We start from the raw sequence: 115,343 nt of genomic DNA, 5'->3' as shown, positions 1-115,343 counted from the left end.
AGGGCAGTGCGACGATGCTGGGCGAAGATACACTGAGTCTGATTCTCAGAGAACCGATCGGCGTGGTCGGACAGATCGTCCCGTGGAACTTCCCGTTCCTGATGGCAGCGTGGAAACTGGCTCCGGTGCTGGCGAGCGGCTGCTGCACCGTATTCAAAACGTCGAGCTCCACGCCGCTGAGCGTACTTGAGCTGGCGAGGCTGACGCAGGATGTGATTCCTAAAGGCGTATTCAATGTGATTACTGGCAAGGGCGGAAAATCCGGACAGTATATGCTTGAGCACCCGGGATTCCGCAAGCTGGCATTTACAGGTTCCACCGAAGTGGGCAGAAATGTGGCGCAGGCCGCTGCGGATCGGCTGATTCCGAGCACGCTGGAGCTTGGCGGAAAATCAGCGAACATCTTCTTCGAGGACTGCAAGTGGGATATGGCGATGGACGGTCTCCAGTTGGGCATTCTGTTCAATCAGGGGCAGGTCTGCTGCGCAGGATCCAGAGTCTTTGTGCAGGAAGGCATCTATGACAAATTCGTTGCAGAGGCAGTGAAGAGATTCAACGCTGTCAAGGTCGGTGATCCTCTGGATCCTGAAACGCAGATGGGATCGCAGATCAATGAGATCCAGCTGGGCAAGATTCTGAATTACATTGATATCGGAGTTTCCGAGGGAGCGACCGTGGCGTGCGGCGGAGAAAGAGCCACAGACGGTGCGCTGGCGAAGGGCTGCTTCATGAAACCGACGTTGCTGACGAATGTGACAAACAATATGAGAGTTGCACAGGAAGAAATCTTCGGGCCGGTTGCAGTGGTCATCAAATTCAAGGATGAAGAAGATGTCATCAAGATGGCGAATGACAGTTCTTATGGACTAGGCGGCGCTGTCTGGACAAGAGACATCAATCGGGCGATTCGTGTTTCGAGAGGAATCGAGACCGGACGTATGTGGGTGAATACCTACAATTCGATTCCGGAGGGCGCTCCGTTCGGAGGCTACAAGGAGTCCGGAATCGGCCGTGAGACGCATAAGGTGATCCTGGAGCACTACACGCAGATGAAGAACATCATGATCAATCTGTCCGAGGCTCCGTCAGGATTCTATCCGGAACCGTAATACACAGGCTGTATAGTCTCTGTAAATTAATCTATCGAAAAGGGAGGCTGCGGGAAGCGGGTAATCGCTTTCCGCAGTCTCCCTTGCTGTGAGTTGCCTGCACTGTACATGAGCAGCCTGCGCGCTGTATGCGCTGTTGTCGATTTAGGGACGATATTTGCAATGCCTGTGTTGCCGCAATATGGAACGTAAGAGTAGGAGCGGCTGCTATTTCAGCGCTGTAAGAAGTTCCTTCAGATACACCCAGGTCCTCTTTGCGGAAGAAACGCTCAGGTATTCCCCCGGAGAATGAAAGTCACGACAGTCCGGTCCGAAGGAAATCACATCCAGATCGGGAATCGTTTCCTTCAGGATTCCGCATTCCAGACCGCCCTGCATCATGACGCGGGTCATATCCCGGCCGAAAAGCTCGCGATAGACCGCGACGGCTTTTTCCCGAAGCGCAGATTCCGGATCGTAGCTCCAGGGAGAATAGGAGTCAAAGGTTTCCCAGGAGGCTCCGGTAAGCTCCGCAAGGCAGGCGATTTTCTCCACGATGTCATCAATGGTGGAGGGGTAGTCGCCCCGAACCTCTGTTTCCAGATAGAGCTCGCGGTCCCGTTCCTCGATGTATCCAAGATTCAGGCAGCTTTCCACCATTCCGGGGAAGACCCCGTTCATCTGCATGATTCCGTCCGGATGAACGCTCAGCAGCGCCAGGATCCTGTGGAAGTCTTCCGATGTGTATTTCTGTCCCCGCGCACCGGCGGCATTCAGCTGAATAGAAAGATCCGGACACGTCTTCTGATATTCCTGAAGGAAATCGGCTTTCATGTTGTTTACGGTTTCCGCCACGTCGTCTCTGGTCAGAATGACAGCCCGGCTGTCTCTCGGAAGCGCCAGCCGGAAGGAGCCTCCCTGAATCTCCGCAAGTGATATCTGATGCTGACGCTCCAGTTTTCGGAGAAGCCGTATCAGCAGCTGATTGGCACTTCCATATCCCCGGTGAACATCTTCACCGGAATGTCCTCCGTGCATGCCTGAGATTACGATCTCAAAGGCCATGCCGTCCTCGGGAACAGCTTTTGTTTTCTGCACCGGAAGGTGCAGTCCGACTGCAGTGCCGCCCATGCTTCCGAGAATAATCTGATTTTCAGAGGCGTTGTCCAGATTGATCATTCTGCGTCCCTTCAATGAATCCGCGTTTACTGATCCGGCGCCGAGAAAGGTTGTTTCTTCTTCTGATGTCAGAAGAAGCTCCAGAGGCGGGTGCTGAGCGGCTTCAGACTCTGCCGCCGCGAAGGCAAGAGCGACGCCTATGCCGTCGTCCGCACCGAGTGTCGTCCGATCAGCACGGAGGGAATCTCCCTCCAGAATGAGTCGGATGGGATCTGAGCAGAAGTCATGATCACTGTCCGGCGTTTTTTCACAGACCATGTCAGTATGTGCCTGAAGGATCACAGGCTCCGAGTCTTCATAACCTTCCGTTGCAGGGACCCTGACGATAACGTTTCTGCTGACCGGATCCATTTCCGCTTCAAATCCCTGTTTTCTTCCGCGCTCCGCCAGATATGCGGCGATCCGTTCCTCCCCGCCGGAGGGCCTGGGAATCTGAGCGATATCTTCAAAAATCGCCAGGGGAAGCTGCTCTTCATTGTACTCAAATAATCGTTTCATCTGTTCTCTCCGTGTAATTTTCAGATAGTCCGATGTTTTCTCGTTTTTTTATGTCAGTTTGATATCCCGGTCACGTTTCAACCGGTTTTTTGTTGAGTCTGTGATCAGTGGTATCCGATCTGTACTGCGATGATCAGGAAGGCACAGGCCGCAACAGCCCATACCGCCCAGATCGGTGCCAGAAAGCGGAACCACTTTTTGTACGGGACGTGGCAGATCGCCAATGCAGCCATCAGCTCTCCGCTGGTCGGGGTAACTACATTCGTAAAGGCGTCGCCCATCTGGAACGCCAGGACAGCCACCTGCCTGTTCAGCCCCAGCACGTCTGACAGAGGAGCCATAAACGGCATTGTGACCGCGGCCTGACCGGAACCGGACGGAATCATGATATTCAGCAGATCCTGCAGGACGAACATTCCGCTGGCAGTAACACTGTGGGGAAGATCCTGCAGCAGATTGCCCATGGCCCATACCATGGTGTCCATGATCCCGGCATCAGTCAGGATATTAGTGACAGCCTTGCACATTCCGATGATCAGAGCCGCCCAGAGGAGATTGGAGCAGCCTTTGACGAACTGCTCGGCAACCGTGCTCGGCCGGATTTTCCCGATGACCGCCACAAGAACCATGACGATCAGGAAGATAGCAGACATTTCATCGATATAGAAGTGGAGTTTGATGATGCAGAAGGCGACGGCTACAAAGGCTCCTGCGAACACGGCAAGAATCAGCACTTCCCGTCTGGTCATGGGCTGCACCTCTCCGAGATCAAGCTGCTCTGCGTATTTCCTGTCAATCTCCAGCATTTCGTTGCGTTCAGGATGATTTTTGACCATACGCGCGTGACGCATGACCATGATGCTGGTCAAGGCCGCGAGGACCGCCCAGACAATCCAGCGATACCACATTCCGGAAAACATTCCCAACCCAGCAATATTCTGCGCGACGCCCACGGTGAACGCGTTCATCATGCCTCCTGCATAGCCGACGGCAGAGGAAACAAAGAGAAGGGCGACTGCGGTGATGGAGTCAAAGCCCACTGCGACGCAGATGATATACATCAGCGGCAGAAATGCGAGATATTCCTCGCAGCAGGCTGCCGTTGCGGAAATCAGAGAGAACAGGAAAATGCTGACCGGAACAAGCAGCATTTCTTTTCCCTTCAGCTTGATGACAAGGTTAGAGAGCCCTGCGTGCAGCGCGCCGGTGTACTCCACGACCTGGAAAACACCTCCCATAATCAGCAGAAAGAAGATGATGTCGCCGGCTCCCTGCAGTCCCTTTGTAAAGGACATGAACAGATCGAACAAGCCCAGCGGTTTCTGTGCTACAAACCGGAATGAGTCCATATCGATTTTGTCGTAATCTGCCCCTTTTACCGCGATGCGGTCAAAGGAACCGGCCGGAATCAGCCAGGTGGCGATCGCCGCGATGACGATAATAATCGCCAGAATTACCATCGGATCGATCGATTTCTTCTGTTTTCCCACATCCGGCGGGCTGAGCATTTCTTCACGTTCGAGTGTTTTTTCTTTTTCCATTCTTTTCCTCCATGGTATGTCGTATGCACAAATACTTGTTGGGTGTTCGGCCATCGAATGTGTCTGTCGGCGCACCCTTCCATTGGATGGTGCGCCGCGGCGCTGCTGAAAAATGCCGTCAGCGCCCATTAAGTCCGACGGGGACTTAATGAGCAGACACTAATTATACCATAGGAAATTTATGAGGGTCAACAAAGAACGATGCAGCGTGCGAAAAAGAACCGAAAAAATCTGAAAAACCCGATACTGAAACCGACACGATATACGAAAAAGGGCTGCTGCAAATCTGCAACAGCCCTCTGTTGATTCTGTAGAATAGATTTATACAATACCCTGCAGCATCATTGCCTTCGCGACTCTTTCAAATCCGGCAATGTTCGCGCCCTTGACCAGGTCGTAGCCCAGGTTGTATCTTTCGCTGGCTTCAGCGGACTCTTTGTGAATGTTCACCATGATGCCCTCCAGCTGGTTGTAGACGTCCTCCTTGGACCAGATCAGATGCTCTGCGTTCTGCGCCATCTCCAGGCAGGAGCATGCTACGCCGCCTGCGTTAGCCGCTTTGGCAGGTCCGACGATGATTCCGTTCTCCTGCATGTAAGCGATCGCTTCGTTGGTTGTCGGCATGTTGGAGCCTTCGCAGTAGAACTTCGCGCCGCTTGCTACGATGTTTTTCGCGTCTTCCATGTGAACCTCGTTCTGGGTTGCGCACGGAATGTACAGATCAGCCTTGACCTCCCACGGTTTCTTGCCCGCGACGAACTTGGAACCCGGGAATTTGTCTGCGTAGGGAGCACAGATGTTCTTTCCGGAGGCTCTCAGCTCCAGCAGGAAGTCTTCCTTTTCTCCGGTGATTCCGTCTTCGTCCAGGATGTAGCCGTCCGGTCCGGAAATCGTGATGACTTTCGCGCCCAGCTGATTCAGCTTCTGGACTGTTCCCCAGGAAACGTTGCCGAATCCGGATACGACGACGGTCTTGCCCTCCAGGGACTCACCGCAGTGTTTCAGCATCTCTCTCGCGAAGAAGACGATACCGTATCCGGTCGCCTCGGTTCTTCCGGCCAGTCCGCCGTTCTCCGTGCCCTTGCCGGTCCAGGTTCCGTCATAGACGTTGGTCAGTCTCTTATACTGTCCGAACATGTAGCCGATTTCTCTTCCGCCTACGCCCAGGTCGCCGGCAGGTACGTCGGTGTTCGGTCCGATGTGGCGGAACAGCTCTGTAACAAAGGACTGGCAGAATCTCATGACTTCCGCGTCTGATTTACCGTTTGGATCAAAATCAGCGCCACCCTTGCCGCCGCCGATCGGAAGACCGGTCAGACTGTTCTTGAAGATCTGTTCAAAACCGAGGAACTTCAGGATTCCGGGATAGACGTTCGGAGCGAATCTCAAACCGCCTTTATAGGGGCCGAGAGCGCTGCTGAACTCGAATCTGTAACCTCTGTTGACATGAACTTTGCCGTTGTCGTCAACCCAGGGAACTCTGAACTGCACGCCTCTTTCAGGCTCGATCAGACGTTCTACCAGACCAGCTTCAATGTACTCAGGATGCGCTTCCAGAACCGGTTCGATAGAAGTGAGAACTTCCTCTACGGTCTGAAGGAATTCCGGCTCGCCAGGATTCTTTTCCTTCGCAATATCAATGTACTGCTGAACTAAATTTCCCATTTTGATCTCCTCTTTTCTCTTTAATAAATATAGTTTCAAAATGCGTATACATTAATTGACAACTAAAATATAACACTTTAGATTTTTTTGTCAATGGAAGAAGGGGCAAGATTCTCTGATTCTTTTGTTTTTCTTACAGAACACAGATTTGGAGGCTGATTTTGTTGCCACATATTTTCTTTTGCGGTATAATAATTTAATGCATTAGCATTAGGTTCCCGTTGAACTTGATGTGCGCTGACAAAGGTCAGTCAGCAGCGCGAGGCACAGACGCGACTGCGGTTTGTGCCGCACACACTGATTTCAGAAAGGAAGTGAGGACATGGAGAACGTTCCGGACGGCAATCGAAGCAGCGTGCCGTTGTGCAGCAAAACAAATCCTGACCTCACGGCAGAATACGACTGAATCATGCTTTGTACCGCGAAAAACGCCCCGCGGCCCGCAGTGCATGCTCTCCCGTGTTCCCCGTGAGAGGGGAATACTGAAGAAGGGAGAACAATCCAATGGATAATTACGAAGACAAGGACCTCATGCTGGAGGAATCTCTCGACAAAATCATGGAACTGCTGGTGGACAAACAGTATTTCCGGGCCAGAGACGAGCTTCTGAAATATAATGAAGCGGATATCGCGGAACTGCTGGAGGAGATCATCGACGACAGCGGAATCCAGATGGCGGTGATTCTGTTCCGGCTGCTTCCGAAGAACATTTCAGTTGAGGTATTTTCCTATCTGCCGTCGAATGACCAGGTGGATATCATCAACGAGATTACAGATAAGGAAATCACCTATATCATCCAGGAACTGGACTTCGATGACAAGATCGACGTTCTGGAGGAACTGCCGGCCAACATCGTAGACAAGATTCTGGAGAAAGCGCCGAAGAACGAGAGAAAACAGATCAACACGTTCCTGAACTATCCGGAGAACAGCGCGGGAAGTCTGATGACGCCGGAATATATTTCGCTGATGAAGGACTGGACCGTTCGGGAGGCGCTGGAGCATATTAAAAAAGAAGGAATCGACGCGGAAACCATTTATACCTGCTACGTCAAGGATACGGGGCGGAAACTAATCGGCATCGTGTCGCTGTCCACGCTGGTGGTGACGGATGACGCCGTGAAAATCAAGGATATCATGGTCACGGACTACGTCTATGAGGATGTGGACGACGATCAGGAAGAGGTTTCCGAGGACTTCAAGAAATACGGATATCTGGCTCTGCCGGTGGTAGACAGTGAACACCGGCTGGTCGGTATCATCACATTTGACGATATTCTGGACGTTATGGAGGATGAGGCGACAGAGGATATCGAGCGTATGAACGGCGTTATCGATTTCGATGATTCGGACCGGGGGTATCTGGATACGCCGGTGTGGCAGCACGCGCTGAACCGATTGCCCTGGCTGATCATTCTGATGGTGGCGTATATTTTTACCGGACGTATCGTGACCAACTTTGAGACGTCACTGTCCAAGGTAATCGAGCTGGTGGCGTTCATGCCGATGCTCATGGGAACCGGGGGAAATACGGGATCTCAGGCGGCGACGCTGATTATCCGAGGCCTGGCCACGGACGAGGTGGATACGGATGATGCACTCCGGGTGCTCTGGAAGGAAATGCGTGTCGGTGTGATCATCGGTGTAATTCTCAGTGTACTGAACTATCTGAGGATCTATTTCATTGACGGGATTCACAATCCTGGCATCGCTCTGACGGTCTGTACGTCGATGGTGTTTATTGTCATTTTTGCCAAAATCATCGGGAGCATGATTCCTCTGATCGTCAAGAAGATCCACCTGGACCCGGCGCTGATTGCCAATCCGGCGATTTCCTCAGTGTCTGACGCAGTGGCGCTCAGCATTTACTTCGCGATGGCGCAGATTTTTCTGCCGATATAGTCGATATAACCGGACGGAAATCATCGGCAGCGATACATTACAACAGGACTGAAGCGGAAACTATGACAGTGGAGGTGCGATATGGCGGAAAACTATGAAATTACCAGAAAAACGGTTCATAAACTGCTTCCTGGGCGGTCTCCCTATATCCATAAGGGGGACTGCGGACGGGTGCTGATTCTGGCCGGTGCGTCAGGAATGGCGGGAGCGGCGGTTCTCTCGGTCCGGGCATCGATGCGAAGCGGTGCAGGGCTGACTTACATCTGTACGCCGAAGGCGAATTACCCGGTTCTGCAGACCGCGGTTTCGGAAGCAATCTGCGTTGACTGGGACAGGGTGGCAGACAAACTGGCAGGAAGAGGAAATGAGCCCTGGAACTATGATGTGATTGCGTTCGGCCCCGGAATGGGGGTGTCTGCCTCCTCCAGGAGAATGCTGAAGGCGATTCTGCTCAGCTACGACGGCCCGCTGGTTATCGATGCGGACGGTCTGAATCTGCTGGCCAGAGAACATGAACTTACAGGCTTTGCACAGAACTACAGCGGGGAACTGATTCTGACGCCTCATGTTGGAGAGGCGAAACGTCTGCTGGAGGACGTGAATCTGGATCAGACCACCTCGCGGGAAGAGATGGCGGAAGCGCTTGTGAGGAAGTACCGCGGAATTGCGATCCTGAAAGGTGCCGGAACGCTGGTAGCGCGGTACAGTTCCGCACTGAAGACCGGCGCAGTCACGGTCTGGCGCAATACCTCAGGAAATCCGGGAATGGCCACAGGCGGAGCCGGAGATGTCCTGACCGGTGTGATAGCGGCACTGACGGCGCAGGGGCTTTCTCCCTGGGACGCGGCGAGAGCGGGCGTACTGATTCACGGGGCGGCCGGAGATCTTGCGGCGGATGACAAAGGCGAATACGGCATGATCGCCAGCGATATCGTGGAAAAACTGCCGTATGCAATAGATGAAATTATCAACATGGATGTAACAGGAGATGAAGATGAAGAGAGAAAATCGTGAGTACTATGAGAACATCGCCGCCAGGGTGCGGGTGGATGTGATCCGGGCCGTCTATCACGCCGGTTCCGGGCATCCGGGCGGTTCCCTGTCCGCGGCGGATATTCTTACGGCGCTGTATTTCGGAGAGATGAACATCGATCCGGAGAATCCGGAGATGGAGGGACGGGATCGTTTCGTTCTCTCCAAGGGACATGCGGTTCCGGCGCAGTATGCGGCGCTGGGCGAGCGGGGTTATTATCCGGTAGAGGATATGATGAGTCTGCGTAAGCTGGGAAGCCCCTTCCAGGGACATGGAAACATGCTGAAGGTTCCCGGTGTGGAGATGTCAACCGGATCTCTGGGACAGGGATTTTCTGTGGCCACGGGCATGGCGATCGGGAACAAAGTCAACGCTGACGGCTCTCGCGTTTATGTGCTGCTCGGCGACGGCGAACTTCAGGAAGGCATCGTTTGGGAGGCCGCAATGGCGGCCGGCCATTATAAGCTGGACGACCTCTGCGCTGTCGTGGACTGGAACGGTCTCCAGATCGACGGTGAAAATGACAGCGTTATGACAGTGACGCCCATCGCGGAAAAATTCCGGGCCTTCGGCTGGCATACAGCAGAGATTGACGGTCATGACTTTGACCAGATCTTCGCGGCTCTCGACGAGGCGAGAGAAGTGAAGGGACAGCCTTCGGTGATCATTGCCAAAACCGTGAAGGGAAAAGGTGTGTCGTTTATGGAGAATCAGGCCGGATGGCACGGCAAGGCGCCGGACGAGGAACAGGCGAAGAAAGCGGTTGAAGAACTGGGAGGTGAATGGTAATGGCAGATAAGATTGCGACAAGAGCCGCCTATGGCGAATTTCTGGTAGAGGAAGGCGCGAGAAACCCGGATCTGATTGTAATGGACGCCGACCTTTCCGGTTCCACCAAGACAAAGGACTTTGCGAAGAAGTATCCGGATCGCTTTTTCAACGCGGGAATCGCGGAACAGAATCTGATGGGAATGGCGACGGGCATCGCGCTTTCCGGCAAAACCGTGTGCGCGTCCACCTTCGCGATGTTCGCCAGCGGGAGAGCCTTTGAGATCATCCGCAATTCAATCGGTTATACGGGAGCGAACGTCAAGGTCTGCGCGACCCATGCGGGAATCACTGTCGGAGAAGACGGAGCCAGCCACCAAACTTTTGAGGACCTGGCTCTGATGCGGACCATTCCGGGAATGACGGTAGTGTCACCCTGTGACGCGGCCAGCGCGAAAATTCTACTGAAGCAGGTTGTGGACATGAAAGGCCCGGCTTATGTCCGTCTGGGGAGGGCCGGTGTTCCGGTATTCTATGACGGGGATGCGGAACTTACGCTCGGAAAAGGAAATCAGCTTCGCGAAGGAAGAGATGTTACCGTAATCGCGAACGGCATCATGGTGGCTTCCGCGATGGACGCGGCGTCCCAGCTGGCAGAGGAAGGCATCGACGTGCGCGTTATCGACATGCATACCATCAAGCCGCTGGATACGGATATCATCCGTAAAGCGGCAGAGGAGACCGGAAAAATCGTGACGGCGGAGGAGCATTCCGTAATCGGCGGTCTGGGAAGCGCCGTAGCGGAATTCACCTCTCGCGAGTGCCCGGTGAAGATCGCGATGGTGGGTCAGCAGGATGTTTACGGTGAATCCGGAAAACCGGATGAACTCAGAGATAAATATGGTATGACGGCCCGGGATATCGTTGCGGCGGTACGGGCGCTCTACTGATATTCAGCTTTTGCAGAGAACGGGGGCTGTGTCATCAGGCGAATCATCGCAGGTGGACGGCCCCTTTTTCGCGGTCGAGAAGCGTCCTGCTGCGAGACGGCGGAAATCTGCGGTTTAAGCGTCCTGCTGTGTGACAGCGGGAATTCTCCGGCCGGACCGCGTATGCTTTTGTTCCAGCTGCCGGGGAAGTCTGCCTTCACAAAACCTTCATACTGAGAAGGTTTGCAAAACGGAAAAAACATGGTATACTATACGAGTTATTAAGAAAACTTAAGAAATACTCCAGATACAAAGGATAGCATTTTATATGATAACATTTACAAACGTAACGAAGATGTACGGGGAGAATGTCGGGCTGGAGAACGCCAGTGTCAACATTGAAAACGGAGACTTCGTATTTCTGGTAGGGCCCAGCGGCGCCGGGAAATCCACATTTATCAAGCTGATTCTGAAAGAGCTTGATGCGGACGCCGGAAAGATTCAGGTCGGCGAATACGATGTGACTAATCTTTCGAACCGTCAGATACCACAGCTGCGCCGGAAAATCGGAATCGTGTTTCAGGATTTCAGGCTGCTGCCGAAGAAAACCGTATTTGAAAATGTGGCTTTTGCCATGGAAATCATGCATAAGAGCCGCCGCCAGATCCGCAAAAGGGTGCCTCAGGTGCTGACTCTGGTGGGAATCGGAGACAAGGCCAAGCGGTACCCTCAGGAGCTTTCTGCGGGTGAACAGCAGCGTGTGGCCATTGCAAGAGCCATCATCAACAATCCCAAGGTGCTGATTGCAGACGAGCCTACCGGGAATCTCGACCCGGACACCGCGACCGGTATCATGCAGCTTCTGGATGAGATCAACGAGACCGGAACTACCATCGTCATGGTGACTCACGCAAAGGACATCGTGGACCGCATGAACAAGCGTGTCATCGCCATTGAATCCGGTCATATCGTGCGGGACGATTACGGACAGTACGGATATGACGAGGATGACGATTACAGGGAGGAGGTCTTCACGGATGATTAGACTGTTCTACAACATCAAGCAGGCGATCCTCCAGATCGGCAGAAACAAAGGAATGGCGCTGGCTTCCATCTTCGCGATCACGGCGATGATGCTGATTCTCGGAATGTTCTTTGTGATCGTCGTCAACGTCAACCTGTTCACGGAAATGGTCAAGCAGGACTACGACACGGTTGAGGTCTACCTGATGGACAGCACGGACACCAAACAGGCTCAGACCATCATGGATACATTGGAAAACATCAACGGCGTTAACAAGGTACAGTATCGCACGAAGGATCAGGCTCTGGAAATCCTGAAGGAGCGCTGGGGAGAAAGCGGTTATCTGCTGGATTCCCTGGGGGACAATCCTCTGCCGAATTCGGTCCTTGTCAAGGTGGACAACCTCAGCGCCGCCAACCGGGTCAATTCGGCCGCAGGCAAGATTGCCGGAGTGGAGAGCACGAAATATTATAAGGAAACGGTTGACAAGCTGACGAGGGTTACCAATTTCATGGCAATCGCGGCCATGGTGATCATGCTGTTTCTGATTATCGTTTCCATCGTGGTCGTCGCAAACACCATACGACTTACGGTGTTTGCCCGGGCGCGGGAAATTTCCATAATGAAATATGTCGGCGCGACAAACTGGTTCGTCCGGGGGCCTTTCCTTGTGGAAGGTATAATAATCGGCGCAGTTTCTTCATTGATCGCGGCCGGCGTGACATATCTGTTCTACGGAAGGATTGTAGACGCTATCGGCGTCAAGGTGATGACGATCCTGTCATCTCCGCTGGTGCCGGCAGGTTATCTGGCAAGCAACCTGGTCATCATATTCCTGGCACTGGGCGTTGGAATCGGATCGACCGGCAGTATCATCTCGATGAGAAAGTTCCTGGATAAGTAAGCAGGGAGGGTTCAAGATGAAAAAAAAGCAGTTACTGATTGTTACGATGATCGCATCTCTGATCGTGTGCTTCTGTCCTCTGCAGGCAAGTTATGCGACAAAGAGCGTGAAGAAGCAGAAAAAACAGCTGAAGGAGGTTCAGGCCCAGAAGGACGACATCTCCGAGGAACTGAGCACACTGAAGTCGCGGATCAGGAAGAAGCAGAAGGCCCTGAATACGATTAACAGCGACATCAGGGTGAAGGAAAAGCAGATCGCGAAGTCGGAAAAGGAACTGGAGCAGACGAAGAAGGATATCAATGCTCGTAAGGACGGTCTGAACAAGCGTCTTCGCAATATGTACAAGAGCGGCTCCATTGGATATCTGGATGTGATTCTGGGCTCCAACAGCGTGGAGGAGCTCGTTACAAATGTAGATCTGGTGCAGAAGATCTTCAGCAATGACCAGAACATTCTGACTGAGCTGAAATCCCAGAAGAAGGCGATTCAGGAGAAGGAGGCAAAGCTTAAGAAGGAGAAATCAGAGCTGAGTAAGGAGCAGGAAAAGCAGAAGACGGCGAAGGCGTCTTTGGACAGCACAAAGGCCACACTGCAGGCCAAGTATGATTCTCTGGAAAAGACCGAGAATAAGCTGAAGAATGAAATCGCTGCCGCAGCCAGCGCCGGGGGCGTTGTGTACTCCGGAGGCAAGTGGGCTTTTCCTCTGCCGGGCGGCTATACGCTGACTTCCCATTTCGGAGAGGCCAGAAGTTATGAAAGTCATCCGGGAGTTGATCTGGCTGTACCGACAGGAACGCCGGTTTACGCGGCGCAGAGCGGAAAGGTGGTAAGATCAGGTTCCTATGGCGGATACGGATATGCTGTGGTCATCTACCACGGAAACGGCCTCACATCTGTTTACGGTCACAATTCCAGGCTTCTGGTAAGTGCGGGACAGACGGTGAAAAGAGGCCAGAAGATCGCTTTGGCGGGATCGACAGGCTGGAGTACAGGCTCTCATCTCCATTTCGAGGTTCGCAACAGCGCCGGTACGCCGATCAGCCCGAGACCGTACATTGGAATCTCATGATGAAGGCATGATGAAAGGAAGTAAATCTGCGAATGGAGTTGCAGCCTAAGCTGATAGAATTACTGAATAAAAGAGGAATACGGTCAGAAGAGGAATTAGCAGAGTTCCTCTCTGACCGTCCTCAGAAAACACATGATCCATTCCTGCTCCATAATATGGAGGCAGGAGTGGATTTGATTTTGTCTGCCATAGAAAAGGGCAGGAAGATCTGCGTGTACGGGGACTACGACGCCGACGGGATTACTTCTGTCGTCGTCATGACGGAGGTGCTGTCCGCTTTGACGGATCGGCTGATGTATTATATCCCGTCACGGTTTGAAGAGGGATACGGACTTAACAAAGGCGCGATTGACCGTGTGCGGGCGATGGGCGCAGAATTCATTATTACCGTGGACTGCGGCAGTGTATCCTGTGAGGAAGTGGAATATGCCAAAGAACTGGGCATGGGAATCCTGGTAACGGATCATCATACAGTGACGGATCGTATCGCCGACTGTCTCGTCATCAATCCGAACCAGCCGGACTGTAATTATCCCTGCCCATGGCTGGCAGGCTGCGGTGTCGCTTTCAAGGTCTGTCAGGCTATCGTCCGGAAAACCGGGCTTCCGAAGAGTATTCTGATCAGGACCCTCGATATGGTGGGAATCGGAACCATCGGGGATATCGTTCCTCTGGTGGATGAAAACCGAACTCTGGCCAAGTACGGACTCAGGGCGGTTAATACGGGAGAGCGGACGAATCTGGCGAGACTCATTGACGCGGTCGGTCTGAAGCAGGGGCATATTACGGCCGAGAACATATCCTTTGTTATCGTTCCACATCTGAATGCGGCCGGAAGAATGGAGCATGCGCGCATTGCTGCGGATATTTTTCTGTCTCGGGATGAGGAACTGATAAGTAAAAATATCCAGCGTGTCTGCGAGTGCAATCTGCAGCGGAAAAAAATCCAGGAGGAGATTTTCCGAAATTGTGAGGAGCAGGTGAACCGTGAACAGGCGGAAAGCCTGTTCCTTATGCTGGATATGGGGAAGGCACACGAGGGCGTGACGGGAATCGTTGCGGGGAAACTGGCGGAGCAGTATTACCGCCCGACGGTGATTCTGACGGATACAGGAGAGAACTGCCTGAAGGGAACGGGACGCAGCATTCCCGGAGTCAATATCTATGAGGTGCTTAAACAGAGCGAGGATCTGTTTGAACGGTTCGGAGGACATGCGGCTGCATGCGGCTTTACGATCCGGAAGGAGCTCTTTCCGCAGCTCCGTCAGAATGCGGAGAACCGGATGAAGCAGCTCCAGACGCAGAACCCGGATATTTTCCGGCGGAAAATCCGGACTGATCTGACTCTGACCGGTGCTGATGTAAATCCGGAGCTGATTCAGCAGCTGTCTCTGCTGGAACCCTGCGGCTGCGGGAACACAAAACCACAGGTGGCGGTTCGCGGCCGAGCCGTGGATCCGGTGCGCATGGGAAGCAACGGACAGTACATGCGGTTTTATGAGGTGATGAGCGGCAGACGGCGTTTGGAATGCGTCGTGTTCCGGGACACGGATACGGTCTGGAACACGGTGTCTGAGGAAGGCGCTGCCGGATGTGAGGTCATCGGCTCTCTGGGTCTGAAAGAATGGAACGGGAGAGTTTCCATGCAGATGATCGTGGAAAATGTCCGTGAAATGTGATATACTGCGAGAATGGAACAGATGATAAAGACAGAAAAGAAGAAACTGATCTTCGTGATCATTTGTACGGTGATCCTGACTCTTCTCGCCGCCGGCGCTGGCTTTCTGGCGTTCTGCAAAATCAGCGGAATGGTCTTTGTGAACAGCGGAACCTATCGGCGGGACGCCGCGATTGCAGAGAAATACAGCAAACTGTACACGATTCAGAAGAAGATCAACACGAACGGCTACTACAAGGTCAGCGAGACGAAGCAGATGAATGCCATGTACAAGGCGCTGGTCAAAAGTGTGGGGGACAAATATTCCGTATACTTCACCGCCAAGGAGGCAAAGGAGTGGGACAACTACGTCAACGGAACATTTTACGGCATCGGCATCGTCTTCAGTGAGGACGAGGACGGAAATTACGTTATCAATGACGTTATGGACGAGAGTCCGGCAAAGTCCGCGGGGCTGAAGAAAAACGACATCATCCGCAAGGTGGACGGAAAGACTTTCCCGAGCACGACGGAACTGAAAAAGGCGATTACGGGGAAACAGGGAACCAGAGTGAAGGTGACCTATGAACGCGGCGGCGCCGAGAAGACGGTCTCCATCATCCGGGGAGAAGTCAGAGAAATCACGGTGAAAGGAACAATGCTGAAGGGGAAGATCGGATACATCCGCATCAGCTCCTTCGCTGAAAAGACCGCGGAGGAATTCAAAACCGAGTTGAAAGCTCTGGAAAAGAAGAATCCTAAGGGAGTGATCATCGATATACGCGCCAACGGAGGCGGTTACGCGAATCAGGGCATTGAAATTGCGGATATGCTGCTTCCGGAGGGGACGATCACATATGTCAAAGACCGGAACGGGAAGAAGACGTATTTCAATTCAGATGAGAGCTGTACCAGGCTGAAGTACGTTCTGCTGGTGGACGGAAACACCGCCAGCACTTCGGAGCTTCTGGCGGCGGCAGTGAAGGACAACAGGGGCGGAAAACTTGTCGGCGCCACGACCTTCGGCAAGGGTATCATGCAGGCGGAATATCCGTTCCGGGACGGATCTGCGCTGAAGCTTACGACTCACCAGTATTTCTCTCCGAAGGGGCACCGGATCAACGGGAAGGGTGTCCGGCCCGATTACGTGGTGAAACTGAAGTCATCAGACACGACGGACCGTCAGCTTCAGAAGGCGATGGATCTGCTGAAATAGCCAGCGCTCGTTGACTTTAATGCGCAAAAGTGCTATACTCAGTGCAGAGAAGGTGGAAGGAGAATATTGGAAATGGCCTATGAATCGAAATTCCAGCGTGAGGATATCGATGAGCTGTTTGACGCAGTGCTTACGCTGAAGGATCGGGAGGACTGCTATCGTTTCTTTGAAGATATCTGCACTGTGAACGAGATCCATGCGATCGCGCAGCGGCTGCAGGTTGCCAGGCTGCTTTCGGAGAAGCACACATATAATGAGATCGAGAAGGCGACCAGCGCGTCTACCGCGACCATCAGCCGTATCAACAAATGCCTGGTCTACGGTGCAGACGGCTACCGGCGGGTACTGGAACGTCTGGCCGGGAAGGAATCGGCGGAGCAGAAGAAATAATACAATTGCGGATGAAAACGATTACGGGTATGGGGCAGCGATGTGGAAGCTGTCCCCCGTTTTTTTGTTAACGGCTTTAATGAAAATCTGAAGGAAAAGAACGGAGAGGAAGCATGAATTCAGTTTACATTTACGACGGTGATTACAAAACAGGTAAAGAAGGAGAACATCTGGTCCGGCTGGCGGCGGCGCGGCACTGCCTGGAGGCCGGGCTGGATTTCGATCCGCGGAGCGCAGAAATCGTACGCGACGAAAAGGGCAAACCCTATTTCGCGGAGGTTCCGCTGGAATTTTCCCTGACGCACAGCGGAAAACTCTGGATGTGCATGTTTTCAGACGCTCCCTGCGGACTTGATCTGCAGCTGATGAAGGAGTGCGATTATGAACGGCTGGCCGACAGGTGGTTTCTGCCCGGGGAGGCGGACTATGTAAAAGAGACTGGCGAAGAGGGGTTCTTTCAGATCTGGGTGCGCAAGGAGGCCTACTGCAAGATGACGGGAGAAGGACTCTTCGGCGGCGAGATGCCGGATGTGCTGGCGGATGAGGGACGCTGCGGCGGAAGACCATATGCCTTCGGGGAAATCGAGATTTCCGATGAGATGAAATGTGCGTTCTGTTCTTCCGGAGATCGTGAGTACGAACTGAGGATTCTGGCATGAACAGAAGCTGTGATGAAGCGGCAGTAAGAAAACTCGCCGACAGGATGATGACAGCCGCGGAGATGAAATCGTTTCTGAGCGGAAGGGGCTATGAGGCCGAGGAGATCAGACAGACGGTGCGTCAGCTTCAGGAGGACGGATACCTCGACGACAGAAACTACTGTGCGGAATATTTTGTCGCTGCCTTTCGCAGGAACAAAGGAAAGTACCGTGTGTTCGCGGAACTCCGGAGGAAAGGCGTAGATGAGGAAATCATCGCGGCCGCATATGAAGACTATGCAGAGGAGCAGCCTGTCGATGAAACGTCTATGGCCCGCGAGGAAGCGGAGAAGGTGCTGCGTCTCGCGGATCTCACGCCGGAGGATCCTGTTCCGGACAAAATCAGGGGACGAATTGCACGCAGACTCAGCAGTCTGGGTTACGGCTCCGGAATCATCTACGCAATCCTGGAGGATCTGAAAAGAGGGGAGTGAAAGATTCTTTCAGCAGATACCTTCCGGGGGGAAAGGAGAAAAAATGATACGGAATAAAGACAGGAAAATCGCGGTTGTGTTTTTTTCACTTGGAGGGAACACAGAGTATGTGGTACAGCGGATTCTGGAGGCGATCGGCGATGAGACGGCGGTCGATGTGGTTCGTCTGGAGCCGATTAAGCCCTATGCAGATGCGGGACCGATGAAATACATCAAGGGAGGCGCTGCCGCGTCCCTGGGTTCCAGGCCGCAGCTGAAGCCATACAGTTTTGACCCGAAGAAATATGATGCGGTCATTGTGGGCTCTCCGATCTGGGCGGGCACGATTGCTCCGCCGATCCGCACATTTCTGCTGGCTAACAAAATCAAGGGCAAGAAAATCGGCGTTGCTCTGTGCAGCTCTTCGGGGCGGGCGGATAAATGTTTCAGCAGAATTGAAAAATATCTGAAGAAAACCGAGATTATCTCAAAACTGAGCCTGGTCGACCCAGCGAAAAATAAAAATGGCGGCGATCTGTACGAAATCCGGAGATTCGTCCGCGAAATAATGGAGGCGAGAGGATGAAAGAAATCGTTTTAGTTCCGGACACGCCGCTGTACAATTATGTCGATGTGGCGGTTATGGATTTTCCGAAAGGAAGAGAAGACGGCACGCAGCGGCGCCGCTGTGTGATACGGGTGGAGTTCTCCAGATACGATGTGAGTCAGCTGCAGAAGCAGGGAATGGATATGGATGCGGCGATGCGCTACTATGAGGATTACCTTTACAAAGTTGTGAAGATGAACCTTGCTTCTGACTGGAAATGTGTGGACGGCTGGGATCAGGTCATGAATGTGGTAAGGGAAAACGTGGCCCGCTTTTACTGATGCGGCGTTTATACTTCTGCCGGAAGGGTATATAAAGAAGGTAAACGACGAACAAAAAATTAACGGAAAGAGATGATTTTTTTATGGCAAAAGTAGATATTTTCTCCGGTTTTCTTGGAGCCGGAAAAACGACGCTGATCAAAAAACTGATTGAAGAGGCGTATGGTGACGAGAAGATCGTTCTGATTGAGAACGAATTCGGCGAAATCGGCGTAGACGGCGGATTTCTGAAGGATACCGGAGTGCAGATCAATGAGATGGACTCGGGCTGCATCTGCTGCAGTCTGGTAGGCGATTTCGGACGGGCGCTGAATCAGGTCATCGAGCAGTTTTCCCCGGATCGGATTCTGATCGAGCCGTCTGGCGTTGGAAAACTCAGCGACGTGATTATTGCCGTGCAGGATCTGCATAATGATCAGATTCAGCTGAACGGTTTCACGACTGTTGTGGATGCGAAGAAATGCAAGATGTATATGAAGAACTTCGGTGAGTTCTTCAACAATCAGGTGGAGCACGCGAGCTCTATCATTCTGAGTCATGTGGACGGACTTTCCCAGGAGAAGCTGGACACCTGCGTCGCTCTTCTGAGAGAGCATAACAGGGACGCCTCCATTGTTACGACGCCGTGGGATCAGATTACAGGTGCACAGATTCTGGAGACTATGGAGAAGAAAAAGACTTTGTCCGCAGAACTCGACAGACTCCGTGAGGAGGCTTATGCGGAGGAGGAGGCCCATGCTCATGAGCACGGGCACGAGCACCATGACCACGAACACGGGCATGAGCACCAAGACCACGAACATGAACATCATCACCATGACCACGAACATGAACATGAACATGAACATCATCACCATCATCACGACGGTCACCACCATGCGGATGAAGTGTTTGAGGATTTCGGAGCGGAGACTGCGCATAAATATACGCAGGAGCAGATACGCGATGCGCTGACCGGTCTTCAGAATATCGCCGAGGTGGGCCAGGTGCTTCGGGCAAAAGGTATTGTAGAGGGCAAGGACGGACAGTGGATCCATTTCGATTATGTGCCGGGAGAACCGGATGTGCGTACAGGAGCCGCGGCAACGACCGGAATGATCTGCGTTATCGGTGCGGGAATCGACCGCGACCGCATCAGCGAACTTTTCGCGTTGTAGTCTGAAGTCATCTGGGGATTATAAGGAGAACAAAGGAGGCAGTATGGAAATACCGGTATATCTGTTTACAGGCTTCCTGGAGTCGGGAAAGACCACATTTATTCAGGAGGCTCTGGAAGGTCCGGACTTTAATATGGGTGAGCGGACTTTGTTTTTGCTGTGTGAAGAGGGCGAGACTGAATATCACCCCTCTAAGTTTTTCGGAACGAATGTTTTCTTTGAGACCGTCGAGGATGAAGAGGATCTCAGCGAGGAACTGCTGGTCAGCCTGCAGAAAAAGCACCGGGTGGAACGTGTAATTGTGGAATATAACGGGATGTGGGGGCTTGACAGCTTTTATCGCGCCATGCCTGCAGAATGGCTGACCTACCAGGAAATGATGTTTGCGGACGCCCGTACATTTCTGTCATATAATCAGAATATGCGGCAGCTGGTGTTCGACAAGCTGAAGAGCGCGGAACTCGTGGTGTTCAACCGCTGCGACCGTAAAAAAATGGACGAGGTCGATGAGGAAGGCGTTTCCACGAAGATGCGATTCCATAAAATTGTCCGGGTTGCCAACCGGAAGAGTCAGATACTCTATGAGTATGGCGAAAACGATGTGGAGATGGATACGATTCAGGATCCGCTGCCCTTCGACACAGAACAGCCTGTCATTACGATCCGAGACGACTGGTATGCGGAATGGTATCGGGACATCAACGAAGATCAGCAGAAATATGACGGCAAGATTCTTCATCTGAAAGGACGTCTGGTAAACGGTGGAGACATTCCGAAGAATAAATTTGTGTTCGGGCGCCACGTCATGACCTGCTGTGTCGAGGACATTCAGTTCGCTGGACTTGTCTGCAAATGGACCGATGAGGCGGCGTCATTCGGAAACGGCGACTGGGTTACTGTTTCTGCAAAGGTCCGTATAGAAGATGACCCTGTATATGCGGGTGAGGGCCCAGGACCGGTACTCTATTGTACAGAGGTGAAGAAGGCGGCGCCGGCGGTGCCGGAGGTGGCGACCTTCTGAGATATTCGGAGACAGCCCTGTTTCCGGCGACTGTGCGGAGCAGCAACTGTACCGGGAACGATACACGGGCATAAACCAATGACGGGGATATATATGGAACAGAAGGAAATCGTATGTTCAGTTGTCATACATACCGATCAGAAAACTGAAGAACTGAAAAAGGCCCTGTGTGCACTGGAAAATCAGACTGCCGGTTTTCCGGAAGGCACGCAGGTGCTTTTGATTGAAAACAAAGGCGATGAGGAGCAGCACCGTCTGTGCAGTGATTTCCGGGAAAAGTACGGAGAAAATGTTCGGATTCTTTCCGCATCGACGGTATCTTCCCTGAAAGAACTCAGACAGTACATCCGAGGCTGTTATGTAAATATCTCCGGCGAAGGCGACTACTGGGACGCAGATGCTCTGAGGATCGTCAGGAAAGCGATAAGCGCGCTTCCGCAAAGCGGCGGGCAGACTGTAGAGAATGATGGAGGCTCCAAAATACCGGAAGACGGCGGTTCGGGAAATGTTTCAGAAGCCTGCCCGGAAATTATTACCTGTCGCCGGGAATATCACGGAAAACGAAGCGGTTTTGTCGGGGCAGGCGATCGGAATTTCAGGAAGTCTCATCTTTGCAAAACCGATAAAAGGCCGAAAGAAGTCCTGTACGATCTGGATTCATCTTTCATTCCCGCATCACTGCTGACGGGGGAGGAGTCTGCTCTGGAGGCGGGTGCGGCTGAGCGTCAGACGCTTATCGGCAGGCTGGCGCTGCGATCCGGAAGAATCCGCTACCTGAGAGAGGCGGTGTGCCATGTTTCAGATGTGATTCCCGAACGGGGCGCATGGGATTTTCTGGATCGGAAGGATGAATACTTCTCTTATGCGGAGGCCGCGTATTCCGGTATAATTGAATGCTCTCGGAACTACTGCGGTGAAGTCACTGCCTATGCGCAGAATTTTATTCTCGGCGATCTGCAGACCCGGCTGAAGCAGCCGCTTCCGCAGGAAATGTCCCGGGAGGAAAGAACTGCATACAGGGAACTTATCAGCAGAATTCTGGGTGAAGTGGAGGATCTGACAATCGTAAAGTCCCGTCTTCCGCTTCCGTACAAGGCCTACGCGCTTCGTCTGAAATACGGTGACAGGACTTTTCCGCAGGAACTCCTTCTGAACAGGATACCGATGCAGATCCGGATGCTGGAAGAAAGGGACGGAATGCTTCATCTGGAGGGGGTGAGCGCACATCGCATTCTGGGAGAAAATCGTGAATTCTGCGCGGTGGATACGGCCGGCCGCGAATGGAATCCGCTCTGCATCGAAAATTCACATTATGACAGGAAAGGAATGCTTGGCGATCTGGTTCAGCAGGGAATCTGGTTTACCCTGGATCTTCCGCTGAAGGAAGACACAGTTTACCGGTTCCGTATTTCCGACAGTATGGGTAACTGTGCGTGGATGCCGCTGAAACTGCAGAAGTGGTCCAGACTTTCCGGAATGGAGAACTCCTTCTTTCTCTGCGGAAACAGGATGGTCAGTCGGGAAGAAAATGGAATTGCTGTTTCGTCAGGTAATCTGTATGCGGCGTGGCGGGCCGCAAAAAGACGCGACAGCATCCTGAAGAAACTGGGAAAACCTGAAGTCCTGCGGATTCGGAAAAGGGCTGCCGGCCTGAAGAGAAAAGCGAAAAAAAGGCCGATATGGCTGGTCTTTGACCGTGCGTACCGCGCTGGTGACAACGGCGAGGCTCTGTTCCGGTATCTGATGAAAAGCGATGTGAAGCAGAGCAGAGAAATTTATTTTGTTCTCAACGCGGACAGCGAGGATTACGAACGAATGGCGAAGGCAGGACCCGTGCTGAAGTACGGATCGGAGGAGCATTTGGCGTATTTCCTGGCGGCATCTGAAATTATTTCCTCTGCGGCGGATCAGTGGGTCATCAATCCTTTTGGCAAAGACAGAAAGTATTATCAAGATATGATCGAATCGGATTTTGTGTTCCTGCAGCACGGCGTTACTCAGCAGGATGTTTCAGGATGGCTCCATCGCGGGAATTTGAATATTAAATTATTTGTTACATCTGCAGGGAGAGAATACAGTTCTGTTCTGGACGGTAATTACGGATATGATGAGAGCGTCGTGAAACTGACGGGCATGCCGCGCCATGACCGGCTTCGGGATCACCGGGAAAAACTGATTGCGTTTCTGCCTACCTGGAGGAAGGATCTCGCAGGAACCCTCAGCGACCGGGCGGGAGAACGAAAATACTCCGAGAGCTTCCGTGAGTCTGAATACTTCCGGTTTTATGACGGCCTGATCCATTCGCCGGAACTCCTTGAAGCTATGGAGAGAGCCGGATATCGAGGTGAATTTCATCTGCATCCTTCGCTGCGCAGTCAGCTCAGAGATTTTCAGTCAAACCCGCTGATCACTGTCGGGGATGATCAGATGGATTACAGCGGGATCTTCGCACGGGCATCGCTTCTGATTACGGACTACTCCAGCGTTGCGTTTGATTTTGCCTATCTCAGGAAACCGGTGATATATACACAGTTTGACAGAAACGACATAGAAGGACGGCACATTTTTAAAAAAGGTTATTTCGATTATGAGCAGGACGGATTCGGACCGGTTGTTTACGATCTGCAGACTGCGATAGATGCGATTGTGCGGTTTGTTGCGTCAGACTGTGCGGAGCCGGAACTGTACAGAGACAGAGTGGACACATTCTTCAGGTATAACGACCGCCGCAATTCGGAGCGTGTCTGCCGTGAAATTATCAGAATGGAAGACTCGACCCGTCCATATCTGCGCTGATATTATTTTACAAAGATTTAATATAACTTTTACAGTCCTCTGATAGATAAAAAAAGCTCTGTTTTTGTAAAATTAATGTGAGCGTAAAGGAGGACAGACGAATGAATGAAACGATAAGAGTGGCTTTTGGGCTGATCGGCGGACTGGCGCTGTTCCTGTTCGGCATGAACATGATGAGTGACAGCCTTCAGAAGGTTGCCGGAGAGAAAATGAAAAAAGTGCTGGCGATGCTGACGCGGAATCCCCTTCTCGGAGTGATTTCCGGAGCGCTGGTAACAGCCGTGCTGCAGAGCAGCAGCGCTACCACGGTTATGGCAATCGGATTCGTCAGCGCGGGTTTGATTTCTCTGCCACAGGCAATCTCAGTAATTTTCGGGGCAAACATCGGAACGACGATGACTGCGCAGATTATCGCATTCAACATCAGTGACTATATCTATCCGATTATCTTCATCGGATTTATCATACAGTTTGTAGCAAAATCAGAGAAACTGAAATATATCGGGCAGGCGGTTCTGGCTTTCGGGCTTCTTTTCCTGGGAATCGAAACCATGGGAAATGTCATGAAGCCACTGGCGGACAGCCCGTTTTTTGTGAACCTCATTGCGCAGGTGTCAGACGTTCCTATTCTTGGCGTACTGGTGGGAATGTGCATGACGCTGGTGGTGCAGAGCAGTTCCGCCACCATTGCGGTGTTGCAGAATTTCGCTTCTCAGCCCGGACCGGATGGTGTATCGAGTGTCCTTGGACTGGCCGGAGCGATTCCCGTGTTGCTGGGAGACAACATCGGAACCACGATTACCGCAATCCTGGCCAGCATCGGACAGAGCCGGGACGCGAAGCGGACCGCACTGGCGCACTGCCTGTTCAACGTATCAGGCACGTGCCTGTTCATCTGGTTTATCAAACCATACGCCAGGCTGATTCAGTATATATCGCCGCATGGAGATGAGATCGCAGTAATCTCCCGTCAGATCGCCAACGCTCACACCTGCTTCAATCTTACGATGACACTGATCTGGCTGCCTTTGCTGTGGCTCATGGTAAAGATAGTAATGAAGATTCTGCCAGAGAGGGATTATGAGCGAAAACCGATTACGACGCTGGACGACAACCTGCTGCATCAGCCGGTATCTGCTCTGCATCTTGTATTTGAGGAAATTATCGCATGCAGCGATCGCGTTAATGATATGCTAGTTTCTCTCCGGGGGATCCGGCTGAAAACCCTTAAGGATACACTGCAGGTGGTTCATTCTGAGGCACAGGAAATCGCGGTACAGGGTGACGCAATCAGCGAATATCTGGCGAAGATGTTTTCCAAGGGCGTCCTGACGGAAACGCAGGCGTCAGACACGACAGGACTGATGCTTGTAGTGAATGATATCGACCGGATCAGCGGACTGTGTGGACAGATTTCTGATAACATGGCTAAAGCGAATCAGGGAAAGTCCGGATATTCTAAAGAAGCGATCAAAGAGATTTCCAAGCTGTTTGATGTACTGTCCGGACTTTATGAAGCGGTGCACAGGAGTATCGTCATGGGGAATGTTACGGCGATGCAGAAGTCTATGGATGACAAAGAAGAACTGGTGCGGCTCGATGATAAGATACGCGCCGCTCATATGAAAAGGGTAGGCAAGGGCTTGTGCGATGCCAGTCTTACAATTTCTCTGAACGAACTCCTTCATGATGTTGAGAGAATCGGAAATACATGTCTGGACCTCATGGAGATGGCGTCACAGGAAATCAATTTCAGCAAATTCCTGATCGACAAAAAGAAAAGCGCCGGCGGCCCTCCGGCAATATCCGGACAAAGACCAAAGCTGCAGGCGTAACAGCCGCAGCCGTGTCGTGTGCCGAAAATCCCTGCACTGCTAAAAAAAAAACGGACTGTCCCAAAGACAGTCCGTTTATCGTTCATTATTATTCAGTTTTGCTGACTGAAAGACATATCGTAATCTATATAAATTGAATCTCGATCTATGTCAACTTCGGTATATCTACTCCTTCCATAGACTCCGCAACTGTTACGATATCTGCATGGGGCAACCGCTCTGCTGCTTCCGAGTTCTCCGCGCTGTCGGTTTATCTGCGTGTCCGGCAGGTCTTTCCCTTCATCCGTCTCAGTCATACTGTTTGATTTCAGATCCGTCCAGCCTGACTCTGAAGCAGAAGGCTATGCCCGAATATGTCTCCCGGTCCAATGGTCCGCTTCTGCAATGGCCCTCACTCCTTTCCTGTACCCTTGGTACTTTCTTTATGTTCATATATTAATACATTATCGTACAAAAGTCAATAGGATCCCCACAAAATATCTGAAATAACTGAAATTGTCGGAGCACCCGGTTCCCTGTAGCCGACTTGAAAATATGTGATATAATGGTATCGGTGGCTGCGAGCCACGAGAGGGAGGAAGAATATGCAGATTACGGATCGGATCAAGAACTGCAACGGCTGCGGCGCATGTATCGTCGGATGCCGCGAATACTGTATGAAGATGGAAAAGGATGAGGACGGACGGATGAAGCCGGTCATCGATGAAAACGGCTGCAAACTCTGCAACAACTGCGTGCTGTACTGTCCTTTGTACAATCCGGTGGATATGCCGGGGTTCACGAATTACTATGAGTACAGCGAGGATTATTATTACCGGGATATGCCGAAGGTGTACAGGGAGACGCTGAGACAGGCAAAGTCCGGACAGACGGTGGAGTTCGCGGGAACCCTGTGTCAGATCGCCGGGCTGATTTCACTGATGGGAAACAGACTGAAGCCGAACGTGAAACTTTATCCCCTGCACTGCGATCCGGATAATCCCCACAGACCGGAATGCGCAGAATGTGAGTTTGTAAGAAGATAAACCGGTAAGAAGATGAGCCAGACAGAAGAGAAGAAGAAACTTAGAACGGAAATGAAGGAACGGGCCCGCGGCCTGTCGCGGGACTATTGTGAGACCGCCAGCAGAAGAATCTGCGACAGAGTGACGGCTGATGCGGATTATCAGCAGGCCCGGGTCGTATTCTGCTTTGTCGGCGTAGGTGCAGAGCCGGACACGAGAGCCATACTGGAGGATGCGCTCCGGAGCGGCAAGAGACTCTGTGTTCCGCGCTGCATTGACAAAACAACCATGGAGGCGGTAGAGATCCACAACTGTGACGAAGATCTGGAACGGGGATTTTATGGGCTTCTGGAGCCGAAGGAGGGCCTTGCGTCCGTTCCGCAGGAAGAGATCGAATTCGGTGTTATTCCCTGCGTCAGCTGCGATCACGACGGAAATCGTCTGGGACACGGACGGGGGTACTATGATCGTTACCTGGAAGGGATGGACTTTCCCTGCGCGCTGATCTGCTTCGAGAAAATGACCTGCGGATCGGGAGTGATTCCGGTGGATGAACATGACAGAAAAATCGCCAGGGTGATTACGGATGCTGAGTAATTTTCTGGTATGCGTGTGGGCGGTGCTGCCGCTGTTTATTCTGATGCTTATCGGAGCCGCCGTGAAGTGGAAGGGACTTCTGACTGCAGGGGAAGTGAGCCGGCTAAACCATATGATCTTCGTCGTATGCTATCCCTGTATGATGTTTGAAAACCTGTACGGGGCGGATCTCGCACAGGCATTCGACCTCGGACTTATTTTGTTCGGCGTGGGTTCGGTTCTCACGGTCTGCGCCGTATCGATTCCGATCGTCATGAAGATCGAACCCTCGCAGCGGAGCCGGGGTGCGATGATTCAGGCGATCTACCGGAGCAATTTCATCATCATGGGACTTCCGATGGCGATTAACGTGTACGGGCGGGGAAACGTTGCAGTCACGGCTGTACTGATTGCGGTGGTTGTGCCGCTGTACAATGTCCTTGCTGTGGTCATACTTGAGGTTTTCCGGGGAGGAAAACCGAATGTAAAAACGGTCGTGAAGGGAGTCGTTACGAATCCGATTATTCTGGGAGCGATCGCGGGGCTGTTCTTTGTCTTCACGGGGATCAGACTTCCTGCCCCCATAGAGACTGTGATCGGGGATCTCTCCGTCACGGCGACAACGATGGCGCTGGTGGTGCTGGGGGCATCCTTCAGTTTTCGGAGTCTGGAACGGTGCAGAAGAAATCTGGTGATCTGTGTGACGGGAAGACTGATTGCCGTGCCGGGAATATTTCTGACCGCTGCGGCGGCTGCAGGGTTCCGGGGCGTTGCTTTTGTCAGTCTTGTCTCCATGCTGGCTGCGCCGACTGCGATTTCTTCGTACACTATGGCGGAGTCCATGGGAAGTGATGGAGAACTGGCGGGAAACTGTGTGATCTTTTCGTCGGCGTTTTCCTGTCTGACGCTGTTTCTGTGGCTGTTCCTGTTTAAGAACTTAGGAATGTTTTAACAAAATGCGAATAAGAATGTTTTAACAAAATGTAAAGGAGAAAAATTATGGCAGATTGTAATCATGATTGCGGCAGCTGCGGAGAAAGCTGCGAAGAACGTCAGGGAGGAATCCCCAAGGCACCGATGAACAGTGAGTCCAAAATCCGCAAGGTGATCGGCGTGGTCAGCGGAAAAGGCGGCGTCGGGAAATCCTCTGTCACATCCATGCTGGCAGTGGCTGCGTCTCATCTTGGGAAGCAGGTCGCCGTGATGGATGCTGACATTACCGGTCCGTCGATTCCGAAAGCCTTTGGAATCACTGATAAAGCGATGGGAAACGATGAGATCATTCTCCCACAGGCCACAAAGGGCGGGATTAAAACAATGTCCATAAACCTGCTGCTGGAGAACGAGACGGATCCGGTGGTCTGGAGAGGTCCGGTGCTGTCTAACGTTATCCAGCAGTTCTGGAGCAATGTCGTATGGGGCGATATCGACGTCATGTTTGTGGATATGCCGCCCGGAACAGGAGATGTGGCGCTTACAGTTTATCAGACTCTGCCGGTGGACGGAATCGTCATTGTGACGTCTCCTCAGGAACTTGTAGGAATGATTGTGGAGAAGGCGTACAAAATGGCGGAGATGATGAATGTTCCGGTTCTGGGAATCGTGGAGAACATGTCGTATTTCCGATGCCCGGACTGCGGGAGCGAGCATGCGATCTTTGGCGAAAGCCATGTGGAAGAGGTCGCAGCCTCATATGGAATTAAAAATATCGCGAAGCTGCCTATCGACCCGGCGCTGGCTGCTGCCTGTGACAATGGAACCATTGAGGATTACCGCACTGACGCGATGGACCGCCTGGCTGACGCGCTGATCCGCTAGCAGAAGGGAGCTGAGAAACAATATGGAAGGTTTCTGCAAGATGTGCAGGATCTGCGACGGCAGAGCCTGCGGGAACACGATTCCGGGTCCGGGCGCCAAGGGCGTTGGCGATACAGCAATCCGGAACTACGACAAATGGAAGGAGATTCGTGTCAATATGGACACGATCTGTGAAAACAGGCAGCCGGATACGACGCTGGAACTTTTCGGCAAGAGGTTCCGATTTCCGGTTTTCGCGGGACCGGTGGGCGCTGTGGAACTTCATTACGGCGACCGCTATGACGACCTCGCCTATAACAACATTCTGATTCCCGCTGCCCGGGAGGCCGGCATTGCAGCCTTTACAGGTGACGGAATGAATGAGCAGGTCATGATCTCCGCATGCAGCGTCATCGGCGAGAACGACGGCTTTGGAATTCCCACGGTCAAGCCTTGGAATGCGGAAATGGTGGCGCAGAAGATGGAACTGGTGCGGCAGTCCGGCTCCTTTGCGGTGGCGATGGATATCGACGCTGCGGGACTTCCGTTTCTGAAGAACTTCCAGCCGCCGGCGGGAAGCAAATCCACGAAGGAACTGACGGAAATCATCCGGGAGGCGGGCGTACCCTTTATCGTTAAAGGCGTTATGACGGTGGCAGGAGCGAAAAAGGCGGTGGAGGCGGGAGCGTCGGCCATCGTTGTGTCTAATCACGGAGGCCGTGTTCTGGACCAGTGTCCCGCTACGGCAGAGGTTCTGGGGCAGATTGCCGACGCCTGCGGCGGCGCTGTGAAGATCCTGGTAGACGGAGGGATCAGAAGCGGCGTGGATATTTTCAAGGCTCTGGCGCTGGGCGCGGATGCGGTTCTGATCGCCCGACCCTATGTCTGCGCGGTTTACCGGAAGGGTGCACAGGGCGTGGCAGAGCTCACCGAGCGTCTGGGCGCAGAACTGGCAGACACTATGGCCATGTGCGGCGCAGCATCTCTTTCGGACATCTGCAGAGAGATGGTGTTCCGCGGATAGATGGCAATACAGAAAACCGCCTTACGGTATCGCACCGGGGCGGTTTTTTGTGAATGCGGCGGCGTGTGTGCCTATCGGCTGAGCCGGGGACCGATCTGCCTGAGAAAGGCGGATACAAAGGCGTTGATTTCAAGGTAGTTGATTCGGTCAGCCTTTTTCAGAATCAGATATCCACTCTCAAAGGCAGGGTATTTTTCCAACGTCTTCATCGATTCCTCCCCCAGAATTCTCCGGGCGTCGATAACCGGAATTCCGGGCGCGGCCTTGACAGCAGGGAAATTCACCTCGAGGATTCCACTTTCCCGTGACATCATCAGGCTGTAGGGCTGCTCCGGGGTGGGGAACAAAATATAATCCACCGCGTTTTTCCGTTTCCCGGCTCGCAGATCCAGTCCGCCGTCGCCGGCCCGCAGCTCCCGAACTGTGAAATCGCCTGCACCGAAACCGAGGGAGAACATTGCACGATGAAAGTCTGTCTTTTCGATGACGGGGAGCAGCTTCCCCAGCTGAAGAATATCGTCGTGATTGTGGAGGAGAATTTTCGCTTCCAGCTCCGGATCATGATTCGTCATATACCGCTGATAGAGCCGGACGCTGTCATAGCCGCTGATTTCGTCTTTGCGGCCGGTGTCAAGTCCCATGAACCGCTCTACGTTTTTCTGCGCCAGAGAGCCAATCGCAGCCTTCAGGTCGGAATGGTAGTGGAGAACCATATAGAGATCCAGATCGGCCATGTTCAGCGCGCCGGTGTCAATTCCATAGCGTGCGGCGCGGGTCCGCAGAAAAGGGAGGTCAAAGGAACGGCCGTTATATGTGACGATCAGATCACACTCGGCAAGATCCCGGACAGTCGCCCGGATCACCTCCGGCTCGTCTCCGGACCGGTCAGAAAAATACTGGGTTGCAGTCGCTTTTCCGCCCGTACGGAGCCGAAGAATACCGGAAAGGATCAGGCTGTCCCTCTTCGGGTAAAGGCCGGTTGTCTCAATATCAAATACGGCGATTTCTGCGCCGGCGGTATACAGCGAAAACGCCCGGCTACAGAATGGCTCAGTTTGAACTTCTTTTCGTATTGTTTTCATTAGATTTTCTCCGGTAAACAAAATAGACCGCAGGGGTGCAGTCTACTTTGTTCAAAAGGGGTATTGGGATTAGAGATTAATGAGGTTATCAGGGGGATAACCACGATTTAATTATATAAGATTAGCACCGGAATTGCAAGAGCCAAAAGATAAAAATCAGTTTTTTTAGTTAGTTTTTTTCGAAAAAACGCTATTCCCAATAGAGTTTACGAGTGATATAATATTGTAAAGCAGTGTCGGCAGATTACCGAATGTGCACTATGTATTATTGATATTTCAAGCATATTCGATGAATGAACACGTATTAAAGCAATTGAAAACGAGGTAATGGTTCGCATGAAATATGGATTTATCGGCGTGGGAAATATGGGCGGCGCGATTTTGCGCGGGCTCCTGCATGCGGGAGCGCTGAATCCGGAGGACGTGATGGTAGCGGGGCGAACTCCCGAACGTTCCGCGGAACAGGCGCAGGACTTCGGTGTGAGAGCCGCGGGCAGTCGTGCGGCGCTGATCGCCTCCTGCGATGTTATCTTTGTCGGCGTGGAGCCGGGAACCTTCCCGGAGATCCTTCCTGAAATCGCGGAGAATTTCACTCAGGATAAACTTCTCATTTCCATGGCCGCGGGAATCACCCTCGACCGGATAGAGGAAACGCTGGGGACGGATGCGAAGCTCATCCGCATCATGCCCAACACGCCTGCCGGGGTCGGGGAGATTATGGTCAGCGTCAGCCGCAACGGAAATGTGAGTGATGCTGAGGTACAGAGCATTGTAAATCTGCTGAGCAGCATCGGAAAGGCCGGCGAGGTGCCGGAGGAGCTGATTCATGCAGTGATCGGTGTCAGCGGATCCAGTCCCGCGTATACATATATGTATATTCAGGGACTTGCAGAGGCCGGAGAAAAGGCAGGGATGAGTGCCTCTGATGCCCGTATGTTTGCGGCGCAGGCTGTTCTGGGAGCGGCGAAGCTTGTTTTGTCCGCGGACAGAGAGCTTGAGGAAATGATCGACAGCGTCTGCACCCCGGGAGGAACGACCTGCGAAGCGGTGAATTTCCTCAGAGAGCACGGCTTTCGGGAAATCGTAAGAGACGGCGCCGCAGCAGCCATTCGCAAGTCGGAGGCGATGAGCGGCGGAGAGAAGGATTGACGGCTGCCGGAACAGGGAGAGAGCCGGCAGAATCAACAGGAAAAGTAACGGAAATAGGAATAGCAGGAAAGAGAGACGAGACATTGACTTTTGAGGAAAAGACGATTTGTTCTGATATTGTATATCACGGAAAACTGATCGATGTACGCAGAGACATCGTGACTACGGTGGACGGGCAGTCTTCGCGGGAGATCGTGGAGCATGCCGACGGCGTCGTAATCGCGGCACTGAAGCCAAACGGGAATATTATCATGGAGCGTCAGTACAGAAAACCGGTGGAGGATGTGGTCTTCGAGATTCCCGCGGGGAAAATGGATCCGGGCGAGGAGATGGAAGAGGCGGCTCTGCGGGAGCTTCGGGAGGAAACAGGCTACACGCCGGAACATATCCGGTTTCTGACGTCCTCCTGGCCGTCGGTCGGCTTTTCCAGAGAGGTTCTGCATGTCTTTCTCGCGACGGGGCTCCATGCGGGGGAGACGGATTTAGATGATAACGAGGCGATCGATCTTGAGGAGCATCATATCGACGAGCTTTATGATATGGTGATGCGCGGCAAACTCACGGACGGGAAGAGTCAGGTCGCGATTCTGATGGTGAAGGGTCTGATCGACCGCGGAGAGCTGGACGATTATCTGGAATAGAGGTCGGGTCAGGCAGGCCGGGTGAGCCGGCAAAAGAGTGGAGAGCAGTATGGAAGTAGAAAATTTCCTGGAATATATCACGAGCACCAGAAAGGTGTCCCAGAACACGGTCGCGGCGTACCGGCAGGATCTTCTTGCCTTCGGAAGGTTTCTGAAGCAGAACGGAATCGAGCATTACGCGATGGCGACGAACACACAGGTTGTATCCTATCTGATGCAGCTGAAGCAGAGCGGAAAGTCCAGAGCGACGGTAAACCGCAAGCTGGCGTCGATCCGGGCGCTGTACCGTTATCTGCAGGGAAAAGGAGAAATCAGCGAGAATCCCACAGAAGGAATCAAGTCTCCGAAGATTAACCGGAAAGAGATCTCGTATCTGAGCATAGAGGAAGTGGAATCGCTGCTGGCGACACCGGACGATTCCGTGAAGGGAAAACGGGACCGGGCTATGCTGGAGGTGCTCTACGCCACCGGTATACGCGTCAGCGAGATCATCGAGCTGCGGATGTCTGACGTCAATCTGAATATGGGCTTCGTCATGTGCAGCGGGAATCACGGACGGGCCAGAATCGTGCCGATGGGCGGGCCTGCGCGGTCAGCCCTGCAGACATATCTGGATGAAAGCCGTCCGGCGCTGATCCGTGATCAGGAGGACGGCCCGGACAAGCCTTTGTTCGTCAATTACATGGGAGAACAGTTCACACGTCAGGGCTTCTGGAAAATTCTGAAGCAGTACGGAAAAGCGGCGAATCTGGAGGATAAGCTGACGCCCCAGACCCTGCGCAATTCTTTTGCCATGCACATGGTGCAGAACGGAATCGATATGAAATCCCTGCAGGAGCTCATGGGCCACGAGGATATTCTGGCGACGCAGGTGTATTTCGAGCATATGCGCAACCGGATCAAGGATATCTATGACCGGACACACCCCCGGGCCTGAGAAGGGACGCCGACTATGCTGAATGTCTTTTTACAGATTGTAGATACGCCGGAGGAACAAAGCCGATTCGAAGATCTTTATTACAGCTACAGGAAGCTGATGTTTTATATTGCCTCAGAAATACTGCACGACTCGGGACTTGCCGAGGATGCAGTGAATGAGGCTTTTTTTCGTATCGCAAAAAATTTTTCAAAAATTAATGAGGTTCATTGTCCCCGGACGCGGAATTTTATCGTTATTATAGTCAGAAACATTTCGATTGATATGGTCAGACGGGATTCGGCCGGAGCAGCTGCCGCGCAGGAATTCGTGGATACGATGGAGGATACGGCGGCGGAGCTTCCGGAGTCCCGGCTGGAGTTTGCTGAAACAAAGCGTGTGATCCGCGAGCTCCCGGCGATTTATCGCGACGTGCTCCTGCTGTTCTTTGTGGACGGTTATGAAACAAAGGAAATTGCGGAGTTTCTGGGGCTGCACAGGGAGACGGTAAAAAAGAGACTGCAGCGCGGCCGTGCCATGTTGAAGGAGAGGCTTAGAGACGATGAATGATGTCAGAGAAGCGATGCTTCAGGTTTACGCTGAGGAATTTCAACAATTGAAGAGACTTTCCGGAGAACAGCCGGAGCATCGGTTTTCCCGGCGTTTTCAGCGTAGGATCCGCCGCGCGGAGAGGCTTGCGGAGCGCCGTGTACGGACAATGCGTCCGAGGCCCCGAATGCGTCGGGCGGCTCTGGTGATCCTTCTGGTCGCTGCGCTGATGGCCACGTCCATCCTTGCCTTTGCGCTGGTGCGTCCGACGATTTTTACAAAGATTCTGAAGGGCAGGACGGAGTGGCACGTCTCTTACAGACAAGAGGATCCCGATGGACTGGCGAAGGAATTCCGTCCGGTTAAGCCCGAGACGCCTGAAGGATACACGATCAGTGAGGAAATCAAAAATGACCCGTTCTATGATGTCATTTATAAGGATGGGAATAACAAAGAAATAATTTATTCTCAATATACAGTGAAGAATGCAAAAGCTCGTTGGAATTCAGAGGATACAACTTTAAAAAAGATGAAGATAAATGGATATGAGGGATATGGCTGCTATCGAGAACGAAACTGGTGCCTATATTGGAATAATGGATACTATGCATTCGAATTGAGTGGAAACTGTAAGCTGTCGGTCTTGATGAAGATGGCGGAGACATTGGAATAACCTGATTTCTGCTGTATGTCAAGCATTTCGCGAGAAATGCAGAAAAAATTCGAAAAAAATATATTTTCTTGTCCCCGTTCGGCTGTTCTGCGCGTTTATATAGATAGTGTATGCTCATTGGTCTATTGATATTTCAATCATAATCGATGGCTGAGCACACATTAAACGGAACGTATTTTTTCGGATAACATGGAACGGAGGGAAAAGAATGTTACGGAAGATCATTGTGCAAATTATTTGTACATTACTGTTGTTTGGGATGACTGTCACCGTATATGGTGCAGAGATGGAAAGCGAGTTTAAAGAAAATCTTATTGAAGAATTCAAGTACTCCAGATCAACAGTAGTTAAGTTAGAAAAGCAGGGAAAGACGGCCGTATGTTTGGCGCGCATAACTGGAAGAATGGGGGTAACTACTAAATTAACAGTCAAGTGCTCCTTGCAAAAAAATAAAGGAGGTATATGGACCACTGTAGAGACATGGTCAGATTCAACACATCAAATCGTTTTGTCATTGCGAAAAGAAAGAAAAGTGTCTGGCGGAACATATCGTGTCCATGCAGTATTCCACGCATATGCCGGCGATAAAGTCGAGACCATTACAGATAACAGTGGAAAGGTGAAATTCTAAAAAACGATTTATGTCAGGTGATTGGATGTTTTTGAAATAGAAACTTTTAAAATAGTGAGGTGAAAAATCATGAAGAAATTGGGTATTGGTTTATTAGTGAGTATGATTTGTTTGGCATCATCAACAATGTCTTTTGCCAACGAGGAACCGAAAACTTATCAGGATACGGTAAATCTTCAAGCAAATAATGTTGAAGAGATAACGGGAATCAGCGAGATAAATAATAAATTTATAGTAGAACCTGAAGCATACACTATGATTGGAGAAGATGCTAATATTTCAATTCCTAAAAATGCATCTGATGAGGTTATCCTGGATGGTAAAGAAACTGCGCCAATTAGAATGGAACTTCCATTAGAAGAAAAAAACACTAAAGGAATAATGACGAAAAATGGGACGATAATATATTGTGCACCAAATAGTGATATTGATGTAAGTGTACAAGCCCTTACTGAAAATGATAATGGGGTTTTATCCGATGCTGTGCGTAGTATGATTGTAATAAAAAATCAGTCTGCGCCTAAAGAATATTCATTCAATTTCAAATTACAGAAAGGGTGGCGTCTGATAAGATCTGAAGAATATGCCGATTTGTATTCACCAGATGACAAGTCTTGGATTGGAGCAGGATTGATCTTTATTATTAATAAAGATGGTGATATTTTATCAACTATTGATTCTCCATGGGCAAAGGATGCAAACAACAAGACGGTAAAGACATATTATAAATTGGAAGGAAATACGTTAAAGCAAGTTGTTGAATTTGATCAAAATACTGCCTTTCCGCTCATTTTAGATCCCACTCAACATGCTCCAAAATATAGATATCGTACAATGACATTTAAAAATTCTGCAAAGACAAGGAAGCATCTTATTGAGTTGAGGCGAGAAATTAATCGTAGACAAAATTCAACTGTGACAAAAGTGGTTAAATATGTAAATCATGCATTCAGTCTTTTGTCTGAAACCACTGGGATTACAGAATCCATCAGTGTTATAACAAATGGCGCAGATTCCTACTTAGAATATATGGAGGATATGTATACAGAAATACACGAGGATTTTTCAGAGGGGAAAAAGAAAAGCGCTAAAATTACGTATAAAATAATGGGTACTTGGCAGGGAAATAATCGTGGATATGTGTATCGTACATTAAAACGTCCAACCTATAAGTGATAATTTCAACTTGAAAAATATTCTAATAATGGAGGAATTTATGAGGCGGAAAATAATTTACGGAGTATTGGCAGTCGTGTGTATCGTGCTGCTCGCAGTGCTTATTACCATGTACCAGAGGCAGGTGTCGGTCAATGGACAGATGCTCGCCGATGACTTCCGGTATGCGGGATACAGTGCTGTATCATTCGATAAAGTCAGTTCAGACAGGTTGACGAACGGGGAGAAAAAGAAGGCATTGAACAGTTACTGGCTGGCGATGCGTCCTTTGTCCGCGAATATCAACCGCGTCGCAGAGTCGGGTGCATACAGGGAATATCGAATGGACGGTCTGGAAGAATTTCTGATTGAACTGAATGAAGATCTGGGTAACCCTGCGAAATACGATGCGCTAATACGCACAATAAAGAAGGTCAATGTAAACCTGGAGCGCATAGGTGAACAAAGTAGATCGGGCTATAATTTCCGGGGAGATCCGGAGAACATACGGAAGTACATCTCGGAAGCCGAGAAGGAGTGCAGGGCATATACAGGCCGATGAATATGCATATCGAATTTTTGCGGTAGAAAATAATGAAACGCGAAACACTGAAGCGGCAGTAATTGAAAATAATATAGGGAAAGCGGAGATTAATCAGAATTTGCAGGAGAATGACAATAAAATTTTGGCATTGGGCGAAGATACTGATATTACTTTCCCTAAAAGTGGTAATGGAATAATCACAGTATCCTCTGATGGCAGAAATGTTACCAAAATGGCATTGCCAGATGATGCCTCAAAACTAGCAGCTACTATTTGACGTAGTCCGGAGTTAAGAAGTTGAGAAATAAATATACGGAGATGGGAACGAGAGAACTTTATGAAGGCTTGGTCGCATGTGCTGCATCAATGAAAAATCCAGTTGCAGGAGCAGCCACTACCTTTATATTTGCGAACAAAGTGTACGGTGGATTGAAATATAACAGTTGGAATGTTATCTAAAAAAAATTTTCGAAAAAATATGCCAAGGTATGTGTGGTATTCAGGTGGAGAAACGGAGGTAAAAACAGCGGATATATACCGCATAAGGAAACCGTGGAGTATGTTAGTAAAAAATAAGGGGAGGAGTAGCAACCAATGAAAACGACCAAAGAAAAAGATAAGACTTATTTGAAAGAGAAATCCTATTGGGTCAGGAGATTTATCGCCGGCGAGATTTTGTTTCTGCTGTTCGTGATTCCATTATTCATTCATATGCCTTCTAAGCTTACATTGTATTACATCGCGGTACCGTTCCTCGGAGGAACGGCGATCAATATTTTGTGGACCTGGATCGACATAAAGCGTTACAGGGCAAAGTAGAAACTTCAGCGCAGCCTGACACCGCCGCAGATGAAATTTTTCTTGCATCGGCATCGGCGATATGATATACTTATGAGGTATTACGGGCGTTCCTCTGAATGATGCATCCGCAGGATGCGTAGAGTAACTCGAGGGCATTTAAGAACGTCTATGAGGGAAGGAGGATATCATCATTATGAATGCAATAGATGCTGTGACTCAGGATTACCTGAAGAAGGACATTCCGGAATTTGGTGTCGGCGATACCGTTCGCGTACACATCAAGATTAAGGAAGGAAACAGAGAGAGAATTCAGGTCTTTGAGGGTTTCGTGCTGAAGCGTCAGAACGGCGGAATCGGAGAGAGCTTCACCGTCAGAAGAATCGCATCAGGCGTCGGCGTTGAAAAGACATTCCCGCTTCATTCACCATGGGTTGAGAAGATCGAGGTCGTTCGCAAGGGCGATGTCAGAAGAGCAAGGCTCCACTACATGCGTGGCAGAACAGGAAAGTCCGCGAAGATCAAATCAAAGGAAAGCAGATAATGAAGGGGGAACCGTAAGGTTCCCTTTTCTGTACTGAAGTAATGACGCAATAATCAGATATAAACTGCCGGTCCGACAGGTTCCGGGCCGGCTCAACGGATATTGACATTAATGAGGACCGACGTCCTTTGAACAGCAGGAGTATCGCAATGAACAGTATCAACTGGTACCCCGGTCATATGAAAAAGACCCGGGAACTGATCCGTGATAATCTGAAAATGGTGGATCTGGTCATCGAGGTCATCGACGCCAGGATTCCGGTTTCCAGCCGGAACCCCATCATCGATGAGCTTGTGGGGGAGAAGCCCCGGGTGATTATTCTGAACAAAAAAGATCTGGCGGATCCTGAAGAGAACCGGAAATGGACTGCCTTCTTCCGAGCTGGCGGCATTCGGGCGCTGGAGATGAACTGTGTCAGCGGCGAAGGGGTTAAAGCTCTGTACGGAGCTTTGTCCACAAGGCAGGAGAAAATCGGGTCCGCCCGCTACAAGCGGCCGATGCGCATGATGATCGTTGGCGTACCCAACTGCGGCAAATCCTCGCTGATTAACCGTCTGACCGGAAAGAAGAGCGCGCGGACCGGCGACCGGCCGGGAGTGACGAAGGGAAAGCAGTGGCTGACCCTGTCCAACGGAATGCAGCTGCTGGACACGCCCGGGATTTTGTGGCCGAAGTTTGAGGATCCCCGCGTGGGGCTGAATCTCGCATATTGCGGGAGCATCCGGGACGAGATTCTGGATACGGCGGATCTGGCGCTGTCTTTTCTAGAGGATATGCAGAACCGTTATCCGGAGATGCTTCGGGAACGCTACCGCCTGGAGGAACTGGGAGAGACGCCGCTGGAGACCATGGAGCGCATAGCGAAGAAACGGGGATTCATTCTGCCGGGCAGGAGAATCGACTATGAGCGGTGTGCCCGGACTGTTCTGGATGAATTTCGCAGCGGCAGAATCGGCAGGATCACACTGGAGACTGCACCGGGAAGCATTACACCGGAGGACGCACTATGAAAAAAGAAGAACGGGAGCAGCGCATGCGGCAGCGGCTCCGGGAAATGAGGCTTCCGGAAGAGGCCTTGTGGGAACAGGGGATCCGGTATATCGGAGGTATCGACGAGGTAGGCCGGGGTCCGCTGGCCGGTCCTGTTGTTGCAGCCTGTGTCGTGCTCCCGCAGGATTTCGACCTTCTGGGGGTGGATGATTCAAAAAAATTGTCGGAGAAGAGGCGAGAGCAACTGTACGGTCAGATCCTGGAACGGGCGGTCGCCTGGGGGATAGGGCGCCGAGGGCCGAAGGTCATCGATGAGATTAATATTCTGGAGGCCACAAAGCTTGCCATGCTGGATGCGGCGGCTGCCGCAGACGAGATGCTCCGGGAGAAAGACGGGAGCACCATAGAGCACATTCTGATCGATGCGCTGAGGCTGGAGGCTCTGGACAAGCCGCAGACTTCCATCATCAGAGGAGACAGCAGCAGTGTATCCATCGCGGCAGCGTCCATCGTTGCCAAGGTGACACGGGACCGGCGGATGATCGAGTATGCGGAGGAGTATCCCGGATACGGCTTCGAGAGAAATAAAGGCTACGGTACAAAGGCGCACTACGAGGGAATCCGGGAGCACGGGGTGACCCCGATTCATCGGCGCAGTTTTTTAAAAAATACCGGCTATTAACCGGGGAAGGAGAAAACATGGAAATCAAAACCGATATCGAAATCGCACAGGCAGTGGAAAAAAAACCGATTCTGAACATCGCGAGGGACGCGGGTATTGATGAAAAGTACGTGGAGCTGTACGGAAATTATAAGGCGAAGATCGATTACAGCATCCTGGAAGAAAAAAAGAATGAGCCGGACGGTAAACTGATCCTGGTGACGGCGATTTCTCCGACTCCGGCGGGTGAGGGAAAGACCACCACATCAGCGGGACTTGCAGACGCTTTTCACAGACTGGACAAAAAGGTGATGCTGGCGCTGAGGGAGCCTTCTCTGGGCCCCGTGTTCGGCATCAAAGGCGGAGCGGCGGGCGGAGGCTACGCCCAGGTGGTTCCGATGGAGGATATCAATCTGCACTTTACCGGAGACATGCACGCCATCGGCGCTGCGAACAATCTGATCGCCGCCATGCTGGACAACCACATTCAGCAGGGAAATGCGCTGAACATTGATCCCCGGAGAATCACATGGAAACGCGCTGTGGATATGAATGACCGTCAGCTCCGCCATATTCTGGACGGAATGGGCGGAAAGGCCAGCGGAGTTCCGAGGGAAGACGGATTCGAGATTACGGTGGCCAGCGAGGTCATGGCGATTCTTTGTCTCTCCCATGATATAGAAGATCTGAAGGATAAACTTTCCAGGATTATTCTGGGGTATACATATGACGGAGCACCGGTTACTGTGGCGGACATCAGGGCACAGGGAGCGGCGGCAGCGCTGCTGAAGGACGCGCTGAAGCCGAATCTGGTGCAGACCCTGGAGCACACGCCTGCATTTGTACACGGAGGACCCTTCGCAAATATCGCTCATGGCTGCAACTCGCTGATGGCGACGAAGATGGCGCTCAAACTGGCAGACTACGTGGTTACGGAGGCGGGTTTCGCTGCGGATCTCGGCGCGGAGAAGTTCGTGGACATCAAGTGCCGCAAGGGCGGGCTGAAACCGGATGCCTGTGTTTTGGTCGCGACGGTTCGGGCGCTGAAATACCATGGCGGCGTACCGAAGAAGGATCTGAACGAGGAGAATCTGGAGGCTCTGGAAGCAGGGCTGCCTAATCTTCTGCAGCATCTTGAGAATATCCGGGAAGTCTACGGCATTCCGGCGGTTGTGGCTCTAAATGAGTTCCCGACGGATACGGAGGCGGAAGTCCGTCTCGTTGAGGAAAAATGTCGGGAACTGGGCGTCAACGTGGTTCTCAGCCAGGTATGGGCAAAGGGCGGCGAAGGCGGTGTTGATCTTGCGAAGGAGGTCATCCGTCTCATTGAGGAGGAAGAGAATCATTTCAGTTTCACATATCCTCTGGAAATGACCATCCGCGAAAAGGTTGAGACCATTGCCAGACGTGTATACCATGCGGACGGCGTGATTTACGAGAAGAAAGCGGCTCAGTCCATCGATCAGCTGGAAAAACTGGGTTACGGCAATCTTCCGATCTGTGTGGCGAAAACCCAGTTCAGCTTCTCGGACGACCCGTCTCTGTTGGGTGCGCCGGAGGGCTTCCATATTACGGTGACAGAGGCGAAAGCGGATGCGGGAGCAGGCTTCATCGTAGTGAAGACCGGAAATATCATGACCATGCCGGGATTGCCCAGGGTACCTGCGGCGGAGAAAATTGACGTGGACAACTCTGGCAGGATCACCGGACTGTTTTAACTCGCACAGCAGGCATCGGGCATACATCAGACAGATTACATCAGAAGGGAAGAATCAGATAATAATGATCACAGACAGCAGTTGCAGAGAATTTGTTGAAATACTCTCCAGTAAGGAGCCGGTACCGGGAGGCGGGAGCGCGTCAGCGCTTCTGGGCGCGATCGGGACGGCTCTGGGGAACATGGTCGGCCACCTGACCGTCGGGAAGAAAAAATACGCTGCGGTAGAGGACGAAATGCACGACATGATGGATCGCTGCGAGAAGATTCAGCATGACATGCTGAATCTGGTGGAACGGGATGCAGAAGCCTTCACACCGCTGGCGAAGGCCTACGGAATGCCTCGCGATACAGAAGAACAGAAGCGGGAGAAGGAGAGGGTTATGGCCATCGTGCTTCAGGATGCGTGTGCAGCGCCTCTTGAGATCATGCGGAAATGCTGCGAGGCCATCGACATGTGCGAGGAATTCGCCAACAAAGGAAGCCGGCTCGCGATCAGTGATGCCGGCGTAGGTGTCGTATTTTGTAAGGCAGCTCTTCAGGGAGCTTCGCTGAATGTGTTTATCAACACAAAAGCAATGAAGGATCGGGAGAGTGCTGAACGAATCAATGATGAGGCGGACAGCATGCTGTTCGAGTATACGGTCAAGGCGGACACAGTGTATGCCCAGGTACAGGCGAGCCTGCGGGGCTGGGATGACTGAGCCTGCGAAGAGCCTGAGATACGGAAGGCCGGTACGGCGGAACGGGAGGTGATGTCTCCGTCGCTGCTCCGGCCTTTTGTCATATCATTCGCATCATTCCTCGTTCGCCGTCACTTCAGTCACTGAGCATCATCTCCAGGGAATCGTCCTGAAAGAAGGTATTGGCGTTGTAGAGGAACAGTATTTCATCTACTTTATAGGCGTCGATGAGGTCACCGATATCCTCGAAGAAATAGCGGGGATCCACGACGATGATTCTCCGGTAGTTCTGGGACAGAAACGGGATAAAGCTGTTGGCATAGCTGTCCTTAATCAGCAGCAGTGTCCGGTTCGCGGTTCCGGGAGTCTGAATCGTATACATCGGATGATTGCTTCCGCCGAACACGGTATAGGCATCCTTCTTCTTCAGATTGTCAAGCTGATAGAAGTGGGTTGTCTTTTTCTTTGTGTCAGCGTAGTATATCACGGAATTGCGGTAATTCTGCCGGCTGTCGGGAAGGTAGATTTTAATCGCGTCGTCCCTGCCGTTGACAAATCCGCTCTTGGAACAGAGAGTTCCTCTGAAGTCGTTTTTGACGGCGTAGCCGTCGTAGGCGGTTTTGTTGTCTAGCTTCATTTTCTTAGCGGCGGTACGGTATGCGAGATAGGCTCCGTCACTGGTCCAGTGGTGGTCGGTCCGGTAGTAGAGTTGCGTATCTTCCTTCGCCCTGCGGAAAGCGTCCCGAATGTCTATTGTCGTGTAGCCGAAGCTGTGGAGATCGGACAGAAACGAGTCCATGTATCTGTTCTGGTCAGCCATACGCACGGTGGCCGGAAGCTTGTCGGAAAGAATGTTCGCAGCATTCGGCGCCAGCAGGAAATACATTTTCACGTTGCTGTGCTGACGGCTGAACTGGCGCAGCGCGTTTTTTGTATAGACAAAGTGCTTGTTCGGCGTGCTGATCTCCTCCATAAGGTAATGATCCCTGCAGCGATATACTCCGTTGGCCTCCAGTTTCCCTTCTGTGACGTCCGCGGCGGATTTAATACGGATGAAGCCGTTCCGGAGCAGGAATTGGTCGTTCACATAGTTTTCCAGCTTTGTTTCATAGCGGCCTTCCATGTATTTTGAGACTGAAAAGGACGGCAGCGTCTGAAGGACCCGGTTCTCCACAGCGGAAAAGGTTTTGTCCGGCAGAATGAGATTCAGCAGGAACACCGCCGCCAGACAGACGACGAACAGAAGACCGGTTATTCTTGTGTAGGAACTGTTTCGCATAGTGACCGCCTCCCAGAACTTTTAAAATCTGAAGTACAAAAACGGATTATATGAACTGTAAACCAGGTACGCTACGGACAGAATGAAAACTGCGAAAATGCAGATCACCGCCGCAACGCGCCGATCCTCCGCAAAGCGTCGGAAACGTTCCATGGGTCGGGGGCCTGAAAGCACACAGGAAAGAATCAGGAGGACCAGATTGGTGCGCAGCAGATACAGAGTCTTCACATTGGCGAAGGCGAACCGGCCGACGCCGAACATGACGCCCAGATAATGGACCGCCGCGGACAGATCGCTGCTGAAGAAGAAGACCCATCCGATCAGGACCACCAGCATAGCGTACAGATGCTGAGCCCACGCCGGACTTTGTTTCAGAGCGCTTCCGAAGACATATTTCTCCAGGATCAGCACGACTCCGTAATATAGCCCCCAGAACACAAAATTCCAGCTGGCGCCGTGCCACAGCCCGGTCAGAGCCCAGACAATCAGCAGATTCAGGATATGGCGGGGAACTGTGACCCGGTTGCCGCCCAGCGGTATGTAGAGGTAGTTCCGGAACCATCCGGACAGAGACATATGCCACCTGCGCCAGAACTCCGTGACGCTCCTGCTGATATAGGGATAGTTGAAATTCTCCAGAAACTCAAAGCCGAACATACGGCCCAGGCCGATGGCCATGTCAGAATATCCGCTGAAGTCGAAGTAGATCTGCAGTGTGTAGGCCAGAGCACCGATCCAGAAGGAGAGAACCGAGGCCTGGCTGTCCGGCAGGTTCAGGACCAGCTGGTGCAGCGCGCCCAGGTTGTTGGCCAGGAGCACCTTCTTTCCGAGACCGAGCATGAAGCGCGTCGCGCCCTGACCGAATTTCTCCGGATTCGTCTCGCGGTATGACAGCTGACTTTCGATGTCGATGTACTTCACGATGGGACCGGCAATAAGCTGCGGAAACAGTGCCAGGTACAGAGTGAAGTTCAGGAAACTGCTCTGGGGTTTTACTTTGTCCCGGTACACGTCGATGATGTAAGACAGCGCCTGGAAGGTGTAGAATGAAATGCCGATGGGCAGGGACAGCGCGGTATAGGAAATATGGGAATGAAAGATCCCGTTCACGGTGTCCATCAGGAAGCCGAAATATTTGAAGAAGCACAGGATGAAGAGGTTCATCACCAGCGCGAACAGAAAGTCCCGCTTTCCGGAGCCGCCCTTTCGCCTGTTCTGCGCGATCAGATGCGCCATGAAATAATTGAAAAAGGCACTGTAAATCATCAGGAACACATAGACCGGCTCTCCCCAGCTGTAAAAGACGAGACTGAAAAGCAGCAGAACGATGTTCCGGGCGAACAGATATTTTTTCGGCACGAGGAAATACACGGCCAGAAGGATCGGCAGGAAGCAGAAGATGAATACGATACTGCTAAAGAGCATGACGGAACACCTCCTCATACCGGTCAGGATTTTTGTCCACGCAATAGAAAATATAGTTTCCGCGTTTGTATATGATGGCGTTTTTCAGCATGGCGACCTGAGACGGCCCGTAGCCTTCAAAGGTCCTGGTCTGATCTGCGATGCGCCTGTCGATGGCGTCCTCCACCGCGGTCAGGTCGTCCCGCCGGTAAACGCGGACAATCAGAACCTCCTGCACTCCGAGAGCCTCCCTGCTCTTGTAATAGATGTAGGAATCGTAGTCAGAGTAATCCAGCCCCATGAACTGCATCAGCTGACGGTTGCTGCACTTCTGCATGGAGGAGAGGTCGGTTCCCTTCCGCAGAGCGGATTCGACGGAGTCCATGGGCACGTCCGGAGCGCCGGAACGGTGGTAGACCGCCGCCAGAAAAAGAATCAACACTATGGAAAGGACAATCTTGGTGATGTCGCTGGCATCCAGACGGCGGAGCCGATCCCCGATATTTTTTTGCAGTCCGGTTACTTTACTCATTACAGCCCCGCTTTCAGAATCATGTTGTTCAGCCACATGACATAATAACCCGAACTCACATGGATTCCGTCAGAGCCATAGAATTTCGGATTTTCTTCCAGAATATAGTTGTTGTCGATATATGTGAGATTCATCTTCCGGCACATTCTGCGCAGAGCGGAGTTGAATTTCCGGTAATTTCTCAGAGATTTGTTCTTCTTCCGGGCCGCCGCGGACGGAGTGGAAATGCTGTTGATCATCAGCTTCGTGGAGGGCGACGTTTTATGGAATTCCTTCAGCAGTGTTTCGTAGCGGACTACAAAGTTTTCTGCGCTACCCCGGTAGTTCCCCATATCGTTCATGCCGAAGGTGAAAAATGCGACCTTCGGATAAGTTTTCGCCGCAGATCGGAACTGCGCGTCGCCGTGCATGACGGAACCTCCCACTTTGTAGAATACCTGAGAGTCACTGAGGAAGCCGTAGGTGGTCAGTCCCTCTGTGATAGAGTCGCCGATCACTGCGCAGCCGTCAAAGATCTGACGGTATTTCGCTTTGGACAGACCGTTTTCCTTTCCGGAGCGTGTGACCGTTACGGGAGCAGTGCTGGAGCCCTCTGCCTCAAGTTTTTTTTCTACAGCGGAAACGCTGGAGAAATCATAGGAGGAAATGAGTTTCAGATTCTCCTTCACCGCGGAATTCCGAACGTCGGCTTTCAGGTTAAAATGAGCCAGATTGAAAACGAAAAGAATCAGAAGAATGAACAGGAGCATTCTTCTGATCTGTCTGGCGTTGATTTTTATTTTTATATCGGGTTTCACGCTTTTCCGCATCATTCTTTCGGGTTCCTTCAAACTCAGATATTGGCGGCGATAAGGTCACCGCACTGTGTCGTAGTCACAGCCTCCGGCGCGCCGCCGCAGAGATCCGCGGTGCGGTGCCCGTCGGACAGGAACCGGTTCACGGCGTCCTCGATGGATTTCGCCTCTTCGCTCAGACCGAAGGTATAGCGGAGCATCATAGCGCCGGAGAGGATCGTTGCAATGGGATTAGCCTGTCCTGTGCCGGCGATGTCCGGAGCGGAACCGTGAACGGGTTCGTACATTCCGAAGTTTCCGTCCGCAAGGCTCGCGGAGGGAAGCATGCCAATTGAGCCTGTAATCTGGCTGGCTTCATCGGAAAGAATATCGCCGAACATATTGCTGGTCACAATTACGTCGAACTGGCGGGGGTTGCGGACCAGCTGCATGGCAGCGTTGTCGACATACAGATTGTCCAGTTCCACCTCGGGGTAGTCCTCGGAGACTTCGGCCACAACTCTGCGCCACAGACGAGAACTTTCCAGGACGTTGGATTTGTCCACGGAAGTGACCTTTCTGCTGCGCTTCATGGCCATATCGAAGGCGACTTTCGCGATGCGGCGAACCTCGCCCTCCGCATACTGTTCCACATCATAGGCGGCCGGACCCATATCGCCGCCGTCCTTATGCCCCTTTTCTCCGAAATAGATGCCGCCGGTTAGTTCACGCACGACGACGATGTCCAGCCCGCCGCTGATGATTTCCGGCTTCAGAGGGGAGGCGTCCGCCAGCTGATCGAAAACCATGGCGGGACGGAGATTGGCAAACAGTCCGAGCTCCTTGCGCAGGCCCAGAAGCGCTCTTTCCGGCCGCTGATCGCCGGGCACATTATCCCATTTGGGGCCACCGACAGCGCCCAGCAGCACTGCATCGCTGGCTTTCGCTATACGGACGGTTTCCGCAGGAAGGCATTCTCCGACCGCATCGATAGCCGCGCCGCCTGCCGGAACATCGGTAAAGTGAAAATTATGTCCGAATTTCTGTCCGACCTTTTCCAGTACTTTGATGGTTTCCGCCACTACCTCGGGGCCGATTCCGTCGCCTCTGACCACTGCGATATTATAGTTCATTCTGCTTTCTCCTCCGTTCTGTTTCTGATGCTGTTCATCAGGCCGCCCGCCCGGATGATGTTCTGAATGAACGCAGGGAAGGGCAGTGCCCGGTAAGTCTCGCTCTTTGTGATATTGGTAATGACGCCGGTGTCAAAATTCACGGAAACCTCATCTCCCGCCTGAATCTTTTCGCTTGCCTCCGGACATTCCAGAATCGGAAGGCCGATATTGATGGCGTTGCGGTAGAAGATGCGGGCGAAGGTAGAAGCGATGACACAGCTGATGCCGCTTGCCTTGATGGCGATGGGGGCGTGCTCCCGGGAGGAGCCGCATCCGAAGTTCTCGCCGGCCACCATGATGTCGCCGGGGTGGACTTTATGCACAAAGTCCCGATCGATGTCTTCCATGCAGTGGCTCGCCAGTTCCTTGTCGTTCTGCGTGTTCAAGTAGCGGGCGGGGATGATCACGTCAGTGTCGACGTTGTCTCCGTACCGATGTACAAATCCTTTTGCTTCCATTTCTATCTGCTCCTTTCCGGTCCGCTGATTTTTCCTGCGACAGCGGATGCTGCGGCAACGGCTGGGCTGGCGAGGTAAACCTCGGAAGTGGTATCTCCCATGCGGCCGACAAAGTTGCGGTTGGTCGTCGCGACGCATCGCTCGCCGGCGGCCAGAATCCCCATGTGTCCGCCCAGGCAGGGACCACAGGTGGGTGTTGAGACGATGCATCCCGCATCGAGGAAAATGTCGATATATCCGGCGTGGATGCTGTCCTTATAGACCTGCTGGGTGGCCGGAATAATGATGGCACGAAGACCCTTTGCCACGTGCTTTCCCTTCAGGATTTCAGCGGCAGCCTTCATGTCCGACAGCCTCCCGTTAGTGCAGGAGCCGATGACGACCTGATCGATGGGGATGTTCCCGACTTCATCAATGGTTCGGGTGTTCTCCGGCAAGTGGGGGAAGGAGACGGTGGGCCGGATCTCGGACAGATTGATTTCATATGTCTGCTCATATTCCGCGTCAGCGTCGGCCTCATATACAGTGTAGGGACGGCTGACCCTATCCTTCATATATTCCTTTGTTATGTCATCCACCGGGAAAATTCCGTTCTTTCCGCCGGCCTCAATGGCCATGTTGCAGATACACAGGCGATCCTCCATAGAGAGGGAGGCAACTCCCGGACCGGTGAATTCCATAGATTTATACAGAGCGCCGTCCACGCCGATCAGTCCGATGATATGCAGGATGACATCCTTGCCGCTGACAAATTCGGAGAGTTGGCCGGTCAGATTGAACCGAATCGCCGGAGGAACCTTGAACCAGGCTTCGCCGGTGGCCATGCCCGCCGCCAGATCGGTAGAGCCCACGCCTGTGGAGAATGCGCCCAGAGCGCCGTAGGTGCAGGTGTGGGAGTCCGCGCCGATAATGGCTTCTCCCGCACAGACCAGCCCTTTCTCCGGGAGGAGGGCGTGCTCGATTCCCATCTCTCCTACGTCATAGAAATTCTCTAGGTCGAAGCGCCTGGCGAAGGTCCTGCATTTTTTACACTGCTCCGCGCTCTTGATGTCTTTGTTTGGGGTGAAGTGATCCATGACGAGAGAAACTCTGCTCCTGTCGAAGACGCTGTCAAACCCCGCCTTATCGAACTCATTGATGGATACCGGACCGGTGATGTCATTTGCCAGCACCATGTCCAGCCGAGCATTGATCAGCTGCCCCGCCGCCACATGATCCAGACCGGCGTGAGCGGCGAGGATCTTCTGTGTCATTGTCATTCCCATATTGAGTAATTCCTTTCTTTATACTCGTATATGCTCTGCGGCGGCTGCCGGAAACGGCAGGCCTCCGAAGCATAAAATCATTATATAATATTCTGCGCTATTTGACCATATGTTCTTTCTTATTCATGCGGTTCAGAGCACTGACCAGTGCATTGACCGCGGCCAGCGTTATGTCATACTGTGTTCCCACGCCCCAGTATTCGTGACCGTCCTTGTCTGCAATGCAGATGTAAGCGGCGGCTTTGGAACTGGAGTCGGTGCTGATTGCGTGCTCCGTGTAGGTGATGAACCGGTAGTCGAAGTTATACGGCGTCTTCTTCAGACCGTTGGCGACGGCATCCAGACGGCCGTTTCCTTCTGCATCGATGTTATAGACTTCACCGTCGATGACCACTCGCATCCGGACCGCAACGGTTTTCTCACCTTCTTCCTTTGTAGAGGAGAAATAGCTGAAGGTGGCGTCTGTGATGTCCAGCGGCGAGAAAAAGTTGATGTATTCCCGGGAAAAAATGTCGAAGATCTCGTCGGAGGACAGTTCCTCATGGGTATGGTCGGAAATTCCTTTCATCATATATCCGACCTCGGCGCGCATTGCCTTGGGGATATCGAAGCCGTGGTCGCGGTTGATGATGTAGGCGACTCCGCCCTTGCCGGACTGGCTGTTGATACGGATCACGTCGCCGTCATACTGGCGTCCGACATCGTGGGGATCGATGGGCAGGTAAGGAACCGTCCAACGTGTCGGGTCGGTTTCCGCTCGCCACTTCATACCCTTGGCAATTGCATCCTGATGAGAGCCGGAGAAGGCTGCGAACACCAGGGAACCGCAGTAGGGACGGCGCGGATCGACTGTCATATCTGTGAATTTCTCGAACATCTCTACCGCTCTCGGCATATCGGAGAAATCCAGCTCGGGATCTACGCCGTGGGTGAACATATTCATAGCCAGCGTGACGATGTCCACGTTTCCGGTGCGTTCACCGTTGCCGAACAGGGTGCCTTCAATGCGGTCGCCGCCGGCGAGCAGCCCCAGCTCTGCGTCCGCCACGCCGGTTCCCCGGTCATTGTGGGGATGCAGGGACAGAACTACGCTGTCTCTGCTGTGCAGGTTTTTGCTCATGTATTCCACCTGGTTCGCGAATACATGGGGCATGGACATTTCCACGGTCGCCGGCAGGTTGATGATGACCTTGTGCTCAGGCGTGGGTTTCCAGATATCGATGACGGCGTTGCAAATCTCCAGCGCGAACTCCGGCTCTGTGCCGGTGAAACTCTCGGGAGAATATTCAAATTCGAAGTCAGTGTCCGTGTATCTGGCTGCGATTTCATTCATCAGTTCCGCACCGTCGGTGGCGATTTTAATGATTTCTTCCTTATCCTTGCGGAATACCTGCTGTCTCTGGGCAAAGGATGTGGAGTTATAGAGATGAACCACGGCGTGCTTTGCGCCTACCAGAGATTCAAATGTTTTTTCAATAATATGGCGTCTGGACTGCGTCAGTACCTGCACAGTCACGTCGTCCGGAATCATATCCTGCTCAATCAAAGTTCTCAGGAATTCAAATTCGGTATCTGATGCAGCGGGAAAACCCACTTCGATTTCTTTGAATCCGATCTCGCAGAGATAGGTGAAGAATTCCAGTTTCTGTTCCAGGTTCATCGGAACGATCAACGCCTGATTGCCGTCACGGAGATCCACGCTGCACCATCTGGGAGCCTTCTCAATGTGATCCTTCTTCACCCAGTCGTATTCATTGACTGGCGGGACAAAATAACCGATTCTGTACTTGTCATAATTTTTCATTTCAAAACCCTCCTGAATACAAATAATCGCCTCTTTGCGATTATCCATCTGATCTAACCGTAAAGAGACGAAAACGTTCATTATAATAAAGTTTCCGCGGTACCACTCTTTTTGACTGCCGCGTCCATCAACGCACAGCCCGCTCGTTTGGCATGCTCGGGGGTGAGACACCGGCGTGTTTCTGCAGCATTTCACCGTACTGCTGCTCTCTGTGAGAAACCTGAAACCGGTTTATTCCCGTCTTGGCAAAACTTGTTTACATTTGGTTGTAACAATAATATAATGTATAGCAAACTCTTTGTCAACAGCAAATCGGTGAAAATTGTGTATGAAATTAGAAAATGAAATATTTTTTTGTGTTTGATTACAAAAAGTGGTTGACATTTGTTAGCGATGCTCTATAATAGAGTTGCGCCTCAAGGAGAGGCGGAATTTAAGGAATAATCAGGAGAGGTAGTATGAAACTGACAGGGGCTCAGATAGTAGCAGAGGTTCTTCTGGATCACGGGGTCGATACCGTTTTCGGATACCCGGGCGGAGCGGCTCTGAACATCTATGATGAACTGTATAAATACAGCGATCGCATCAGGCACGTCATGACTGCGCACGAGCAGGGAGCTTCCCATGCGGCGGACGGCTACGCCAGAGCGACGGGCAAAACCGGCGTGGTCTTTTCCACCAGCGGGCCCGGCGCGACGAATCTGGTGACGGGCATTGCCACCGCGTATATGGACAGCATTCCGATGGTGGCGATCACATCGAATGTGGACAACAGTCTGATCGGACGCGACGCTTTTCAGGAAATTTATATCGCAGGAATTACAATTCCGATCACCAAGATGAATTATTTCGTGAACGATGTGGATGATCTGGAGATGACTCTCCGCAATGCGTTCCGTATCGCGAACAGCGGAAGAAAGGGACCGGTGCTGGTAGACATCACCAAGGATGTGACGGCTGCAAAAACTGAGTTTACCAATAAGCCGCCGCTGCCTCTGGATCCGAAGCCTTCTCCCACAAAGGAAGAACTGGCGGAGGCGGTTCGGCTGATCAACAACGCAGAGAAGCCGGTGGCGTACATCGGAGGAGGATGTATTTCCTCCAACGCCTGTGAGGCGGTGAATGAGCTGATTTCCAGAGCGGATATCCCGGCGGTGCATACGCTGATGGCGTCCGGAATTGTCAGCTACGACAACGAACTCAATCTGGGTCTTGTGGGGATGCACGGCACGGTGGCCGCAAATCGGGCTATCGATCAGGCGGATCTGATTATCGCACTTGGCGCGCGGTTCAGCGACCGGGTAGCCCTGAACCCTAAGAAATGGGGAAGAAGAGCGCGGATTCTGCAGATCGATATCGACGCCAGCGAGATTAACAAAAATGTTCACATCGATAAATGTTGTGTCGGCGACGTGAAGGAAATCCTTGAACGGATGCTGGAATATGTGGATAAGGCACAGCATTACGAATGGCATGAACGCGTCTGCGGATGGCGGACCAAGGAGCGGGTCAGGAGAACGCTGAATCACGGTATGGATCCGAAGGAGATTCTGGAGGCCATCAGCACCATGTGCGACGATGACACCATCTATGTGACCGATGTCGGTCAGCATCAGATGTGGGCGGCTCAATACCTGAAGTTTCGTAAGCCGAAAAAGTTCCTGACCAGCGGAGGTCTGGGAACGATGGGTTTTGGCTACGGTGCGGCGATCGGGGCTCAGATGGGCAAACCGGACTGCCGGGTGGTGCACATCACCGGCGACGGTTCCCTCCATATGAATATGAACGAGGCCTGCACAGCGGTCAGTGAAAATCTGCCGGTGATCACGGTAATCTTCAATAACAGCGTGTTGGGTATGGTTTACCAGTGGCAGACGATTTTCTACGGCGGACGTTACTCCAGTACGGTGCCGCATCGAAAGACGGATTACGTCAAGGTGGCGGAGGGCTTCGGCGCTCACGGCTATCGGGCGGAGAACATCGAACAGCTGAAGGCGGCTATGGCAGACGCGATGAAGCAGGACGGACCATCCTGGATCGAATGTGTAATCGAGCCGGAGGAACGGGTGCTCCCCATGATTCCGGGCGGCAAGACTGTGGAAGATATCATTGTGGAATAGGAGGACGCGGAGATGGCAAAGGAAATGAAAAAGAAAATCGTCAGCGTTCTCGTGGATAACCTGCCGAATGTCATGACGAGGGTCGCCAGCGTTCTGGGAAGGCGCGGATTCAATATTGATACGATTACAGTATCCTCTACGGGAAATCCGGACATCACACGAATTACCATGGTGTTTAATGTGGAGGAGGAGGTCGCGGATCAGATTGTCGCACAGATCGCCAAGATGGAAGTGGTGAAGTCTGTATCCGTACTGAATCGGGAGAAAACGCTGTATCGCGAGCTTCTTCTGGTCAAGGTCAACGCGATGCCGGATCAGCGGGATTCGATTAAGAATATCGTTGAGGTTTACCGCGGCAGCATCATCAATCTGACCACCACATCACTTGTCATCGAGGTCACTGGGTCGCCGGAAAAGCTGGATGGATTCATGGATCTGATGGATGAGTTCGATGTCGTGGACTTCTGCAGAAGCGGCGTGACCGCCGTGGAGCGGAACCTGCAGACCGATCACGGGCTGGAATAGGCGAAGCCCGACGGATTATAATTTGTATAAAAAATATATCTTACTATATAACAAAAGGAGACAGAAAAATGATAACGAAGTATTATGACGCAGATTGTAACTTTAGTGTTTTAGATGGAAAGACCATTGCAATCATTGGATTCGGAAGCCAGGGGCACGCTCATGCGATGAACCTGACCGAGAGCGGAGCAAAGGTTGTTGTCGGTCTGAGACCGGGTTCCAAGCATGAGAAGAAGGCGAAGGATTTCGGCCTGGAGGTCATGGATATCGAGGATGCGGCGGAGGCCGGAGACATCGTCATGATTCTGACGCCGGACGAGCTGCAGGCGGACATCTATGCAGAGAAAATCGCGCCGCATATGCACGCCGGAAATGCGCTGGCGTTCGCACATGGCTTCAATATTCATTTCCAGCAGATCGTTCCTCCGGCGGATGTGGACGTCATCATGATTGCTCCGAAGGGCCCCGGACACATCGTAAGAGAGCAGTATACACAGGGTTCCGGCGTTCCGTCTCTGATCGCAGTTTATCAGGACGCTTCCGGCAAGGCGAAGGATATCGCGTTGGCGTATGCTTCCGGGATCGGTGCCGGCAGATCCGGAATCATTGAGACCACTTTCAGAGAAGAGACAGAAACCGACCTGTTCGGTGAGCAGGCAGTCCTCTGCGGCGGCGTCTGCGAACTGATGAAGGCGGGCTGGGAGACACTGGTCGAGGCAGGATATGCACCGGAGATGGCGTACTTCGAGTGCATCCACGAGATGAAGATGATCATCGATCTGATCTATGCGAAGGGCTTCGACATGATGAGATACTCCATCTCCAACACTGCGGAATACGGTGACTACATCACAGGACCGAAGATCATCACCAAGGAGTCCAGAGAAGGAATGAAACAGGTGCTGTCCGATATTCAGGACGGAACATTTGCCTCCAACTTCATCAAGGAGTTCAAGGCCGGCGGAAAAGCGAACTTCCTGGCAATGAGAAAGATCCAGGCTGAGCATCCGGTCAACGAGGTCGGCAGAGACCTGCGCTCCATGATGAGCTGGCTGCAGTAGCAAAGACGCCATAGTGCCGTGCGGTCCGCAGTCTGCAGGGGCATCGGCAAGGTGATCGGCATTGAAAGAGATAAAGCAGTATAGAGAACAGAAATGAGAAACTGAGAGGTTATATTATGACCAGAAGAAGTGATAATGTAACCAAAGGCGTAGAAAAGGCTCCCATGCGAAGCCTTTTTTACGCTATGGGTTACACAAAGGAAGAGCTGGAGAGACCGCTCATCGGTATCGTCTCGGCTCACAGTGAAATCGTTCCGGGGCATATGCACCTGGACAAAATAACAGAGGCTGTGAAGGCCGGCGTGCGTATGGCCGGCGGCACGCCCATCATGGTTCCGGCAATCGGAGTCTGTGACGGGATCGCCATGGGTCATGTGGGAATGAAGTATTCCCTGGCAAGCCGTGAACTTATCGCAGATAGTGTCGAAACGATGGCGAATGCCCATCAGTTCGACGGGCTGGTGCTGGTGCCCAATTGTGACAAAATCGTTCCGGGAATGGTCATGGGGGCCGTCCGGATCGACATCCCTACTGTCGTCTGCTCAGGCGGTCCGATGATGAGCGGCCTGGTAGGCGGCGTGGAAACTTCGTTATCTAAAATGTTTGAAGCAGTTGGGGCACGCAAGGCCGGTATCATTGACGATGCAGGACTGACCGAGTTCGAGCAGAATGTCTGCCCGGGCTGCGGGTCCTGCAGCGGCATGTACACCGCGAACAGTATGAACTGTCTCTGCGAGGCGGTCGGACTGGCACTTCCGGGGAACGGAACGATTCCCGCGGTGCACAGCGGACGTATCATGCTGGCGAAGCACGCCGGCATGGCGATTATGAATCTGGTGGAGAAGAATATTACTGCCCGCCAGATCGTCAACGAGAAATCTCTGAGGAACGCTCTCGCCTGCGACATGGCTCTGGGCTGTTCCAGCAATACGGTTCTCCACCTGCTGGCGATCGCCAATGAGGCGGGAGTCGCTCTCAGCATGGAGGTTTTCAATGAGATGAGCGGAAAGGTGCCGAATCTTTGTCACCTGGCGCCGGCAGGCCCGACACATATGCATGATCTGAATCAGGCGGGGGGCGTGCAGGCGGTACTCGCGGAGCTGAACAAGAAGAATCTGATTGAAACGGATCTCCTTACGGCAAACGGTCATACCGTGGCTGAGAATATCAGAAACGCCTATATTAAGACAGATGCGATTCGTCCCATTGACAACCCCTATTCGGAAACCGGCGGTATCGCGGTGATGTGGGGAAATATCGCTCAGGAGGGCAGCGTTGTTAAGAGAAGCGCCGTCGCTCCGGAAATGCTAGTGCATGAGGGTCCGGCGCGGGTCTATGACTGTGAGGAGGACGCGATTAAGGACATCTACGAAGGAAAGATTGTGGACGGCGACGTGGTCGTCATCCGCTACGAAGGGCCGAAAGGCGGCCCGGGTATGCGGGAAATGCTGAATCCCACCAGTGCGCTTGCCGGTATGAAGCTGGACAAGACGGTGGCGCTGATTACGGATGGGCGCTTCAGCGGAGCGAGCCGCGGAGCTTCTATCGGACATGTCTGCCCGGAGGCGGCAGCCGGTGGAAACATCGGTCTGCTTCGGGAAGGTGACATCATCGAGATCGACATTCCCAACGGAAAGCTGAACGCCCGTGTCAGCGATGAGGAATTCGCCGCCCGCAGAGCGGAATACACACCGCGGGAGCCGAATATCCGGCACGGATGGCTCTATCGCTATTCCAAGATGGTTGGACCGAGCTGCAAGGGCGCGGTGATGATGGAGGACTAAATCGTGAAAAGGGCATTTGTCAACGGAAAAATCTTCACCTCGGATATTTCGGGAGCGGAGTCTCTGTACGCGGAGGCTCTTCTCTGCGACGGCGGCAGGATTCTGTTTGCGGGAGCAGAAAAGGATCTTCCCGCCGGGGAATACCCCCGGATTGACCTGGGCGGCCGAACCGTGATCCCGGGATTCGTGGATGCGCATATGCATCCGGTCATGCTGGCGGATTTCAGCAGGCAGATCGCCTGCCTTCCGCCGAAAGTCAATTCCATTCAGGAGCTGATTCAGGAAATCGCCCGGGTACGGTCGGAAAAGCCAGAGGGTGGCTGGATCAAGGGATGGGGATACGATGAGGGCAAATTCGCGGAGCATCGTTCCCCGAACCGCTATGATCTGGATAAGGGATCGTCGGATTTCCCGGTGTTCCTGACCCGCAGCTGCGAGCATATCCGCTGTGTGAACAGCAAGGCTCTCGAACTCGCGGGAATTACCCGTGACACGCCTGACCCGCAGGGCGGAGAGATCGAACGTGACGAGCACGGCGAACCCACCGGTGTGCTGAAGGAAAACGCCCGGGATCTGGTGCTCCCGTTCATGCCGCCGGAGACAAAGGAAAGCACTGTGGCGTCGCTGATCGATCTGGGAAATCTCCTGACCTCTCAGGGAATCGTTGCCGTTACGGATATGGGGAATCTCCACGAGGGCGGTAATTACGAATTCTACGAGGAGGCGGTGAAGCGAGGGTTCCGTCAGAGAGTTTCACTCTACTATATGTGGGATTACTTTATGGATGACCCCTTGTTCGACATCACGCCGGAACTGATGGATCGGAACCGGCAGATCCGCATTGCCGGACTGAAGCTGATCGGCGACGGGAGCATCAGCGGAAAGACTGCATGGCTTTCGGAGCCTTATCTGGGAACGGAGGAATGCGGTTTCCCGGTATATTCCGACGAAAGTATGGAGCGGGCGCTGGAGTTCTGTAAAAGGACGGGCTGTCAGCTTTCAGTTCACGCCATGGGCGGCAGAGCCATCGACCGGGTGATCGACAGGGTTTACCCGGAGAAGGACTGGACCGACGGAAAGGTGCCCTGTCTTCGTGTGGAGCATCTGACCGAGCCGTCGGACCGGGCTGTCGCAAGGGCCGCGGAGCGGGGTTTCGGATTCGCCAGTCAGCCCATCTTTGAGTACTGTGAAATCGAGACCTATAAGAGCAATATGGATCCGGAGCGTCTTCGGCACATCTATCCGCATAGGACGATGCTGGATCGCGGCGTGAAGCTGTGTCTGTCCACGGATGCGCCTGCAACATCGTGGGCCGTGCCGTCGGATCCGTTTTCCAATCTGAAGTCTGCGGTGACGCGCTACGCCTGTGACGGGACGGATATCGGTCAGGATGAGCGGCTCGATATTGAAACCGCGATGATTTTATACACAAAGGAATCAGCGGAAGTTTCCGGCTTCGCCGGGCTGGGCGTGCTGAAGCCCGGATATGCGGCGGATTTTGCGGTGCTGTCGGACGATCTGTTTACCGTGGATCCGATGAAAATCGACGAGGTCTGCGTGGAAGAAACCTATATCGGCGGGGAGCGGGTTTACTGCAGGGAAGACCTGCGCGCTCAGAATCAGTACAGGTAACGGAATACACTCCTTGGATCCCGGAGTCGGGGTCTGAGGAGTATTTCTGCGTTCAGGGAGCGGCCGGCGAGCGGAAGGACAGCTGGAGGACGACCGGCCGGCCGCCGCAGAGGACCGCCTTTCGGACAGGCTCGTGGGAGAATTATGAACAGAGAAAAGATCTTAAAAACAATATCGGTTGCGTTATTTGTGTCGATGGCGGCGCTGATCCGTTTTAATTTTATTACGGAGGGCTTTATCGTTGCGATGTCGGTGCTGATTATGGGCATTTTCATTTATTGCTATGAGGATCTGTCTCCGATGTATATCGCAGCGCTGTCCGGAATTTTTTCGCCACTGTTCCGCCTGATTCTGACGTATATTCAGGACGGGAGACTGCAGTACACACTGGAGACAGTGCTGCCGGACATAGGTTTCTTTTTCACCTATGGAATTCTGTACACTCTGATCTATCGCTTTCTGATTGACGGTCCCAAGACGCTGCGGAACTTTACCTTTGTAATCCCGTTCTGCGACTTTTTCGGTAATGTGGGAGAGATGACGATACGGAGTATCCTGGCGGGCCATCCTTTGTTCACAGTGGAGATTCTGACCTATCTGGGAATCATCGCCCTCGTGAGGACCGCACTGGTGGTGGTGGTGCTGGTGGCGATCGAGTCCTACTCCAGCTTTCTGGTGCGCAGGGAACATGATGAAGTGTACAAACGGCTATTGACTCAGGCCTCGGTTGTGGACAGTGAGATGCGTCTGATGGAAAAAAATGAATCAGATGTGGAAGAAGTCATGAAAAAGGCGTATAATCTTTATAAGGAGGCCGGAGCGGATCCGGAGGTTCCTCACCGTTTCACGACTCAGATTCTGGAAATCGCCAAGAATACGCATGAGGTCAAGGCGGATTATCAGAACGTGATTTCTGTTCTTCAGGAGGATTATCTGGACAAGATCGGAAATCAGTCGATGCTGATGAGTGAAATCTGCAAGCTGGAGAAGGCCAATGTTATGAATTTAATCCGGCGTCGGGGATACCATGCGTCCGTCATGGTTCGAGGTCAGGCGGATTTCAAGGTGCACGACAGCTTCAAGATGATGTCGGTCATCCGGAATCTGCTGACTAACTCGGCGGAAGCCATCGGAACCGAGCAGGGTCGCATCATTCTGACACTGAGTGCCGAGGCCCGAGAGGTCCGCGGGGAAAACAGAACTCTGTATTATCGCATTACGGTTTACGACAACGGACCCGGCATCGAGAAGGAGGACCTTGACACGATTTTTCTGGACGGATACTCTACGAAATTCAACCGGGAAACGGGATACATCCAGCGGGGACTGGGGCTGAACGTTGTTCAGGATTATGTGGAAAACGTATTTCATGGAACGATCGCTGTGAACAGCAGACCGGGAAAGTTCACCGAATTCACGCTGCTGATTCCGGCGAAACAGATGGAAGAGGACTCGCAATGAAGTATTACATAGTGGATGACAATATCGCGACGGTCAAATCGCTTGCAAACATTATACGGAGCCGTGATATCGGCGAGGTGTGCGGATATTCGACGGATCCGGAGGCTGCGATGGAGGAAATTCTCGAGGACAGACCGGATATCGTGCTTGTGGATCTGCTGATGAGCGAGATGGACGGGATTTCCCTGGTGGAGCGGCTGCGGAAGCGCGGAAGCGGCTCTGCCTTTGTTATGCTCTCCAAGGTCACGGACAAAGAGATGATCGGCAACGCCTATAAGGCGGGCGTAGAGTTCTTCATCCACAAGCCAGTCAATATCGCCGAGGTGGAGAAAGTCCTCAAGAATGTGGCAGAGAAAATTAGAATGAGGAGAATCATGGAGAATCTCCGCGAGCTTTTCGGTGAGGACGGGAACAAAAAAGAAGCCGCTGAGGATGCTCTCTCGGAGGAGTCTGCGGTGAACGAGGAACTTCAGAGTCTGGACATGATCTTCAATATGCTCGGTATGCTGGGCGAAAAAGGTACCCGGGAGATCCGGGAAGTCTACGCCTGTATGAGGGACTGCGGCTGCGGCTACGACAAAGAAATTCTGAGCCGGGTGGCGGAGGAGCGGGGTGATTCTGTGAAAAACCTGGAGCAGCGTATCCGCCGTGCCATGAAGAAGGGACTGACGAATGTGGCCAGCGCAGCTCTTGCTGATTATGAAAGCGAGGTATTCCAGATATACGGAAATTATGTTTTTGATTTCAAGTCGGTGCGGGACGAGATGGATTTCCTGGAAGGAAAAAGTAAAAGCGGTGGCAGGGTCAGTATTTCTCATTTCATGGAGGGACTGATTCTCTACGGAAATTCCATCAGGTGACAGTCTGCAAATCGATGAGGTGCCGTGAAAGAACGAAAAAAACATAAATTTTCTCGCGCATGAGTTTTTTTGAGTTTTAATGAATTATCTGAATAGAATATAAGTGAGTCAGAGAGCATATGATGACGCCTGATTCCGCACCAGCGGTGAAAGATAAAACAAATCCTTCAAAAGAAGAGCGCTGTACGGGGTATGTTCGTGAGAATGTTTCCCCGCCGGCGCTCTTTGCATATATGGGGCGTCCTGCCATGACTCCGGATTCGCTGCGCACGCCGATCGTCAGGACGGGGGCAAGAGGGGGGGCAGACTCGCAGACGCGGCAGGTACAGCAGACTCGGCAGACTGCAGACGATCAGGCCTTGCGGAGACCGGACTTCCCGGGCAGACGGATATCTTTCAGTAAAAAAAAAGAAACACGCTGCAGCGTGTGTGGTTTTCTCTACCGCCAATTGTCTGATGAGGAAGGTAGTTTGTATAATCAATCAAATCAACTATTCAGGAGTATCTAAATGTGCCGGCATATTGCCGAAAGTACCTCATCAGAACAACTGCGCATAGAACGACTTATTATGGCATTTTCGTGTCGTTTTATCATGAAGGAAGCAAATGCTTCCGATGATAACAGTCTATAGTGCACTTGCCGCGGCTCCGGCGCGTCGGATGAACGGCCGGAGACCACAGGCAACTGCATGAAGTTTTTGAAGGCTGGCACCCGGGGGCGCCAGTATACTTCGAAAAACGGAGAGGGCTGTTAAATTTTTTTAATCACTTCCGATTAACTATCAATATAGTACAGCATATGTTGTAACTTGTCAACAACTATAAAATAAATTTTTGTTAAATATAAACAAATGAATTTGGGTAAAATCGGAATAATTGAGGCTGTAATCCAATCAGGGAACTGCGGCGGAACGCGGGTCATTGCGGAGAGACGAATGCGGAGATTGCGGAAAAACAAGGGTTACAGCAAATATGAGATATTTCTGCAAATAATTGATTTTTTTTAAAATCGCAGTATAATTAAAAAAACAGATGTGCGCATTTTCATGGCATTGGAAAATTTGGGAATGCTGAGGAACTGTGAGATTTTTGAGGAGGTATGAAGATGAGTCCGTTTGTATTGCAGATGATTCCGGTTTATATCATGTTTGTGATTCTTGTCATCGTTGTCATCGTGGTGATCAGATATTTCGTAAAGAAGAGCAGGGATCGGAGGCAGGGCCGGGAGAGCAGGAAAAATAATTTTGATTTGTAGTCTGCCCGCACTCTGCGGTTTGTGCAAAGACTTCCTGCAGGGTACGGCGGGTTCAGGGCTGGAGAGCAGCCCTTTTTTTGTTCTTGCATCCGCAACAGATTATGGTAAAATAATAAAAGTAATTTCATAGAGACGGAGAAGAAGAGGAGTACGCGGAAGAGCGCTCTACAGAGAGTCGGATCCACAGGCTGAGAGGTCCGGGAGAAGGCGTTCGCGGAAGGTTGCTTTGGAGTCTCAGCAGCGATAATGAAGGGTCAGGCTCGCGCATGCGGCCTGGAACAAAGGTGGTACCGCGGAGTTATTTCGTCCTTTGCATAGGAGTGCAAGGGATTTTCATTTTTTGCAGGAAGAGAGGCCGCCGGAAAAGAGGCAGCTGCGAGGGCACCGGGAAGGTCGTCACAGAGACAGCTGCGAGGGCTGTCTCCGTCGCAGGAGACATCGTCGAAAAGGAAGCCACAGAAGATATTACAACAGAAGTTATTACAGAAGAAAGGAAGTTAGAAGCTATATGGAAAAAAATCTGGCAAAGACTTATAATCCGAAGGATTTTGAGGATCGCATCTATAAAATGTGGGAGGAAAACGGCTCTTTCCGTGCGGAGGTGGATCCGGACCGGAAACCGTTTACGATTGTCATGCCGCCTCCGAACATTACGGGGCAGCTGCACATGGGGCATGCTCTGGATCAGACTCTGCAGGACGTGCTGATCCGCTGGAAGCGGATGCAGGGTTACAGTGCGCTCTGGCTTCCGGGTTCCGATCATGCCAGCATCGCGACGGAAGTGAAGGTTGTCAACAAAATCCGTGAGGAGGAAGGTCTGGAAAAGGAAGATCTGGGCCGCGAGGAATTCCTGCGCAGAGCCTGGGCCTGGAAAGAGGAGTACGGCGGACGGATCACCCGTCAGTGCCGGAAGCTGGGAGATTCCTGCGACTGGAGCAGAGAGCGCTTCACGATGGATGAGGGATGCAGTAAAGCCGTCCGGACGTTCTTTGTCAGATTATACAAAAAAGGACTGATATACAGAGGCAACCGGCTGATCAACTGGTGCCCCAGCTGCGGAACGTCGCTGTCGGACGCGGAGGTGGAGCACGAGGATAAAAACGGGCTCTACTGGTATTTCCGCTATCCGGCGGCAGAGAAGGGCGGCAGAGATATGGTCGTTGCCACATCCCGGCCGGAGACTATGTTCGGAGACGTGGCGATCGCGGTTAGCCCGGAGGATGAACGCTATGCTGATATGATCGGACAGAAGGTGATCCTGCCTCTGGTGGGAAGGGAAATTCCCATTATCGCGGACCCCTATCCTGATCCGGAGAAGGGCACCGGCGCCGTAAAGATTACGCCGGCCCACGACCCCAACGACTTTGAGGTGGGGCAGCGTCACGATCTGGAGATTATCTCCTGCATCAATCCGGATGCCACGATGAATGAAAATGCCGGGAAATATGCGGGAATGGATCGTTACGAATGCCGGAAACAGTGGGTTGCTGATCTGGAGGAAGCTGGATATCTGGTGAAGACCGACAACATGGTGATTCCGGTAGGCGAATGCTACCGCTGTCATACGGTCATCGAGCCGATGCTGTCGGATCAGTGGTTTGTGAAGATGGAGGAGCTGGCGAAACCGGCTATCGAGGCGGCGGAGTCCGGAAAACTTAAGCATGTGCCGGAGCGGTTCCAGAAGACTTATCTGAGATGGCTCCGTGAGATTCGGGACTGGTGCATCTCCCGTCAGCTCTGGTGGGGACATCGGATCCCCGCCTGGTACTGTGATGATTGCGGCGAGATCATCGTCAGCGAGACGGATCCCGATGTCTGCCCCAAATGCGGAGGCCGTCACCTGCGGCAGGACGAGGACGTGCTGGACACCTGGTTTTCCTCAGCGTTATGGCCGTTTTCTACACTGGGATGGCCGGAGAAGACGCCGGAACTTGACTACTTCTATCCGACCAACGTGCTGGTCACCGGTTACGACATCATCTTCTTCTGGATTGTCCGTATGGTTTTCTCCGGCTGCGAGGCCATGGGAGAACCGCCTTTTGAATACGTGTACGTTCACGGGCTGGTGCGGGACGCGCAGGGACGGAAGATGAGCAAGTCTCTGGGCAACGGCATTGATCCTCTGGAGGAAATTGACAAATACGGGGCGGATGCGCTGCGCTTCATGCTGATTACCGGAATTACGCCGGGCAACGATATGCGCTATCAGGACGAGCGCATCATCGCCGCGAGGAATTTCGCGAATAAGCTGTGGAACGCGGCCCGATTCCTGATCATGAATATTCAGGATGAGAAGGGTGAAATGCTTCCCATGGCGAAATGCTGCAGCGAATGCTGCGGAATGGCCTGCGCCGATACCGACGACTTCTCCTGCATCGCCCTCCGGGATGAGGACAAGTGGATGATCAGCCGGATCAATGATGCGGTCCGCTATGTGACCGACACGATGGGGAAATTCGACCTGGCTCTGGCCGGACAGAGGGTCTATGATCTGATCTGGAACGAGTATTGCGACTGGTATATCGAAATTATCAAAAAGCGCTTCTGGAGTGATGACGAGGAGGACAAGAAGACGGCCCGTTTCGTTGCAGTCTACGCCATGAAGAATATGCTGAAACTTCTGCATCCCTTTATGCCCTTCATTACCGAGGAAATCTGGAGCTACCTGCCGCACTCGGAGGAGGAGAGCCGGGGAGGAAACGGTTATTTAATCAGCGCGGAGTGGCCTGTCGCCGGCGAGGGAAAACACTTCGCCGCAGAGGAGACGATTCTGAATATGGCGATGGAGGCGATTACAGCTATCCGGAACATCCGGGGAGAAGCGGGAGCGCCGCCGTCGCGGAAACTGACTGCCGTTATCGTCGCAAAGGGAGAGGATCTCAGCCGCATTCGCGAAGGCGAACGCTACATCCGGGAACTGGCGAACCTCACTGAGATTACCTTTGCAGAAACAAAGGACGACGTACCCGAAGACGCCATGTCTGCCGTGATTGCCGGTGCGCAGATTTTCATTCCGCTGGAGGAGCTGGTGGATATCGATGCAGAACTGGAACGGCTGACAAAGGAAAAACAGCGACTGACAAAGGAAGTCGAGCGGGCTGAGAAGAAACTGTCCAATCCGGGTTTTGTCGCAAAAGCTCCGGAGAAGGTGGTCGAAGAGGAAAAGACCAAGAAGGCGTGTTACGAAGAAATGCTGGAGAAGGTGAGCCAGCAGCTGGCGAACGTGGAAAAGAAGGCGGGGAAATGAAGGCAGTAGATCGTATTCATGAATACCTGCGATTCGGCATGGTTCTGGGGCTGGAGCGGATGAATGCGCTGATGGCGAAGCTGGGTGACCCGCAGAAGGAACTGGAGGTCATCCATGTGGCCGGAACCAACGGAAAAGGCTCTGTCTGCCGTTATGTCTATGAGGTTCTGCGGGCTGCCGGCTACCATACGGGTCTCTACACATCGCCGTATCTGGAGGTATTCAACGAGCGCATTGAGGCGGACGGGGAATATATTTCCGACGAGGAGCTGGAAAACATCGCGGACAGAGTAATCGCCGCGGCGGACGAAATGGTCGCAGAGGGAATGGAATCCCCGACAGAATTTGAGATTGTGACCGCTGTCGCCTTCGTGTTCTTCCGGGAAAAGGGCTGCGATTTTGTGGTTCTGGAGGTGGGACTCGGCGGCAGAGGAGATTCCACCAACATCATCGAGAAGCCTTTATGCTCGATAATTACGTCGATTTCTCTGGATCATACAGACAGGCTGGGAGAAACGATTCCGGAGATCGCTGCAGAGAAGGCGGGAATCATCAAGCAGGGGTGCCCGGTCATCGTTGGTGCGGAGGATCCGGACGCGAAGGCCGTGTTCCGCAAACGGGCCAATGAACTGGACGCGCCGCTGTTCGATGCGGCGCGGGTACCGGTAAAAACAGTGAGAGAAACGCTGGAGGGCTGCTCCTTCAACGCGGAAATCCTGGACCGGGAATACCGGGGCGTTGAGATCTGCATGCCGGGAGAGCACCAGGTCCGGAACGCGGTATGCGCGCTTTTCGCCGTTACATTGCTGGCAGAGCAGGGAGTTCTGCCGGAACTGACGATGCGGGAAATCAAAGAAGGAATGAAGCGGGCCCGCCAGATTGGGCGGTTCGAGGTTCTGAGCCGGTCGCCTTATGTGATTCTGGACGGTGCGCATAACCCTGCCGGCGCGGCGGCGCTGAAGAAAACAGTACTTACACATTTCCGCGGGGAACGGATTCTGATGGTGACAGGGATCCTTGCCGACAAGGCGGTGGACGATGTTCTGGCTGAGTTTCGGGAAATTACCGATCAGTTTGTCGCCACAGAACCGCCGAATCCCAGAAAGCTTGATGCGGCGGAACTGGCAGAGAAACTCCGGGGACTCGGCGCCTCCTGTGAGTCAGTAACAGAGCCGGAGGAGGCCGCCCGGATGGCGATGTCCGGGAAGGACGACTGGGATCTTATTTTGTTCACCGGCTCACTGTATCTGATCGGGGCTCTGCGGGGAGATGTGATCCGGCTGCTCCGGGAAAATCAGGAGTGATTTATGGAAAATCTGGAGAACAGAAATATCAGTTATGATAAACTGCTGCAGACGATTCTGGATATCGGAGAGGAAATGGTGGTGGCAGGAGCAGAGGTCAGCCGGGTGGAGGAAAGCATCCAGCGGATGTGCCGCGCTTACGGCTGCGACCGCATCAACGTGTTCATCATCGTTTCCAATCTGCAGGTGACGGTGGAAGCGCCGGACGGGCAGATTCTGACGCATATCCGCTGCATCGAGCGGAACGACGTCAATTTCGACCGTCTGGACTATCTGAACGATCTTTCCCGTTATATCTGCGTCGTGAAGCCGGATGTGGAGCACATGAAAAAGAAGCTGGACGAGGTGATGAACCGGAAGGAGCAGCCCGGATGGCTGGGGCTTTTCGGGTGCATCTGTGCCGCGTCGGGCTTCACGGCTTTTTTCGGCGGAAGCGTTAAGGACAGTATCGCTGCGGTGGGAATGGCTGTCGTCATTGTTCTGATTACCCGGTTTCTGGCACCTCGTGAGAACAACCAGATTGTCTTCAACTTCATCACGTCGTTTCTGGCGGGTATTGCGGCGGTTCTGATGGTTCACGCGGGCGTGGGAACGAACGCGGACAAAATCATGATGGGCGGCATCATGCTGCTGATTCCGGGCATCGCCATGACCAACGCGATACGGGATATGCTGATCGGCGATATCGCCTCCGGAATGCTCCGGCTGACCAACGCACTGATTGTCGCGGCGGCCATTGCCTGCGGATTTGCGATGGCGATCGTCCTTACGGGAGGTGTTCTTCATATATGAACAGCACGAATGAACTGATTCAGATCGGCGCTGCCTTCATCGGCTCCATCGGGTTCGCCGTTATGCTGAAGATCCGCGGAAAGCAGATCCTCTATGCGGGCATAGGCGGCCTTCTGACCTGGTGCGTCTTCCTCGCCGCCTATGACGCGCTCGGTACATACTTCTGGTCCAATTTCATCGCATCTATCTTTGTCGCACTTTACGCCGAGGTCATGGCCAGGGTGAACAAAGCTCCCGCTACGATATTCCTGACAGCCGCCGCGGTTCCCCTGATTCCGGGACGCAACCTGTACAACATGATGTACGGAATCGTCCGTCAGCACTATCATATGGCGCAGACCAACGGAGTCACCGCCCTTGTGGTGGCGCTGGCCATAGGACTGGGCTTTGTGGTGGTCGCCGTTCTGATGAAGTATGTTTACAGGCTCAGCTGTTTTGCCCGGAAGCGGTGATGATCGCAGCGGGACTGAGGTGAGCATCCGTATTTCTGACGCGGTCTTGTCGTAATATCTGCCGCAGACGGCCAAAAAACTTGTCAGTCGGCCGGCTGTTTGATATAATAAAACATAAGTTTTTATTGCAGATTCTGGTCTTCAGGTATTTGCCTGTCTATGGAGAAGAGGAGTATCAAATGTTTAACAGAGACGGAAAAGACGATAACAATTACAACGTTGAAAACTATGAATTTATTAAGAAGTACTCGCCGACGGTGGGATCCCTCATTGAGAAGGAGTACAACAGGCAGAAGAACAATATCGAGCTGATCGCTTCCGAGAACTATTGCTCGGAGGCAGTTCTGGCGGCCTGCGGGAGCTGTCTCTCCTGGAAGTACGCAGAAGGATATCCGTATGTGAGAACCTCCGGGAACAAAGGCAGATACTACGGCGGAACGGAGTTTGTGGATGAATTGGAGGAGTATTGCTGCAACAAATGGAGAGAGGTATTCCATACGGACTATCATGTAAATGTGCAGCCTCACTCCGGATCTCAGGCGAATTTTGCAGGATATAAGGCGCTGATCAATCCGGGAGATACGATTCTGTCCCTGAGTCTTGACAACGGCGGACATCTGACCCACGGTTCCTCTGTGAATTTCAGCGGCAAGCTGTACAACGTGATCTTCTATGATGTGGATGACAAAGGCTACATTGATATGGAAGACGTGCGGAAAAAGGCGCTGGAGTATAAGCCGCAGCTGATTATGACCGGTGCCAGCGCATATTCCAGAATTATTGATTTCAAAGCCTTTGCGGATATTGCGAAGGAGGTCGGATGTTATTTCATGGTGGATATGGCTCATATCGCCGGTCTGGTCGCGGCAGGGGAGCATCCGTCGCCGTTCGGCTATGCGGACATCGTCACCACGACTACACATAAGACGCTGCGCGGCCCCAGAGGCGGTCTGGTATTCGGAAAACAGGAATTCGCGAAGAAGATCGACAGCGCGGTATTCCCCTATGCGCAGGGAGGTCCGCTGGAGCATATCATCGCCGGAAAAGCGGTTTGCGCTGAGGAAGCACTGAAGCCGGAGTTTAAGGAATACGCCCATCAGGTCGTGCTGAACTGTGCGGCTCTGTGCGACGAGTTCATCAAGCTCGGCTATAAAGTCGTGACCGGAGGAACGGACAATCACGTGTTCCTGCTGGATCTGTCGGAGTTCCCGTTCAGCGGCAGGGATTTGCAGGAGAGATGCGACGAGAACGGAATTACGCTGAACAAGAACGCGATTCCGAACGACCAGCGCAGCCCGATGCAGACAAGCGGCGTTCGGATCGGAACTGCTCCGATGACCACCAGAGGATATAAGGAAGATGATTTCCGCGAGGTTGCCAGAAGAATCGACAAGATCGTGAAGGAACTGGCGAAGGAGAAAGAAGCGGAAGCGAAATAGGATAATTTATGAGATGATGACGGCTGCGTCACCGGTGTGGCGCGGCCGTTCTGTAAAGGATCAGACATGAGAATTTTGTTAGATGGAATGGGAGGAGACCACGCGCCGGAATGCGTTGTGGAAGGAGCTATCGCCGCGGCGGGGCAGATCTCCGATGAAATTGTGCTGATCGGGCAGGAGGAGCTGCTCTGTCAGCTTCTGAACAGATACGGCTATCGGGGAGATCGGATCCGCATCGTTCACGCGGGTGAGACGATATCCAACGATGAATCGCCTGTCAGGGCAGTTCGCCGCAAGAAGGACTCGTCCATCGTCATCGGAATGTCGATGGTTCGGGACGGTGAGGGAGATGTGTTTATCTCGGCAGGAAGCACGGGAGCCCTGCTGGCCGGCGGACTTTTTATTCTCGGAAGGGTGGATGGCATCGACCGTCCCGCTCTTGCAACGGTATATCCGGTCATCGGTCATGAGCCGTCGCTTCTGGTTGACACCGGTGCAAATGCGGAGTGCAAGCCGAAAAACCTTTTGGATTTCGGCATCATGGGAAGTATTTACATGGACAAGGTCCTGGGGCGTGAGAATCCCACCGTCGGGCTGGTCAATAACGGATCGGAGGAGCATAAAGGAACGGCGCTCACGAAGGCCGCCCATGAGCTTCTGGACCGGAGCAGCCTGAATTTCATCGGCAATATCGAAGCCAGAGATCTGCAGGATGCGGTCTGCGATGTGATCGTCACGGACGGATTCACCGGAAATGTCATTATCAAGCTTACAGAGGGTATGGGACTGATGGTTCTGCGGGAGTTGAAGTCCAGATTTATGTCAAGCACTCGTTCCAAGATGGGGGCGCTGTTGCTCAGCGATCAGCTGCGGGCGATCAAGTCGGAGTTCGATTATGCGGAGTATGGTGGTGCGCCAATTCTTGGAGTCAAGGGCGCTCTGCTGAAAATGCACGGCTCGTCGGACGCCCGGGCGGTGGAGCAGACGATTCTGAAAGCTGTTCCGTATGTGAATGAAAACGTTGTCGGAACCATCGGGAGTGCAATGGCGGAAATTGTTGCGAGAGAAGGCGAGAACGCGGAGAATCATGAATAACACAGAATTTGAAAAGAAAATTCAATATGAGTTTCGTGACAAAGGGCTTTTAAATAAAGCCCTTACTCATAGCTCTTACTGCCGCGAAGAGGGGCTGGATCCGACTGAGAGTAATGAACGCCTGGAATTTCTGGGTGACGCGTACCTCGACGCGATTGCAGGTACAGCACTATATCGGCGGATGAAGAATGTGGGAGAGGGAAGGCTGACCCGGACGAGGGCGGCTGTGGTGTGTGAACATTCCCTGGCAAAGGTAGGAAGCCGGATCGGAATCGGCGCGTATTTTAATATGGGAAACGGCGAGAATCACTGCGGCGGAAGACACCGCGAATCGATTGTGGCGGACGGAGTGGAAGCGGTGATCGGCGCGATTTTCCTGGACGGAGGATACAACGCCGCATCAGACTTTGTTCTCAGAGAATTCTCAGACATCATCGAGGATGCCATAAAGGGCAGACTGTTTACAGATTTCAAGACGCAGGTGCAGGAAATACTGCAAAAGGACGGCACAGCCCCGGACATCTGCTATGTTCTGGATCGTGAAGAGGGCCCTGATCATGACAAAACCTTTTACGTGCATCTGACCTGTGATGGAAGAACACTCGGCTCCGGAATGGGAAAGAGCAAGAAGGAAGCGGAGCAGAATGCAGCGAAAGCCACGTTGGACGGAGGATTGATTTAATGTATTTTAAGAGACTGGAGATGCATGGCTTCAAGTCCTTCGCCGAACCGGTGGTAATCGATTTCCATGAGGGGATCACCTGCATTGTGGGTCCCAACGGAAGCGGCAAGAGCAATATCAGCGATGCGATCCGCTGGGCGTTGGGCGAACAGAGCCCGAAAGCCCTGAGGGGCGGGAAGATGCAGGAGGTCATTTTTAACGGGACAGAGAGCCGAAAACCCCGGGGAATGGCGGAAGTGACGCTGGTGATAGACAACAGCACAGGTCTTCTTGACATTGAATATAAGGAAGTTGCGATTACCAGAAGGATGTATCGCAGCGGTGAAAGTGAATATCTCATCAACAGCAACCCGTGCAGGCTGAAGGATATCCGGGAACTCATCATGGACACCGGAATCGGCGTGGACGGCTATTCGATTATCGGTCAGGGGAAAATCTCCGATATCGTCAGCAATAAGCCGGAGAGCCGAAGAGAAATCTTTGAGGAAGCGGCGGGAATCGTGGCGTACAAAACCAGAAAACAGGAAGCGGTTCGCAAACTGGACGGTACCCGGAACAATCTGGAGAGAATTGACGATATCGTCGGGGAAATCGAAGGAAGAATCGGCGGGCTGAAAGAAGACAGCGAAAAGGCACAGCGATATCTGGAACTGAAAGAACGATATCGGGAACTTGAGATTAACATTACGCTGCGAAATATAGAAAACGCGGCAGAACGCAGTAGACAGTACAAGCAGGAAATTCAGGAACTGGAGGAACAGTTGCGCAGCGCCGGAGAAAAAAAACGCGGCAGTGACCAGGAATCTCAGGAACTGCAGAAACGCAGCGCAGCACTGGATACGGTTTCCGAGAAGAATCACGAGAAAATGGTTCGGACCATCGAGGAAATCAACAGTATTACCGGTGAAAGCAAGCTGAACCGGGAGAAACTGGCCAACCTTGCCAGAGAGGAGGATCGGCTGGACGGTGAAATCGATGACTTGACGGTTCGTATCGACCGGCTGGGGCAGGAAACGGAGGAACTGAAATCCCGGAAAAAGGAAATCGAGGACGCCCGCGGTCAGGCGGAAAGAAGTCTGGAGGAAAAAGTTCTGCTGTATAATTCCATCACCTCTGAGACGAGTCGGTTCACGGAAATCATCGACGACAGCAATGAAAAGATTATCTTACTGAACGGTGAGGCCGCTTCGAAGCGCAGTGAGGCGAAAAGCTATGAAAGCTATAAGGGTACGCTGGAATCCAGAGCGCGGCAGATCGCGGACGAGAACCGGAAACTGGAGGAAGAAACCGCAGAGGACCGGAAAATACTGGAGCAGGCGCGCGAGGGCCTGAGCCGTGCAGAGGCGCGGAAGCAGGAACTCGCTGCGGAAAACAACGAAAAGATTCTTCGCCTTCGGAAGCTGGAAGAGAAAGAGCGGAGTCTGCGTGGCACTGCAGAGGAGCTGAGAATCCGAAACAACCGTGAGGAGGCGCGCCTGCGCACCATCGAGGAGATGGAGCAGAACTATGAAGGCTACAACACGGCTGTGAAATATATCATGCGCTGCGGAATCCGGGGAATAGAGGGCGTGGTCGGTGAAATGATGGAGGTCCCCCGCGGGTATGAAACCGCCATCGAGACCGCGCTTGGCGCGGCGATGCAGAATATCATCGTTGCCGATGACGACAGCGCCCGAAAAGCTATCACTGCACTGAAGGTGAACCGATCCGGCCGGCTGACATTCCTTCCGGTAGGATCCATTCGCGGAAAGAGGATCCATCCTGATGCGCGTATCAGCGGGCAGAAGGGATATCGCGGGATGGGAGTGGATCTCATCGAATTCGATGAACGTTATCAGCAGATTTTTGAATATCTGTTGGGACGTGTCGCGGTGGTGGATGATCTCAACGCGGCGATTGCCATGTCCAGAGGAAGCCGGCAGGGAATCCGCTTCGTCACGCTGGACGGGGAAATCATCAATACCAGCGGCGCGATTACCGGCGGAAAATACAAAAATCAGTCCGCAAATCTTTTGGAAAGAAAGAATGAGATCGAGCGGCTGAAACAGAATATAACGCATCACACCGATGCACTGGAGGAAAAAGTCCGGGAGCTTCAGCAGATTCTGGATGAGATTGAAGAACTTAAGCAGGGCGCGACGGACGCAGAACAGGAAATGCGGGAAATGGAACTTCAGATCGCCACCTCCGGAGAGAAAATCGCCGGAGGTGAAAATCAGCTTGCCGACGCCCGGGAGCGTATGGAAAAGAACCGTGTGGAGCTTCTTCAGATCCGGAAGGAGCTTAAGGATATGGACGAACTGATCTCCAGAATGATGACGGAGAGTCGGGCCGCGGAATCAGAAATCGAGAAAATCGGCAAGAAGGTGGAGGATCTCACGGCGGAGCACCAGGCGCGTCGGGGCGAGGTCGAAGACGCCAACGATGCCATTACTCAGGCGAGAATAGACGTCCGTACATGGGAAGAGAAAGCGTCCAACAACGAGAGGATGCTGGAACGGATCAGCGGAGATTTAGCCGCACTGAAGAAACAGTCGAAGGAAAAGGAGCAACAGCTGATCGCCCTGCGCCAGGAACGCGGGGAATTGACGGCCGGATACCGGGGAAGCGATACTCAGGTGCTCCGTCTGGAAAAGGAACGGAAGGAACTGGAGGAGAACGGCGCCGCCATCAGCCGTGAAAAGGCGCAGATCGCAGAGCGGCTGCAGCTTGTGGCGGAAGAACTGGCCGGCGCAGAGGAGACCATCAATTCTGTCCGTGATCAGAAATACCAGATGGAGATCCGTCAGGCCAGAAATGAAACGCAGATGGACAACATGAAGGATAAACTCTGGGAGGAGTTTGAGATTTCCTATGCGCAGGCAAAGGAACTGCGGAAGGAAGACTTCGCGATGACCGCATCGGTCAGAGAGAGCCGGGAACTTCGGAAGGAACTGAAGGAAATCGGCGATGTCAACGTCGGCGCGATTGCTGAATATGAACAGGTGAGTCAGCGCTATTCCTTCCTGACGGATCAGCGGAGCGACGTAGTCACTGCACTGAAGGAACTGGAGTCGATTATCGACGATTTGGATCGGACGATTACAAAGACATTTAAAGATAACTTTGACAAAGTGGAAATCAATTTCGAAGAGGTGTTCCGGGAACTGTTCGGCGGCGGTCATGCGGAGCTGCGGATGGAAAACGAGAACGACCCGCTGGAGTCAGGTATCGACATTGTAGCACAGCCTCCGGGGAAGAGGCTGCAGAACATCAATCTGATGTCCGGCGGCGAAAAAACCATGACCGCAATCGCACTTATGTTCGCGGTTCTGAAGACCAAGCCGACGCCGTTCTGTATTCTGGACGAGGTGGAGGCGGCTCTGGATGACGAGAACATCGATAAGTTCTCCGGATATCTGAAAAACTTCACCCAGACACAGTTCGCGCTGATCACGCATCAGAAGGCGACGATGGAGCATGCAGATGTGCTTTACGGAATCACGATGCCGGAGCGCGGTGTATCCAGACTGCTCAGTCTCAGGATGGGAGATTACGATCCGGAGGATTACGCAAGCTGAAGAAAACCCGGTGTGCTGCGTCCTCTCCGATCTGCGTTGCGGCACGACGTTCGGGGCAGTTTCCGCGGCCGGTATGCCATGATCCCGTCTCTGTGCGGGAGGGTTCGTCAGGACGGAAAAAAGCATAGGAGAAAATATGTCAGAGATTACAACAAAGAAAAAAGGATTTTTCGGACGGATGGCAGAGCGCATCAATGACGCCCTGTTCATGCATCAGGAAATCAACGAAGAGATGATGGATGAGATTGAAGAAATTCTCATCACGTCCGACATCGGAATGGAGACCACCATGAACATCATGGAGGAACTCAGGGAATATATCAAGGTCAACATGATCACTCTGCCAAAGAATGTGAAAAAGGCCATTGTTGAGATTATTATTCGCCTGATCGACAAAGGAGAACGGAACAGGCTGTCGGATAAGACGCCTCTTGTCATCCTGATGATCGGAATTAACGGAGGCGGAAAGACGACGACTATCGCAAAGCTCGGAAACCGGCTGAAGAAAGAGGGAAGAACAGTGATGTTTGCGGCCGCTGACACGTTTCGGGCCGCAGCGTCCGGGCAGCTGAAGATCTGGGGCGACCGGATCGGGGTCAACACTGTTATGCACCAGGAGGGAGCCGATCCCAGCGCAGTTCTGTTTGATGCGGTTCAATCCGCAAAGGCCCGGAACATCGATGTGCTGATCTGTGACACGGCGGGGCGTCTGCAGACGAAAAAGAACCTGATGGACGAACTCGCCAAGATGAACCGTGTCATTGACCGGGAATATCCGGAGGCGGCACGGGAAACCTTGCTGGTTCTGGATGCGACGAACGGTAAAAATGCGGTTTCGCAGGCGGAGCAGTTTAACGAGGCCGCCGAACTGTCCGGCGTAATCATCACCAAACTGGACGGCACCGCGAAGGGCGGCATCGCCATTACTATCGCAGATGAGTTCGATCTGCCCATCAAGTTCATCGGGACCGGAGAGGGCGTCGAGGATCTGGAAGAATTTAATGCGGCGGAATTCGCCGCTGAAGTCACGGGAGGAATCGCGGATGAGTAAACCGATTGTGGCGGTGGTCGGACGCCCGAATGTGGGGAAATCGACATTTTTTAACAGTATCGTGGGGAGAAGAGTCTCCATCGTCGAGGATACTCCCGGCGTGACCCGGGACCGCATATATGCAGAAGCGGAGTGGAACGGAATTCACTTCGGCATGATCGACACGGGAGGCATTGAGCCTGCCAGCAAGGAGGTCATCCCTGCGCAGATGAGAGAGCAGGCACAGATCGCCATGGATATGGCGGACGTCATCATTTTCATGGTAGACGGAAAGGAAGGCATGACCGCAGCAGATGAAGAGGTCGCCGCAATGCTGCGGCGCACCGGAAAAAAAGTGATTCTGTTGGTCAATAAGGTGGACAATCCGATGAATCCGCCGGATTCCCTCTATGATTTTTATTCGCTGGGAATCGGAGAGCCTATTCCGGTGTCCTCCGCCAACAAACTGAATTTCGGAGATGTTCTTGACCAGGTCTGTTCCAGCTTTCCGGAGGGAGCCGGAACAGAGGACGACGACCGGATACGTCTGGCTATTATCGGCAAGCCCAATGTGGGGAAATCTTCGCTGATCAACGCTCTGATTCAGGAAAACCGGGTAATCGTTTCCGATATTGCGGGAACGACCAGAGATTCCATCGACACGCCGTTCCGGTGGCAGGGGAAGGAATATGTTCTGATCGATACCGCCGGAATCCGGCGTCAGAGCAGAATTAATGAAGACATTGAAAAATACAGCGTTATCCGGGCCGTGGCGGCCATCGAACGATCCGATGTCTGCATACTGATGATCGATGCGGCGGAGGGTCTGACCGAGCAGGACAAAAAAATCTGCGGAATGGCGCATGAGGCCGGCAAGGGAATTGTGATCGTCGTGAATAAATGGGATCTCGTCAAGAAAGAAACCAATACCATGAGAGATTTCCGCAGGGAAATCCAGTCTGATATGCAGTTCGCATCCTATGCGCCGATTCTGTTTATATCCGTAAAGGATCACATCCGGCTGAACGAGGTAATGCAGACTGCAGATCGGGTTGCAGAGATACGCGCCGTGCGCGTGCCGACCGGTCAGCTGAACAGTCTTATGACAGACGCCATGATGATGAAGCAGCCGCCGTCGGATAAGGGGAGACGGCTGAAGATCTACTACGTGGCGCAGGTGGGCGTGAAACCGCCGCTGTTTTCCTTCCAGGTGAACAAAAGACAGCTCATGCATTTTTCATACGCCAGGTACCTGGAGAATCGGATCCGGGAGACATTTGGATTTGAAGGTACGTCGATTAAATTCGTGTACCGGGAGAAAAGAGAAAAGGATCAGTAAAAGCTATGGCAGATTACAGATTTATTCTGGCGGTGACGATCGCATATTTCCTCGGAAATATTTCGCCGTCCACCATTCAGGCCAGAATGAGGGGAATTGATATCAAGAAGGAGGGAAGCGGCAACGCCGGTACGACCAACACGCTGCGTGTGCTGGGCGCGCGGGCCGCGCTGATCACGCTGGTGGTGGACATCGGAAAGGGTATCCTGGCTGTTGCGCTGGGATACTGGATCGCGACACCGGCCGCAGCGATGTGGTGCGCGCTGGCGGCATTCCTGGGACACGTGTTCCCGGTTCTCCTGAAATTCAAGGGAGGAAAGGGCGTTGCAGTGGCTTTCGGCGTACTGCTGGGGCTGAACTGGGAACTGGCTCTTGCGGAACTGGGCATTGTGCTTCTGGCTGTGATACTTACACGGAGGGTTTCCTTCGGCTCGATCTTTGCAGCAGTGGCGTTCCCGTTCCTGTGCTGGTACATGGAGCCGGGGTTTATCTATATAGGCTGCGTAATGGCCGCTCTGGTGCTGATCATGCATCGGAGCAATATCGTTCGCCTTATTCACGGCGAAGAAGATAAAGTTAATATCAGCTGGTTTAAAAAGAAAGGTGGAGAGGAATGAAGAATATCGCTGTCATCGGAGCAGGAAGCTGGGGGACCGCCCTTGCGCTGACGCTGAGCAATAAAGGACATCAGGTGAAGATCTGTGACGTCGACCAGGCACACATCAGAGAGATGAAGGAACATCGGGAAAATGTCAAATATCTTCCGGGAATTCCGTTCAACGACAACCTTGCGGTAGTCGGCAGCACAGAGGAAGCTATGGAGGGAGCAGATATTGTTTTGTTCTCTGCGCCGGCCCAGCATTTCCGCAGTGCATTCGAGCATGCGATCCCGCTGATTGAAGATTCCATGGTGGTGGTCAACGTGGCCAAGGGAATCGAACAGGGAACGCTGATGCGTATGTCGGAAATCGCAACGCTGCTGAAGCCGGATGTGAAATATGTGGTACTGTCCGGGCCGTCTCACGCTGAGGAGGTCGGGCGGTTCCTGCCGACGACGGTGGCGGTAGCGTCAAAGGATATGAAACTTGCGGAATACATTCAGGATGAGTTCATGACTGACCGTTTCCGTGTCTATACTAACAGTGATGTCTGCGGAGTGGAACTGGGCGGAGCCCTGAAGAATATCATCGCGCTGGGTGCCGGAATCTCCGACGGAATCGGCTTCGGCGACAACGCCAAGGCAGCGCTGATGACCAGGGGTATCACGGAGATGAAGCGTCTGGGTGTCAGTCTGGGTGCGGATCCGGAAACTTTTGCGGGGCTGACCGGCGTCGGCGACCTGATTGTGACCTGCACCAGCATGCATTCCAGAAACCGCCGCTGCGGAATAATGATCGGAGAGGGAGTCAAGCCCAGCGAGGCGACAAAGAAGGTCGGCATGGTGGTGGAAGGTATGTTTACGACCATTGCAGCATATGAACTGGCGAAACGGGTCGGCGTTGAAATGCCGATTACGGAGTGCATCTATGAATGCATCAACGAGAAAATCGACGCCAGAGAAGCTGTTGAAATTCTGATGGGCAGAGATAAGAAAAACGAGATGCATATATAAGGGAGCATATGGAGAAGACATTTCACATAACGACATTCGGATGTCAGATGAACGAACACGACTCGGAAATTCTGGCCGGCCTGCTGGACGAGATGGGGTACAGAGCGGTTCCGAACAGAAAAGAGGCGCAGGTGGTGATTCTGAACACCTGCAGCGTACGGGAGAATGCGGACAAACGCTTTTTCGGCACGCTTGGGCAGCTGAAACGCAGGAAGACGGCTGACCCGGACTTTGTAGTATGCGTCTGCGGCTGCATGATGCAGCAGCAGCACATTATCGATACATTGAAGACAAAATATCCGTGGGTGGATCTGGTCTTCGGCACGCATAATATTCATCGCTTCCCTACGCTGCTGAAGAACGTTATCCGCCAGAAGGACCGGGAGATTGAAATCTGGCAGGACGGCGGAGAAATTGTGGAAGGCATGCCTGCCCGCCGCCTCTACCGCTGCAAGGCTCTGGTCAACATCATGTACGGCTGCAACAATTTCTGCACCTACTGTATTGTTCCATACACGAGAGGCCGGGAGCGGAGCCGTCGCCCTGAGGATATCGAGAAGGAGATCCGGGAGCTTGCGGCAGACGGTGTGAGGGAAGTGATGCTGCTGGGCCAGAATGTGAACAGTTACCGGGGAGAGTCAGAGGACGGCAGCGTCTGCAGTTTTGCGGATCTGATTCTGCGTATTGCGGAAATCGACGGACTGGAGAGGATACGGTTTATGACGTCCCATCCCAAGGATCTGTCTGATGATCTTATCCGGGTGTTCGCCGATTGCGACAAGCTTTGCAAGAACATCCATCTTCCGGTGCAGTCGGGCAGCAGCGAGATCATGAAACGCATGAACCGCCATTACGATCGGGAGCAGTACCTGGAAATTATACGGAAACTGAGAGAAGCCGTTCCGGAGATTACCATCTCCACGGATATCATCGTCGGGTTCCCGGGAGAAACAGACGAGCAGTTTGAAGAGACTCTGAGTCTTGTGGAGGAGGTCCGCTATGACTCCGCGTTCACCTTTTTGTACTCTCCCCGTGTCGGGACGCCGGCGGCGGAGCTTCAGGAACAGATTCCGGAGGAAGTCAAGCATAGGAGGTTCAACCGGCTGGTGGAGCTTGTGGACTCTATAAGCGCGGAAAAAAACAGCGCGTATAAAGGCAGGGTGGAGCGCGTTCTTGCGGAGGGAACGAGCAAGCGGAACCCCGGCGCGCTGTCCGGACGGACGGATGGTTTCAAGCTGGTGAATTTCAAGGGAGAGAACGATCTGATCGGCCAATTCGTGGATGTGGAAATTACGGAGGGGAAAACCTTTAGTCTTGAAGGGAGGATTGTTCAATGAGATTTTATATTGCACTGTGGTTCGCCAAGATTGTAAACGGATTAATCAATCTGATCGACAAATCCAGGGGTTCCAACTTCGCAGGAGAGCATGCGATGAAAATTGATCCGCAGATGGTGGCCCACTTTAAGGGAATCGATCCGGATCGCGTTTTGTTCATCACGGGAACCAACGGAAAGTCCACGACGAACAACCTGGTCAACCATATTTTCCGGGAGAACGGGAAAAAGGTGATCTCCAATCTGGAAGGTGCTAATCTCATCTACGGCGTGTGTACCGCTCTGATCAAGGCCAGCAGCCTGACGGGGAGGGTAAAGGCGGACTATTTTATCTTTGAAACGGATGAGAGGTTCGTGCCGGTGATCCGCCGGCAGCTTCCGGCGGCCAATCTCCTGATTACCAATCTGCAGAAAGATCAGGTGCAGCGCAATGGTGACCCGGATTTTATTTATCGTAAGCTGAAGGAGGCGGTGAAGGGGCAGAATCTGCGGATTTTCCTGAACAATGAGGAGCCGCGGGCCCGTGCCTTCGATGAAGACGCCCGGGAGGTGGTCAGCTTCGGCGTGGCAAGACACAGCGAAGCATTCCGGAAGAGCGGAAGCTATGTGACCATGGCGTGTCCCAGATGCCATCATAAAATCGTGTTCGACTATTATAACACGGACGGAATCGGGGCGTTCCACTGCAGTAACTGCGGTCATCGCAGTCTTGCGCAGGCGGATTATACCGTGGAGGATGTCGATTTCGAAAACCGCAGTTTCCGGGAGGCGGGTGCAGACTTTACGATGCCTTACGACACGCCCTACATGCTGTATAATTACAGTGCGGCGGTTGCGGTGGCGAAGGAGTTCGGCGGAATCGAGCCGTCAGCGGCGGCAAAGGCCTTTGCCGGCTTCCGGAACGTGGGCGGACGCTTCGAGATCATGCACTACAAAGGAAAGACCATTAAATATATGCGTATCAAGCAGGAGAATCCGGAGACCTTGCAGACCTCCATCAATGTCATGGCGGCGGATCCGAACCGCAAGATGGTGGCGCTGGGACTCTGTCCCCTCGTGGATATGATTCCTCACTACGCGGTCACCTTCTATGCCTATGACTGTGATTTTAGCAAACTGGTGAAGAGCGATGTGGAGAAATATTTCTGTTTCTCTAATCCGGTCTGCTACGATACGGCGAACCGCTTTATCTATGAAGGCGTGGATCCTGCGAAAATCACCATTGAGGATTCTGAGGACGTCGAAGTGATCTTTCGTGAAATCGAGGAGGCGGAGACGGATAACATCTATCTGATCACATGGCTTCATACCTATGAGCATATGGAGAAGTTCCTGAAAAAGGAGGGTGCCGTATATGAGTAATTTCAAAATCGCGTGGCTGTTCCCGGATACACTGTTTCTTCACGGAGAACGGGGAAACCTGCTGGCGCTGGCGCGGTTCGCACAGCTGGCCGGCTTTGAGCCGGAAATTCAGAAGGTAGATTTCACTTCAGCATCTTTTGCTCCAGAGGAGTATGACGTTATCTTTTGTGCTCCGGGAGAGATCTCATCCTTCCCCGCGGTTCGGGACTGGCTTCTGCCATACAAGGCGCGGCTCAGAGAATATGTCGACGGAGGACGGCCCATGCTGGTCACCGGCACGTCGGTAGGTCTGTTCGGGAAGCAGATTCTGCGCAGTGACGGCAGCGAGGCTGAGGGACTCGGAATCATCTTCACACAGTTTTCAGAAAACAAAGCCGTCTACGGTGATGACATTTGGTTTGAATGCGAGTATAATAACGAAAAGATGGAGATCATCGGCAACCAGATCCAGATGGGAGACCTTAACATCGTCTCGGAAAAGCCCTTCGGGCGCCTGCGGTACGGATACGGAAATACCGGAAAGGACCGGAATGAGGGCGTGCTCCGGGGAAACTCCATCTTCACGAACACGCTGGGACCGATGCTGGTCTGCAACCCGTGGCTCACGGAGGAAATTATCCGTGTGGCGGCGGCAGCGAGGGATATTACCGTCGGGGACTTCGGCTATGAGCCGGCGCTGGAGCGCAGGTCCTTTGCGACAAAGCAGAAATTTATTGAAACAAAGGAAACCGGTTTGACGAATTGCGGCAGATAAGGGTTTTATGACAGTAGGAGGTAATGAAATGGCGTTTCTGGACACATTGAAGGATGCAGCGCAGCAGATGGGTGACAGAGCGAGCGATGCGCTGGAGACATCCAAGCTGAAGGGCAAGATTAACAGTGAGAAGAAGGAGATCAACATCGAGATGCAGAAGATCGGCAAGATTTTCTTCGACAAAATCAAGTCGGGAGAGATTGAGAGCGATGAGGATCTGAAGAACATTATCGAGAAAATCGACGCCCACAATCAGACGATCGACGAGCTGAAGGAGTCGCTGGCCGCGCTGACCAACGAGGACTGAGCCGCAGACTGCGGGATATACCTGTGCCGGGACAGTGATGCGAAGATGCCGGGCCGCAGACTGCGGACATGAGCGCCGGCCGGGTCTGACTCAATATGATACTGATACAGAGGAGAGAAGTCTGTCATGACGGCAGACTTCTTTTATCGAAAGGGAGATTTATTTGAACAGAAGAGATATGATGCCGCTGTTTATCGTTATTGCGGCGATGATCGTGCTGAATATCCTGAATGGCGATTTCAGCGATTTCGGTTCCTGGGTATACCGTCAGCTGCTGATGCTGCCGGGAATCGTGATCGGGCTGACGGTTCACGAGTTCGCTCACGGACTCGTGTCGGACCGCTGCGGCGATCCCACGCCGAGGGCGCAGGGCAGGCTGACGCTGAACCCCGCGGCCCACATCGACCTGATAGGATTTCTGTGCCTGTTCTTCGCCGGCTTCGGCTGGGGACAGCCTGTGCAGATCGATCCGCGTTACTATAAACATAGGAGAATGGACGAGTTTCTTGTTTCCATCGCGGGCGTAACAATGAATTTCATTGTCGCGGTTGCGCTGGCCTTTGTCCTGCGCCTCATCATGCATTCCGGCAGCGCGTTTTTCTCCACGACTACCGGAGATGTGATTCTGAATATGGTGCAATATGGAATTTTCATCAATCTGGTACTGATGATCTTCAACCTGATTCCGGTGCCGCCGCTGGACGGCTGGGGGATCCTGACGCAGCTCTTCGATCTGGAGAAATACAGATGGTATCCCATCGTCTATCAGAACGGATTTTACATCCTGCTGGCGCTGATATTGTTCAACGTCACCAGTCTGATTCTGGATCCGGCAATCAACGGAATCTGGTCGTGGATGCTGAATACGATTGTAATCTGACGTCTTCACAATAAGTTCCGTCAGACTTAACGGATGCTGCCGGCGTTTTGTCAGCGGCGCCACGACGTACAATCCGATGAAAGAATGTGCCTGCTACGAAAAAATTATTAGCACTCTATCAAAAAGAGTGCTAATTTTATCTTTACTTTTTGAAAAACAGGGTATAGAATAAACATCAGAGATTAATACAGTCAGTCATGAGGGGGTGAATTTACCAATGAACATTGAAAGATATACACAGAATGCGCAGAACGCGGTTGTGGAATGCCAGAATATCGGCGTTTCGGAGGGCCATCAGGTCCTGGACGGGGAGCATCTGCACCTTGCCCTGCTGATGCAGAAGGAAGGGCTGATACCCAAGCTTGTGAAGTATATGGGCGCGGATCCCACGGCGATGATCGCCGATCTGGAGGCTGAGATGGAGAAGATTCCGAAGGTTTCCGGGAATGCGGACAACGTTTATGCGTCCAGACGGCTGAACAAGCTGTTTATTGATGCGGAGAAGCTGGCAGATCAGATGAAGGATGAATACGTCAGTGTGGAGCATCTCTATCTCGCTCTGCTTGCCGAGAAGGGAACGCCGTCGGCGCGTCTGTTCAGCAAGTATTCGATTACAAAGGAAAAGTTCCTGGATGCTTTGTCGAAGGTGAGAGGAAATCAGCGGGTCACCAGCCAGAATCCGGAAGAGAATTATGAGGCTCTGGAGAAATACGGCCGCGATCTGGTGGAAATGGCCCGGCAGGGCAAGCTGGATCCGGTAATCGGAAGGGATGCGGAGATCCGTCACACCATTCAGATCCTTTCCCGCCGTACAAAGAACAATCCGGTGCTCATCGGTGAGCCCGGTGTCGGCAAGACTGCCGTTGTCGAGGGACTTGCCCAAAGGATTCTGAAAGGCGATGTTCCGGAGGGACTGAAGGATAAAACTATTTTCGCGCTGGATATGGGCGCGCTGATTGCGGGCGCCAAATTCCGGGGCGAGTTCGAGGAACGGCTGAAGGCCGTGCTGAACGAGGTGGAGAAGTCGGAAGGGCGGATTCTTCTGTTCATCGACGAGATCCATAATATAGTCGGAGCCGGACGGACAGAAGGCTCTATGGACGCAGGCAATCTGCTTAAGCCGAAACTGGCAAGAGGAGAACTGCACTGCATCGGAGCGACCACGCTGGACGAATATCGCAAGTATATTGAAAAGGACGCGGCGCTGGAGCGCCGGTTCCAGAAGGTGCTGGTGGATCAGCCGAGCGTAGAGGATACGATTTCCATTCTGCGTGGACTGAAGGAAAGGTTTGAAATTCATCACGGAGTCCGGATTACGGATAACGCGCTGATTGCCTGTGCCAGACTGTCGGACAGGTATATTACAGACAGGTTCCTGCCGGACAAAGCCATCGACCTGATGGACGAGGCGGCGGCGCGGATACGTACTGAGATCGACAGCATGCCGGCTGAACTGGATGAGATCAGCCGCAAGATTATGCAGCTGGAGATCGAACGGCAGGCACTGAGCAAGGAGGACGACAAAGCCTCCAGGGCGAGACTTGCCGCACTGGAGAAGGAACTTGCGCAACTGAACGATGAAAACTCTGCGATGCGGGCACAGTGGGAAGGCGAGAAGAAAGCTATTTCCGCTGTGAAGGAAACCAAGAAGGAGATTGAAAACGTCCGTCAGCAGATGGAAGAGGCGGAGCGTAATTACGATTTGGAGCGGCTGGCGAAGCTGAAGTACGGAGATCTTCCCGCGCTGGAAAAGAAACTCGAGGCGGAAAAGGCCAAATCAGACGAGGCGGAGGAAAATCGTCTGCTGAAGGAGGAGGTCGGCGAAGAGGAAATCGCGGAGGTGGTTTCTTCCTGGACCGGTATTCCGGTGGCGAAGCTGGTGGAGACCGAGCGGGACAAGCTGCTGCGTCTGCCTGAGATTCTGCACAAAAGAGTCGTGGGCCAGGACGAAGGAGTCCAGTCCGTTGCGGAGGCCATCCTCCGCGCCAGAGCAGGGTTGAAGAATGAAAACCGGCCTATTGGTTCCTTTATTTTCCTGGGGCCCACCGGTGTCGGCAAGACCGAGCTGGCGAAATCACTGTCAGAGGCTTTGTTCGACAGCGAAAAGAATCTGATTCGTATCGATATGTCCGAATACATGGAGAAGCACTCCGTTTCCAGACTGGTGGGAGCGCCTCCGGGATATGTTGGATACGATGAGGGCGGACAGCTGACAGAGGCGGTCCGCAGGAGACCGTACAGCGTTATTCTGTTCGATGAGATTGAGAAGGCTCATCCGGATGTCTTCAACATTCTGCTGCAGCTTCTGGACGACGGCCGCCTGACGGATAATCAGGGACGTACGGTGGACTTCAAGAATACGATTATCATCATGACGTCCAACATCGGCAGCGCAGAGCTGATCGACAATATTTCCCAGGACGGGCGTATCGACCCTGAGGTCAGAGACCGGGTGGAGGGAGAACTGAAAAACTACTTCCGTCCTGAGTTTCTGAACCGTATTGACGATATCATTGTGTTCAGCCCGCTGACAGAGGAGCAGATCGTGAAGATTATCGAGCTTTCCATGCAGTCTCTGGAGAGCCGCCTGGCAGAGAGGGATATCACCCTGACGCTGACGGACGCCGCGAAGCGCAGAATCGCGGACGAGGCCTACGAGCCCGCCTATGGTGCGAGACCGGTCAAGAGATATCTGCAGAAGCATATCGAGACTCAGCTTGCGGAAATGATTATTCGCGGGGACGTCTACGACGGAACCGGCGTCACAGTGGATGCTGACGAGAACGGACTCACCTTCCATACGGAACAGGAAGCTTAACTGAATACGTACAGAACAAAGAGGCCGCGCCAGCCGCGTGCTCCGGATAACAGTTTTGAAACTGCAGAATTGACGGAGCACCGCGGCGGCGCGGTTTGTTTTGTCGTAAAATACCGGATTAGGTGGTCCGGCCTAAAGGAAGAGCCTATTTGAATTTCCTTTTGGCGGAGTTTTCCATGTGCCGTTTCATCGCCGCCGCGCCGGCCTCCGGATCTCCGTCGCCAAAGGCATCGTAGATGTCGCGGTGCTCCGCGAGCACATCCCGGAGGTAATTCGGAGCATAATAGTTTGACGGATTGCAGTGACGAAGATACAGCTGGTACGCCGACAGCTGCTGGAGCATCATACGGTTGTGAGTGGCGTGATAGATGATCTGATGAAATGCGATGTTTATGTTCAGCATTTTCGGAATGTCGTTTTTCATTGTGTAGAATTCCATGAAAGCAAAGGTTTCGTCCAGCTCGGACATTTCCTTTTCTGTTATCCGCTCAATTGCCCAGCGAACCGCGGTGACCTCTCCCTGAGAACGGAGCACATAGATGTCATGGATATCCTGCTCCGTCAGAGCTTTTACGAAGGCACCCCGGTTGGGGATGGTCATAATCAGGCCGTCTGCCTCCAGCTGCCGCAGAGCTTCCCGAACCGGCGTGCGGCTGACACCGTACTGATTGCAGATTTTGATCTCTGTAAGCTTTTCACCGTCCTCCAGCTTGCCGGTCAGAATATCCTCCTGAAGCTTGGAAAAAAGATTGCTGGATAACGGCAGGTTATTATTTTGTTCATCCTCCAGATATTGAATGATTGACATGTGTCACTCCTCGGTAATTCGTAAATTGAATATGCGCATCAGGCTCCCTCCGGAAAGTTCCCGCTGGAACCTCTCCGCCTGCAATTCCCTGCCAGAGCATCTCTGCCGGACCTGATGGGCGTGGACGGTGCTTCCGTCCCTGAATATTATACGGGAATCACAGGGCCCGGTCAAGGAGGCTGCCGCAACTGAGGGTTTCCCGACTGCTGCGCTGCACATGAGGATCTCCCGGATGTCACGCCCGGGAGATCCCTTAGTGCTGCACCGTGAGCTTCCCCAAGTGCGGCGTTTCCCGCGCCTGACACAAACTGCCGCCGGGCGGGATTCCTTGCGTTTTTGTGCATCCGGTAATATAATAGGGGGCATGGATAAGAAAAGAGTAACAAAGATTCTGGATCTGCTTGAGGCAGAATATCCGGATGCCGGGTGTGCGCTGCATCATCAGAACCCGTTTGAACTTCTGGTAGCAACGGTGCTTTCCGCACAGACCACGGATAAGAGTGTAAATCAGGTCACGCCTGAGCTGTTTCAGGCATATCCCGACGCCCGGGCGCTGGCTGAGACGGAGCCCGGAGAAGTGGAGAAGTATATCCGCCGCATCGGGATGTACAAAACCAAGTCGAAAAACATCGTTGCTTTGGCGCGAAAGCTCTGCGATGAGTACGGCGGCCGGGTTCCCAATGATTACGATGCGCTGGTGTCGCTTCCCGGCGTGGGCCGTAAGACTGCCAATGTGGTGCAGTCAGTTGCTTTTGGGGTACAAAGGATTGCGGTGGACACGCATGTGTTCCGGGTCAGCAACCGTATCGGTCTGGTCCGCGAAAAAAATGTGCTGGACACAGAAAAGGCACTGATGAGGACCATCCCGGAAAACCGGTGGACGGACACTCACCACTGCCTGATTTTTCATGGAAGAAATTGCTGCACTGCCAGGAAACCGCATTGTGAGGAATGCTGTATTGCGGCGCTCTGCGAGCAGAACCTGTAAACCGCCACGCACTGAAGCGCTGCGGTTCTGGCATGGGACCTGCATCAACTCTGCGGCGCTTCAGCTTGCAGTCGCTGTGCTAGGTCTCCAGCGTTAGCGGCCGCCGCCGTAAACTGCCACGCACTTAAAGTGCTGCGGTTCTGGCATGGGCGCTACATCGCCTCTGTCTTTGCCTTCGGCTCGCCAGTCGGGCGCCGTAAACCGCCACGCACTGAAGCGCTGCGGTTCTGACATGGGACCTGCAACAGCTCTGCAGCGCTTTGGCTTGCAGTCGCTGTGCTAGGTCTCCAGCGTTAGCGGCCGCCGCCGTAAACCGCCACGCACTAAAGTGCTGCGGTTCTGGCATGGGCGCTACATCGCCTCTGTCTTCGCCTTCGGCTCGCCAGTCGGGCGCCGTAAACCGCCACGCACTGAAGCGCTGCGGTTCTGACATGGGACCTGCAACAGCTCTGCAGCGCTTTGGCTTGCAGTCGCTGTGCTAGGTCTCCAGCGTTAGCGGCCGCCGCCGTAAACCGCCACGCACTAAAGTGCTGCGGTTCTGGCATGGGCGCTACATCGCCTCTGTCTTCGCCTTCGGCTCGCCAGTCGGGCGCCGTAAACCGCCACGCACTGAAGCGCTGCGGTTCTGACATGGGACCTGCAACAGCTCTGCAGCGCTTTGGCTTGCAGTCGCTGTGCTAGGTCTCCAGCGTTAGCGGCCGCAGCAATTTTTGTATTTTTTGCCGCTGCCGCAGGGGCAGGGGTCGTTTCTGCCGGGCTTTTTCGGAGCGTGGTAGATTTTGGATTTTTTGTATTCCTTTGAAATCCTTTTGCGCGTGTCTTCATCGAGGACGCCGGACCAGGCCTCCAGGGAGTAGAGATGAGGTGCGTCGGCCTGCCACATGTTATAATACAGTTTCTCAAAATCGACATCAAGGTCGATGGCGGAGTCCTCGGTCATGGACTCGATATCGAGGTTGTCACCGTTCTTCAGGCTGCTTTCTATGCCGTCCAGAAATCCTTCAAAGATGACCGGGCGAACCTCGAATTTTTCGGATAACTCACCCAGGGCTCCCGTCAGATGCTCGTCATGGTGCTCCAGAATATGGGAGTAGATTTTCATTTCAGCCTTGCAGTACTCGTCCCAGAACGCTTCAAAGGTGTCGTCTGTCTGGTTCTCCAGCAGGGTTTTCCAGTCAGTGTATAAACTCATTTTAATGCCTCCGTTCTCATGATGGAAATAATGTCGCCGACGATGGCGCTTCCGGTGGGCAGCGCTCCGGCTCCTTTACCGTAGAACATAACCTCGTCCACGGCGTTCCCGGTGATATAGATGGCGTTGAACTCGTTATTCACGCCGGCCAGAGGATGATCCAGAGGGATCTCCATGGGACGGATCTCGCAGCTGAGGCCGCCGTCGCCGGCTACCGCTGCCTTTGCGATAAGTTTGATTTTGCATCCTCTATCGCGGGCGGCCGCGATATCGTCCATCGTGACGCCGGTAATTCCCACAGTCGGGATATCCTGTGGCGGTACATACTGGTCAAAAGCCAGTGCCATCAGAATCGACAGTTTGTTGGCAACATCGATCCCTTCTACGTCCGCAGTGGGATCTGCTTCCGCGAAGCCTTTTGCCTGTGCGTCCTTCAGAACCTCATCGTAGGGGAGCCCTTCGTCGCCCATCTTGGTGAGAATATAATTGGTTGTTCCGTTCAGAATTCCCATGACCTCTGTAAAGACATTACCCGCCAGCGCTTCTGTAATCGCAGTCAGAGCAGGGATTCCGCCGCCGACACAGGCCTCGATGCGAATCTGCACTCCGCTGTCCTCAGCGGCTTTTTTCAGTTTGCCGTAGTTCGCGGCGACCGCCGCCTTATTCGGAGTTACAACATTTTTTCCGTTTTCCAGCGCTTTCAGCATCCAGGAACTGGACGGCTCGATTCCGCCGAGTGATTCCACAACGATGTCGATATCGCCTGCGGACAGAATATCATCCACATTCTGCGTCACGACGGAAGGATCCACACCGTGCGCTTCGATTGCCTTCTGATTGATCTCCAGGATCCGGGTCACCTCATAGTCAACGCCGGTCCGTCTGCGAATGACGTCCCTGTTGTCTCTCAGGATGTCGTATGTTCCGCCGCCGACCGTTCCCAGTCCGAGAATTCCGATGTTGATTTTTTTCATAATTCCTCCTATAACGTAGCTTTCCGGTTCATTATATAACAAATATAAAATTTTGTCTTTATCTTTTGTCAAAAAACAAGTATGATGATATCGGTCGGATATCTTCAGAGAATCAGGAAGGGAACCCGGCCGGAGCATAGGAAAACACAGGAGGAAAAAATACGCCATGGCATTGCATATCGTTTTCGTAGAGCCGGAGATTCCGCCGAATACAGGTAATATCGCGCGGACCTGTGCGGCGACGGATTCTGTGCTGCATCTGGTGGAACCGCTGGGTTTCCATATCGATGACAGGGCTGTGCGCAGAGCGGGACTGGATTACTGGCCGTATGTGAAACTGCAGGTGCATCCGGATCTCGAAAGCTTCATGGATGAGTACAGGGAGAACAGGATGTTTTTCGCGACGACAAGGGGCGGTTCCCTCTATACAGAGGTCGCGTACCGCGACGGGGATATGCTTTTGTTCGGCAGAGAAACCCGGGGGCTTCCGCGGGAATTGCTGGAGTCGCACAGAGAACAGACAATACGGATTCCCATGAGCGAAAATACTCGTCTGCGATCGCTGAATCTGGCGAATTCTGCCAACATAATTTTGTTCGAGGCGCTGCGGCAGTTAGGCTTTCCGGGGTTGAAATAGCGCCCCGGTATGGTATAATATTTGCATAAAGAAGAATGACGAAATCAGGCAGAGGAAACAATGAAGCTTGGATATGAATTAACAATAGAACAGAAACAGCAGCTGTCGATGACGCCGGAGCTGATTCAGGCAATCAAGATCCTGCAGCTCAGCAATATGGATCTGTTTGACTATGTTCAGAATGAGCTTCTGGAAAACCCGATTCTGGAAGAGGCCCATCACGACGGAGACGCGGAGCAGTCGCCGGTGGAAATCGATATCCGCGACCGGATTGCGGAAGATGACTACGATGACGGGAACGACCGCCAATGGGAAAATCATTCGGATCGGGAGGAGTACACTTTTGAGCAGTTTACGTCGGCGGAACAGACCCTGCAGGATTATCTGACGGAGCAGCTGAATTTCAGCAGACTTACCGGGCGGGACCGGCAGATCTGCAGTTTTATCATTGAAGGAATCGATGAGAACGGCTATCTGACGCTTTCCATGGAGGAAATCACAACGATGATGGACACCGACGAGGAGACGGTCGAGCGGATTCTGGGCTATGTGCATCAGATGGATCCTACCGGAGTCGGCGCCAGAAGCCTGGCCGAGTGCCTGGAGATCCAGCTGGCGTCCCGGGGAGAACTGACGGACGAGCTGGAATACATCATCGAGAACATGTTGAACGATGTCGCGGATAACCGGCTTTCCAAGATTGCCAGGGCGGTGGGAATCCGGTGCGAGGAGGTGCAGCAGGCGGTGGATCTGATCCGGAGCCTGGAGCCCAAGCCGGGACGGCAGTTTGCCAACAGCGGGGAATCCACCCGTTATGTGATTCCGGACATCATTGTAGAGAAAATCGATGGAGAGTATGTGGTTTCCAGCAATGATTCCAGTATCCCCCGTCTGATGGTAAGCTCCTACTATAAAAAACTGTCCGGCGCTGCGAAGCAGGACGCGGATCTGAACAATTACCTGACCAGCCGCTTCAATTCAGCCATGTGGCTGATCCGGAGCATCGAACAGAGAAAACAGACTATCATGAATGTGGCAGCGGCGATTGTCCATTATCAGGAGGATTTTTTCGAGAAGGGTGAAAAGTTTATCCGGACGCTGACGCTGAAGCAAATCGCAGAGGAACTGGGCGTTCATGAATCTACGGTCAGCCGGGCGATAAACGGAAAATATATGCAGAGCCCCAGAGGGGTGTATGAACTGAAGTACTTCTTCTCCAGCGGCGTGCCGGTGGCGGGCGGAGCAGGCGGACTGTCATCCAACAGCGTGAAGTCCATCATCCGCGAGATCGTTGACGGCGAGGACCCGAAGAAGCCGTACAGCGATCAGGATATGGTGGCGCTGCTGAAGGAAAAAGGAATCGAGATTTCCCGCCGGACTGTGGCGAAATACCGCGAGGGGATGGGAATTCTGTCCTCCTCCAAGCGGAGAAGATACTGAACTTAACATTGCTTTCAATATCGCAAGGATATTTAAAGAATACGAATCAACAAATACTTTATGTGCCGAAAGGAGAAAGAGAGATGGCAGCAAAGGTAGGAATCAGCGGATTTGGAAGAATTGCGAGAGTCGTGATCAGGGCTGCGCAGGATATGCCGGAAATCGACATTTGCGGGATTAATGTGAGAAATGCGAATATCGAATATATGGTATATATGCTCAAGTATGACAGCGTCTTCGGACGGTTCCCCGGCAAACTCGAGCAATACGATGAAGGGATCATCATCGATGGCAAGAAGATCCCTGTGTACAGCGAATCGGAAGCGAAGAACATTCCGTGGGATCGCTGCGGAGCGGAGTACATTGTGGAGGCGACAGGCGCCTACAATACCACAGAGAAGGCGCAGGACCACATCGACTCGGGTGCGAAAAAGGTTATTATTACCGCACCTGCGAAGGACAAGACCACGCCGACTTTTGTCTACCGCGTCAACAGCGACCAGTACACAAGCGACATGAACGTGGTCTCCAACGCGTCCTGCACGACTAACTGTCTTGCACCGCTGTGCAAGGTCGTGAACGACGAGTTCGGCATCGACCAGGGACTGATGTCCACTATCCATGCGGCGACGGCCAAGCAGAAGGTCGTAGATGCCCGCTCCCTGAAGGACTGGAGAACCGGACGTTCTGTGTTCGGGAACGTGATCCCGACCACGACGGGGGCCGCCAAGGCGGTCGGACTGGTGATCCCGGAGCTGGCGGGAAGAATGACGGGAATCGCTTACCGCGTTCCCACGAATGATGTTTCAGTCATCGACCTGAACATCGTATTGAAGAAGTCGGCATCCTATGAGGACATCTGCCGGGCGGTCAAGAAGGCTTCCGAGACTACACTGGCCGGAGTCATCGAATATGTGGATGACGAGGTTGTTTCCGGCGATTTTGTCGGCGACCCCTGCACGTCGATCTTCGATGCCAGAGAGGGAATCGAGCTGAACGACAAATTCTTCAAGCTGATCGCGTACTACGACAACGAGTACGGCTATTCCTGCAAAACGCTGGAGCTGATAAAGCATATGTATTCGGTTGACCAGTCAGCGAAAAACTAAAGGAGAAGAAAAAGGAGTACGGTTATGAAAAAGACAATACGGGATATCGACGTAAAAGGAAAAAAGGTTATTGCACGCTGTGATTTCAATGTGCCGATGCAGGAGGGCAGAATTACCGACGATACGAGAATACGGGCGGCGCTGCCCACCATCGAGTATCTTCTGGAGCACGATGCTGCCCTGATACTGATGTCCCACATGGGACGGCCGAAGGGAGAGCCGAAGATGGAATTTACCCTTGCGCCGGTCGCGGAGAGATTGTCTGAGTATCTGAAGAAAGAAGTGAAATTCAAATCTTCACCGACCGTCGTCGACGATGAAGTGAAAAAGATGGCAGAGGAACTGAAGCCCGGAGAGGTAATGCTCCTGGAAAATGTCCGGTTCCGTAAAGAGGAGACGGAGAACGACCCCGCTTTCGCGAAGGAACTGGCGTCACTGGCGGAAGTCTTTGTACAGGAAGCTTTCGGCACGGCTCACAGAGCGCATGCGTCAACCGCGGGAATCGCGGATTACCTGCCGGCTGTTTCCGGATTCCTGATTGAAAAGGAAGTAAAGTTTCTGGGAAGCGCGGTAGAGGATCCGAAGAGACCCTTTGTGGCCATCATGGGAGGCGCCAAGGTCGGCGACAAAATTCCTGTTATCCGGAATCTGATCAGCCGCGTGGACACTCTGATCATCGGCGGCGGCATGGCGTACACCTTTTACAAAGCGATGGGGCTGGAAATCGGAACCTCCATTCTGGATGCTGATAATACAAAACTTGCCGGCGAATTGATGAAGCAGGCGGAAGAGGCCGGGGTGAAAATGCTCCTGCCGGTGGATGTAGTCTGTGCCGCGGCGTTCGAGAACGATGCGGAAACCGTTACGGTGGATCGCGACAAAATGCCGGCGGATATGATGGGAATGGATATCGGACCGAAATCGGCGGAGCTTTTCGCGGAGGAGATCGGTAAGGCGGCGACGGTCGTCTGGAACGGACCGATGGGCGTTTTCGAGATGCCGAATTTCGCGGAGGGAACAAAGAAGGTCGCTGAGGCTCTGGCAGCCAGTGATGCGATTACCGTCATCGGCGGAGGCGATTCTGCTGCGGCTGTCGAGCAGTTCGGCCTGGCGGACAAGATGACACATATCTCCACGGGCGGAGGCGCTTCGCTGGAGTTCCTCGAGGGAAAAACACTTCCGGGAATTGCTGTGATTCAGGACAAATAATCTTACTGCATTGCTGAGACGCCGGCGCCGCATACGCGGTGCCGGCTGTCTTCCGTATGCAGGACGGACATAATTAATGCGTGCTCAGCTGCCGGATATGCCTGAAATGCCGATGATGGTGAGCGTATTCGGCAGCCTGCCGATAAACTGACGTCAGCGCCCGTTAAGTCCGGCGGAAACTTTCCAACGGGGACTTAACAGGCAGACACTAATTATCATCAAATGGAGGTAATCAATTATGGCTATGAGAATTCCGTTTATCGCGGGAAACTGGAAGATGTTTAAAACAAAGAAAGAAGCGAAGGAATTCGCGGAAGAGTTCAGGACGCTTTATAAGGATACCGACGTGAGAACCGCGATCTGTGCTCCGTTTACCCAGCTCGATACGCTGAAAGAGGCTTTTGCCGGAACGAGTATCGGAGTTGGTGCACAGAATGTCCATTTCGAGGACGAAGGAGCATTTACCGGAGAAATCTCCCTTCCGATGCTGAAGGAGATCGGCGTCGATTACTGCGTAATCGGTCATTCGGAAAGAAGGCAGTACTTCAACGAGACGGATGAGACGGTCAACCTGAAACTGAAAAAGCTGCTGAACGAGAGTGACATCGTTCCTATCCTCTGCGTCGGCGAGAATCTTGAGCAGAGAGAGGCCGGCAGTGAAAAGGAAATCGTAGAGGGACAGATCCGGGCAGATCTTGCCGGCATCAGCGCAGACAAGGTCGCATCCATGGTCATCGCGTATGAACCGATCTGGGCGATCGGAACCGGAAAGACCGCGACGCCGGAGCAGGCGGGAGAGATGTGCGCTGTGATCCGCGGTATCATCGAAGAACTGTACGACGAGGATACCTGCGACCGGGTAATCATTCAGTACGGAGGCAGTGTCAAGCCGGAAAACGCGACGGAAATCATGAATATGGACGAGATAGACGGAGCTCTCGTGGGAGGAGCCAGCCTGATTCCTCAGAAATTTATGGATATCATCAATTTCTGAGGCCTTTCAGGCAGCCGCTTTTTAGACAATCCGTGTGATTTGCCTAATTCAGCCACAATTTAGCTGATGAAAGTCTTGATTTTTCCGGTCTGCTATGATATTGTTTAATAGTTAAATCAGACCAGGAGGGAAATTAGAATATGTACATTGCTATGATGGTCGTTCTTGCGATCGTAAGTGTGATCCTGATTCTGAGCGTATTGCTTCAGGAGGGGAACAGCGACGGGCTGTCCGGTTCAATCGCGGGCGGTGCGGAGCAGCTTTTCGGCAAGAAGAGAGGCCGCGGATATCAGGGAATCCTGAACAAGATTACCATCGTGATGTCCGTCGTGTTCATCGTACTTTCTCTGGCGCTTGTGACGCTTGGAAAATAGAGTACGTAGAACATGAAAGAATGTGTTTAAAATTTTATTTTATATTTCTGCGTGTTAAGAGGTACTGCTGAGTACCTCTTAATGTGCGTAAAAATGGGAGGTATTATATGTTGAAGTTTGTTGCTCCTATTTGCGCTGTGATCGCACTGGTGACGGCTTTCGGGCTTGCATCGTGGATCAGAAAGTGCGGAGATGGAAACGACAGGATGAAGGAAATCTCAGGATTCATCCGTGAGGGTGCGTTTGCGTTCCTGAAGAGAGAGTACAAGTTCATGGCGGTTGTCATCGTTGTTCTCTGTGTTCTTCTGAGTCTGTTCATCAGCCCGACTACCGGTATCCTGTACCTGATCGGCGCGCTGCTGTCCGTACTCGCGGGATTCTTCGGAATGAATGTTGCGACATTGGGGAATGTCAGGACTGCTGCTGCGGCGGAGGAGTCCGGCATCGCAAAGGCTCTGAAGATCGCGTTCCGTTCCGGATCCGTTATGGGTCTGTGTGTTGCGGGACTGGGACTTCTGGGTCTGTCCGTTGTGTTCTGCGTGCTGAATCTTGCAACAGTCGTGGAGTGCATTACAGGTTTCGGATTCGGAGCTTCTTCCATGGCGCTGTTCGGAAGAGTCGGAGGCGGTATCTACACTAAGGCCGCAGATGTCGGCGCTGACCTGGTAGGAAAGGTCGAGGCCGGAATTCCGGAGGATGATCCGAGAAATCCGGCGGTTATCGCAGATAACGTAGGCGATAACGTAGGCGACGTTGCCGGAATGGGTTCTGACCTGTTTGAGTCCTATGTAGGCTCCATTATTTCCGCTATCACTCTGGCTGCAGTCGCGGTTTCCGAGGCAGAAGTGAGCGGCGCGTTTGACGAGAGAACGGCGGCCATCTTCCCGCTGATTCTTTCCGCGATTGGCCTCATCGCATCTGTTGTCGCGATTCTTTGTGTAAGAGGCAGCGAGAACTCAAGCCCTGCAAAATCGCTGAACATGGCGACCTATATCAGTGCCGTGATCGTAATCGTCGCGTCACTGATCCTGAGCAAGCAGATGCTTGGCGGATACAACTATGCTTTCGCAATCATCGCCGGACTTATTGTCGGCGTCTTAATCGGAAAGATTACCGAAATCTATACTTCAGCCGATTATCGTCATGTTAAGAAGATCGCGGAGCAGTCCCAGACCGGGTCGGCTACCACGATTATCAGCGGACTGGGCGTTGGAATGCTGTCCACGCTCTGGCCGATTATCTGCATCGCAGTTGGAATTTATATTGCATACAGCTTTGCCGGCGTTTACGGAATTGCACTTTCCGCAGTCGGAATGCTGTCCATTACAGGAATTACCGTAGCGGTAGACGCATATGGCCCTGTTTCTGATAACGCCGGCGGAATTGCGGAAATGTCCGAACTGCCGGAGAGAGTCAGAAACATTACAGACAAACTGGATTCTGTTGGGAACACTACGGCGGCGATCGGAAAAGGATTCGCTATCTGTTCCGCGGCACTCACCGCGCTGGCACTGTTCGTCTCCTTTGCGTCTGTTGCACAGCTGAAGGCGATCGATCTTCTGCACCCGATCGTCATCATCGGACTGTTCATCGGCGCTATGCTGCCGTTTATCTTCTCCGCGATGACGATGAATTCGGTAGGAAGAGCGGCGAATCAGATGATCGAGGAGGTCAGAAGACAGTTCCACGAGGACGAAGGCATTATGGCCGGAACATCCAAGCCGGATTACAAAAAATGTGTTGACATTTCAACGACAGCCGCACTGAAGGAAATGATCGTTCCGGGTCTGATGGCGATTGTCGCTCCGATCCTGGTCGGTTTCGTTCTGGGCGCAGACGCCCTGGGCGGAATGCTGGCCGGAGCGCTGGCCGCCGGCGTGCTGCTGGCCATCATGATGGCAAACGCGGGCGGTGCATGGGACAACGCCAAGAAGTATGTCGAGGAAGGAAATTACGGAGGCAAGGGTTCTGATACTCACAAGGCAGCCGTTGTCGGCGATACCGTCGGAGATCCGTTCAAAGACACTTCCGGTCCGTCCATCAACATTCTGATCAAGCTGATGACCATCGTATCGCTCGTATTCGCTCCGCTGTTCGGAAACGGACTTCTGGGCTAACGGACAGAACTATTGAAATCAAAAGGCTGCAACGTTCTCTGTTGCAGTCTTTTTCACAGAAGGGAAGAAAATGGGGAAAAAGGAAAAGGACATCAAGACGAACGCGGTGCGCATGGTGGAAGCACACGGGATCCCGTATGAACTTCGAACCTATGACGGCTCTCATGGCTTTGTTGACGGCGTAACCGCAGCGAGAGAAACCGGAATCGAGGAGGAGCGCTGCTTCAAGACGCTTGTTCTTGTGGGACGCAGCAGGCAGCATTATGTCTGTGTGATCCCGGTGGCGCGGGAACTGGATCTGAAAAAGGCGGCGCGTCATTTCGGAGAGAAGAACATGGAAATGATCCATGCAAAAGACATCACGAAAATTACCGGTTATATTAAAGGAGGATGCTCTCCGGTGGGAATGAAGAAACTTTTTCCCACCGCAATTGACGCAACGGCGGTGTCGTTCGCTGAGATCGGTGTCAGCGGAGGAAAAATCGGTCTCCAGATGGAGCTTCCGCCCCATGAACTTGCAGCTCTGGTTAACGCGGAGTTTGCGGATCTTACAAAGAAAGAAAGACCGGAGGAGGTTCGATGAACGATACTGTGAGAAAATTCGGCGGGAAGATGACAGAACTTGTTCGGTCGGAGCATTCGGTGGCAGCGCGCAGGACGCTTGCCCTCGTGTTCCGTGCCTATGGAGATGCAGTGCGCTTTTCCTCCGGCGGAGATCTGCTCCCCGCACGCAGATATGTAATGGGGTTCTGTAACAGAAAAATGGCGGATTCGATTGCCCGCCCCGGAAGGGCGGCGGTCGTCAGCCTTTTTACGCCCTGTGAAATCTTTGAAGCCCTGGGCATTCCTGTGATGGTGCCGGAAGGTCTGAGCTGCTATATGACGGCTTCCGGCTGTGACAGGGTTTTTCTTGAGAAGGCTGAGGAATGCGGCGTGCCGGAAACTCTTTGTTCCTATCACAAAATGCTCATCGGCATGGCGGAAACAGGAGTGCTGCCGAGACCCCGTATGATCGTGAACACCACTATGGTCTGCGACGCCAACCAGTTGTCTTTCCGGTACCTGGCAGAATATTTCGATGTGCCGCATCTGGTGCTGGACGTTCCGGACGCCTGCAGTGCCGGGAACATCCGTTATCTCAGCGACCAGCTCCGCGGAATGAAGGATTTTGTGGAAAAACACAGCGGACGGGCTCTGGACGAAGGAAAATTCCGTAAAACTATGCTTCGCGCATCAGAAACGCTGGAGAACTATCGCCGCTGTCTGTCGCTGAAGTCGGTGCGGTACGAATCCATCAGGATGACATATCACATGATGGACGCGCTTGCTCTGCATCCCTTTCTGGGTACGGAGGAAGGTCTTAAATATACTGAAATGCTGAAGAAGCAGCTGGCCCGTCTGCCGCTGCTGCAGCCCGGCGAGAAACGGCGCTCGCGGATCCTGTGGGTGCATATGATGCCTTACTGGCAGGATTCCATCAGTGATATGTTCCGATATCATGCAGATGCAGAAGTGGTCTGCTGTGATGTGACATTTGATAATTATTCGGTTCTGGATCCGGAGCAGCCGTATGAATCGCTGGCACGGCAGATGCTGCAGAACTCCCTGAACGGGCCTTCGGAGAGACGGATCCGAAGGGTGTTGAAGCTGGCGCGGCAGATGGATATCGACGGAATCGTCTATTTCTGCCACTGGGGCTGCAAGCAGACGCTGGGAGCTTCGGCAATGGCGAAAGAGGCGTTTGAGCAGGCCGGATTTCCTACGCTGGTGCTGGATGGAGACGGATGTGATACGAGAAATGTGCAGGATGGTCAGATGATGACGCGTATGGGGGCCTTCCTGGAACAACTGGAGGCTTTGCGATGATCGGATTTACATGTAAATACGCGCCGGCCGAGCTGCTGGCCGGTTTTGGGGCGGAGACCGGGCTGCTGAATCTGGAGGCGGAAAATTTTGATTATGCACAGGATCTGACACATATGAACATGTGCAGTCATATCAAGGCTCTGCTGGAAGAGGTTCACCGTGAAGGCATCAGGGAACTGCTGCTGGTGGACTGCTGCGACAGTATGCGCCGGGCAGCCGATATTCTGAAGGACAAACTGGACTTCTGTTTCCTGCTTGATCTGCCTCATAACGACGATGCCTGTGCCAGACGGCACTTTGCGGAGGAACTTATGCGTCTTGCGCAGGAGTATCAGACTTACAGCGGGAAAACCTTTGATTACAGACGATTCCGCGGGGCCTTTACAGGGGAAGACAGAGACGTCAGCCGGGATTTTATCGCGGTCATGGGAGCGCGGATGGGCACCCGACAGTTTGAGAACCTCTCAAAGGCAGTTCCCATGCGGCTGGAGGACTTTACCTGCAACAGCAGCCGTTCCATGAGCCCGCCGCCGGACGCACCGGCAGATACAACGGATGGAGCGCATACGAAATACGCGCCGGATAGAGCCGCTGCTCCAGGCGGGCAGGATGCAGACCCGAGATATGCTGAGGGTTCTGTGGCAGGTGCGGATGTGAATATGGATTCGCTGATGGAGTGGTATGCGGGAGAACTTCTTGCCCAGATTCCCTGTATGCGGATGGCGGATATAAAACGACGCAGAGAAATCACGGAATCACCAAATCTGAGAGGTATCATATATCATACAGTCAAGTTTTGCGATTATTACGGATTCGAATATGAAATGATCCGGCGCAGCGTTTCTGTCCCCGTTATTAAAATCGAAACGGACTTCACCATGCAGTCTCTGGGACAGCTGTCCACGCGAATCGGCGGTTTTCTGGAAAGCATGGGGATTGGAAAGGAGGCTATCGTGACAGGAGAAGGCAGATATTACGCAGGTATTGATTCCGGTTCCACCACTACAAATGTGGCAGTACTGGATCGGCAGGGAAAACTCGTGGACTATGCGATTGTCCGCACCGGCGCAAAAGCGCAGCGGGGCGCACAGAAGGCCCTCGATGCCCTTCAGATTCCGGCGGAAGAGATTGCTGTCATCGTGGCTACCGGATACGGCCGCCAGAATATTGACTTCGCAGACGCCTGCATCACAGAGATTACCTGCCACGCAAAGGGGGCATGGCATCTGGCTCCCGGGATTCGCACCATTATCGACATCGGCGGGCAGGACAGCAAGGTTATTCTGCTGGATGACAGCGGAAATGTGGCAAATTTTGCGATGAATGACAAATGTGCGGCAGGAACCGGACGCTTTCTGGAAAATATGGCAAAGGTCCTTGAAACCGATCTGGACGGGATGGGCCGGGCGGGACTCAGCTGGGAGGAGGATCTGACAATTTCCAGTATGTGTACAGTTTTCGCCGAGTCGGAGGTCGTATCGCTTATTGCGGACAATAAAGCTGTTTCGGATATTGTTCACGGCCTGAACAAATCGGTGGCATCCAAGACGATGAATCTTGTGAATCGTGTGAAGGGCCGCGGACGGTATATGATGACCGGCGGCGGCGCCAGAAACCGCGGCGTGGTCGGCTGTCTCGAGGCGCTTGTGGGAGAAAAAATCTCTGTTCCGGAAATTCCGGATCTGTGCGGGGCGATCGGCGCCGCGCTGTTCGCTCTGGAGGCCGCTGAGCAGAAAGGGAGAGACTCATGACAGTTTTATTCGGATATCTTGCAGCTCTTGTGGTCATCGGTGCTCTGATCCTGTTCAAGGGACGGGATCTGTTTCGCCCGGCGATTTCTATTGTGGCTTTCATTATTGTGTTTAGCGTCTATACCGGATATGCGGGGACGGATTCTCAAAATCTGATTATCGGCGCACTGGCCGGTCTGGTGGCCGCATTGCTGTCCGGATTTGTTCTGACGCTGGGAGTCTTTGTCAGCGGAATGATTGCAGGCCTCGGAGCCGCTGCACAACTAATCCGCTGGCTTCCTGAAGATATCGCGGAACACCGGATTCTCGTAACTGCCGTAATTGCTGTAATCGTGGGAATTCTGGCCGTGAAATGTCTGGATCCGCTGGTCACGGTTTCTACTGCTGCCATCGGTGCGGCACTGGTGGGCATCCCCTGCACATATATGGTGATGAATCTTACTGATCTGACAAAGAATATTTCGACGGAACCTTTTGATACGATGCGCAATCTGAACCGGGTCATGTTCGATGACTTTATGACACAGCAAACCATGATTATCACCGCAGTGACCGGTATTTTGTTCATCATCGGAATGGTGGCGCAGTTCCGGACCAATGATTCTGTCCGCAGATAAGGTCGAGGCTTGAGTGCTGATTACCGCCTGATGTCGAGTATCGGACAGTCGGCGACGGCGAGTATTGGGCCGCCGACCGCCGCTAGCCGTGATGAGCGGCGAGGATCAGACTGCCGCCGGCCGACGAGTGTGATGACCGACGAGGATCAGACTGCCGCCGACCAGCGGGTGTGATGACCGACGTGTTCGACTGCGGCATCCGGCGCGAGACTTGCGAATTGCGGTATTATTGTGGTACTATGATACTGTACGAGAATCTCTCAGGGGGAAAGACAAAATGAAATTGGTTTTTTATACGCTGGCGGTTTCCATGGCTCCCGTAGTAGAGTTAAGGGGCGCGATACCTATGGCCGTTGCCGCCGGCATGGACATCTGGAAAGCGTATATTATCGCAGTGATCGGAAATATGATCCCGGTACCGTTCATTATAATATTTATTCGCAGTATTTTTAAATGGATGAGAACAAAGAGTCCCCGACTGAACCGCCTGGTGAGCCGGATGGAGGCCAAGGCTGACTCCAAGGCAGCCACCGTTCAGAAATATGAAAAACTTGGATTGTTCATTCTGGTTGCAATCCCGCTGCCGGGGACCGGAGCATGGACAGGTGCTCTGGTCGCAGCCATGATGGACATGCGGCTGCGGACTGCGGTTCCGATGATTCTTTTAGGCGTCATGGCTGCCGGTATCATTGTTTCAATGATCGTTCTTGGCGTTGTCAGTATCTGAAGCAGCAGTCGGCGGACGCATCGGAGGAGTGGGGACGGATGCAGGCAATTTGTGTAAAAAAGAGGGCTGACCAGCGGCGATTTATGTTGTAAATCTCCGGATGGTACAGCCCATTTCAGATCTCTGCTATATTAATAATTTTGATGCATCAGAATAGCGGCACTGACAGCCGTATGTCTGATGATGTCAGGGAAAACTAACGGTTTTTCCATTCGGGAGCACGTTTCTCCAGGAATGCGGCCATGCCTTCCTTCTGGTCTTCGGAGCCGAAGCAGACGGTGGTAGCTTCTACCTCCAGCTGGCTTGCAGATTTCAGATCCATATCGAAGCCGTTGTTGATGGCGATCTTCGCCTGAGCGACCGCAATCGGAGCTTTGGAAGCGATGGTGTTTGCCAGTTTTTCAGCGGCTTCCATCAGCGCATCCGGTTCGACGACTTTTTCGACAAGCCCGATACGGAAGGCTTCTTCCGCGTTGATCATTTCAGCGGAGTAAATCAGATACTTAGCCATGCCTTTGCCGACCAGTCTGGAAAGTCTTTGGGTTCCGCAGAAGCCCGGGATGATTCCGAGACCTACTTCAGGCTGACCGAACTTTGCTTTGGAGGAGGCGATTCTGATATCACACGCCATAGCCAGTTCGCATCCGCCGCCGAGAGCAAATCCGTTGACTGCCGCGATAAACGGCTTAGGCATCTGGTCGATAGTGTTCATGACTTTGTGTCCGGCCTGCATCATAGCTCTTCCTTCAACGGCGTTCAGCTTGCTCATCTGCGCGATGTCGGCGCCGGCAACAAAGGCTTTGCCCTCGCCGGTGACAATCACGGCTTTCACGGCATCGTCAGCTTCGATTTCCTTCAGTGCATCCGCCAGTTCCGAAAGAACCTCGGTATTCAGTGCATTCAGCGCTTTCGGACGATTGATGGTCAGATAACCCAGATTTCCTTTGACTTCATATTTAATGTTTTCGTACATAGTTAAGACTCCCTTTCCTGTATAGAAGTTTATCGACTCTGTTAATAATATATCATTTTGCAGGTGCTTTTTCAAGAGGTGCACCACGGAAACCGCGAGGTTATGATGCGAGCTGCGAGGCGCCTGGCATAAACCAGAGCGTCTTCAGCGGGAACGGCTCCAGAGAGGCACCGGTGAAATCGTGCCTGATTGCGGCGTATCATCTGAGAATACCAGAAGCAACCTGCCTGCGGAAAAGCGGAGTGATGCAGCAGAGGCAGTGATTTCATTGCTGACGCCCAGCGAAGTGTCGTCCTGGAGGAGATACTTTGTGAGAGGATATTTCACACCACGAAGAGTGAGATCTTTCACAGAGCCGCCGTAGGCGATAAGCCCCATGTACCGGTATTTGTTCCCCGGAATATCATAACGTCCCGGCTCCAGCATGGAAACGCGGTTGTATCCGTCAACAAAGGCCAGCTCGTGCAGCTTGCCGCAGTATTTGGCTAAAAGTCCGATATTCCCCATAGTGTGGTCGAAGCGGCCGCCGAGTCCTCCGAGAATAATGATGTTCTCGCCGCCTTCCGATACGGCAAGATCCAGTGCGGCTTCACTGTCGGTCATATCCTTTTCCATGGGAAGGCGGATTACCTCACGATTTTCCGGCAGCTGTCCGGAATCGTAGTCTCCAATAAGCAGATCGGGGGTCAGTCCCAGAATTCCGGCAATCTCCAGACCGCCGTCTGCACAGATAACGCAGTCATATTGATTCTGGCAGATATCGATGTAATTAAGTCCCTCAACATGGGCGGTAATGATCAGAAAATTTTTCATTGCAGGCTCCTTCACTTATGATTCTACAATATGTCGGAGCTTGTGTCCAATACCGTTTACCGACTAAAATCGACTTTCTGCGACTTTATGCGACTTTTTACGGAATTTATTACGGAATAGTACGATTCACATTAGGATAATGATGTAAAACAATTTCTCTTTCCACTTTTTTATCCACTGCATCCGCAAAATGATGAACAAAATGTATAAAAATAAAATGAACGAATTATAAAAAACTGTTCACATCAAGAAGGTTTTCGTATATAATGGCAATAGTATTTGAAATGGGGGTACAGGAATGAATTATTACATTATCAATGAGCCCTGCGGCGCCATTCGGGCGAACGCAAGGCAGCTTATGAACAACAACTGGATTCAGGTCGTGCTGGGGGTGGCGCTGTATTATGTGCTGCTGGTCATGGTGCCGGAATTTTTTCAGAACTGCGTTTCCTTCGGGGCAATTACACAGTGGAACGGATATCTGCAGCAGAACCAGACGATTTCAGTAATCGCGGCGTTCTATCAGATGTTCTTCTCCGGCGTGTTCGTCGCAGGACTTTGCTCTTTTCTTTTATATTTTGTAAGGCTCAGGGATATCAATCCGGGATACATTTTCAATGGATTTGAATACTACCTGAAGACACTGCTTCTGATGATTGTCATGTGCGTATTCATCTTTTTGTGGACGTTGCTGCTGATCGTCCCCGGAATAATCGCAGCGTTCCGGTACAGCCAGTGTTTCTATGTTCTGGCGGACGATCCGAAAAAAGGCATTATGCAGTGCATTAATGAGAGTAAGCAGATGATGACGGGGAACAAAATGAAGCTGTTCCTGCTGGATCTGTCATTCATCGGATGGCTTCTGCTGTCTTCGATTCCTATGGCGGTTCTGATGGGAATACTCCAGCCAGACGATAATACGATATCGTATTTCGTGATCATGTTTGTCGGCATGATTCCTGTATATTTCCCGATTGCATATATGCAGACGGCGGATACGATTTTCTATGAAATGCTGACCGGACATATGAGAGCGGCGGACGGAACATCGCACAGGCCGTTTAATGAGGCTGATTATTACTGGAATAATGGTGGAGGAAACGGTTCGTCCGGAAACGGAGACAACGGATATCGGCAAGCAGCGGGGACGCCGCAGCAGCCGCAGGGAGTGCCGCAGCAGCCACAGGGAGTGCCGCAGCAGCCACAGGGAGTGCCGCAGCAGCCGCAGGGAGTGCCGCAGCAACCACAGGGGGCACCATCAATGCGTCCGCTGGAACAGGATTCGTGGACAGCAGCGCCGGCGGAACATCCCGCACCGGCAGAACAGCCGACAGCGCCGGCGGAACATCCCGCACCGGCAGAACAGCCCGCACAGACGGAACAGCCCTCGCCGGCAGAACATCCGATAAAAACTGAATAGACATCAGCAGCGTACGGTGCTGACCGTTGATGATTGAATGCTAAAATCCGCAGTCGGAAAACTGCGGATTTTTTCGGCTCTGTGTCAAATGCCGGGATGAGCGGAGCGCAATCAGATAACAGAATGGAATGTTTTCGGGCGGTATGTGTGAGACGAATGTGCGAAAAAACGGCGGAATCTCTGATCTCAGGAAACCGCCGTTTCACATGCCCGCATCCCCGGGCCTTTTTCGGGACTTTTACTTCAGGATTCTGGAGCGTACCACACCCGTAATCGCAGGAATCTCTGCGATGTCGTCTCTGGTGGAGATCAGGGCGTAGCCATAGTCGCCGCGAACGCCTCCCGCAGCGCCGCTGACGGCAACGCCGAGCCCGTTGATCGCCGCATCCACGGGATTTTCGACACCCTTGGTCAGCAGAGCAATTCTGGTTTCACCTTCGGTTTTCGGAAGTCTGACTGCAGGGAAGTTCACCGAATTGGTGATGTTTCCGTTTTCAATGTAGTCCATGATCTCCGTTACCGCAATGGTTGCACAGTTGTCTTCGGCTTCTGCTGTGGAAGCGCCAAGATGAGGAAGAAGGACGACGCCTTCCTTGCCGACCAGACCGTCGGTTCCGAAGTCCGTCAGGTACTCTTTCAGTTTTCCGCCTTCCAGTGCGGCCAGCATATCGGCTTCGTTAATCAGCTTGTCTCTGGAGAAATTCAGAAGAACGGCTCCGTCCTTCATCTGACTGAATACATCTGCATTAAACATTCCGTTGGTCGCCGGAGACGCAGGAACGTGAATCGTTATATAGTCACATTTCGGCAGCATTTCCGAGGGATCGTCCACAACATCGACGCAGCTGCAGAGCGCATGGGCAGATTTTGTACTGAAGAACGGGTCATAGCCGACCACCTTCATCCCCAGATCTGCAGCGCTGTTCGCCACCATCACACCGATAGCGCCCAGACCGTAGACACCCAGAGTCTTTCCTTTAATTTCAGTACCGGCGAACTGCTTCTTGCCTTTCTCAACGGCCTTGCTGACATCGGTGGTCAGGGTCGCGGCCCATGACAGAGCGGCAGGGATGTTTCTGGCGGACAAAAGAAGTGCTGCCAGCACAAGCTCCTTCACAGCATTTGCGTTCGCGCCCGGAGTGTTGAAGACGACGATGCCCTGATCAGCGCATTTATCCAGTGGAATATTGTTTACGCCGGCGCCGGCTCTCGCAATGGTAAGGAGATCTTTGCCGAACTCCATCTCGTGCATATCCTGACTTCTGACGAGGATTCCGTTTGCCGCAGCGGTATCGTCGATGACCGCGTAGGCATCGGACAGATGCGCAAGACCCACCGGAGAGATCTTGTTCAAAGTTGCGATATTGTACATTTTGCATACCTCCATTGACTCTTTGTTGCAGTTATTAATATAAAATTATATCATTTATATCCCGATGTTTCAAGATTCTGAACGACATTCCGGATCATCGGAAACTGAATGGCAGATCTGCGAAAAAACCATAGCAGATACCATGCAAGTATACAGCCGGAAATCTTTACTTTCAGGGAACCGGGTGCTATAATAAACCCAAAGAATCGTTATTTTTTAGATAATCTTACAGTATGGGGGATAAGTCAAATGAGCAAATATGAGAGAGTATATAACTTTTCCGCCGGGCCTTCAATGCTTCCGCTGGAGGTGCTGGAAAACGTTCAGAAGGATCTTCTGAATTACAAGGGTACCGGAGAATCTGTCATGGAGATGAGCCATCGGTCAGCGGAGTTCAAGGCGATTATTGAAGACGCCGAGGCGGATCTGCGTAAACTGATGAACATTCCGGATAACTACAAAGTCCTGTTCCTGCAGGGCGGCGGTACACTGCAGTTCTCCATGATTCCGCTCAATCTGTTGAGAAAATCCAAAAAGGCAGACTACATTGTAACCGGGCAGTGGGCGAAGAAGGCGTACAAGGAAGCCTGCAAATTCGGCGACATCAAATGTGTTGCCAGCTCCGAGGAGGACACCTACAGCTACATCCCGGAAGTCAGCAGAGAAGATTTCAGAGCGGATGCGGACTATGTGTACATTTGCTATAACAACACGATTTACGGCTCCAAATTCCCTTATATTCCGGATACCGGAGATATTCCGCTGGTTGCGGATATGTCCTCCTGCATTCTCAGTGAGGAAGTGGATGTCAGCAGATTCGGCGTGATCTGGGCAGGTGCGCAGAAAAATGTCGCTCCGGCGGGTGTGACCATCGTCATCATCCGGGAAGACCTGATCGGATTCGCACCGGAGGATACGCCGGTTTACCTTGATTACAAAACCCACGCAGAGAAGGATTCCATGTACAACACTCCGCCGTGCTGGTCTATCTATGTGGCGGGAGAAGTGTTCAAGTATCTGCTGGAGAACGGCGGAGTAGCCGCAATGCACGAGAAGGACGTCAGAAAAGCAGAGAAACTCTATGCGGCCATCGACGCCAGCCCGATTTTCAGGGGAACCGTCAGAGAGAAGGATCGTTCCCTGATGAACGTTACCTTTGTTACCGGCGACAAAGACATGGATGCGGAGTTCATCGCGATGGCGAAGGAAAACGGTCTGATCAACCTGAAAGGACATCGCACGGTCGGCGGACTGCGGGCCAGCATCTACAATGCGATGCCTGAGGAAGGCGTGGACGCGCTGATTGCGCTGATGAAGAAATTCGAGGAATCGAAGAAATAAGAGCCACCCGTGGCAGACCAGATTAATTCTGACAGAGAACGCTTCCGGAAGAACCGGGAGCGTTTTTTCGCCGTTCTGTCGGTTGCTATTTCAGCGACGGTATTGTAAAATAAGGAAAAATAAGCTTTTATCCAACATGATACCGAAAAGGAGAGATGAGGCAGTGAATCAATACACCATCCGGAGCGGCAGGATCGGAAGAATTTGTCTGGTTGTCATAATCGCGGCGGCGTTGCTTTTGTCCGCGGTGGATCCCTCTGCGGCAAAAACAGAAAAAGTGGAGAAGCCGACGGTTTACGCCGGCGGTGCGGTGGTATATTGTGAGAATACAGGAGAGACGATCTTCTCACAGAACGCGAAGCGGCAATACGATCCCTACAGCATCACCAAACTGATGACGGCACTTCTGGCCGTGCAGCATCTGCCGTTGGACAAGACTGTGACGGTCTCGGAGAAAGCGGCGGCTCAGGGCGAATCCACAATGGATCTGGTGAAGGGCGAGAAGGTCACGGTGGAACAGCTTTTGTACGGTGCGCTGCTGCTTTCCGGAAACGACGCGGCCTACGCTCTGGGGGAAGCTGTTTCGGGAAATATGACGGATTTCGTCAGACTGATGAACAAGACCGCCCGGAATATCGGCTGCAGAAGCACGCATTTCGAGAACGCCACAGGCATACAGTCGGCGGGACATTATACGACGGCGGCGGATTTCATGCAGATTACGAGGGTGGCGCTGTCCAACTCTACGATCCGCAAGGTGGCGGGAACCCGGGTCTACAGGATGGACGCGACGAACAAAAGCAAGGCGCGTACCATGAAAACTCACGTTCCGCTGGTGAACACGGAGAATTCCGGCGTTTACGCGGGAAAGACCGGGCTGTGGCAGACCGATGACTGCACACTTGCGGTGGGGTATGAGAAAAACGGACTGCAGCTGTTCATCGTACTGCTGAAGGACACGGAGGCTGAACGTACTAATGACCTGAAAAAGCTGATTCAGTATGCGGAAAACTCTGTTCAGGGAATACAGGTGGTGAAGGCCGGGAAGGAAACCGGCAAGGTCAGGATCCGGCACGGCGCGGTCACCCGTCTGCAGACTTATACTGCTGAGCGGGGATACGCCTATCTGCCGAAGGAGGGTTCCGAATCACTGATCAGCACGAAGACGGTGATGAAGAGCAATGTCCAGGCACCGGTAAAGGCGGGGCAGGTCGTCGGGTATTATAATATCTACGTTGGAGAAGATGTGGTAAACAAGGTTCCGCTGGTGGTACGGGAGTCGGTGGAAGAGGGCTGGTTCCCGTCTTACATCGGAATTTCCAACAGAGCCAGTATGATTATCGGAGCGGTGCTGCTGGGGATAATCGCATTTCTGATCTGGGCGGCGTGTATGCGTGCCAGAGCCAGACGCCGCCGGAGAGAGCTGCACCGGCGCAGGGTCATGAGAATGGCGGAAGAGGAACTGAGAAGAGAACAGGAAAGGAACCGAAGAGACTGGAATATATAAAGAGACTGGAATACACAAATGTTTGACATCAGGGAAAATCTAAAAAAACTCCCGGACTCCCCGGGAGTTTATATGCATAAGGACAGACTGGGTCAGGTGATTTACGTCGGAAAGGCGGTTTCGCTGCGCAGCCGGGTGCGTCAGTATTTCCAGAAATCCTATCAGAGCACTAGCCCCAAGGTCCGGGCGCTGGCGGCGAACATCGCGGAGTTCGAGTATATTACCTGTTCCAGCGAGATGGAAGCGCTGATTCTGGAATGCAACCTGATCAAGAAGTACATGCCGAAATACAATGTACTTCTGCGGGATGATAAAACCTATCCATACATTATGGTTACCACAGGCGAGACATATCCCCGCGTGGTGAAGACCAGACGCATTCGCAAAGACGGCAACCGGTATTTCGGACCGTACAGCGATGCGGGCGCGGTGAATGAGATCGTGGATCTGTTCAATTCCACCTATACTCTGAAACGGTGTCCGGCGCAGAAGTTTCCGAAGGGCCACAGGCCGTGTCTGAATTACTTCATCGGTCAGTGCCGGGGGATGTGCTGCCCCGAGGAACATGCGGTGAACCGGGAAGAGTACATGAAGAACATCGATGAGATCATTCAGTTCCTGTCAGGAAAGGACAAACCGCTGCTCCGAAGACTGACAGACAGGATGCAGGCGGCCTCGAAAACCATGAACTATGAGGAGGCTGCCCGATGGAGGGACGCCATTCGCGCGGTGAAGGCCTTATCAGAGACGCAGCGCGTGACGATGATTACAGATAAGGATATGGATGTTGTTCTGGCAGTCAAGGACGAAGAGCGGTCTTTTGTTGTGTTGTTTCCGGTGCGGGACGGAAAACTCAGCGGCAGGGAGACCTTTCAGATTCAGACCGATGCGGAGGACACACGCAGAGATATGGTGGCAGAATTCATCAAGCAGTATTACAGCCAGTGGGCGGTGGTTCCGCCGGAGATCCTGATCGAGGAAGAACTGCCGGAGCATGCGCTGCTGGAGGAATTCCTGAGCAGAGAAGGGCGGCGGGTGCATCTCACGGTTCCCAAGCGGGGAGACAAAAGAGCGCTACTGAATCTGACCCGCAGGGATGTTGCGGAGATGACCAAGACGCTGGCGGTCCGTGCGGAAACAAAGAGAGAACGGCAGGACGCGGTGCGGCGGGAGATGGATTCTGTCCTTGAGGCGGCGGGCAATCCGCGGCAGAACAGAAATGAACCGATCCGTGTTGAATCCTATGATATTTCCAACACCAACGGAGTTGACAGCGTCGGTGCGATGGTTGTCTTCAGCGGGATAGATAAGATACGGCGGGATTATCGGCGCTTCAAGGTGCGGACTGTGGAGGGACCGGATGACTACGGCAGTCTGCAGGAGGTTTTGTACAGGCGATACAAAAGAGCAGTGGACGGCGATCCGGGTTTTATCCGCCTGCCGGATATCATCATGATGGACGGCGGACTGGGACAGGTCCATGCCGCACAGACGGTTCTGAATGCCATGAAGCTGGATATTCCGGTGGTGGGGATGGCCAAGGATGACCATCACCGGACGAGGGCTCTGGTGTTCGGAGATGGTGACGAAATGGATCTGCGGCAGCATCCGGTGCTGTTCCGGTACGCCGGAACGATTCAAGAAGAGGTGCACCGATTTGCCATCGACTATCATCATCAGCTGCATGGGAAAAATTCCATGCATTCGGCCTTGGATGACATTCCGGGAGTGGGTCCGAAACGGCGAAATGAGCTTTTGTACCACTTCAAAACCATCGACGCGATTCGCGGCGCGACGGAGGAGGAGCTGCGCCGGGTCCCTTCGGTCACAGAGCAGGTTGCCAGAAACATCTATGAATATTTTCACTGAATTCTTGCGTCTTCCGTCGGAAAATGTTATAGTTAAAATGTATTCATATGCATAAATTTTGGAGGACACTGATATGGCTGAAAATAAAAAGAATAACACGCAGGCGCCGGAAGAGGAAGAGATGGAGGTCATCACTCTGGAGTTTGACGACGGTGAGAAGGCGGACTGCGAGATTATGGGAATCTTCGATTACAATGGTAAGGACTACGTGGCCCTGATTCCGGACGACGGAACGGACGATGTATGGATCTACGGATACGAAGAGGACGAGGAAGGCGCATTCGAACTCATCGATATTACTGATGACAAGCTGTTCGAGGCGGTTGCCAAGGAATTCGAATCCATTATGCAGGATCCGGAGGAAAGCGAGGAATAGGACGAGCTTCAACGTACAGAATGCACCCGCGATACGCAGGTGCATTCTGTTGTGTTGGAGAGTCTGATGCATGACCGTCATTTTCGCCTGCGGAATACCTGTCTCAGAAACAGCCAGGAAAAATATGTACAAAGGGCAAGTCCGCAGAATACATAGGAATCGTGATGGCCTCTGACAAGCAGACTTAGAAGCGCAAGATCAAAGACGACGAAACTGATCCCGAACCAGAATTCTTTTTTGTAAAACATAGAAAACTCCTTTAAATAATTTCAACTCAAGTATATCACAGATTGGAGCGATAGAAAATGGAAAATTATGATATCGTTATCGTTGGCGCCGGTGCCAGCGGCGTATTTATGGCCTATGAACTGACGAAGCTTGATAATAATGCCCGGGTTCTGATGTTGGATCGCGGTGCGCCGCTGGAGAAGCGAATCTGCCCGGTTAAGCTGGGAAAAACAAAGGTCTGCGTAAAATGCGATCCCTGTCACATCATGAACGGTTACGGCGGCGCCGGAACGCTGTCCGACGGGAAATATAATCTGACGACGCAGTTCGGGGGAGAACTGCATCAGTACATCGGCGTGGAAAAGGCGATGGAACTGATGGAATACGTGGATGAAGTGCTCTGCTCCATGGGCGGCGAGGATGCCAGACTGTATTCCACCGCGAGTACGGATCTGAAGACGGAGTGTCTCAAATACGACCTTCATCTGCTGGAGGCCCGTGTGCGCCACCTGGGAACGGATCGCAACGTACGCATACTGGGGAAAATCTACGATTATATCCGGGACCGTGTCGATATGAAATTCTATACTGTGGTGGATTCCATCGAGCGGAACGGAGACGGGAGATTCCTGGTGACCACATCTGCCGGAGAGCAGTTTCTGGCAGAGGATGTGGTGCTGGCGACCGGACGCAGCGGTTCCGCCTGGATGGAGAGGATCTGCGACAATTTTCAGGTGCCTCAGAAGAAGAACCGGGTCGATATCGGCGTTCGAGTGGAGCTGCCTGCAGAGATATTCCGTCACATTACTGACGAAGTGTATGAGAGCAAAATCGTTTATCAAACGGAGAAATACAACGACCTTGTGAGAACCTTCTGCATGAATCCATACGGCGAGGTCGTTTCGGAGAACACCAACGGGATTGTCACGGTGAACGGACACAGCTATGCGGATCCGTCGCTGCTCTCCGAAAACACAAACTTTGCGTTGCTGGTTTCAAATAAATTCACCGAGCCGTTCCGCGACAGCAACGAATACGGTCAGGCGATCGCCAGCCTCTCCAATATGCTGGGAGGAGGCGTTCTGATGCAGCGCTTCGGCGATCTGGTGAAGGGAAGGCGGAGCAGTGAGCGGCGCATGGAGAAATGCTTCACCCGGCCGACTCTCGCCGCGACGCCGGGAGATCTGAGTCTGGTGATGCCTAAGCGCCAGATGGACGATATCATTGAAATGATTTACGCGCTGGACAAAATCGCACCGGGCACGGCCAATGAGGATACACTTCTGTACGGAATCGAGGTTAAGTTCTACAATTCCAGAGTGGAGGTGGATGATCGTCTGATGACCAGGATTCCAAATCTCTATGCGCTTGGCGACGGCTCGGGTGTCACCCATTCTCTGTCCCAGGCATCTGCCTCCGGTGTTTATGTGGCCAGACTGCTGGCAGAAAAATATTCGCGGTCATAACGGATCCGTACTCCGGTTCCGGTGCGGAGCGCGGCAGGATCATCGCTTCCGCCTGTGCTGAATCGATTCCGTTCTGTTATGTGCAGAGTGCGGATATACCGGCCTGCCGTGCGGAACTGATCTGCGCGCGAGCCGGATTTTGTGAAGGAAGGGGAACACATGCATATACCTTCGCTGGTTATGGATCTGGCGATGATGCTCATCGTGGCAGGCATCGTCAGCATCATTTTCCGGAAACTGAATCTTCCCGTTATTCTGGGCTATATCCTGGCAGGTTTTATTACAAGCCCGTATTTTCCTCTGTTTTTCAATGTAGAGGATCAGGAAACCATCAGCACTCTCAGTGAACTGGGCGTGATCATCATCCTGTTTCACATCGGACTGGAATTTGACTTCCATAAACTGCTGAGTGTCGGGAGTACTGCGATCGTCACCGCTATTGTAAAGATGTCCGGCGTGCTCGCAGTGGGGTACTGCTTCGGAACGATGATCGGGCTGTCGCGGATGAACAGCGTCTTTCTGGGAGCGATGCTTTCCATCAGTTCTACGGTGGTGATTCGAAAGGCCTTCGATGAACTGGGCGTCGCCGGCGAAAAATACACGTCTCTCGTAATGGGCACGCTGATCATGGAGGATCTGTTCGGGGTGTTCATCATGGTGATTCTCTCATCCCTCGCGGTGAGGCAGAATACAGGAGGGACGGAGCTGATGATCCATCTGGGACTGATGGGATGCTATCTGGTGGTCTGGCTGCTGCTGGGAATTTTCCTGCTGCCGACGTTCCTGAACAAGATTATGACGCTGATGAACCGGGAGATGCTGGTGGTGCTGTCCCTGGGGATATGTTTCTGTATGGCGCTGATCGCCAGGAGGCTCGGATTCTCTGTGGAGCTGGGCGCGTTTCTGGCGGGGTCGCTGTTTGCGGGAACAAAGCACGCTGAAGAGGTGGAGGAGTCCACCTCTGCGATAAAGG

Annotated in this window: 104 protein-coding genes (2 of these 104 running past the window's edge); 85 read left to right on the top strand and 19 right to left on the bottom strand. The window is 52.7% G+C overall.

Annotated features, from left to right (window positions below):
- On the top strand, positions 1 to 1,109 hold the 3' portion of the coding sequence (locus FYJ64_RS01025; RefSeq protein ID WP_154573389.1) for an aldehyde dehydrogenase family protein. It extends 379 nt beyond the left edge of the window; 1,109 of the gene's 1,488 nt are visible here — the last part of the coding sequence; its start codon lies off the left edge, out of view; its stop codon occupies positions 1,107 to 1,109.
- A gap of 207 nt (positions 1,110 to 1,316) precedes the next feature.
- Here the strand turns inward: FYJ64_RS01025 and pepD are convergent, their stop codons facing one another.
- The 3 genes from pepD to gdhA all read right to left on the bottom strand — a co-directional run bounded on the left by pepD (position 1,317) and on the right by gdhA (position 5,971).
- Positions 1,317 to 2,765: a beta-Ala-His dipeptidase gene (pepD, locus tag FYJ64_RS01020; RefSeq protein WP_154573388.1), complete on the bottom strand. Its 1,449-nt coding sequence runs from the start codon at positions 2,763 to 2,765 to the stop codon at positions 1,317 to 1,319.
- Positions 2,766 to 2,869: 104 nt separating this feature from the next.
- On the bottom strand, positions 2,870 to 4,306 hold the full coding sequence (locus tag FYJ64_RS01015) for a YfcC family protein (RefSeq protein ID WP_235897066.1): 1,437 nt from the start codon (positions 4,304 to 4,306) through the stop codon (positions 2,870 to 2,872).
- Between the two features lie 321 nt (positions 4,307 to 4,627).
- Positions 4,628 to 5,971 (bottom strand): NADP-specific glutamate dehydrogenase, encoded by a 1,344-nt coding sequence (gene gdhA, locus FYJ64_RS01010; protein WP_154573387.1) that lies wholly within the window; start codon positions 5,969 to 5,971, stop codon positions 4,628 to 4,630.
- A 504-nt stretch (positions 5,972 to 6,475) separates the two neighbouring features.
- Here gdhA and mgtE point away from each other — a divergent pair.
- The 23 genes from mgtE to FYJ64_RS00890 all read left to right on the top strand — a co-directional run bounded on the left by mgtE (position 6,476) and on the right by FYJ64_RS00890 (position 30,072).
- Positions 6,476 to 7,873: a magnesium transporter gene (gene mgtE, locus FYJ64_RS01005; RefSeq protein WP_154573386.1), complete on the top strand. Its 1,398-nt coding sequence runs from the start codon at positions 6,476 to 6,478 to the stop codon at positions 7,871 to 7,873.
- 81 nt (positions 7,874 to 7,954) lie between these two features.
- Positions 7,955 to 8,887: an NAD(P)H-hydrate dehydratase gene (locus FYJ64_RS00995; protein ID WP_154573385.1), complete on the top strand. Its 933-nt coding sequence runs from the start codon at positions 7,955 to 7,957 to the stop codon at positions 8,885 to 8,887.
- Positions 8,868 to 9,695, top strand: coding sequence for a transketolase (locus FYJ64_RS00990; protein WP_154573384.1), 828 nt, complete (start codon positions 8,868 to 8,870; stop codon positions 9,693 to 9,695). The genes FYJ64_RS00995 and FYJ64_RS00990 overlap by 20 nt, the downstream gene beginning before the upstream one ends.
- A complete protein-coding gene (locus FYJ64_RS00985) occupies positions 9,695 to 10,624 on the top strand; it encodes a transketolase family protein (RefSeq protein ID WP_154573383.1) in 930 nt (309 codons plus the stop codon). Before FYJ64_RS00990 ends, FYJ64_RS00985 begins: the two co-directional genes overlap by 1 nt.
- Positions 10,625 to 10,931: 307 nt before the next feature.
- Positions 10,932 to 11,648 (top strand): cell division ATP-binding protein FtsE, encoded by a 717-nt coding sequence (ftsE, locus tag FYJ64_RS00980; RefSeq protein WP_075714779.1) that lies wholly within the window; start codon positions 10,932 to 10,934, stop codon positions 11,646 to 11,648.
- Positions 11,641 to 12,531 (top strand): permease-like cell division protein FtsX, encoded by an 891-nt coding sequence (gene ftsX, locus FYJ64_RS00975; RefSeq protein WP_154573382.1) that lies wholly within the window; start codon positions 11,641 to 11,643, stop codon positions 12,529 to 12,531. Before ftsE ends, ftsX begins: the two co-directional genes overlap by 8 nt.
- Before the next feature lie 16 nt (positions 12,532 to 12,547).
- On the top strand, positions 12,548 to 13,600 hold the full coding sequence (locus FYJ64_RS00970; protein WP_154573381.1) for a murein hydrolase activator EnvC family protein: 1,053 nt from the start codon (positions 12,548 to 12,550) through the stop codon (positions 13,598 to 13,600).
- Positions 13,601 to 13,632: 32 nt separating this feature from the next.
- Positions 13,633 to 15,279: a single-stranded-DNA-specific exonuclease RecJ gene (gene recJ / locus FYJ64_RS00965; protein ID WP_154573380.1), complete on the top strand. Its 1,647-nt coding sequence runs from the start codon at positions 13,633 to 13,635 to the stop codon at positions 15,277 to 15,279.
- A gap of 21 nt (positions 15,280 to 15,300) precedes the next feature.
- Positions 15,301 to 16,473, top strand: a complete 1,173-nt coding sequence (locus FYJ64_RS00960) for a S41 family peptidase (protein ID WP_206045492.1) — start codon at positions 15,301 to 15,303, stop codon at positions 16,471 to 16,473.
- A 72-nt stretch (positions 16,474 to 16,545) separates the two neighbouring features.
- On the top strand, positions 16,546 to 16,863 hold the full coding sequence (locus tag FYJ64_RS00955) for a YerC/YecD family TrpR-related protein (protein WP_154573378.1): 318 nt from the start codon (positions 16,546 to 16,548) through the stop codon (positions 16,861 to 16,863).
- Positions 16,864 to 16,976: 113 nt separating this feature from the next.
- Positions 16,977 to 17,522, top strand: a complete 546-nt coding sequence (locus tag FYJ64_RS00950) for a 4'-phosphopantetheinyl transferase family protein (protein WP_154573377.1) — start codon at positions 16,977 to 16,979, stop codon at positions 17,520 to 17,522.
- Positions 17,519 to 17,995 (top strand): regulatory protein RecX, encoded by a 477-nt coding sequence (locus tag FYJ64_RS00945; RefSeq protein ID WP_154573376.1) that lies wholly within the window; start codon positions 17,519 to 17,521, stop codon positions 17,993 to 17,995. The genes FYJ64_RS00950 and FYJ64_RS00945 overlap by 4 nt, the downstream gene beginning before the upstream one ends.
- Positions 17,996 to 18,038: 43 nt before the next feature.
- On the top strand, positions 18,039 to 18,560 hold the full coding sequence (locus FYJ64_RS00940; protein WP_154573375.1) for a flavodoxin family protein: 522 nt from the start codon (positions 18,039 to 18,041) through the stop codon (positions 18,558 to 18,560).
- Positions 18,557 to 18,862 (top strand): hypothetical protein, encoded by a 306-nt coding sequence (locus FYJ64_RS00935; RefSeq protein WP_154573374.1) that lies wholly within the window; start codon positions 18,557 to 18,559, stop codon positions 18,860 to 18,862. The genes FYJ64_RS00940 and FYJ64_RS00935 overlap by 4 nt, the downstream gene beginning before the upstream one ends.
- Before the next feature lie 83 nt (positions 18,863 to 18,945).
- A complete protein-coding gene (locus FYJ64_RS00930) occupies positions 18,946 to 20,019 on the top strand; it encodes a CobW family GTP-binding protein (RefSeq protein ID WP_154573373.1) in 1,074 nt (357 codons plus the stop codon).
- 43 nt (positions 20,020 to 20,062) lie between these two features.
- A complete protein-coding gene (locus FYJ64_RS00925; protein ID WP_154573372.1) occupies positions 20,063 to 21,040 on the top strand; it encodes a TIGR03943 family putative permease subunit in 978 nt (325 codons plus the stop codon).
- 78 nt (positions 21,041 to 21,118) lie between these two features.
- On the top strand, positions 21,119 to 23,836 hold the full coding sequence (locus tag FYJ64_RS00920) for a CDP-glycerol glycerophosphotransferase family protein (protein WP_154573371.1): 2,718 nt from the start codon (positions 21,119 to 21,121) through the stop codon (positions 23,834 to 23,836).
- A 101-nt stretch (positions 23,837 to 23,937) separates the two neighbouring features.
- Positions 23,938 to 25,671 (top strand): Na/Pi cotransporter family protein, encoded by a 1,734-nt coding sequence (locus FYJ64_RS00915; protein WP_154573370.1) that lies wholly within the window; start codon positions 23,938 to 23,940, stop codon positions 25,669 to 25,671.
- 584 nt (positions 25,672 to 26,255) lie between these two features.
- Entirely contained in the window at positions 26,256 to 26,696 is a 441-nt protein-coding gene (locus FYJ64_RS00910) for a 4Fe-4S dicluster domain-containing protein (RefSeq protein ID WP_154573369.1), read from the top strand.
- Between the two features lie 12 nt (positions 26,697 to 26,708).
- Positions 26,709 to 27,272: a 5-formyltetrahydrofolate cyclo-ligase gene (locus tag FYJ64_RS00905; protein ID WP_154573368.1), complete on the top strand. Its 564-nt coding sequence runs from the start codon at positions 26,709 to 26,711 to the stop codon at positions 27,270 to 27,272.
- Positions 27,262 to 28,203 (top strand): AEC family transporter, encoded by a 942-nt coding sequence (locus FYJ64_RS00900; protein ID WP_154573367.1) that lies wholly within the window; start codon positions 27,262 to 27,264, stop codon positions 28,201 to 28,203. Before FYJ64_RS00905 ends, FYJ64_RS00900 begins: the two co-directional genes overlap by 11 nt.
- Positions 28,204 to 28,250: 47 nt before the next feature.
- Positions 28,251 to 29,069 (top strand): Mrp/NBP35 family ATP-binding protein, encoded by an 819-nt coding sequence (locus FYJ64_RS00895; protein WP_154573366.1) that lies wholly within the window; start codon positions 28,251 to 28,253, stop codon positions 29,067 to 29,069.
- 22 nt (positions 29,070 to 29,091) lie between these two features.
- Positions 29,092 to 30,072, top strand: coding sequence for an alpha-hydroxy-acid oxidizing protein (locus FYJ64_RS00890; protein ID WP_154573365.1), 981 nt, complete (start codon positions 29,092 to 29,094; stop codon positions 30,070 to 30,072).
- Between the two features lie 71 nt (positions 30,073 to 30,143).
- On the opposite strand, the gene FYJ64_RS00885 is transcribed toward FYJ64_RS00890, so the two are convergent.
- A complete protein-coding gene (locus tag FYJ64_RS00885) occupies positions 30,144 to 31,154 on the bottom strand; it encodes a ribonuclease H-like domain-containing protein (RefSeq protein WP_154573364.1) in 1,011 nt (336 codons plus the stop codon).
- 336 nt (positions 31,155 to 31,490) lie between these two features.
- Between FYJ64_RS00885 and proC the strand changes: the two genes are divergently transcribed.
- From proC to FYJ64_RS00810, 15 genes are all read left to right on the top strand, one after another.
- Positions 31,491 to 32,303, top strand: a complete 813-nt coding sequence (proC, locus tag FYJ64_RS00880; RefSeq protein WP_206045491.1) for a pyrroline-5-carboxylate reductase — start codon at positions 31,491 to 31,493, stop codon at positions 32,301 to 32,303.
- Between the two features lie 83 nt (positions 32,304 to 32,386).
- Positions 32,387 to 32,944 (top strand): NUDIX domain-containing protein, encoded by a 558-nt coding sequence (locus FYJ64_RS00875; RefSeq protein WP_154573362.1) that lies wholly within the window; start codon positions 32,387 to 32,389, stop codon positions 32,942 to 32,944.
- Between the two features lie 49 nt (positions 32,945 to 32,993).
- Positions 32,994 to 33,881 (top strand): tyrosine recombinase, encoded by an 888-nt coding sequence (locus tag FYJ64_RS00870; RefSeq protein WP_075714821.1) that lies wholly within the window; start codon positions 32,994 to 32,996, stop codon positions 33,879 to 33,881.
- 15 nt (positions 33,882 to 33,896) lie between these two features.
- On the top strand, positions 33,897 to 34,430 hold the full coding sequence (locus FYJ64_RS00865; RefSeq protein ID WP_154573361.1) for an RNA polymerase sigma factor: 534 nt from the start codon (positions 33,897 to 33,899) through the stop codon (positions 34,428 to 34,430).
- Positions 34,423 to 35,082, top strand: a complete 660-nt coding sequence (locus FYJ64_RS00860) for a DUF4367 domain-containing protein (RefSeq protein ID WP_154573360.1) — start codon at positions 34,423 to 34,425, stop codon at positions 35,080 to 35,082. The genes FYJ64_RS00865 and FYJ64_RS00860 overlap by 8 nt, the downstream gene beginning before the upstream one ends.
- A gap of 208 nt (positions 35,083 to 35,290) precedes the next feature.
- Entirely contained in the window at positions 35,291 to 35,713 is a 423-nt protein-coding gene (locus FYJ64_RS00855) for a hypothetical protein (protein ID WP_154573359.1), read from the top strand.
- Positions 35,714 to 35,782: 69 nt separating this feature from the next.
- The gene (locus FYJ64_RS00850; protein ID WP_154573358.1) at positions 35,783 to 36,889 is read left to right on the top strand and encodes a hypothetical protein; all 1,107 of its coding nucleotides are present in this window, start codon (positions 35,783 to 35,785) and stop codon (positions 36,887 to 36,889) included.
- A gap of 40 nt (positions 36,890 to 36,929) precedes the next feature.
- Positions 36,930 to 37,430: a hypothetical protein gene (locus FYJ64_RS00845; protein WP_154573357.1), complete on the top strand. Its 501-nt coding sequence runs from the start codon at positions 36,930 to 36,932 to the stop codon at positions 37,428 to 37,430.
- A 100-nt stretch (positions 37,431 to 37,530) separates the two neighbouring features.
- The gene (locus FYJ64_RS11290; RefSeq protein ID WP_206045490.1) at positions 37,531 to 37,689 is read left to right on the top strand and encodes a hypothetical protein; all 159 of its coding nucleotides are present in this window, start codon (positions 37,531 to 37,533) and stop codon (positions 37,687 to 37,689) included.
- 317 nt (positions 37,690 to 38,006) lie between these two features.
- The gene (locus FYJ64_RS00835) at positions 38,007 to 38,231 is read left to right on the top strand and encodes a hypothetical protein (RefSeq protein ID WP_154573355.1); all 225 of its coding nucleotides are present in this window, start codon (positions 38,007 to 38,009) and stop codon (positions 38,229 to 38,231) included.
- Positions 38,232 to 38,406: 175 nt separating this feature from the next.
- Positions 38,407 to 38,754: a 50S ribosomal protein L19 gene (gene rplS / locus FYJ64_RS00830; protein WP_075714836.1), complete on the top strand. Its 348-nt coding sequence runs from the start codon at positions 38,407 to 38,409 to the stop codon at positions 38,752 to 38,754.
- Between the two features lie 149 nt (positions 38,755 to 38,903).
- Positions 38,904 to 39,764: a ribosome biogenesis GTPase YlqF gene (ylqF, locus tag FYJ64_RS00825; protein ID WP_154573354.1), complete on the top strand. Its 861-nt coding sequence runs from the start codon at positions 38,904 to 38,906 to the stop codon at positions 39,762 to 39,764.
- Positions 39,761 to 40,426, top strand: coding sequence for a ribonuclease HII (locus FYJ64_RS00820; protein WP_154573353.1), 666 nt, complete (start codon positions 39,761 to 39,763; stop codon positions 40,424 to 40,426). Before ylqF ends, FYJ64_RS00820 begins: the two co-directional genes overlap by 4 nt.
- A 17-nt stretch (positions 40,427 to 40,443) precedes the next feature.
- Positions 40,444 to 42,123 (top strand): formate--tetrahydrofolate ligase, encoded by a 1,680-nt coding sequence (locus tag FYJ64_RS00815; RefSeq protein ID WP_154573352.1) that lies wholly within the window; start codon positions 40,444 to 40,446, stop codon positions 42,121 to 42,123.
- 64 nt (positions 42,124 to 42,187) lie between these two features.
- Positions 42,188 to 42,826 carry a cyclodeaminase/cyclohydrolase family protein gene (locus tag FYJ64_RS00810; RefSeq protein WP_154573351.1) on the top strand — a complete coding sequence of 213 codons (639 nt, stop codon included), beginning with the start codon at positions 42,188 to 42,190 and terminating at the stop codon, positions 42,824 to 42,826.
- A gap of 115 nt (positions 42,827 to 42,941) precedes the next feature.
- Here the strand turns inward: FYJ64_RS00810 and FYJ64_RS00805 are convergent, their stop codons facing one another.
- The 8 genes from FYJ64_RS00805 to FYJ64_RS00770 all read right to left on the bottom strand — a co-directional run bounded on the left by FYJ64_RS00805 (position 42,942) and on the right by FYJ64_RS00770 (position 51,495).
- Positions 42,942 to 44,084, bottom strand: coding sequence for a DHHW family protein (locus FYJ64_RS00805; RefSeq protein ID WP_154573350.1), 1,143 nt, complete (start codon positions 44,082 to 44,084; stop codon positions 42,942 to 42,944).
- 21 nt (positions 44,085 to 44,105) lie between these two features.
- Positions 44,106 to 45,509 (bottom strand): MBOAT family O-acyltransferase, encoded by a 1,404-nt coding sequence (locus FYJ64_RS00800; protein WP_154573349.1) that lies wholly within the window; start codon positions 45,507 to 45,509, stop codon positions 44,106 to 44,108.
- Entirely contained in the window at positions 45,499 to 46,020 is a 522-nt protein-coding gene (locus FYJ64_RS00795; protein ID WP_154573348.1) for a DUF4358 domain-containing protein, read from the bottom strand. Before FYJ64_RS00795 ends, FYJ64_RS00800 begins: the two co-directional genes overlap by 11 nt.
- Entirely contained in the window at positions 46,020 to 46,817 is a 798-nt protein-coding gene (locus FYJ64_RS00790; protein WP_206045489.1) for an SGNH/GDSL hydrolase family protein, read from the bottom strand. The genes FYJ64_RS00795 and FYJ64_RS00790 overlap by 1 nt, the downstream gene beginning before the upstream one ends.
- Before the next feature lie 35 nt (positions 46,818 to 46,852).
- The gene (gene leuB / locus FYJ64_RS00785; RefSeq protein WP_154573346.1) at positions 46,853 to 47,926 is read right to left on the bottom strand and encodes a 3-isopropylmalate dehydrogenase; all 1,074 of its coding nucleotides are present in this window, start codon (positions 47,924 to 47,926) and stop codon (positions 46,853 to 46,855) included.
- Entirely contained in the window at positions 47,923 to 48,426 is a 504-nt protein-coding gene (leuD, locus tag FYJ64_RS00780; RefSeq protein WP_154573345.1) for a 3-isopropylmalate dehydratase small subunit, read from the bottom strand. Before leuD ends, leuB begins: the two co-directional genes overlap by 4 nt.
- A gap of 2 nt (positions 48,427 to 48,428) precedes the next feature.
- Positions 48,429 to 49,691 carry a 3-isopropylmalate dehydratase large subunit gene (gene leuC, locus FYJ64_RS00775; RefSeq protein WP_154573344.1) on the bottom strand — a complete coding sequence of 421 codons (1,263 nt, stop codon included), beginning with the start codon at positions 49,689 to 49,691 and terminating at the stop codon, positions 48,429 to 48,431.
- Positions 49,692 to 49,788: 97 nt separating this feature from the next.
- Positions 49,789 to 51,495, bottom strand: coding sequence for a 2-isopropylmalate synthase (locus FYJ64_RS00770; protein WP_154573343.1), 1,707 nt, complete (start codon positions 51,493 to 51,495; stop codon positions 49,789 to 49,791).
- Positions 51,496 to 51,953: 458 nt separating this feature from the next.
- Here FYJ64_RS00770 and ilvB point away from each other — a divergent pair, with 458 nt between their 5' ends.
- The 26 genes from ilvB to clpB all read left to right on the top strand — a co-directional run bounded on the left by ilvB (position 51,954) and on the right by clpB (position 86,202).
- Positions 51,954 to 53,615, top strand: a complete 1,662-nt coding sequence (gene ilvB / locus FYJ64_RS00765) for a biosynthetic-type acetolactate synthase large subunit (protein ID WP_154573342.1) — start codon at positions 51,954 to 51,956, stop codon at positions 53,613 to 53,615.
- Positions 53,616 to 53,627: 12 nt separating this feature from the next.
- Entirely contained in the window at positions 53,628 to 54,140 is a 513-nt protein-coding gene (gene ilvN / locus FYJ64_RS00760; RefSeq protein WP_235897065.1) for an acetolactate synthase small subunit, read from the top strand.
- Positions 54,141 to 54,187: 47 nt separating this feature from the next.
- Complete coding sequence (gene ilvC, locus FYJ64_RS00755; RefSeq protein ID WP_276960602.1) at positions 54,188 to 55,201, top strand: ketol-acid reductoisomerase; 1,014 nt, start codon at positions 54,188 to 54,190, stop codon at positions 55,199 to 55,201.
- A gap of 116 nt (positions 55,202 to 55,317) precedes the next feature.
- Positions 55,318 to 56,985 (top strand): dihydroxy-acid dehydratase, encoded by a 1,668-nt coding sequence (gene ilvD, locus FYJ64_RS00750; protein WP_154573340.1) that lies wholly within the window; start codon positions 55,318 to 55,320, stop codon positions 56,983 to 56,985.
- A 3-nt stretch (positions 56,986 to 56,988) separates the two neighbouring features.
- Positions 56,989 to 58,617, top strand: a complete 1,629-nt coding sequence (locus tag FYJ64_RS00745) for an amidohydrolase (protein ID WP_328596971.1) — start codon at positions 56,989 to 56,991, stop codon at positions 58,615 to 58,617.
- 144 nt (positions 58,618 to 58,761) lie between these two features.
- Complete coding sequence (locus FYJ64_RS00740) at positions 58,762 to 60,078, top strand: ATP-binding protein (protein ID WP_154573339.1); 1,317 nt, start codon at positions 58,762 to 58,764, stop codon at positions 60,076 to 60,078.
- On the top strand, positions 60,075 to 60,938 hold the full coding sequence (locus tag FYJ64_RS00735; RefSeq protein ID WP_154573338.1) for a DNA-binding domain-containing protein: 864 nt from the start codon (positions 60,075 to 60,077) through the stop codon (positions 60,936 to 60,938). The genes FYJ64_RS00740 and FYJ64_RS00735 overlap by 4 nt, the downstream gene beginning before the upstream one ends.
- 1,105 nt (positions 60,939 to 62,043) lie before the next feature.
- A complete protein-coding gene (locus tag FYJ64_RS00730) occupies positions 62,044 to 62,193 on the top strand; it encodes a hypothetical protein (RefSeq protein WP_154573337.1) in 150 nt (49 codons plus the stop codon).
- Between the two features lie 508 nt (positions 62,194 to 62,701).
- Entirely contained in the window at positions 62,702 to 65,440 is a 2,739-nt protein-coding gene (locus FYJ64_RS00725; RefSeq protein WP_154573336.1) for a valine--tRNA ligase, read from the top strand.
- Entirely contained in the window at positions 65,437 to 66,744 is a 1,308-nt protein-coding gene (locus FYJ64_RS00720) for a bifunctional folylpolyglutamate synthase/dihydrofolate synthase (RefSeq protein ID WP_154573335.1), read from the top strand. Before FYJ64_RS00725 ends, FYJ64_RS00720 begins: the two co-directional genes overlap by 4 nt.
- Before the next feature lie 3 nt (positions 66,745 to 66,747).
- A complete protein-coding gene (locus FYJ64_RS00715) occupies positions 66,748 to 67,536 on the top strand; it encodes a threonine/serine exporter family protein (protein WP_154573334.1) in 789 nt (262 codons plus the stop codon).
- Positions 67,533 to 67,988 (top strand): threonine/serine exporter family protein, encoded by a 456-nt coding sequence (locus FYJ64_RS00710; RefSeq protein ID WP_154573333.1) that lies wholly within the window; start codon positions 67,533 to 67,535, stop codon positions 67,986 to 67,988. Before FYJ64_RS00715 ends, FYJ64_RS00710 begins: the two co-directional genes overlap by 4 nt.
- Positions 67,989 to 68,167: 179 nt before the next feature.
- Positions 68,168 to 69,427 (top strand): serine hydroxymethyltransferase, encoded by a 1,260-nt coding sequence (locus FYJ64_RS00705; RefSeq protein WP_154573332.1) that lies wholly within the window; start codon positions 68,168 to 68,170, stop codon positions 69,425 to 69,427.
- A 66-nt stretch (positions 69,428 to 69,493) separates the two neighbouring features.
- The gene (gene plsX / locus FYJ64_RS00700) at positions 69,494 to 70,522 is read left to right on the top strand and encodes a phosphate acyltransferase PlsX (RefSeq protein WP_154573331.1); all 1,029 of its coding nucleotides are present in this window, start codon (positions 69,494 to 69,496) and stop codon (positions 70,520 to 70,522) included.
- Positions 70,515 to 71,204, top strand: a complete 690-nt coding sequence (rnc, locus tag FYJ64_RS00695; RefSeq protein WP_154573330.1) for a ribonuclease III — start codon at positions 70,515 to 70,517, stop codon at positions 71,202 to 71,204. Before plsX ends, rnc begins: the two co-directional genes overlap by 8 nt.
- Entirely contained in the window at positions 71,204 to 74,764 is a 3,561-nt protein-coding gene (gene smc / locus FYJ64_RS00690) for a chromosome segregation protein SMC (RefSeq protein WP_154573329.1), read from the top strand. The genes rnc and smc overlap by 1 nt, the downstream gene beginning before the upstream one ends.
- A 136-nt stretch (positions 74,765 to 74,900) precedes the next feature.
- Entirely contained in the window at positions 74,901 to 75,815 is a 915-nt protein-coding gene (gene ftsY / locus FYJ64_RS00685) for a signal recognition particle-docking protein FtsY (RefSeq protein ID WP_154573328.1), read from the top strand.
- Entirely contained in the window at positions 75,808 to 77,133 is a 1,326-nt protein-coding gene (gene der, locus FYJ64_RS00680; RefSeq protein WP_154573327.1) for a ribosome biogenesis GTPase Der, read from the top strand. The genes ftsY and der overlap by 8 nt, the downstream gene beginning before the upstream one ends.
- A 5-nt stretch (positions 77,134 to 77,138) precedes the next feature.
- The gene (plsY, locus tag FYJ64_RS00675) at positions 77,139 to 77,750 is read left to right on the top strand and encodes a glycerol-3-phosphate 1-O-acyltransferase PlsY (protein WP_154573326.1); all 612 of its coding nucleotides are present in this window, start codon (positions 77,139 to 77,141) and stop codon (positions 77,748 to 77,750) included.
- Positions 77,747 to 78,745: an NAD(P)H-dependent glycerol-3-phosphate dehydrogenase gene (locus FYJ64_RS00670; RefSeq protein ID WP_154573325.1), complete on the top strand. Its 999-nt coding sequence runs from the start codon at positions 77,747 to 77,749 to the stop codon at positions 78,743 to 78,745. Before plsY ends, FYJ64_RS00670 begins: the two co-directional genes overlap by 4 nt.
- Positions 78,746 to 78,753: 8 nt before the next feature.
- A complete protein-coding gene (gene miaB, locus FYJ64_RS00665) occupies positions 78,754 to 80,082 on the top strand; it encodes a tRNA (N6-isopentenyl adenosine(37)-C2)-methylthiotransferase MiaB (protein WP_154573324.1) in 1,329 nt (442 codons plus the stop codon).
- Positions 80,079 to 81,443 carry a Mur ligase family protein gene (locus FYJ64_RS00660; protein ID WP_154573323.1) on the top strand — a complete coding sequence of 455 codons (1,365 nt, stop codon included), beginning with the start codon at positions 80,079 to 80,081 and terminating at the stop codon, positions 81,441 to 81,443. Before miaB ends, FYJ64_RS00660 begins: the two co-directional genes overlap by 4 nt.
- Complete coding sequence (locus FYJ64_RS00655) at positions 81,436 to 82,197, top strand: type 1 glutamine amidotransferase (protein ID WP_154573322.1); 762 nt, start codon at positions 81,436 to 81,438, stop codon at positions 82,195 to 82,197. The genes FYJ64_RS00660 and FYJ64_RS00655 overlap by 8 nt, the downstream gene beginning before the upstream one ends.
- 7 nt (positions 82,198 to 82,204) lie before the next feature.
- The gene (locus FYJ64_RS00650; RefSeq protein WP_154573321.1) at positions 82,205 to 82,504 is read left to right on the top strand and encodes a hypothetical protein; all 300 of its coding nucleotides are present in this window, start codon (positions 82,205 to 82,207) and stop codon (positions 82,502 to 82,504) included.
- Between the two features lie 163 nt (positions 82,505 to 82,667).
- Positions 82,668 to 83,384, top strand: coding sequence for a site-2 protease family protein (locus FYJ64_RS00645; protein WP_154573320.1), 717 nt, complete (start codon positions 82,668 to 82,670; stop codon positions 83,382 to 83,384).
- 217 nt (positions 83,385 to 83,601) lie between these two features.
- The gene (gene clpB / locus FYJ64_RS00640) at positions 83,602 to 86,202 is read left to right on the top strand and encodes an ATP-dependent chaperone ClpB (protein ID WP_154573319.1); all 2,601 of its coding nucleotides are present in this window, start codon (positions 83,602 to 83,604) and stop codon (positions 86,200 to 86,202) included.
- A gap of 145 nt (positions 86,203 to 86,347) precedes the next feature.
- Here clpB and FYJ64_RS00635 read toward each other — a convergent pair whose 3' ends face one another.
- Positions 86,348 to 87,010, bottom strand: a complete 663-nt coding sequence (locus tag FYJ64_RS00635) for a GntR family transcriptional regulator (protein ID WP_154573318.1) — start codon at positions 87,008 to 87,010, stop codon at positions 86,348 to 86,350.
- A gap of 364 nt (positions 87,011 to 87,374) precedes the next feature.
- Here FYJ64_RS00635 and nth point away from each other — a divergent pair, with 364 nt between their 5' ends.
- Entirely contained in the window at positions 87,375 to 87,998 is a 624-nt protein-coding gene (gene nth / locus FYJ64_RS00630) for an endonuclease III (protein ID WP_154573317.1), read from the top strand.
- Between the two features lie 691 nt (positions 87,999 to 88,689).
- Here the strand turns inward: nth and FYJ64_RS00625 are convergent.
- Together FYJ64_RS00625 and FYJ64_RS00620 are read right to left on the bottom strand one after the other, a co-directional pair.
- Positions 88,690 to 89,190, bottom strand: coding sequence for an SEC-C metal-binding domain-containing protein (locus tag FYJ64_RS00625; protein WP_154573316.1), 501 nt, complete (start codon positions 89,188 to 89,190; stop codon positions 88,690 to 88,692).
- Positions 89,187 to 90,164, bottom strand: coding sequence for a homoserine dehydrogenase (locus FYJ64_RS00620; protein WP_154573315.1), 978 nt, complete (start codon positions 90,162 to 90,164; stop codon positions 89,187 to 89,189). Before FYJ64_RS00620 ends, FYJ64_RS00625 begins: the two co-directional genes overlap by 4 nt.
- Before the next feature lie 166 nt (positions 90,165 to 90,330).
- On the opposite strand from FYJ64_RS00620, the gene trmL reads away from it, so the two are divergent.
- The 12 genes from trmL to FYJ64_RS00560 all read left to right on the top strand — a co-directional run bounded on the left by trmL (position 90,331) and on the right by FYJ64_RS00560 (position 103,005).
- Positions 90,331 to 90,801, top strand: a complete 471-nt coding sequence (trmL, locus tag FYJ64_RS00615; protein ID WP_154573314.1) for a tRNA (uridine(34)/cytosine(34)/5-carboxymethylaminomethyluridine(34)-2'-O)-methyltransferase TrmL — start codon at positions 90,331 to 90,333, stop codon at positions 90,799 to 90,801.
- Positions 90,802 to 90,861: 60 nt separating this feature from the next.
- Positions 90,862 to 92,241, top strand: a complete 1,380-nt coding sequence (rpoN, locus tag FYJ64_RS00610; RefSeq protein WP_154573313.1) for an RNA polymerase factor sigma-54 — start codon at positions 90,862 to 90,864, stop codon at positions 92,239 to 92,241.
- An 83-nt stretch (positions 92,242 to 92,324) separates the two neighbouring features.
- A complete protein-coding gene (gene gap / locus FYJ64_RS00605; protein ID WP_075711685.1) occupies positions 92,325 to 93,350 on the top strand; it encodes a type I glyceraldehyde-3-phosphate dehydrogenase in 1,026 nt (341 codons plus the stop codon).
- Between the two features lie 24 nt (positions 93,351 to 93,374).
- Entirely contained in the window at positions 93,375 to 94,559 is a 1,185-nt protein-coding gene (locus FYJ64_RS00600) for a phosphoglycerate kinase (protein ID WP_154573312.1), read from the top strand.
- 244 nt (positions 94,560 to 94,803) lie between these two features.
- Complete coding sequence (gene tpiA, locus FYJ64_RS00595; RefSeq protein WP_154573631.1) at positions 94,804 to 95,553, top strand: triose-phosphate isomerase; 750 nt, start codon at positions 94,804 to 94,806, stop codon at positions 95,551 to 95,553.
- Between the two features lie 140 nt (positions 95,554 to 95,693).
- Positions 95,694 to 95,927, top strand: coding sequence for a preprotein translocase subunit SecG (gene secG / locus FYJ64_RS00590; protein WP_075711687.1), 234 nt, complete (start codon positions 95,694 to 95,696; stop codon positions 95,925 to 95,927).
- A 107-nt stretch (positions 95,928 to 96,034) separates the two neighbouring features.
- On the top strand, positions 96,035 to 98,044 hold the full coding sequence (locus FYJ64_RS00585) for a sodium-translocating pyrophosphatase (protein ID WP_154573311.1): 2,010 nt from the start codon (positions 96,035 to 96,037) through the stop codon (positions 98,042 to 98,044).
- Between the two features lie 70 nt (positions 98,045 to 98,114).
- The gene (gene ybaK / locus FYJ64_RS00580; RefSeq protein WP_154573310.1) at positions 98,115 to 98,627 is read left to right on the top strand and encodes a Cys-tRNA(Pro) deacylase; all 513 of its coding nucleotides are present in this window, start codon (positions 98,115 to 98,117) and stop codon (positions 98,625 to 98,627) included.
- Complete coding sequence (locus FYJ64_RS00575; protein WP_154573309.1) at positions 98,624 to 99,910, top strand: 2-hydroxyacyl-CoA dehydratase subunit D; 1,287 nt, start codon at positions 98,624 to 98,626, stop codon at positions 99,908 to 99,910. The genes ybaK and FYJ64_RS00575 overlap by 4 nt, the downstream gene beginning before the upstream one ends.
- A complete protein-coding gene (locus tag FYJ64_RS00570; protein ID WP_154573308.1) occupies positions 99,907 to 101,661 on the top strand; it encodes an acyl-CoA dehydratase activase in 1,755 nt (584 codons plus the stop codon). The genes FYJ64_RS00575 and FYJ64_RS00570 overlap by 4 nt, the downstream gene beginning before the upstream one ends.
- The gene (locus tag FYJ64_RS00565; protein WP_154573307.1) at positions 101,658 to 102,278 is read left to right on the top strand and encodes a TM7S3/TM198-like domain-containing protein; all 621 of its coding nucleotides are present in this window, start codon (positions 101,658 to 101,660) and stop codon (positions 102,276 to 102,278) included. Before FYJ64_RS00570 ends, FYJ64_RS00565 begins: the two co-directional genes overlap by 4 nt.
- 277 nt (positions 102,279 to 102,555) lie before the next feature.
- Positions 102,556 to 103,005, top strand: a complete 450-nt coding sequence (locus tag FYJ64_RS00560; RefSeq protein WP_235897064.1) for a COG2426 family protein — start codon at positions 102,556 to 102,558, stop codon at positions 103,003 to 103,005.
- A 196-nt stretch (positions 103,006 to 103,201) separates the two neighbouring features.
- Here the strand turns inward: FYJ64_RS00560 and FYJ64_RS00555 are convergent, their stop codons facing one another.
- Positions 103,202 to 103,978 (bottom strand): enoyl-CoA hydratase-related protein, encoded by a 777-nt coding sequence (locus FYJ64_RS00555; protein WP_154573306.1) that lies wholly within the window; start codon positions 103,976 to 103,978, stop codon positions 103,202 to 103,204.
- A gap of 144 nt (positions 103,979 to 104,122) precedes the next feature.
- Positions 104,123 to 104,791, bottom strand: a complete 669-nt coding sequence (locus tag FYJ64_RS00550; RefSeq protein WP_154573305.1) for a thiamine diphosphokinase — start codon at positions 104,789 to 104,791, stop codon at positions 104,123 to 104,125.
- A 298-nt stretch (positions 104,792 to 105,089) separates the two neighbouring features.
- On the opposite strand from FYJ64_RS00550, the gene FYJ64_RS00545 reads away from it, so the two are divergent.
- Positions 105,090 to 106,211, top strand: coding sequence for a DUF975 family protein (locus tag FYJ64_RS00545; RefSeq protein ID WP_154573304.1), 1,122 nt, complete (start codon positions 105,090 to 105,092; stop codon positions 106,209 to 106,211).
- 238 nt (positions 106,212 to 106,449) lie between these two features.
- Here the strand turns inward: FYJ64_RS00545 and FYJ64_RS00540 are convergent, their stop codons facing one another.
- Entirely contained in the window at positions 106,450 to 107,583 is a 1,134-nt protein-coding gene (locus FYJ64_RS00540) for a 3-phosphoglycerate dehydrogenase (RefSeq protein WP_154573303.1), read from the bottom strand.
- Between the two features lie 249 nt (positions 107,584 to 107,832).
- On the opposite strand from FYJ64_RS00540, the gene serC reads away from it, so the two are divergent.
- From serC to FYJ64_RS00520, 4 genes are all read left to right on the top strand, one after another.
- Positions 107,833 to 108,924, top strand: coding sequence for a 3-phosphoserine/phosphohydroxythreonine transaminase (serC, locus tag FYJ64_RS00535; protein ID WP_154573302.1), 1,092 nt, complete (start codon positions 107,833 to 107,835; stop codon positions 108,922 to 108,924).
- Positions 108,925 to 109,087: 163 nt separating this feature from the next.
- Entirely contained in the window at positions 109,088 to 110,431 is a 1,344-nt protein-coding gene (locus tag FYJ64_RS00530) for a D-alanyl-D-alanine carboxypeptidase family protein (protein ID WP_206045488.1), read from the top strand.
- Between the two features lie 18 nt (positions 110,432 to 110,449).
- Positions 110,450 to 112,300, top strand: a complete 1,851-nt coding sequence (gene uvrC, locus FYJ64_RS00525; RefSeq protein ID WP_154573300.1) for an excinuclease ABC subunit UvrC — start codon at positions 110,450 to 110,452, stop codon at positions 112,298 to 112,300.
- Between the two features lie 73 nt (positions 112,301 to 112,373).
- Positions 112,374 to 112,676: a DUF1292 domain-containing protein gene (locus tag FYJ64_RS00520; RefSeq protein WP_154573299.1), complete on the top strand. Its 303-nt coding sequence runs from the start codon at positions 112,374 to 112,376 to the stop codon at positions 112,674 to 112,676.
- A 77-nt stretch (positions 112,677 to 112,753) separates the two neighbouring features.
- Here FYJ64_RS00520 and FYJ64_RS00515 read toward each other — a convergent pair whose 3' ends face one another.
- Complete coding sequence (locus tag FYJ64_RS00515; RefSeq protein WP_154573298.1) at positions 112,754 to 112,924, bottom strand: hypothetical protein; 171 nt, start codon at positions 112,922 to 112,924, stop codon at positions 112,754 to 112,756.
- 57 nt (positions 112,925 to 112,981) lie between these two features.
- Here FYJ64_RS00515 and FYJ64_RS00510 point away from each other — a divergent pair, with 57 nt between their 5' ends.
- The gene (locus FYJ64_RS00510) at positions 112,982 to 114,370 is read left to right on the top strand and encodes an NAD(P)/FAD-dependent oxidoreductase (protein ID WP_154573297.1); all 1,389 of its coding nucleotides are present in this window, start codon (positions 112,982 to 112,984) and stop codon (positions 114,368 to 114,370) included.
- A gap of 159 nt (positions 114,371 to 114,529) precedes the next feature.
- Positions 114,530 to 115,343 carry the 5' end (the start) of a monovalent cation:proton antiporter family protein gene (locus tag FYJ64_RS00505; protein ID WP_154573296.1) on the top strand. 1,460 nt of this gene lie beyond the right edge of the window, so only the first 814 of its 2,274 coding nucleotides appear in the window; it begins with the start codon at positions 114,530 to 114,532; the stop codon falls past the right edge of the window.

The organism is Hornefia butyriciproducens (assembly GCF_009695915.1).
Taxonomy (GTDB): domain Bacteria; phylum Bacillota; class Clostridia; order Peptostreptococcales; family Anaerovoracaceae; genus Aminicella; species Aminicella butyriciproducens.
This window is presented reverse-complemented; position numbering and strand designations above follow the sequence as displayed.

Coding starts and splice junctions, on each gene's coding strand:
- FYJ64_RS00565 (WP_154573307.1), top strand. CDS start 101,658: ATGACAGTTTTATTCGGATATCTTGCAGCTCTTGTGGTCATCGGTGCT.
- FYJ64_RS00770 (WP_154573343.1), bottom strand. CDS start 51,495: ATGAAAAATTATGACAAGTACAGAATCGGTTATTTTGTCCCGCCAGTC.
- FYJ64_RS00540 (WP_154573303.1), bottom strand. CDS start 107,583: ATGTACAATATCGCAACTTTGAACAAGATCTCTCCGGTGGGTCTTGCG.
- rpoN (WP_154573313.1), top strand. CDS start 90,862: ATGAAGCTTGGATATGAATTAACAATAGAACAGAAACAGCAGCTGTCG.
- FYJ64_RS00545 (WP_154573304.1), top strand. CDS start 105,090: ATGAATTATTACATTATCAATGAGCCCTGCGGCGCCATTCGGGCGAAC.
- FYJ64_RS00800 (WP_154573349.1), bottom strand. CDS start 45,509: ATGCTCTTTAGCAGTATCGTATTCATCTTCTGCTTCCTGCCGATCCTT.
- FYJ64_RS00635 (WP_154573318.1), bottom strand. CDS start 87,010: ATGTCAATCATTCAATATCTGGAGGATGAACAAAATAATAACCTGCCG.
- FYJ64_RS00960 (WP_206045492.1), top strand. CDS start 15,301: ATGATAAAGACAGAAAAGAAGAAACTGATCTTCGTGATCATTTGTACG.
- FYJ64_RS00920 (WP_154573371.1), top strand. CDS start 21,119: ATGACGGGGATATATATGGAACAGAAGGAAATCGTATGTTCAGTTGTC.
- FYJ64_RS00865 (WP_154573361.1), top strand. CDS start 33,897: ATGCTGAATGTCTTTTTACAGATTGTAGATACGCCGGAGGAACAAAGC.
- FYJ64_RS00805 (WP_154573350.1), bottom strand. CDS start 44,084: ATGCGAAACAGTTCCTACACAAGAATAACCGGTCTTCTGTTCGTCGTC.
- FYJ64_RS00730 (WP_154573337.1), top strand. CDS start 62,044: ATGAGTCCGTTTGTATTGCAGATGATTCCGGTTTATATCATGTTTGTG.
- FYJ64_RS00815 (WP_154573352.1), top strand. CDS start 40,444: ATGGAAATCAAAACCGATATCGAAATCGCACAGGCAGTGGAAAAAAAA.
- ybaK (WP_154573310.1), top strand. CDS start 98,115: ATGGGGAAAAAGGAAAAGGACATCAAGACGAACGCGGTGCGCATGGTG.
- FYJ64_RS00945 (WP_154573376.1), top strand. CDS start 17,519: ATGAACAGAAGCTGTGATGAAGCGGCAGTAAGAAAACTCGCCGACAGG.
- ylqF (WP_154573354.1), top strand. CDS start 38,904: ATGAACAGTATCAACTGGTACCCCGGTCATATGAAAAAGACCCGGGAA.
- leuD (WP_154573345.1), bottom strand. CDS start 48,426: ATGGAAGCAAAAGGATTTGTACATCGGTACGGAGACAACGTCGACACT.
- FYJ64_RS00890 (WP_154573365.1), top strand. CDS start 29,092: ATGGAAGGTTTCTGCAAGATGTGCAGGATCTGCGACGGCAGAGCCTGC.
- FYJ64_RS00955 (WP_154573378.1), top strand. CDS start 16,546: ATGGCCTATGAATCGAAATTCCAGCGTGAGGATATCGATGAGCTGTTT.
- smc (WP_154573329.1), top strand. CDS start 71,204: ATGTATTTTAAGAGACTGGAGATGCATGGCTTCAAGTCCTTCGCCGAA.
- ilvB (WP_154573342.1), top strand. CDS start 51,954: ATGAAACTGACAGGGGCTCAGATAGTAGCAGAGGTTCTTCTGGATCAC.
- mgtE (WP_154573386.1), top strand. CDS start 6,476: ATGGATAATTACGAAGACAAGGACCTCATGCTGGAGGAATCTCTCGAC.
- ftsX (WP_154573382.1), top strand. CDS start 11,641: ATGATTAGACTGTTCTACAACATCAAGCAGGCGATCCTCCAGATCGGC.
- secG (WP_075711687.1), top strand. CDS start 95,694: ATGTACATTGCTATGATGGTCGTTCTTGCGATCGTAAGTGTGATCCTG.
- FYJ64_RS00510 (WP_154573297.1), top strand. CDS start 112,982: ATGGAAAATTATGATATCGTTATCGTTGGCGCCGGTGCCAGCGGCGTA.
- FYJ64_RS00705 (WP_154573332.1), top strand. CDS start 68,168: ATGTTTAACAGAGACGGAAAAGACGATAACAATTACAACGTTGAAAAC.
- FYJ64_RS00860 (WP_154573360.1), top strand. CDS start 34,423: ATGAATGATGTCAGAGAAGCGATGCTTCAGGTTTACGCTGAGGAATTT.
- plsX (WP_154573331.1), top strand. CDS start 69,494: ATGAGAATTTTGTTAGATGGAATGGGAGGAGACCACGCGCCGGAATGC.
- FYJ64_RS00855 (WP_154573359.1), top strand. CDS start 35,291: ATGTTACGGAAGATCATTGTGCAAATTATTTGTACATTACTGTTGTTT.
- FYJ64_RS00720 (WP_154573335.1), top strand. CDS start 65,437: ATGAAGGCAGTAGATCGTATTCATGAATACCTGCGATTCGGCATGGTT.
- FYJ64_RS00795 (WP_154573348.1), bottom strand. CDS start 46,020: ATGAGTAAAGTAACCGGACTGCAAAAAAATATCGGGGATCGGCTCCGC.
- proC (WP_206045491.1), top strand. CDS start 31,491: ATGAAATATGGATTTATCGGCGTGGGAAATATGGGCGGCGCGATTTTG.
- FYJ64_RS00560 (WP_235897064.1), top strand. CDS start 102,556: ATGAAATTGGTTTTTTATACGCTGGCGGTTTCCATGGCTCCCGTAGTA.
- miaB (WP_154573324.1), top strand. CDS start 78,754: ATGGAGAAGACATTTCACATAACGACATTCGGATGTCAGATGAACGAA.
- FYJ64_RS00850 (WP_154573358.1), top strand. CDS start 35,783: ATGAAGAAATTGGGTATTGGTTTATTAGTGAGTATGATTTGTTTGGCA.
- leuC (WP_154573344.1), bottom strand. CDS start 49,691: ATGGGAATGACAATGACACAGAAGATCCTCGCCGCTCACGCCGGTCTG.
- rplS (WP_075714836.1), top strand. CDS start 38,407: ATGAATGCAATAGATGCTGTGACTCAGGATTACCTGAAGAAGGACATT.
- FYJ64_RS00995 (WP_154573385.1), top strand. CDS start 7,955: ATGGCGGAAAACTATGAAATTACCAGAAAAACGGTTCATAAACTGCTT.
- FYJ64_RS00575 (WP_154573309.1), top strand. CDS start 98,624: ATGAACGATACTGTGAGAAAATTCGGCGGGAAGATGACAGAACTTGTT.
- FYJ64_RS01015 (WP_235897066.1), bottom strand. CDS start 4,306: ATGGAAAAAGAAAAAACACTCGAACGTGAAGAAATGCTCAGCCCGCCG.
- FYJ64_RS00600 (WP_154573312.1), top strand. CDS start 93,375: ATGAAAAAGACAATACGGGATATCGACGTAAAAGGAAAAAAGGTTATT.
- FYJ64_RS00810 (WP_154573351.1), top strand. CDS start 42,188: ATGATCACAGACAGCAGTTGCAGAGAATTTGTTGAAATACTCTCCAGT.
- FYJ64_RS00515 (WP_154573298.1), bottom strand. CDS start 112,924: ATGTTTTACAAAAAAGAATTCTGGTTCGGGATCAGTTTCGTCGTCTTT.
- uvrC (WP_154573300.1), top strand. CDS start 110,450: ATGTTTGACATCAGGGAAAATCTAAAAAAACTCCCGGACTCCCCGGGA.
- pepD (WP_154573388.1), bottom strand. CDS start 2,765: ATGAAACGATTATTTGAGTACAATGAAGAGCAGCTTCCCCTGGCGATT.
- leuB (WP_154573346.1), bottom strand. CDS start 47,926: ATGAACTATAATATCGCAGTGGTCAGAGGCGACGGAATCGGCCCCGAG.
- FYJ64_RS00935 (WP_154573374.1), top strand. CDS start 18,557: ATGAAAGAAATCGTTTTAGTTCCGGACACGCCGCTGTACAATTATGTC.
- serC (WP_154573302.1), top strand. CDS start 107,833: ATGAGCAAATATGAGAGAGTATATAACTTTTCCGCCGGGCCTTCAATG.
- FYJ64_RS00885 (WP_154573364.1), bottom strand. CDS start 31,154: ATGAAAACAATACGAAAAGAAGTTCAAACTGAGCCATTCTGTAGCCGG.
- FYJ64_RS00905 (WP_154573368.1), top strand. CDS start 26,709: ATGAGCCAGACAGAAGAGAAGAAGAAACTTAGAACGGAAATGAAGGAA.
- FYJ64_RS00990 (WP_154573384.1), top strand. CDS start 8,868: ATGAAGAGAGAAAATCGTGAGTACTATGAGAACATCGCCGCCAGGGTG.
- plsY (WP_154573326.1), top strand. CDS start 77,139: ATGGCAGATTACAGATTTATTCTGGCGGTGACGATCGCATATTTCCTC.
- rnc (WP_154573330.1), top strand. CDS start 70,515: ATGAATAACACAGAATTTGAAAAGAAAATTCAATATGAGTTTCGTGAC.
- FYJ64_RS00950 (WP_154573377.1), top strand. CDS start 16,977: ATGAATTCAGTTTACATTTACGACGGTGATTACAAAACAGGTAAAGAA.
- FYJ64_RS00925 (WP_154573372.1), top strand. CDS start 20,063: ATGGAAATACCGGTATATCTGTTTACAGGCTTCCTGGAGTCGGGAAAG.
- clpB (WP_154573319.1), top strand. CDS start 83,602: ATGAACATTGAAAGATATACACAGAATGCGCAGAACGCGGTTGTGGAA.
- FYJ64_RS00620 (WP_154573315.1), bottom strand. CDS start 90,164: ATGAAAAAAATCAACATCGGAATTCTCGGACTGGGAACGGTCGGCGGC.
- FYJ64_RS00915 (WP_154573370.1), top strand. CDS start 23,938: ATGAATGAAACGATAAGAGTGGCTTTTGGGCTGATCGGCGGACTGGCG.
- recJ (WP_154573380.1), top strand. CDS start 13,633: ATGGAGTTGCAGCCTAAGCTGATAGAATTACTGAATAAAAGAGGAATA.
- FYJ64_RS00870 (WP_075714821.1), top strand. CDS start 32,994: ATGGAAGTAGAAAATTTCCTGGAATATATCACGAGCACCAGAAAGGTG.
- ftsY (WP_154573328.1), top strand. CDS start 74,901: ATGTCAGAGATTACAACAAAGAAAAAAGGATTTTTCGGACGGATGGCA.
- FYJ64_RS00820 (WP_154573353.1), top strand. CDS start 39,761: ATGAAAAAAGAAGAACGGGAGCAGCGCATGCGGCAGCGGCTCCGGGAA.
- FYJ64_RS00655 (WP_154573322.1), top strand. CDS start 81,436: ATGAGTAATTTCAAAATCGCGTGGCTGTTCCCGGATACACTGTTTCTT.
- FYJ64_RS00650 (WP_154573321.1), top strand. CDS start 82,205: ATGACAGTAGGAGGTAATGAAATGGCGTTTCTGGACACATTGAAGGAT.
- der (WP_154573327.1), top strand. CDS start 75,808: ATGAGTAAACCGATTGTGGCGGTGGTCGGACGCCCGAATGTGGGGAAA.
- FYJ64_RS00570 (WP_154573308.1), top strand. CDS start 99,907: ATGATCGGATTTACATGTAAATACGCGCCGGCCGAGCTGCTGGCCGGT.
- FYJ64_RS00835 (WP_154573355.1), top strand. CDS start 38,007: ATGAAAACGACCAAAGAAAAAGATAAGACTTATTTGAAAGAGAAATCC.
- gap (WP_075711685.1), top strand. CDS start 92,325: ATGGCAGCAAAGGTAGGAATCAGCGGATTTGGAAGAATTGCGAGAGTC.
- FYJ64_RS00970 (WP_154573381.1), top strand. CDS start 12,548: ATGAAAAAAAAGCAGTTACTGATTGTTACGATGATCGCATCTCTGATC.
- nth (WP_154573317.1), top strand. CDS start 87,375: ATGGATAAGAAAAGAGTAACAAAGATTCTGGATCTGCTTGAGGCAGAA.
- ilvN (WP_235897065.1), top strand. CDS start 53,628: ATGGCAAAGGAAATGAAAAAGAAAATCGTCAGCGTTCTCGTGGATAAC.
- FYJ64_RS00550 (WP_154573305.1), bottom strand. CDS start 104,791: ATGAAAAATTTTCTGATCATTACCGCCCATGTTGAGGGACTTAATTAC.
- tpiA (WP_154573631.1), top strand. CDS start 94,804: ATGAGAATTCCGTTTATCGCGGGAAACTGGAAGATGTTTAAAACAAAG.
- FYJ64_RS00735 (WP_154573338.1), top strand. CDS start 60,075: ATGAAGTATTACATAGTGGATGACAATATCGCGACGGTCAAATCGCTT.
- FYJ64_RS00910 (WP_154573369.1), top strand. CDS start 26,256: ATGCAGATTACGGATCGGATCAAGAACTGCAACGGCTGCGGCGCATGT.
- FYJ64_RS00585 (WP_154573311.1), top strand. CDS start 96,035: ATGTTGAAGTTTGTTGCTCCTATTTGCGCTGTGATCGCACTGGTGACG.
- FYJ64_RS00725 (WP_154573336.1), top strand. CDS start 62,702: ATGGAAAAAAATCTGGCAAAGACTTATAATCCGAAGGATTTTGAGGAT.
- gdhA (WP_154573387.1), bottom strand. CDS start 5,971: ATGGGAAATTTAGTTCAGCAGTACATTGATATTGCGAAGGAAAAGAAT.
- FYJ64_RS00895 (WP_154573366.1), top strand. CDS start 28,251: ATGGCAGATTGTAATCATGATTGCGGCAGCTGCGGAGAAAGCTGCGAA.
- FYJ64_RS00930 (WP_154573373.1), top strand. CDS start 18,946: ATGGCAAAAGTAGATATTTTCTCCGGTTTTCTTGGAGCCGGAAAAACG.
- FYJ64_RS00845 (WP_154573357.1), top strand. CDS start 36,930: ATGAGGCGGAAAATAATTTACGGAGTATTGGCAGTCGTGTGTATCGTG.
- FYJ64_RS00520 (WP_154573299.1), top strand. CDS start 112,374: ATGGCTGAAAATAAAAAGAATAACACGCAGGCGCCGGAAGAGGAAGAG.
- FYJ64_RS00670 (WP_154573325.1), top strand. CDS start 77,747: ATGAAGAATATCGCTGTCATCGGAGCAGGAAGCTGGGGGACCGCCCTT.
- ftsE (WP_075714779.1), top strand. CDS start 10,932: ATGATAACATTTACAAACGTAACGAAGATGTACGGGGAGAATGTCGGG.
- FYJ64_RS00940 (WP_154573375.1), top strand. CDS start 18,039: ATGATACGGAATAAAGACAGGAAAATCGCGGTTGTGTTTTTTTCACTT.
- FYJ64_RS00985 (WP_154573383.1), top strand. CDS start 9,695: ATGGCAGATAAGATTGCGACAAGAGCCGCCTATGGCGAATTTCTGGTA.
- FYJ64_RS00710 (WP_154573333.1), top strand. CDS start 67,533: ATGAACAGCACGAATGAACTGATTCAGATCGGCGCTGCCTTCATCGGC.
- FYJ64_RS00555 (WP_154573306.1), bottom strand. CDS start 103,978: ATGTACGAAAACATTAAATATGAAGTCAAAGGAAATCTGGGTTATCTG.
- FYJ64_RS00740 (WP_154573339.1), top strand. CDS start 58,762: ATGAACAGAGAAAAGATCTTAAAAACAATATCGGTTGCGTTATTTGTG.
- FYJ64_RS00900 (WP_154573367.1), top strand. CDS start 27,262: ATGCTGAGTAATTTTCTGGTATGCGTGTGGGCGGTGCTGCCGCTGTTT.
- ilvD (WP_154573340.1), top strand. CDS start 55,318: ATGACCAGAAGAAGTGATAATGTAACCAAAGGCGTAGAAAAGGCTCCC.
- FYJ64_RS00625 (WP_154573316.1), bottom strand. CDS start 89,190: ATGAGTTTATACACTGACTGGAAAACCCTGCTGGAGAACCAGACAGAC.
- trmL (WP_154573314.1), top strand. CDS start 90,331: ATGGCATTGCATATCGTTTTCGTAGAGCCGGAGATTCCGCCGAATACA.
- FYJ64_RS00715 (WP_154573334.1), top strand. CDS start 66,748: ATGGAAAATCTGGAGAACAGAAATATCAGTTATGATAAACTGCTGCAG.
- FYJ64_RS00660 (WP_154573323.1), top strand. CDS start 80,079: ATGAGATTTTATATTGCACTGTGGTTCGCCAAGATTGTAAACGGATTA.